At 38.4% G+C, this 115,343-nt stretch carries 107 protein-coding genes, 1 tRNA gene and 3 pseudogenes (1 of these 111 running past the window's edge); 63 read left to right on the top strand and 48 right to left on the bottom strand.

The window, feature by feature from the left end; translation table 11 throughout:
• Positions 1 to 327, top strand: a pseudogene (locus Q360_RS22975) (ferredoxin--NADP(+) reductase); the annotation flags it as partial.
• A gap of 55 nt (positions 328 to 382) precedes the next feature.
• On the opposite strand, the gene Q360_RS0110740 reads toward Q360_RS22975, so the two are convergent.
• The 4 genes from Q360_RS0110740 to Q360_RS0110755 all read right to left on the bottom strand — a co-directional run bounded on the left by Q360_RS0110740 (position 383) and on the right by Q360_RS0110755 (position 3,375).
• Positions 383 to 631: a hypothetical protein gene (locus Q360_RS0110740; protein ID WP_027077103.1), complete on the bottom strand. Its 249-nt coding sequence runs from the start codon at positions 629 to 631 to the stop codon at positions 383 to 385.
• A gap of 532 nt (positions 632 to 1,163) precedes the next feature.
• The gene (locus tag Q360_RS0110745) at positions 1,164 to 2,756 is read right to left on the bottom strand and encodes a PepSY-associated TM helix domain-containing protein (RefSeq protein WP_027077104.1); all 1,593 of its coding nucleotides are present in this window, start codon (positions 2,754 to 2,756) and stop codon (positions 1,164 to 1,166) included.
• 20 nt (positions 2,757 to 2,776) lie between these two features.
• Positions 2,777 to 3,058, bottom strand: coding sequence for a hypothetical protein (locus Q360_RS0110750; protein WP_027077105.1), 282 nt, complete (start codon positions 3,056 to 3,058; stop codon positions 2,777 to 2,779).
• Positions 3,058 to 3,375, bottom strand: coding sequence for a hypothetical protein (locus Q360_RS0110755; RefSeq protein ID WP_027077106.1), 318 nt, complete (start codon positions 3,373 to 3,375; stop codon positions 3,058 to 3,060). Before Q360_RS0110755 ends, Q360_RS0110750 begins: the two co-directional genes overlap by 1 nt.
• A gap of 101 nt (positions 3,376 to 3,476) precedes the next feature.
• Between Q360_RS0110755 and Q360_RS24670 the strand changes: the two genes are divergently transcribed.
• Positions 3,477 to 3,830, top strand: coding sequence for a DUF6686 family protein (locus tag Q360_RS24670; protein WP_051554665.1), 354 nt, complete (start codon positions 3,477 to 3,479; stop codon positions 3,828 to 3,830).
• Positions 3,831 to 4,045: 215 nt separating this feature from the next.
• Here Q360_RS24670 and Q360_RS0110765 read toward each other — a convergent pair whose 3' ends face one another.
• Positions 4,046 to 4,804 (bottom strand): type IX secretion system membrane protein PorP/SprF, encoded by a 759-nt coding sequence (locus tag Q360_RS0110765; protein WP_084273414.1) that lies wholly within the window; start codon positions 4,802 to 4,804, stop codon positions 4,046 to 4,048.
• A 53-nt stretch (positions 4,805 to 4,857) separates the two neighbouring features.
• On the opposite strand from Q360_RS0110765, the gene Q360_RS0110770 reads away from it, so the two are divergent.
• Positions 4,858 to 5,124 carry a hypothetical protein gene (locus Q360_RS0110770; RefSeq protein WP_027077108.1) on the top strand — a complete coding sequence of 89 codons (267 nt, stop codon included), beginning with the start codon at positions 4,858 to 4,860 and terminating at the stop codon, positions 5,122 to 5,124.
• Positions 5,125 to 5,134: 10 nt separating this feature from the next.
• Positions 5,135 to 5,266, top strand: coding sequence for a hypothetical protein (locus tag Q360_RS26975; RefSeq protein WP_262493215.1), 132 nt, complete (start codon positions 5,135 to 5,137; stop codon positions 5,264 to 5,266).
• A 73-nt stretch (positions 5,267 to 5,339) separates the two neighbouring features.
• On the opposite strand, the gene Q360_RS0110775 is transcribed toward Q360_RS26975, so the two are convergent.
• Positions 5,340 to 6,140 carry an alpha/beta hydrolase gene (locus Q360_RS0110775; protein WP_027077109.1) on the bottom strand — a complete coding sequence of 267 codons (801 nt, stop codon included), beginning with the start codon at positions 6,138 to 6,140 and terminating at the stop codon, positions 5,340 to 5,342.
• Complete coding sequence (locus tag Q360_RS0110780; RefSeq protein ID WP_027077110.1) at positions 6,141 to 7,256, bottom strand: alcohol dehydrogenase catalytic domain-containing protein; 1,116 nt, start codon at positions 7,254 to 7,256, stop codon at positions 6,141 to 6,143.
• Between the two features lie 1,087 nt (positions 7,257 to 8,343).
• On the opposite strand from Q360_RS0110780, the gene Q360_RS0110790 reads away from it, so the two are divergent.
• Together Q360_RS0110790 and Q360_RS0110795 are read left to right on the top strand one after the other, a co-directional pair.
• The gene (locus Q360_RS0110790; RefSeq protein ID WP_027077112.1) at positions 8,344 to 8,571 is read left to right on the top strand and encodes a hypothetical protein; all 228 of its coding nucleotides are present in this window, start codon (positions 8,344 to 8,346) and stop codon (positions 8,569 to 8,571) included.
• 2 nt (positions 8,572 to 8,573) lie between these two features.
• Positions 8,574 to 8,951, top strand: coding sequence for a DUF2237 family protein (locus Q360_RS0110795; protein ID WP_036195694.1), 378 nt, complete (start codon positions 8,574 to 8,576; stop codon positions 8,949 to 8,951).
• A gap of 543 nt (positions 8,952 to 9,494) precedes the next feature.
• Here Q360_RS0110795 and Q360_RS0110810 read toward each other — a convergent pair.
• Complete coding sequence (locus Q360_RS0110810; protein ID WP_027077114.1) at positions 9,495 to 9,920, bottom strand: hypothetical protein; 426 nt, start codon at positions 9,918 to 9,920, stop codon at positions 9,495 to 9,497.
• 491 nt (positions 9,921 to 10,411) lie between these two features.
• Here Q360_RS0110810 and Q360_RS0110815 point away from each other — a divergent pair, with 491 nt between their 5' ends.
• The 4 genes from Q360_RS0110815 to Q360_RS0110830 are packed head-to-tail and all read left to right on the top strand — an operon-like array spanning position 10,412 to position 12,709.
• Positions 10,412 to 10,822: a 6-pyruvoyl trahydropterin synthase family protein gene (locus tag Q360_RS0110815; RefSeq protein WP_027077115.1), complete on the top strand. Its 411-nt coding sequence runs from the start codon at positions 10,412 to 10,414 to the stop codon at positions 10,820 to 10,822.
• Positions 10,785 to 11,486 carry a GTP cyclohydrolase I FolE gene (gene folE, locus Q360_RS0110820; protein WP_027077116.1) on the top strand — a complete coding sequence of 234 codons (702 nt, stop codon included), beginning with the start codon at positions 10,785 to 10,787 and terminating at the stop codon, positions 11,484 to 11,486. The genes Q360_RS0110815 and folE overlap by 38 nt, the downstream gene beginning before the upstream one ends.
• A 12-nt stretch (positions 11,487 to 11,498) precedes the next feature.
• Positions 11,499 to 12,182: an SDR family NAD(P)-dependent oxidoreductase gene (locus tag Q360_RS0110825; RefSeq protein WP_027077117.1), complete on the top strand. Its 684-nt coding sequence runs from the start codon at positions 11,499 to 11,501 to the stop codon at positions 12,180 to 12,182.
• 2 nt (positions 12,183 to 12,184) lie between these two features.
• Complete coding sequence (locus Q360_RS0110830; protein ID WP_027077118.1) at positions 12,185 to 12,709, top strand: glutathione peroxidase; 525 nt, start codon at positions 12,185 to 12,187, stop codon at positions 12,707 to 12,709.
• 233 nt (positions 12,710 to 12,942) lie between these two features.
• Here the strand turns inward: Q360_RS0110830 and Q360_RS0110835 are convergent, their stop codons facing one another.
• The 8 genes and pseudogenes from Q360_RS0110835 to Q360_RS0110870 form a co-directional block, all read right to left on the bottom strand.
• A complete protein-coding gene (locus Q360_RS0110835) occupies positions 12,943 to 13,191 on the bottom strand; it encodes a DUF6952 family protein (RefSeq protein ID WP_027077119.1) in 249 nt (82 codons plus the stop codon).
• The gene (locus Q360_RS0110840; protein WP_027077120.1) at positions 13,172 to 13,486 is read right to left on the bottom strand and encodes a thioredoxin family protein; all 315 of its coding nucleotides are present in this window, start codon (positions 13,484 to 13,486) and stop codon (positions 13,172 to 13,174) included. Before Q360_RS0110840 ends, Q360_RS0110835 begins: the two co-directional genes overlap by 20 nt.
• An 87-nt stretch (positions 13,487 to 13,573) precedes the next feature.
• Positions 13,574 to 14,212, bottom strand: a complete 639-nt coding sequence (locus tag Q360_RS0110845) for a peroxiredoxin (RefSeq protein WP_027077121.1) — start codon at positions 14,210 to 14,212, stop codon at positions 13,574 to 13,576.
• A gap of 399 nt (positions 14,213 to 14,611) precedes the next feature.
• Positions 14,612 to 14,965, bottom strand: a pseudogene (locus tag Q360_RS0110850) (Pycsar system effector family protein); the annotation flags it as partial.
• Between the two features lie 11 nt (positions 14,966 to 14,976).
• Positions 14,977 to 15,252, bottom strand: coding sequence for a hypothetical protein (locus Q360_RS0110855; RefSeq protein ID WP_027077123.1), 276 nt, complete (start codon positions 15,250 to 15,252; stop codon positions 14,977 to 14,979).
• 21 nt (positions 15,253 to 15,273) lie between these two features.
• The gene (locus tag Q360_RS0110860) at positions 15,274 to 15,927 is read right to left on the bottom strand and encodes an NAD(P)H-hydrate epimerase (protein WP_027077124.1); all 654 of its coding nucleotides are present in this window, start codon (positions 15,925 to 15,927) and stop codon (positions 15,274 to 15,276) included.
• A complete protein-coding gene (locus tag Q360_RS0110865) occupies positions 15,927 to 16,670 on the bottom strand; it encodes a hypothetical protein (protein WP_027077125.1) in 744 nt (247 codons plus the stop codon). Before Q360_RS0110865 ends, Q360_RS0110860 begins: the two co-directional genes overlap by 1 nt.
• Positions 16,671 to 16,681: 11 nt before the next feature.
• Complete coding sequence (locus tag Q360_RS0110870; RefSeq protein WP_027077126.1) at positions 16,682 to 18,295, bottom strand: glutamate synthase-related protein; 1,614 nt, start codon at positions 18,293 to 18,295, stop codon at positions 16,682 to 16,684.
• A gap of 375 nt (positions 18,296 to 18,670) precedes the next feature.
• Between Q360_RS0110870 and Q360_RS0110875 the strand changes: the two genes are divergently transcribed.
• The 6 genes from Q360_RS0110875 (at position 18,671) to scpA (ending at position 26,490) form a co-directional block, all read left to right on the top strand.
• Positions 18,671 to 19,033 (top strand): DUF7009 family protein, encoded by a 363-nt coding sequence (locus Q360_RS0110875; RefSeq protein WP_027077127.1) that lies wholly within the window; start codon positions 18,671 to 18,673, stop codon positions 19,031 to 19,033.
• A gap of 290 nt (positions 19,034 to 19,323) precedes the next feature.
• Positions 19,324 to 19,806, top strand: a complete 483-nt coding sequence (locus tag Q360_RS0110880; RefSeq protein WP_027077128.1) for an acetyl-CoA carboxylase biotin carboxyl carrier protein subunit — start codon at positions 19,324 to 19,326, stop codon at positions 19,804 to 19,806.
• 60 nt (positions 19,807 to 19,866) lie between these two features.
• Entirely contained in the window at positions 19,867 to 21,339 is a 1,473-nt protein-coding gene (locus Q360_RS0110885; protein WP_027077129.1) for an acetyl-CoA carboxylase biotin carboxylase subunit, read from the top strand.
• 20 nt (positions 21,340 to 21,359) lie between these two features.
• Positions 21,360 to 22,901, top strand: a complete 1,542-nt coding sequence (locus Q360_RS0110890; protein WP_027077130.1) for an acyl-CoA carboxylase subunit beta — start codon at positions 21,360 to 21,362, stop codon at positions 22,899 to 22,901.
• Between the two features lie 48 nt (positions 22,902 to 22,949).
• Positions 22,950 to 24,329: a methylmalonyl-CoA mutase subunit beta gene (locus tag Q360_RS0110895; protein ID WP_027077131.1), complete on the top strand. Its 1,380-nt coding sequence runs from the start codon at positions 22,950 to 22,952 to the stop codon at positions 24,327 to 24,329.
• Positions 24,322 to 26,490 carry a methylmalonyl-CoA mutase gene (scpA, locus tag Q360_RS0110900; protein WP_027077132.1) on the top strand — a complete coding sequence of 723 codons (2,169 nt, stop codon included), beginning with the start codon at positions 24,322 to 24,324 and terminating at the stop codon, positions 26,488 to 26,490. The genes Q360_RS0110895 and scpA overlap by 8 nt, the downstream gene beginning before the upstream one ends.
• Before the next feature lie 78 nt (positions 26,491 to 26,568).
• Here the strand turns inward: scpA and Q360_RS0110905 are convergent, their stop codons facing one another.
• Entirely contained in the window at positions 26,569 to 27,918 is a 1,350-nt protein-coding gene (locus Q360_RS0110905) for an MFS transporter (protein WP_027077133.1), read from the bottom strand.
• A gap of 169 nt (positions 27,919 to 28,087) precedes the next feature.
• On the opposite strand from Q360_RS0110905, the gene Q360_RS0110910 reads away from it, so the two are divergent.
• From Q360_RS0110910 to Q360_RS0110930, 5 genes and pseudogenes are all read left to right on the top strand, one after another.
• Positions 28,088 to 28,666: a RidA family protein gene (locus Q360_RS0110910; protein WP_027077134.1), complete on the top strand. Its 579-nt coding sequence runs from the start codon at positions 28,088 to 28,090 to the stop codon at positions 28,664 to 28,666.
• Positions 28,667 to 28,828: 162 nt separating this feature from the next.
• Positions 28,829 to 29,260 (top strand): annotated as a pseudogene (locus Q360_RS22985) (DUF808 family protein); the annotation flags it as partial.
• A gap of 23 nt (positions 29,261 to 29,283) precedes the next feature.
• Positions 29,284 to 30,177 carry a phosphatase PAP2 family protein gene (locus tag Q360_RS0110920; protein ID WP_051554667.1) on the top strand — a complete coding sequence of 298 codons (894 nt, stop codon included), beginning with the start codon at positions 29,284 to 29,286 and terminating at the stop codon, positions 30,175 to 30,177.
• A 129-nt stretch (positions 30,178 to 30,306) separates the two neighbouring features.
• The gene (locus Q360_RS0110925; RefSeq protein WP_051554668.1) at positions 30,307 to 30,876 is read left to right on the top strand and encodes a phosphatase PAP2 family protein; all 570 of its coding nucleotides are present in this window, start codon (positions 30,307 to 30,309) and stop codon (positions 30,874 to 30,876) included.
• Between the two features lie 498 nt (positions 30,877 to 31,374).
• On the top strand, positions 31,375 to 33,708 hold the full coding sequence (locus tag Q360_RS0110930) for a patatin-like phospholipase family protein (RefSeq protein WP_084273415.1): 2,334 nt from the start codon (positions 31,375 to 31,377) through the stop codon (positions 33,706 to 33,708).
• Between the two features lie 787 nt (positions 33,709 to 34,495).
• On the opposite strand, the gene Q360_RS0110935 is transcribed toward Q360_RS0110930, so the two are convergent.
• Both Q360_RS0110935 and Q360_RS0110940 read right to left on the bottom strand, forming a co-directional pair.
• Positions 34,496 to 34,567: transfer RNA gene (locus Q360_RS0110935), tRNA-Arg, on the bottom strand.
• A gap of 58 nt (positions 34,568 to 34,625) precedes the next feature.
• Positions 34,626 to 35,348: a hypothetical protein gene (locus Q360_RS0110940; protein ID WP_051554669.1), complete on the bottom strand. Its 723-nt coding sequence runs from the start codon at positions 35,346 to 35,348 to the stop codon at positions 34,626 to 34,628.
• A gap of 462 nt (positions 35,349 to 35,810) precedes the next feature.
• On the opposite strand from Q360_RS0110940, the gene Q360_RS22990 reads away from it, so the two are divergent.
• The 15 genes from Q360_RS22990 to ablB all read left to right on the top strand — a co-directional run bounded on the left by Q360_RS22990 (position 35,811) and on the right by ablB (position 52,063).
• Positions 35,811 to 37,259, top strand: coding sequence for an arginine decarboxylase (locus tag Q360_RS22990; RefSeq protein ID WP_051554670.1), 1,449 nt, complete (start codon positions 35,811 to 35,813; stop codon positions 37,257 to 37,259).
• A gap of 69 nt (positions 37,260 to 37,328) precedes the next feature.
• Positions 37,329 to 38,267, top strand: a complete 939-nt coding sequence (gene speB, locus Q360_RS0110955) for an agmatinase (RefSeq protein ID WP_027077139.1) — start codon at positions 37,329 to 37,331, stop codon at positions 38,265 to 38,267.
• Positions 38,257 to 39,231, top strand: a complete 975-nt coding sequence (locus tag Q360_RS0110960; protein ID WP_027077140.1) for a deoxyhypusine synthase family protein — start codon at positions 38,257 to 38,259, stop codon at positions 39,229 to 39,231. The genes speB and Q360_RS0110960 overlap by 11 nt, the downstream gene beginning before the upstream one ends.
• Positions 39,232 to 39,233: 2 nt before the next feature.
• Positions 39,234 to 39,560, top strand: a complete 327-nt coding sequence (locus Q360_RS0110965) for a hypothetical protein (protein ID WP_027077141.1) — start codon at positions 39,234 to 39,236, stop codon at positions 39,558 to 39,560.
• Positions 39,561 to 39,701: 141 nt separating this feature from the next.
• The gene (locus Q360_RS0110970) at positions 39,702 to 41,228 is read left to right on the top strand and encodes a bifunctional GNAT family N-acetyltransferase/carbon-nitrogen hydrolase family protein (RefSeq protein WP_027077142.1); all 1,527 of its coding nucleotides are present in this window, start codon (positions 39,702 to 39,704) and stop codon (positions 41,226 to 41,228) included.
• 7 nt (positions 41,229 to 41,235) lie between these two features.
• Complete coding sequence (gene rimK / locus Q360_RS0110975; protein WP_027077143.1) at positions 41,236 to 42,606, top strand: 30S ribosomal protein S6--L-glutamate ligase; 1,371 nt, start codon at positions 41,236 to 41,238, stop codon at positions 42,604 to 42,606.
• Between the two features lie 429 nt (positions 42,607 to 43,035).
• Complete coding sequence (locus Q360_RS0110985; protein WP_027077145.1) at positions 43,036 to 43,614, top strand: Crp/Fnr family transcriptional regulator; 579 nt, start codon at positions 43,036 to 43,038, stop codon at positions 43,612 to 43,614.
• A gap of 90 nt (positions 43,615 to 43,704) precedes the next feature.
• Positions 43,705 to 44,325, top strand: coding sequence for a hypothetical protein (locus Q360_RS0110990; RefSeq protein WP_027077146.1), 621 nt, complete (start codon positions 43,705 to 43,707; stop codon positions 44,323 to 44,325).
• Positions 44,326 to 44,344: 19 nt separating this feature from the next.
• Positions 44,345 to 44,731, top strand: coding sequence for a DUF6326 family protein (locus Q360_RS24675; RefSeq protein WP_051554671.1), 387 nt, complete (start codon positions 44,345 to 44,347; stop codon positions 44,729 to 44,731).
• Positions 44,732 to 45,249: 518 nt separating this feature from the next.
• Positions 45,250 to 46,572, top strand: coding sequence for an amidohydrolase family protein (locus tag Q360_RS23000; RefSeq protein ID WP_051554672.1), 1,323 nt, complete (start codon positions 45,250 to 45,252; stop codon positions 46,570 to 46,572).
• Positions 46,573 to 46,879: 307 nt separating this feature from the next.
• Complete coding sequence (locus Q360_RS0111010) at positions 46,880 to 47,116, top strand: hypothetical protein (RefSeq protein ID WP_036195699.1); 237 nt, start codon at positions 46,880 to 46,882, stop codon at positions 47,114 to 47,116.
• 1,257 nt (positions 47,117 to 48,373) lie between these two features.
• On the top strand, positions 48,374 to 49,189 hold the full coding sequence (proC, locus tag Q360_RS0111015; protein WP_027077149.1) for a pyrroline-5-carboxylate reductase: 816 nt from the start codon (positions 48,374 to 48,376) through the stop codon (positions 49,187 to 49,189).
• Entirely contained in the window at positions 49,182 to 49,967 is a 786-nt protein-coding gene (gene proB / locus Q360_RS0111020) for a glutamate 5-kinase (protein ID WP_027077150.1), read from the top strand. Before proC ends, proB begins: the two co-directional genes overlap by 8 nt.
• Before the next feature lies 1 nt (position 49,968).
• Positions 49,969 to 51,168: a glutamate-5-semialdehyde dehydrogenase gene (locus tag Q360_RS0111025; RefSeq protein WP_027077151.1), complete on the top strand. Its 1,200-nt coding sequence runs from the start codon at positions 49,969 to 49,971 to the stop codon at positions 51,166 to 51,168.
• Positions 51,169 to 51,202: 34 nt separating this feature from the next.
• Positions 51,203 to 52,063, top strand: a complete 861-nt coding sequence (gene ablB, locus Q360_RS0111030) for a putative beta-lysine N-acetyltransferase (protein WP_027077152.1) — start codon at positions 51,203 to 51,205, stop codon at positions 52,061 to 52,063.
• 148 nt (positions 52,064 to 52,211) lie between these two features.
• Here ablB and trhA read toward each other — a convergent pair whose 3' ends face one another.
• From trhA to Q360_RS0111045, 3 genes are all read right to left on the bottom strand, one after another.
• Positions 52,212 to 52,961, bottom strand: a complete 750-nt coding sequence (gene trhA / locus Q360_RS0111035; RefSeq protein WP_245603245.1) for a PAQR family membrane homeostasis protein TrhA — start codon at positions 52,959 to 52,961, stop codon at positions 52,212 to 52,214.
• A 1,231-nt stretch (positions 52,962 to 54,192) separates the two neighbouring features.
• A complete protein-coding gene (locus Q360_RS0111040; RefSeq protein WP_027077154.1) occupies positions 54,193 to 55,272 on the bottom strand; it encodes a DUF6268 family outer membrane beta-barrel protein in 1,080 nt (359 codons plus the stop codon).
• A gap of 9 nt (positions 55,273 to 55,281) precedes the next feature.
• Entirely contained in the window at positions 55,282 to 55,737 is a 456-nt protein-coding gene (locus Q360_RS0111045; RefSeq protein WP_051554673.1) for a DUF2147 domain-containing protein, read from the bottom strand.
• A gap of 576 nt (positions 55,738 to 56,313) precedes the next feature.
• Here Q360_RS0111045 and Q360_RS0111050 point away from each other — a divergent pair.
• Positions 56,314 to 57,288: a sugar phosphate isomerase/epimerase family protein gene (locus Q360_RS0111050; RefSeq protein ID WP_027077156.1), complete on the top strand. Its 975-nt coding sequence runs from the start codon at positions 56,314 to 56,316 to the stop codon at positions 57,286 to 57,288.
• An 80-nt stretch (positions 57,289 to 57,368) separates the two neighbouring features.
• Here the strand turns inward: Q360_RS0111050 and Q360_RS0111055 are convergent, their stop codons facing one another.
• The 3 genes from Q360_RS0111055 to Q360_RS0111065 all read right to left on the bottom strand — a co-directional run bounded on the left by Q360_RS0111055 (position 57,369) and on the right by Q360_RS0111065 (position 58,300).
• Positions 57,369 to 57,623: a hypothetical protein gene (locus Q360_RS0111055; protein ID WP_027077157.1), complete on the bottom strand. Its 255-nt coding sequence runs from the start codon at positions 57,621 to 57,623 to the stop codon at positions 57,369 to 57,371.
• Between the two features lie 3 nt (positions 57,624 to 57,626).
• Positions 57,627 to 57,809 (bottom strand): hypothetical protein, encoded by a 183-nt coding sequence (locus Q360_RS0111060; RefSeq protein ID WP_027077158.1) that lies wholly within the window; start codon positions 57,807 to 57,809, stop codon positions 57,627 to 57,629.
• A 239-nt stretch (positions 57,810 to 58,048) separates the two neighbouring features.
• Positions 58,049 to 58,300, bottom strand: a complete 252-nt coding sequence (locus Q360_RS0111065) for a ChbG/HpnK family deacetylase (protein ID WP_027077159.1) — start codon at positions 58,298 to 58,300, stop codon at positions 58,049 to 58,051.
• Between the two features lie 390 nt (positions 58,301 to 58,690).
• Between Q360_RS0111065 and Q360_RS0111070 the strand changes: the two genes are divergently transcribed.
• Entirely contained in the window at positions 58,691 to 59,617 is a 927-nt protein-coding gene (locus Q360_RS0111070; RefSeq protein WP_027077160.1) for a TolB family protein, read from the top strand.
• A gap of 461 nt (positions 59,618 to 60,078) precedes the next feature.
• Here the strand turns inward: Q360_RS0111070 and Q360_RS0111080 are convergent, their stop codons facing one another.
• On the bottom strand, positions 60,079 to 61,020 hold the full coding sequence (locus Q360_RS0111080; protein WP_027077161.1) for an NAD-dependent epimerase/dehydratase family protein: 942 nt from the start codon (positions 61,018 to 61,020) through the stop codon (positions 60,079 to 60,081).
• Positions 61,021 to 61,086: 66 nt separating this feature from the next.
• On the opposite strand from Q360_RS0111080, the gene Q360_RS0111085 reads away from it, so the two are divergent.
• Positions 61,087 to 61,581 (top strand): hypothetical protein, encoded by a 495-nt coding sequence (locus Q360_RS0111085; protein ID WP_027077162.1) that lies wholly within the window; start codon positions 61,087 to 61,089, stop codon positions 61,579 to 61,581.
• A gap of 272 nt (positions 61,582 to 61,853) precedes the next feature.
• Here the strand turns inward: Q360_RS0111085 and Q360_RS0111090 are convergent, their stop codons facing one another.
• The 4 genes from Q360_RS0111090 to Q360_RS0111100 form a co-directional block, all read right to left on the bottom strand.
• A complete protein-coding gene (locus Q360_RS0111090; RefSeq protein WP_027077163.1) occupies positions 61,854 to 62,552 on the bottom strand; it encodes a tetratricopeptide repeat protein in 699 nt (232 codons plus the stop codon).
• Between the two features lie 144 nt (positions 62,553 to 62,696).
• Positions 62,697 to 62,906 (bottom strand): hypothetical protein, encoded by a 210-nt coding sequence (locus Q360_RS25780; protein WP_156950083.1) that lies wholly within the window; start codon positions 62,904 to 62,906, stop codon positions 62,697 to 62,699.
• Between the two features lie 257 nt (positions 62,907 to 63,163).
• On the bottom strand, positions 63,164 to 63,970 hold the full coding sequence (locus Q360_RS0111095; protein ID WP_027077164.1) for an SDR family oxidoreductase: 807 nt from the start codon (positions 63,968 to 63,970) through the stop codon (positions 63,164 to 63,166).
• The gene (locus tag Q360_RS0111100; RefSeq protein WP_027077165.1) at positions 63,963 to 66,248 is read right to left on the bottom strand and encodes a M28 family peptidase; all 2,286 of its coding nucleotides are present in this window, start codon (positions 66,246 to 66,248) and stop codon (positions 63,963 to 63,965) included. The genes Q360_RS0111095 and Q360_RS0111100 overlap by 8 nt, the downstream gene beginning before the upstream one ends.
• Positions 66,249 to 66,368: 120 nt before the next feature.
• Between Q360_RS0111100 and Q360_RS0111105 the strand changes: the two genes are divergently transcribed.
• Positions 66,369 to 66,833, top strand: coding sequence for a CBS domain-containing protein (locus Q360_RS0111105; protein ID WP_027077166.1), 465 nt, complete (start codon positions 66,369 to 66,371; stop codon positions 66,831 to 66,833).
• 62 nt (positions 66,834 to 66,895) lie between these two features.
• Here Q360_RS0111105 and Q360_RS0111110 read toward each other — a convergent pair whose 3' ends face one another.
• The 12 genes from Q360_RS0111110 to Q360_RS0111165 all read right to left on the bottom strand — a co-directional run bounded on the left by Q360_RS0111110 (position 66,896) and on the right by Q360_RS0111165 (position 79,983).
• Entirely contained in the window at positions 66,896 to 67,210 is a 315-nt protein-coding gene (locus Q360_RS0111110) for a hypothetical protein (RefSeq protein WP_051554674.1), read from the bottom strand.
• 134 nt (positions 67,211 to 67,344) lie between these two features.
• Positions 67,345 to 67,662, bottom strand: coding sequence for a DUF6265 family protein (locus Q360_RS23005; RefSeq protein ID WP_051554675.1), 318 nt, complete (start codon positions 67,660 to 67,662; stop codon positions 67,345 to 67,347).
• A gap of 100 nt (positions 67,663 to 67,762) precedes the next feature.
• On the bottom strand, positions 67,763 to 68,167 hold the full coding sequence (gloA2, locus tag Q360_RS0111120) for an SMU1112c/YaeR family gloxylase I-like metalloprotein (protein ID WP_027077168.1): 405 nt from the start codon (positions 68,165 to 68,167) through the stop codon (positions 67,763 to 67,765).
• Complete coding sequence (locus tag Q360_RS0111125; RefSeq protein WP_027077169.1) at positions 68,167 to 68,739, bottom strand: pentapeptide repeat-containing protein; 573 nt, start codon at positions 68,737 to 68,739, stop codon at positions 68,167 to 68,169. Before Q360_RS0111125 ends, gloA2 begins: the two co-directional genes overlap by 1 nt.
• A gap of 11 nt (positions 68,740 to 68,750) precedes the next feature.
• The gene (locus tag Q360_RS0111130; RefSeq protein WP_027077170.1) at positions 68,751 to 71,900 is read right to left on the bottom strand and encodes a VPS10 domain-containing protein; all 3,150 of its coding nucleotides are present in this window, start codon (positions 71,898 to 71,900) and stop codon (positions 68,751 to 68,753) included.
• A gap of 170 nt (positions 71,901 to 72,070) precedes the next feature.
• Positions 72,071 to 73,630, bottom strand: coding sequence for a M20/M25/M40 family metallo-hydrolase (locus Q360_RS0111135; RefSeq protein WP_027077171.1), 1,560 nt, complete (start codon positions 73,628 to 73,630; stop codon positions 72,071 to 72,073).
• A 57-nt stretch (positions 73,631 to 73,687) separates the two neighbouring features.
• Positions 73,688 to 75,142, bottom strand: coding sequence for an amidohydrolase family protein (locus Q360_RS23010; protein WP_036195709.1), 1,455 nt, complete (start codon positions 75,140 to 75,142; stop codon positions 73,688 to 73,690).
• A 9-nt stretch (positions 75,143 to 75,151) separates the two neighbouring features.
• Complete coding sequence (locus Q360_RS0111145; RefSeq protein ID WP_027077172.1) at positions 75,152 to 76,447, bottom strand: Zn-dependent hydrolase; 1,296 nt, start codon at positions 76,445 to 76,447, stop codon at positions 75,152 to 75,154.
• A gap of 16 nt (positions 76,448 to 76,463) precedes the next feature.
• A complete protein-coding gene (locus Q360_RS0111150; RefSeq protein ID WP_027077173.1) occupies positions 76,464 to 77,417 on the bottom strand; it encodes a 2-hydroxyacid dehydrogenase in 954 nt (317 codons plus the stop codon).
• A gap of 1 nt (position 77,418) precedes the next feature.
• Entirely contained in the window at positions 77,419 to 77,904 is a 486-nt protein-coding gene (locus Q360_RS0111155; protein WP_027077174.1) for a VOC family protein, read from the bottom strand.
• 3 nt (positions 77,905 to 77,907) lie between these two features.
• Complete coding sequence (locus Q360_RS0111160; protein ID WP_027077175.1) at positions 77,908 to 79,071, bottom strand: mandelate racemase/muconate lactonizing enzyme family protein; 1,164 nt, start codon at positions 79,069 to 79,071, stop codon at positions 77,908 to 77,910.
• A gap of 27 nt (positions 79,072 to 79,098) precedes the next feature.
• On the bottom strand, positions 79,099 to 79,983 hold the full coding sequence (locus Q360_RS0111165; RefSeq protein WP_027077176.1) for a sugar phosphate isomerase/epimerase family protein: 885 nt from the start codon (positions 79,981 to 79,983) through the stop codon (positions 79,099 to 79,101).
• Positions 79,984 to 80,588: 605 nt separating this feature from the next.
• Here Q360_RS0111165 and Q360_RS0111175 point away from each other — a divergent pair.
• The 7 genes from Q360_RS0111175 (at position 80,589) to Q360_RS0111200 (ending at position 85,963) form a co-directional block, all read left to right on the top strand.
• Positions 80,589 to 80,921 carry a single-stranded DNA-binding protein gene (locus tag Q360_RS0111175; RefSeq protein WP_027077177.1) on the top strand — a complete coding sequence of 111 codons (333 nt, stop codon included), beginning with the start codon at positions 80,589 to 80,591 and terminating at the stop codon, positions 80,919 to 80,921.
• Positions 80,922 to 81,064: 143 nt separating this feature from the next.
• Positions 81,065 to 83,155, top strand: a complete 2,091-nt coding sequence (gene recQ / locus Q360_RS0111180; protein WP_027077178.1) for a DNA helicase RecQ — start codon at positions 81,065 to 81,067, stop codon at positions 83,153 to 83,155.
• Between the two features lie 221 nt (positions 83,156 to 83,376).
• On the top strand, positions 83,377 to 83,958 hold the full coding sequence (locus Q360_RS26655; RefSeq protein ID WP_027077179.1) for a hypothetical protein: 582 nt from the start codon (positions 83,377 to 83,379) through the stop codon (positions 83,956 to 83,958).
• A gap of 80 nt (positions 83,959 to 84,038) precedes the next feature.
• Positions 84,039 to 84,362 (top strand): ArsR/SmtB family transcription factor, encoded by a 324-nt coding sequence (locus tag Q360_RS0111190; protein ID WP_027077180.1) that lies wholly within the window; start codon positions 84,039 to 84,041, stop codon positions 84,360 to 84,362.
• Between the two features lie 17 nt (positions 84,363 to 84,379).
• Positions 84,380 to 84,868, top strand: coding sequence for a DUF6428 family protein (locus Q360_RS0111195; protein WP_027077181.1), 489 nt, complete (start codon positions 84,380 to 84,382; stop codon positions 84,866 to 84,868).
• Between the two features lie 15 nt (positions 84,869 to 84,883).
• Positions 84,884 to 85,048, top strand: a complete 165-nt coding sequence (locus tag Q360_RS25785; protein ID WP_156950084.1) for a hypothetical protein — start codon at positions 84,884 to 84,886, stop codon at positions 85,046 to 85,048.
• Between the two features lie 402 nt (positions 85,049 to 85,450).
• On the top strand, positions 85,451 to 85,963 hold the full coding sequence (locus Q360_RS0111200) for a GNAT family N-acetyltransferase (protein ID WP_036195712.1): 513 nt from the start codon (positions 85,451 to 85,453) through the stop codon (positions 85,961 to 85,963).
• A gap of 2 nt (positions 85,964 to 85,965) precedes the next feature.
• Here the strand turns inward: Q360_RS0111200 and Q360_RS0111205 are convergent, their stop codons facing one another.
• The 3 genes from Q360_RS0111205 to Q360_RS0111215 form a co-directional block, all read right to left on the bottom strand.
• The gene (locus Q360_RS0111205) at positions 85,966 to 87,783 is read right to left on the bottom strand and encodes a GNAT family N-acyltransferase (RefSeq protein WP_027077183.1); all 1,818 of its coding nucleotides are present in this window, start codon (positions 87,781 to 87,783) and stop codon (positions 85,966 to 85,968) included.
• A gap of 87 nt (positions 87,784 to 87,870) precedes the next feature.
• Complete coding sequence (locus tag Q360_RS0111210) at positions 87,871 to 89,118, bottom strand: aspartate kinase (protein WP_027077184.1); 1,248 nt, start codon at positions 89,116 to 89,118, stop codon at positions 87,871 to 87,873.
• Positions 89,119 to 89,165: 47 nt separating this feature from the next.
• Positions 89,166 to 89,645 (bottom strand): GNAT family N-acetyltransferase, encoded by a 480-nt coding sequence (locus Q360_RS0111215; RefSeq protein WP_027077185.1) that lies wholly within the window; start codon positions 89,643 to 89,645, stop codon positions 89,166 to 89,168.
• 111 nt (positions 89,646 to 89,756) lie between these two features.
• Here Q360_RS0111215 and fbp point away from each other — a divergent pair, with 111 nt between their 5' ends.
• Positions 89,757 to 90,764: a class 1 fructose-bisphosphatase gene (gene fbp / locus Q360_RS0111220; RefSeq protein ID WP_027077186.1), complete on the top strand. Its 1,008-nt coding sequence runs from the start codon at positions 89,757 to 89,759 to the stop codon at positions 90,762 to 90,764.
• A 47-nt stretch (positions 90,765 to 90,811) separates the two neighbouring features.
• Here the strand turns inward: fbp and Q360_RS0111225 are convergent, their stop codons facing one another.
• Positions 90,812 to 91,234, bottom strand: coding sequence for a tellurite resistance TerB family protein (locus tag Q360_RS0111225; RefSeq protein ID WP_027077187.1), 423 nt, complete (start codon positions 91,232 to 91,234; stop codon positions 90,812 to 90,814).
• A 101-nt stretch (positions 91,235 to 91,335) separates the two neighbouring features.
• Between Q360_RS0111225 and Q360_RS0111230 the strand changes: the two genes are divergently transcribed.
• From Q360_RS0111230 to Q360_RS0111275, 10 genes are all read left to right on the top strand, one after another.
• The gene (locus tag Q360_RS0111230) at positions 91,336 to 92,367 is read left to right on the top strand and encodes a ligase-associated DNA damage response exonuclease (RefSeq protein WP_027077188.1); all 1,032 of its coding nucleotides are present in this window, start codon (positions 91,336 to 91,338) and stop codon (positions 92,365 to 92,367) included.
• The gene (locus Q360_RS0111235) at positions 92,364 to 93,983 is read left to right on the top strand and encodes an ATP-dependent DNA ligase (protein WP_027077189.1); all 1,620 of its coding nucleotides are present in this window, start codon (positions 92,364 to 92,366) and stop codon (positions 93,981 to 93,983) included. The genes Q360_RS0111230 and Q360_RS0111235 overlap by 4 nt, the downstream gene beginning before the upstream one ends.
• A 2-nt stretch (positions 93,984 to 93,985) precedes the next feature.
• Positions 93,986 to 96,448, top strand: a complete 2,463-nt coding sequence (locus Q360_RS0111240) for a ligase-associated DNA damage response DEXH box helicase (RefSeq protein ID WP_027077190.1) — start codon at positions 93,986 to 93,988, stop codon at positions 96,446 to 96,448.
• Positions 96,449 to 96,461: 13 nt separating this feature from the next.
• On the top strand, positions 96,462 to 97,136 hold the full coding sequence (gene pdeM / locus Q360_RS23015) for a ligase-associated DNA damage response endonuclease PdeM (protein WP_051554676.1): 675 nt from the start codon (positions 96,462 to 96,464) through the stop codon (positions 97,134 to 97,136).
• Between the two features lie 63 nt (positions 97,137 to 97,199).
• Complete coding sequence (locus Q360_RS0111250) at positions 97,200 to 97,985, top strand: hypothetical protein (RefSeq protein WP_027077191.1); 786 nt, start codon at positions 97,200 to 97,202, stop codon at positions 97,983 to 97,985.
• Positions 97,986 to 98,062: 77 nt separating this feature from the next.
• Entirely contained in the window at positions 98,063 to 101,449 is a 3,387-nt protein-coding gene (mfd, locus tag Q360_RS0111255; protein WP_027077192.1) for a transcription-repair coupling factor, read from the top strand.
• Between the two features lie 222 nt (positions 101,450 to 101,671).
• The gene (locus tag Q360_RS0111260; RefSeq protein WP_156950085.1) at positions 101,672 to 102,031 is read left to right on the top strand and encodes a hypothetical protein; all 360 of its coding nucleotides are present in this window, start codon (positions 101,672 to 101,674) and stop codon (positions 102,029 to 102,031) included.
• Between the two features lie 39 nt (positions 102,032 to 102,070).
• A complete protein-coding gene (locus Q360_RS0111265) occupies positions 102,071 to 102,406 on the top strand; it encodes a hypothetical protein (protein WP_156950086.1) in 336 nt (111 codons plus the stop codon).
• Between the two features lie 146 nt (positions 102,407 to 102,552).
• Positions 102,553 to 102,828: a hypothetical protein gene (locus Q360_RS0111270; protein ID WP_156950087.1), complete on the top strand. Its 276-nt coding sequence runs from the start codon at positions 102,553 to 102,555 to the stop codon at positions 102,826 to 102,828.
• 303 nt (positions 102,829 to 103,131) lie between these two features.
• A complete protein-coding gene (locus Q360_RS0111275; protein ID WP_027077196.1) occupies positions 103,132 to 104,457 on the top strand; it encodes a TlpA family protein disulfide reductase in 1,326 nt (441 codons plus the stop codon).
• 7 nt (positions 104,458 to 104,464) lie between these two features.
• On the opposite strand, the gene Q360_RS0111280 is transcribed toward Q360_RS0111275, so the two are convergent.
• A complete protein-coding gene (locus tag Q360_RS0111280; RefSeq protein ID WP_027077197.1) occupies positions 104,465 to 105,124 on the bottom strand; it encodes an aspartate kinase in 660 nt (219 codons plus the stop codon).
• Between the two features lie 85 nt (positions 105,125 to 105,209).
• Complete coding sequence (locus Q360_RS0111285) at positions 105,210 to 105,569, bottom strand: YraN family protein (RefSeq protein ID WP_027077198.1); 360 nt, start codon at positions 105,567 to 105,569, stop codon at positions 105,210 to 105,212.
• 186 nt (positions 105,570 to 105,755) lie between these two features.
• Here Q360_RS0111285 and Q360_RS0111290 point away from each other — a divergent pair, with 186 nt between their 5' ends.
• From Q360_RS0111290 to Q360_RS24690, 5 genes are all read left to right on the top strand, one after another.
• Positions 105,756 to 107,243 (top strand): DUF1800 domain-containing protein, encoded by a 1,488-nt coding sequence (locus tag Q360_RS0111290; RefSeq protein WP_027077199.1) that lies wholly within the window; start codon positions 105,756 to 105,758, stop codon positions 107,241 to 107,243.
• 11 nt (positions 107,244 to 107,254) lie between these two features.
• On the top strand, positions 107,255 to 108,967 hold the full coding sequence (locus Q360_RS0111295; RefSeq protein ID WP_027077200.1) for a DUF1501 domain-containing protein: 1,713 nt from the start codon (positions 107,255 to 107,257) through the stop codon (positions 108,965 to 108,967).
• A 127-nt stretch (positions 108,968 to 109,094) separates the two neighbouring features.
• On the top strand, positions 109,095 to 111,173 hold the full coding sequence (gene metG / locus Q360_RS0111300; protein ID WP_027077201.1) for a methionine--tRNA ligase: 2,079 nt from the start codon (positions 109,095 to 109,097) through the stop codon (positions 111,171 to 111,173).
• Positions 111,174 to 111,295: 122 nt separating this feature from the next.
• Positions 111,296 to 113,425: a Tex family protein gene (locus Q360_RS0111305; protein ID WP_027077202.1), complete on the top strand. Its 2,130-nt coding sequence runs from the start codon at positions 111,296 to 111,298 to the stop codon at positions 113,423 to 113,425.
• 158 nt (positions 113,426 to 113,583) lie between these two features.
• A protein-coding gene (locus Q360_RS24690; protein WP_084273417.1) for a PAS domain-containing sensor histidine kinase crosses the window boundary here: on the top strand, positions 113,584 to 115,343 show its 5' portion. It continues 214 nt past the right edge of the window; the window shows 1,760 of its 1,974 coding nt (coding positions 1–1,760); it begins with the start codon at positions 113,584 to 113,586; its stop codon lies beyond the right edge, outside the window.

Here is a 115,343-nt window from a genome sequence, read left to right on the forward strand (position 1 = left end):
CCCCTTTTCGGGCTTTCCCCAAAGCTTGGTCCAATAGCCAATTGGGGCTTGGAAATCGAAAAAAATGCAATTAAAGTAAATAATGCCAAAGATTACGGCACCAATATTCCCGGAATATTCGCCATTGGTGATGTCAATACCTACGAAGGTAAATTGAAGCTGATTCTATCGGGTTTCCATGAGGCGGCCGTTATGTGTCAGTTTGCATATAATATCATCAATCCAGATAAAAAATACGTACTTAAATATACTACCGTTGGAGGGGTCGAAGGTTTTGACGGAACAAAAAAGGAGGCAGAAAAAGCGGTTGTGAGGCGTATTCTTTAAAATGTAAAAAGTCGGCGATTAAGGCCGACTTCTTACATTATATTTTTGACAGTATTTAAGCTGATGCTTTCTGTGGTGCCCAATGGTTACAGGACATTCCTGGTGCAGCTTTTTGTGGGTTTGCACAATCACTTGCTTCAAATCGTATGCATGTTACGCAGTCCGCTTCGACTTTGAGCGCAGCTTTCATTTCAAAGCTGTCACACGTATAGCTGTTTCCTACTTGTACACTGTGTACTTTACAAGTATTACCTTCCATTAAATTGTCGCAATTGATGCAACTGTTTCCTAATCTTATAGACATAACAATATATTTTTAGATTCTATACGAAACTACAAGCATCAAGGCTTAGAAACAATTTAAATAACTGATTATCAGTAATTTGAATTTAGATTGTTTAAAAATAAGAAGGGTATTCGGTAGTATTCATAGGGGTAGTTAAAGACCCTAATGAAGCGAAGAAGGCCAACACTGCCAATGACATTACTATTTACTGGTTTCTTTGCCACGACAAGAGAAAATAGCGCCAAAACAAAAAATGAATCTTTTGGTAATCGTTGAATATTTTAACGGGTATTAATTCTTTTTATAGGTTACTTTCAAACAGCGCAGTAATAAAGTACACTTTTGAAGTAGTACAGAAAACTTAAAAAGCCGTAAGAAACGTTCTCTTAGGTGCTTGCAAATAAGCTTCCCTTTCCTATTATTGTTTGATTTATTACTGAATTAACGCCGTCAACCAGTAAAATCAACCTAGTAATTTTCATCGAGGATGTTTTATTGATCGGCTCAGAAATACGGTGATACAAAGGAGTACGTTCTTTTATCAAATTGGTTAATTTTCATTTTTTTGGAAGTACCTTCTGCACCATTTTTTTTGTAAATAATAGCGACAAATGAGCAATCCTGAAACCCCAATAACGAGCCAAGTGGCATCAACACTAAACACATAGTATTGCCCTTTACTTAGCGTCTTCCATATCCAATCACGGGTTACTACTCCGTTTATAATTGGGATTAAAAGACCCAGCCCGCTGCCAAGGAGTATATAGTTTCGATTTAGTTTTCGATAGTCGTTCCAGGATAAACCAGCTAAGGACAATAATAACCAACCCAAAAAGAACATAGAGTTCACATACAAAATTCGATTTTCTAATGCCATTGGAACCACTTTATTTATAATAAAAATAAGTGCTATGGCAGGAAACATGGACAAGCAAATCGCCAAATTCACTTTGGTTACCCTATGATGAAACGCCCGTTGCTTTTGAGTGTATTTTAGATTATCGCGGGCAGTGCGCCAAATCATAATCCCACTAATAATGATATAACAGGTTATCATGGCTAAAATAAAATAGATAATTTTTAAAAAAATACCTCCGTAGGTAGCATAATGAAGCTTTTTCAAAACACCGTAAACACCTTTCGCATATGATTTGTTATCGGGCACAACCGCCTCCAAGAGCTTCCCATCTTTACGACCGTAAACAAAGATACCATCACCCGAAATACCAGTCTTGTCATCTACGCTAACAGCTATCGTACCGTCTTCCTTATTAAATTTATTCGTGGTGATAAAAGTGATTTTTTTATCCGGATACTTGGCAGAAATAGCTTGTATAATACGGTTAAAGCTAACGCCATTTTCAAGTGCTTGGGCATCTTCATCATAGGGTATGGCCGAGTCTGGTTTAACTGCTTTTATAATTTCATTGGTGTCACCGTCAAACAGTAGGTAGGCACTTGGAGCCAACAGAAGAATGGATAGTCCTAATAATGCCCCCGTAACGGCATATGTTATTTGAAAGGGCAGCACTATAACCCCTAAAGAGGTATGGCTATTAATCCATATCTGTTTCCAATTCCCCTTAGTCGTGAATGCATAAAATTTGGTTATGATATTTTTCCAGTGTGTCAAAATTCCCGTAAAAATGGCAAACAAAAAGAAAAAAGCTACAAAACCGGAAAGATAGATACCAATGACGGGTAGCTGTCTAAAATAGTGCAGTTCATAAATGGTTCGAATCATATGGGTTTTCGGTTCCTTAAAAGGGGTCACTTTGTAGGTATGTGGGTTGATACTGGCTTGGAAACGCTCCGATTTTTCTTTGTCGGTAGTTAGGTTCCCGTAGAACCAAATAAAGGGGTTTTGCTCGTTCGGAGGTGTAAAACTAAAACGTTTGCTAAGGTCAAGGTTTGGAGCGTTCAGCCTGGTGCTATGTAAAACTTTGTCATAATCTATACCATCAGGATTTGGGGCTTCAAATCGAGCTTTAGGGTTTTCCCATCTGTATATTTCATCCATAAATAGCGCTACTGCCCCAGCATAGAAACACACGAATAGTGCAAAGCTTATCACGATACCCGAAACGGTATGGGTATGAAACATAACATTATGTAACCTGGGCTTAAGTGCTTTTAGCTTCATGGTTTTTTTGGAATTCGATATTACTTGGATATAAAAATTAGGATGGAAAAAACTACACTTAGCAGTACGTAGATGCCCCATACCTTCCAACCATTCTTCGATAAAAAGGCAAGAACCATAAGGATAGCCCACAAAATAAACGATGAATAAGCCGTGGTGATGATGAGTCCTCCCTTTTCTTCTAAAAAGCTTCCCACGGCATTATGAAAAAGTACAGTTAAAACATACCCTCCCAAAATACCAGCAGTAATCTTAAGGACTCTTTGACCTTTACTTGATACGTATTTTTTGTTTGCAGGCATTATAACATGTTTTCAATGAGGATGACTAAAAGAATGAATGCCCCTAAAACGTAGCCGTATTTTCTATGAAGCGATAGCACAATCAAAAGCAAGCACAATGCGAATATGTGTAGTGAAAAAAAAATGACGATGGCTGTTCCCCAACCAAATTGCTTGGTCAATAGCATATAGGCCACTAAAAAAAGGAGATAGCCCATAATGCGGCTTATCTTTTTTTGTTTCTGTAGTTGGGTTCCCAAAGCGAAACCATGTGCTGGGAAATACCGCGACTTTCCGTAGCCAATAAGCCATCCAAATAGTATTAAAATTAGCGCCATTGTTTACCGAGGTACTTGGTATGATGTGGCAAATATAATTAACTATTGTTATTTAGATTAATTAAAAATAGTTAATTATATTTGTTTCAAATACATAAAATATGTGCCCTAATTTTAAAATTTTAAACTCTACTCCAAATGGTATTATCTATTGGTTCGAAAGTTGTGAAATGGCACGGGTTATTTTCAATAACCTATGCTTTGATTTCTACCCAGAAGAATACAATGCTTTTTTAGAGTATATCGCTGATTTAGATGGTGACCAGATTGAAAAAAAATATGAAAATTCAGTACACAAAAGAAAAATACCTATTCCCATGGGTGATAGTTGTATGACGATTATTCTGAACAAAGAAGAGTTGTTAGAGCTTAAGTTTTTGTTCAATAATAAGGAGGAATACTATGTCCTTAAAAATCCAAAAGAAGAAATAAACTATCAAATGAATCTTAACTGAAACCAGAGTCACTGTAACCAATACCAAATACTTCAAAACCATAGCTCTTTACAAAATCTGCTTTTTGTAAAGAGCTACATATAATATGGTTAACAGGTATCTATTAAACAATGGGGTTAGGAGATGAACAAATAGCAACTATCAAGGTCTGCTGTATTTTTAAAGTCTGCTTCTAAAAGAATTAATCACGTTTCGACTCCAAGTAAAACAATTCCCTATTCGTAGAACTTACTATAATCCTTTCTGCCACGCTCTTTGAATCTAGAGATATCAAAGGTGAGGAACAGTTCCAGTGCGTTGGGCACGAAGAGCTGTGCTTCATTTCCAATAGGGACGCTGTAGTTTAAACCAAAGTCAAGGGTTTCTAGAGTAATGCTGGTGGCAACCCCTATTTGGGAAAAGGAGGCCGCTTCCATAAAACTAAAATGCTCGTTTATACCAAAGCTAATATTACCCAATTGTACATCTTGATAAAAATCGAAACGGGTACTGGCTCCCTGAACGGATACGGCGTTAAATAAATAGAGATAGGAGTATTCCGGTAATTGCGACTGCGAATAGGGGTTGATGTTTAATTCGTAGCCAAACTGGCCCGTGATTAGCATTTTTTGATTGACATTATCTTCACTTTCCTCTGAGGATAACCTGGGTTGATTCAGGTGTTTTGCCGATAGCCCAAAGACCATATTTAAATCGTTGTGTAGCATCACCGAGGCACCCAAATCTAAAAAACCAATACTTCTGGACGCTGCTGTTGGATCAATAGGATTTGCACTAATTTGACCTGAAAAGATGTTTATTTGGTCCTGAAAGGTAATATTGTTGAAATTAAAGTTATAATTGCCATACCCAGCTGTAATGCCAGGATACAATAACCACGCATTGGTCAACTGTAATTTGTAGATATAACTGATGGCAGCTGAGGTGTAATTGTAGCCATTATCCTTGAGGCTATTATTGGTGATTCTTTTCAGATTATTTAAAAAAAAGCGAAAACATAAAAAAGGACCTTAAGCTAAAAAAAGATATGGAATTTTTAGTAAAACACTTTACAAATAAGCGGTATTCCGTCGGAGCACTTACCCACCTGTTTGGCATTACCGATGGATTCATTCAGGACGCTAAACACATCAAATCGGTTGGTATCCAAAAGGAACTAGTTTTTTATGCTATACTCTTGTCCAAACCTGCGAGTTTAAAAGATGCAAACACCCTTAAAATAGGAGCCAAGCAGGGCAAAGAAATACGTTGCCCTGCTTGGCTCCTTGCTAAGACCAGGAGCTTTAAGATGTAAAACTTGATTCGTGATGGTGAAGTTTGTTTTTGCGATACTTATTTATGGTAAGAAGTCGGTGCCTATTATTTCAACGGGTCATAGCATAAAGGTTGCTGCGGTAAACCCACGTTATGTTGAGATTATCGACGTCAGTTTTTAAACCTTTAGGTGTATGCTGTAATGCTGTTAGATTACAACGCCATATACGTTGAACGTAAAACTGCATGAATCTACTAGGGGTTGCTATCAAAAAAGTGCAACGTATCTACAACGTGTTTTTGCCAATACAACCAGTCATGGCCGCCTATAAACTCTTGATATACATGTGGTATGTTTCGTTTTTCAAGTGCTTGGTGTAGCATCCTGTTGTGTTCTAGCAACGGATCTTCGGTACCACAATCAAAACGAATTTTAGGTAGTTTGCCCGAACGGTTGTCTAGTATACCCAAAATAGAATCTTCTTGGATATTGGTTTGAGTACAATTATTCAATTCCTCTTCTACAAAAAGTGCCATTTGATTCAGATGTGTAATGGAGGAATGTGCAGAGATGCCTCGAAATGTATTAGCGTACTTTAATCCCAACCGCAAGGCTCCAAAGCCGCCCATGGAAAGTCCGGCTATACATAAAGGCGACTGGTCATTAACCGCAGAAATATTTTGCCTTACCGCTTCCGGTACATCTTCCACAATCCATTGTTCAAAATCTCTTTCGCTGTGTGGTACATATCCAGAACCATCTCCCCAGAGTCCGTCCGAAGGCATGGCAATAACCATGGGTTCTATGGCTCCCTTTTTCATAAGTTCCCACGCGGCTATGTGCACACCCCCTTGTTGCGACCATGACCAAGCACTGCCATACACGCCGTGTAACAAAATGACCAAAGGAATAGCTGTAAGATTTTGTAATGGTGGAACAAACACACAGATATCACCCCTTCCTTTTAGATGTTTACTTTTTACCGTTATAAAACGAAGGTTATTGCTTTCAAAAGCAGGATTGGAAAGTTCTGTGGTTCTAAAGTGTTTCTCCATTTAAAAAGTGATTACGCCTTTGGCATTTTTACCAGAGCGCATAGCTTCGAAGGCTAGTGGTAATTCTTCCAACGTATAGGTTTTTGTAACCATCTCTTCCAGTTGCAGCTCACCAGATTTATAATGGTTTAGAATTTTAGGAAAATCCTGCTCGGGTCGGCAGCCACCATAAAGCGGATTAATATATATTTTGTCCCACTCAAACAGGTTCATGTCAAACGAAATTTCCTGTTCAATACCGCTCACTTGTATTGCCGTGCCCGCATTGCGAATCATAGCTAAAGGTGCGGCACCTAGTTCTGGTACTGCGGTACATTCAAAGGCATAGTCCGCACCACGGCCTTCGGTCAGTTTTTTTACTTTTTCTGCTACATGTAATAATCCTTTGTCCGCCTTATTAGCTATAATGGTGTGCGTAGCTCCGAATTGCTTGGCCATGACCAAACGTTTTTCATTGATATCTATGGCGATGATTTTAGTTGCTTTAGAGATTTTTGCCCCTTGCACCACACTAAGGCCCACGCCTCCTGTTCCAAGAACGACCACGGAACTTCCCGCAACTACTTTTGCGATATTGATCACAGAACCGTAGCCTGTCATTACGCCACAACTGATAATACTCGCAGCAGCAAAGGAAATCGTATCCAGCGGAATTTTCACTACCGCCGATGCTTTTACCAAAGTATATTCCGACAGGGTGCCGATATTGAAAGAGCGTTCAATGGGTTTGCCTTGGTATTGGGTGCCCTCCAAATGCGCATGGCCTTTCGTATAGCCATTTCCCCCTGCAACCACGGGCGAATTATTTTCACAAATATGCTCATTACCTAGGTTGCACTGGAAACAGCTTCTGCACGGTGTCGCCCAATTTAAGATGACGGAATCACCCACGGCAACATGACGTACGGCTGAGCCAATGGCGGTAACAATACCTGCACCCTCATGTCCCATAACTATAGGTTTACCCCAAGAGAGCGAATCGTAATCTGTATGGCAAAGCCCCGCAGCTTTTAGTTGGACCAGTACTTCGTCTGATTCGGGTTCGGAGACCGTAACATGGTCTATAGTAAAGGTGCCGTCTCCTTTAGCGATTGCACTTTTGGAAGTAATTCCCATTTCGTAATAGTTTTCTCCGGGTAATCCCACGGGATATATAATTGGAGGCTAAAAATACCAAATTGAAAGGTAAGCGTATCCATCAAAATGAAGTATTGTACGATAAAAACAGCCTTTATGCCTTAAATTTAGAGTTTATAATCATCGGAACAAATGGGTGTAGTCTTTAAAATTAAATGTACTACGAAACATAGCTATAAATCGGTTTACGATGTTTCTAACCATGGTTTTCCTAAAAGCCAATGGAAGGGTATATCTATAAACGAATCTTCTTTCGCGATTATCAAAATCATAGATTACAAAAATTACCTTGAACCTGCCAAGGATGTAACGTAATCGCGCTTCCGAATTGGAAACTTTTGTTATTGTACAGGATTGTCCATCATGTTCGTATAGTCCTCTTTGCGAACAACAATTCTTTTTGCAAAGTCCAATAATATTTTTCTTCTTCGGTATCTAGTCATCCGTCAGCATGGGCTAAATAGCCTAATGATGAAAAGTGAGGAGGGCGGTGGTCTCTATGAGTACGACTTTCAAATACGCCAGTTTTCATAATACTAGTCTTTAAGTGAGGGCGTATTTTTTAGGGCATTTGTAACTACATGGATACCCTAAATAATATTCCTCCATTTTCCTGCGTGTCAAATTAAGCACAGGGGAGGAGTCTGATTTTTAATACCAGCAACTACTTAAAATGAAAAAAAATTAATATTGATTTTATAATGACAGAGGCAATTTAAACATACGGCACTATGCAATAACCAGTGCGACTATTCTTGGCATACAGGCATTAAAAATTGAAGCCTGATTAGCATACATGTTCTTGTTAAAACGTACTAAATAAAACAATATTTAAAAAGCTATGTGAAATAACAACGAACTTTTTTTACTTTTTGCAGCTACAGGATTTTGAAAATTTTAGGGTTCTTGATTGTGCTATTTTTACAGTAAGCCCCATGGCATATACAATAGCTGTGCGAATTATCTTTTTTTTAACAGTATTTTTCAATAGCATAATTAGTCTTTTTTTAAGAAAGTTAACCTTTTTGTTTAATTATATTTGCATAATATTAAACAAAATAAATATATGGATATTCTACATGAAGCATCAATCTTTGAAAAAGCCAAAATGAGTCACATGTCTACAAGTGATAGGGTGACGGCGTCAAGGGAAGCAAAACGGCTTGTATTAGCAATTAACGAGATTTATAAGAAGACAAAAGATTCATCCTTAATGGATGTTATGAAGAGGCTTACAGTCAAAAAAAAGAGAATTGATATACGACTGAAAGGAAGACCTGATTCAGGAATATAAGCATGCTTAAAAGCAATGATTTAAATGTTCTCGGAACAATTTTAGTGCCTTGTTGTGAGAATCCTGCTACAGGATATTTCAGGGATGGATATTGTAGAACTATTCAAGAAGATTCTGGCACGCACGTATTGTGTGCTATACTGACTCAAGAATTTTTAGAATTTACAAAATCTCAAGGGAATGACCTTTCCACGCCTATACCACACTGGGGCTTTCCGGGCTTAAAACCTGGATCAAAATGGTGTTTATGCATATCTCGTTGGTTGGAAGCGGAGCGTGCTGGTAAAGCACCATTAGTCGTTTTAGAAGCGACACATCAAAAAGCACTAAAATATACTACCATGCAATTATTACAAAAATATGAAGCAGTAGTTCAATAACAACCTCGTGTCAGATTTAAAAGCATTTTAGAATTAAATCACAGGCCATTTTTTAAACATGGTACGCTTAGTGGTATAATTTAATCGATAATAAATTACATAAAATAGTAAAAGATGAAAAGTTTTATTTTGAAATGGTATCCAGTTATTCTAGCATTTATTTGTTTGCTATACTCCGTGGGGCTTGGTTTATTTGGTATGAAAGAGGAAGCTCAATATTCGGCGCACTGGCCTGGTACAATATTACTATTTGCCTTGGCAATTAGACAAAGAAGAACATCATGAACATTGGATTTTTTATAGTAGGAGCTGTAATATTCGCTGTATATATAGGGCTGACATTTTATAATATTTTCTATTCAAACAAAAAACAAAGAGAAGAAAACTATCCAAACAAAAAGTAAAATGTTGTTGTAGTTTAAAGCTTAACTTCATGCTTGCTTTTGGTTGCGGTTGCCACTGTATGGGCTAAATTATAGTAGCCTATTCTTCACTTCCACTGTTTTTAATTTTCAATTTATTTAGTAACTGCAGAATTTAGAGTTAAGCATCATAATAGCCCAGATTTAAAAATTTGTTTTTTAAACCCGTCATTTTATGAATGAACTTTTTGTTATCTGTATAGTTCTTGTTTTTCCTGAACTGAATAAAATTTCCATTTGAATGTATGCTTAGCGTCTGTGTACTATATACAACTAAACGGTAATGTGGTATTATCCATGAATAACGGTCTAACTTATTGGTAAAATGTATGATAATTCCTTTAGGCCTTAATTCAATGTTTGCATAATTAATAGCAAATGATTCCATATTTTTAGGTTGTAGTTTTGGGCTTAGTTCTTCTATGATTAATCTGCTAGACCCTATACCCCCCATTTTTAGTCTTTCAAAAAAAGAAAATGGGGTACCTACCATAGCGCTGCTTTCCTTTATATAATCTTTACTTGTATAACTGGTGTCAAATAACATATTTTACGTTTTTAATTTAGCATTCTTAATTCGTGCGGGATAATAGACATCCCACCCCATTCTCAAAATATTTTACTACTTCTCAGTAGGGATTTCACTAAAAATTCCAATGAAAAACCCTAACAATAGATTGGATAAAAAATTCCAGTAGTTATGCGGTCGATAATACATAAAAGTCTTAAGTAAATTGACACGTATCTATAATAGTTGTTTTTACTTTTTCTCCAACGCTATAAAAAGCTTTAATAAAAACCGGATAAAACCACTTTTACTCTAGACGAGTAGTAGTTGTTCAACCACTAATGCCTCCTTCGATGCTGAGTATTGTTTAATCTGGTTTGTTCGCAAGGCACTTATATATTGCGAACATATGATATCTACAAAATTAGTAATTTTAATTTTTGTTTAACAATAAATGATAAATATTAAACAAAAATACAAATATCTTTGCAGAGGAGTCAATTTTGAAATAACTACGGCCCATTATACCTATGAATAAAACTGCAATTATCCGTTGTGAGCACTTTAACGCCGCTCATAGACTGCACAATAATAACTGGAGTGAAGAAAAAAACCTTCAAGTTTTTGGCAAATGTAATAACCCAAGTTATCATGGTCATAATTATGATTTAGAAGTGAAAATTATTGGATTGTGTAATCCTGAAACGGGTTATGTGATTGATACGAAGCTTCTTTCTGACCTTATTAAAGATAAGATATTGAACAGATTTGATCATAAAAACCTAAATGTAGATGTAAACGAATTTGAAAGCCTAAATCCAACCGTAGAAAATATAGCTATGGTTATATATAACATACTTAAACCAGAGCTAGAAGCTAGCCTAGAGCTAAAAATAAAACTTTATGAAACAGCAAGAAACTATGTTGAATACCCGTACTAAAGATAATTCACTGAATGGATTTAATGAAGATGAAATTGGGGATGATCATATTTATACGGGGCTAGAAACCCCAATGAAATCGGATGCGTTCGTAATGTCAGACAAAGAAAAAAAGACAAAAATTTCGGATTTGTTTGCTCAGATAATGGATGTTATGGGACTTGACCTAACGGATGATTCGTTAAAGGGAACCCCTAACAGAGTCGCTAAAATGTATATTGAAGAAATCTTTTCGGGGCTTAACCCAGATAACAAACCTAAGATTGCATTATTCGAAAATAAATACAAGTACAATCAGATGTTGGTAGAAAAGAATATCACATTTTATTCTAATTGCGAACATCACTTCGTTCCAATCATTGGCCAAGCGCACATAGCTTACGTGTCCTCTGGAAAAGTTATTGGGCTTTCTAAAATCAACAGAATTGTTCAGTATTATGCCAAACGTCCGCAGGTACAAGAGCGATTGACTAATCAAATAGCAATGGATTTGAAATCCATATTAGATACAGACGATATAGCGGTTATCATTGATGCGAAGCATTTATGTGTTTCTTCTCGTGGGGTAAAAGACGATGCCTCTGCAACGGTTACCTCATACTATGGTGGCGTGTTTGATAAACCACATAAAATTGCGGAATTGCAAAATTATTTAAACAAATAAAGTAATCATCTATTGAAAACATATATAATTGTAGGAGGAAGTAAAGGAATCGGAAATGCCATTGTCAATGAGTTATCTGAAGCCCATAAAATAATTAACATTAGCCGGACTGCTCCTGAAATGGAACATCCGAACGTAACCCACCATACGTGTGATATTCTAAAAGACGATTTACCGGATATAGAAGAAGTAGATGGACTCATATATTGCCCTGGCAGTATTAATTTAAAGCCTATCTCTAGACTAAGCTTGGATGACTTCCAAAACGATTTTGAAATTAATGTTTTGGGAGCTGTAAAATCAATACAGAAGTATTTACCCCAATTAAAGAAAGGTAAAAATCCGTCAATATTGTTATTTAGCACTGTCGCTTCTAAGTTGGGTATGCCATTTCACGCAAGTGTGGCTACATCAAAATCTGGAGTTGAGGGATTGGTTAAATCACTTGGAGCAGAGCTAGCACCAACCATTAGAGTTAATGCTATTGCTCCAACGGTAACAGATACAGCACTTGCATCTAAGTTATTACGTAATGAAAAAATGATTGAGAATATAACAGAACGTCATCCATTAAAAAGATTGTTAAACCCTAAAGAAGTGGCAGCAACAGCAACATTCTTATTATCGGACAAAGCAGCTTCATTTTCAGGGCAGATATTTGAGATGGATTGTGGTATTGTATCTTTTAAAATTTAGTTATGAAAACAGTTGATAAAGCAAAATTAGCTCCAAGTACTTCTACAGCAACAAAAAGGCAATCAATTTATGATATAGCTATCAACGCTATAGATGGTACTCCTATTTCGCTCTTAAAGTTTAAAGGGAAAAAAATTCTTTTTGTTAATGTAGCTTCAGAATGCGGATTTACAAAACAATATAAAGAGTTACAAACATTAAGTGATACCTATGCTGAGGAACTCATCGTTATTGGTTTGCCATGCAATCAGTTCGGTCAGCAAGAACCAGGAGATGCTTCACAAATTCAAGAATTTTGTGAGTTGAATTTTGGTGTTACCTTTTTGCTTACTGCAAAGATAGATGTGAAAGGAAGTAAGCAGCATCCCTTGTATAAATGGCTCACAGATAAAGACCTAAACGGCAAAAATAGCTCTAGTGTAAAATGGAATTTTCAAAAGTATTTGGTGGATGATATGGGAAAACTAATTGATAATTACCTCTCTATCACTAATCCAATGAGCTCAAAAATCACTAAGTATCTGTAACTTTTTAAGCTTATTAGTAGCTTTTGGGTGCGTAGTTATAGTACTACATGGCATCCTAAAACTATGTCTTTTCTATTATAGTTCTGACAATCTGCTTGGCTTTAAAGCTATTGCCTTATCCTATTTATGATATCGTTTGGAATCATTTTCGATTCCTTTTATTGCGAATACAAAAAAATCCTTTCCGAGCTTATGCTTAGAAAGGATTTAAAGGTATTGTAAATTATTTAAAGCTACCGGTCAATAGAACCCATTACTTTTTGGGCAAAGCCGTTTGCGGCATCTCTTTCGGACATTCCGTTAGCAACCATATTGTGCATTTCTACCGCACCACATAAATTGGTTATAAGTTCGCCCACCACGTCCATATCCTCATCAGTTACCGAGCGGTGTTCCGAAAAAGACTCTAAGACCTCGATGGTGTTTTCCAGACTTCCTTTGTCGTTGTTTTTTTGCAAATGTTTAATTACTGGTAACTTCATCTACTAATTGTTTTAGATTTTCAAATTTATTAGTCTGCACTTGATTTACAAACGTTCCACTTTTAAAGGTGGCAAAGGTAGGCAGGTTATCTACCGTAGCTAGTTTACGGGAATCTGGAAATTTTTCAGCATCTGCCAAAACAAAAACGATATTTTCGTTCTCGGTAGCCAGTTTTTTAAACTTGGGTTTCATTAAGCGGCAGTTTCCGCACCAGCTTGCTACGTATTGTACCACGACCGTATCGTTTTCGTGTATGATTGCTGTAAGATTATCTTGATCTAAAGTCTGTACCATAACTACTTTATATTTTTTATTTCTGTTGTTAATTCTAAGTAGTCAAGACGCTGCTTTTACAAATTCTTGACTACTTTTTATATGTGCCTAGTTTGCAGAGAAATATGCGGCAACCCCTTTACGGTCTGCATCCATAGCTTTTTCTCCCTCTTCCCAGTTTGCTGGGCATACTTCACCTTTTTCCTGAACATGTGTAAAAGCATCTACTAAACGTAAATACTCTTTCACGTTGCGGCCCAACGGCATATGGTTTATGCCTTCGTGAAAGACCACTCCGTCCTCATCAATTAGATAGGTTGCGCGGTAGGTAACATTGTCGCCCTCTACCGTGTAGGTAGCAGATTCTTCGTCAAATTTTTCATCTGTAATATCAAGTATGCCTAAACGATTAGCTAGGTTGCGGTTGCTATCTGCAAGGATGGGATAGGTCACGCCTTCGATGCCACCATCATCTTTAGCAGTGTTCAGCCACGCAAAATGTACTTCTGGAGTATCACAAGACGCACCGATAACTAGCGTGTTGCGTTTTTCAAATTCCTCCAATGCTGCTTGAAACGCATGCAGTTCTGTAGGGCAGACAAAGGTGAAGTCTTTGGGGTACCAAAAAAGCAAGACTTTTTTGCCTTTATTTTTTGCTTCTTCAAAAATATTAAGTTTAAATGTGTCGCCCATTTCGTTCATCGCATTGACGTTTAGATTTGGGAATTTTTTTCCTACTGCTGTCATAATTATATTTTTTGTAAAGTTAACCTGACTCTCTAAGCGAAAACAGCTGAGAACCCTAGAAAAAATGATGCATTCATAAGCTTATTCTATATTAAAAAAAGGGTAGTAATAATGTCATAATTTTAACAATTAAAAACGAAAGTCGATAAGAAAAAGCGGTGTATATTGCGTAATCACAGCATTTAAAACCGATTGAGCAAATCATTAATAAAAGTTAAAATTTTCATAAAACATATATGCGGTAATGCGTGTATTCACTCTTCTTAGACTTGGAGGTCTTTTATGCGACAACAAATGTAGGAATACCCTTCTTTTATGAAGAACGGAGGTGCTTCACATAGCTACTGCATGCGCTCCAAGAAGTACGTGTTTGCTTGCGAAGATTGGCGTGTTGTGCGCTTAGATGAATCCTCCAAACATGACATGACAAGCAATAAAACCTAAAACAGATAAAATGATTCCTATCAAAAAAATATGGAAAGATTTTCGAAGAAGTTTAAATTTCTTATCCATGGTCTTACCTAAGTAGAACGTGTCTTTTGCAATCGTTTTATAGAGTTCATCTCCTTTATATATCAAACCTATTAGTTGTTTGGTGAAATCAGCTTCGGTCATTCCATTGAGATTACCATAAAACAATACATTGTTAACTACACCATCTCCATGAGTTAGTTCTGGACGTGTCGCAAAGACGGCATAGGCAATTGAAATAAGATTTGTAAGCGACATAATAACAGCCGGATAAATTAGGTGTGGGTCTTTATCTAACTACTCAATACAGCACCTAAAATGATAGATAGAATTAATGCATTTATAGAAATAAGAATATTAGATTTTCTATCAATCATTGCGTTTAAGGTATATTGGTTTTTTGAAACCAGCCGAAATAAGGTCTCTGCACCTCGCTCAGATCTAGGTTCAACCTTAGCCAACTTTTTCTTTAATTTTTTAAGGGTATCCTTATCAATACCCAACGCTTCAATAAGATGATTGTCAACAGCTTTTTCTTGTTTTTTAGTTGCTTTTTCTGATGCTTTCATATGACAGTTTTTAAACAATCTTTATATTTTTAGTAGTTGCTGCCTAGCGAAACAAGGCATCTCAATGTCAAATTCTGTATAAACAGCTTTCGGAATTCCAATGTCTGCGATGTAAATACCGATCTCTTTTGGGAGGAATTCTAGTATTGTTTTAGGCGCAGCTAAGGTTACAACTTGGTTCGCTTTAAATAGTGGTTCGCTCCTATTTTTAGAAATTCCTATGGGAATATCTAACGAAATTCTATGTGCAGTAGCTGCGTTTGCCAAGGTGATTTTTTCTAAGAACAGCTTTGATAAAGGCAGTCTTTGCGAAAATCCTAGATAGGCATCAACCCAAATATCAGTTGTAGAAGGTAATCGTTGTGTCACCCCAAATAGCACTGCTCTTTCTAACTGGGTTCGCGGAAGTTCTTTTGTAATAGCAACTGCCAAATCAAGATACACATCATAACCCCAAGCTGCCAATCTTCTTGCAGCCACCAAGCCACCACCGCCATTATTTCCATTTCCAACGCCGATGGTGATTTTTGAGTTTTTACTTGCCTTTAAGGCTATTAATCGCGCGAGTTGCAGACCTGCATTTTCCATCATTAATTCAACGGGTAAACCGTATTTTTCAACGGCTAGATAATCCATCTTTTTAAACGCTTCTAAGGAAATTGCTTGCATTGCCATCAGTTTATTTTTTTATAATTTTCAATGGCTTCCTTAAAAAATAAAATAGCTGCTGACTTATCTACTGTTTCTGCAGGAAGTACTGCACCGGTAAAACCATCATTTTTCCATATCCCTTTTGAAAGGGAGGAAAAACCTGCTGTAGGTATGGCCGTATGGTCTTTATATCCACTGATATAAAAATAGTGCTCCTTACATACGGTATCGGGAATTGCTAACCCAAACCCTACAGCAATATGGTCATTTAAACGCGCATACGCACCACTATCAAAATGATGTGGCCAAGTCCGAATCGGTGATGCTAGATTATTACCCTTTAGGGTTTCTTCCAAGGCTGACTGCGCTAGTATTCGCAATTGCAATAATTCTGCCAGTCTGTTTACAGCAACCAATTCGAGCTTAAAATCAGCCATAATCTCGTAAGGTAGGTCATAGTGAAACTCATAATCGTATGATTTATTCAAAACCGTTTTTGAAGTTTCTTGGAGCCAATTCAGAACATCCGAATGAGTAGCGCCATCTAAAAGGAAAACGCTATTAGTATTTTCAGAATTCCAATTCAAACTGAAATTTTTATAGTTTAAAGAAAGGAGATCTCCATTTTCAGAAAGGGCATGCGTTTCCATGCAATTTTTTGCTATTGAAAACCCCAGATTCGTATGGCTATCATCATCCTTTTTTGCTACAAAACTAATTCCTGCAGCGGCCAAATATTGGGCAGCTAAATGTATCATTTTTTCCATTCTCTTATGTTTTATGCGTTTACTCCTGCATAATTAATTCCTGTTAGGCGATGCATATCGTGATTAAAGGTGGAGAGATCGTCAAAATTAAATTTAGAAATATCATCATGACCGCATGCTCTGGCGATTACTTTGATAAGGTTATTCGTAGCATCAAAATAATTGTGTAATTGCTGGGCAGAGGAATCAATAATCAGTCTACTTCGTAAAGACTCTTTTTGCGTTGCTATGCCCACAGGGCAATTGTTGCTCCCACAAGCGCGCATTCCTAAACAACCGATAGCTTGCAAGGCCGAATTAGACACAGCAATAGCATCAGCACCTAACATTAAGGCTTTGCCAAAATCTTCCGCGATACGCAAGCCTCCTGTAATAATTAAGCTTACATCTGTTGCGCCTACCTTATCTAAATAGGTGCGGGCTTTTGCCAATGCCGGTATGGTAGGCACATTAATATTATCACGTAAAATGGAAGGTGCAGAACCTGTGCCACCACCGCGACCGTCCAAAATGATGTAATCCACGCCAACATCTAGCGCAAACTGAATATCCTTTTCTATATGGCTGGCTGCTATTTTAAAACCTATTGGAATTCCGCCTGTATGTGCTCTTACTTTGGCTGCAAAAGCTTTAAAATCTGCTACGCCATGAAAGTCTGGAAAGGTTGCGGGTGATATCGCCGTTTCTCCTTGTTTTAACCCCCTTACTTCTGCAATTTTTTTACTTACTTTAGTTCCTGGTAAGTGACCACCAGTTCCTGTTTTTGCACCCTGTCTGCCTTTAAAATGGGAGGCTTGTACGGTATATAATTTATCCCAAGAAAAACCAAATTGTGCCGAAGCAAGTTCATAAAAATACCTGCTATTATTCTCCTGTTCTTGTGGAAGCATACCACCTTCGCCAGAGCAAATACCTGACCCAGCAAGTTCAGCGCCTTTTGCTAGGGCTATTTTTGCTTCCCGTGATAAGGCACCAAAACTCATATCGCTCACAAACAATGGAATAGCCAGTTCCAATGGTTTTTTTGCTTTGGGGCCAATAACCACCTTTGTAGCTATCTTGTCTTCATCTAGTAAAGGGCGACTTGCCAATTGGGCAGGCAAGAATTGAATATCACTCCATTTCGGCAGGGTATTTCTATCTACACCCATTGATGCTGAAGCGCCGTGATGGCCAAGATTCTTCAATCCGTTTTGGGCCAATTCTTTTATATAGCCTGTATATGGTTCGGTAGCCTCAGGATGCGTATCTGCATACGCCCCTAAATATTCATCACGATTAAAAGGTTGTGCATGTTTTTCTAGATACGTATTAATTTCTTCGGCATCAATAAATAATTTACCCCCCTCAACTTTAGTGGTGAATTTATGTATCACTTCATTGTTGTCATATTCAGAAACACCAGTATCATATCGATAATCCCAACCGTGTACCCCACAGATAAGATTATGAACCTCTAGATGGCCGTCTGACATTAGTGCGCCCCGATGCAAACACCGTCCGTAGAGCACCGAAATATCATCTTCAAAGGGTACGATGACTAAATCCAAACCGTTGACCAGTGCATGGGCCGGTTTTTTGTTTTCTAATGACGTGACTTCAGCAATTGCTAACGGTTTTTTCATAAACGTTTTAGTGTAATAGGCATACCTAGCTTTTAAAAAAAAACATCAAACTCCACTAAAAACTACTAGTTTGTAGCTGTCTTTAATAATTGATTCTTTTGTTGACTAAATTTACCAATTCTAAAACTGACCCTACCGAATACATTTTTTGATAGTACTTCAACCGACAATGAGGTGCTTTTTATGAAGTCTTTAAAAGTGAAATTATAGGCTATAAGGCCTATAAAATTTAATGGGTCTTAAAGGGATGAGATAAACACGAAGCATCTAAACTGTTCCAAAAAATATCCTTTTTAGTTTATATTTGATATCCAATGGATATCCTAAGTGTCAGATTCAAAGTTAAAGGAATATCGTTGCCATAACGCTCTCAAAATGAAGATAAGAATCAAAGGAAATTCAATACGCTTACGTTTAACCAAGTCAGAAGTTGCTACTTTTTGTGACAAGGGACAATGCCAAGAAACTGTCATTTTCGGGAACCGCAGGCTTACTTATAGCTTAGTAGACAAGGAAGGAATAGAGACGCTAGAAGCAACATATGCAGGGGATACGATTACGGTTTATATTACAAGGAATGCAAAAGATACCTGGTTAGCAAGTGATAGGGTGGGGTATAGCAATGTGGTTGATTCGAATAGTCCTGACCAACTATCTATTTTAGTGGAAAAAGATTTTATCTGCATGGACGATAGCCTTGAGGATCAATCAGACAACTATCCAAACCCTAAATTATAACCCAGCCCTTAAATGGATTACCCAGAGACAAATAGTATATTTCAAACTGAGTTTAGGTGTATGTAGCTATTCTTATTTCATTCGAAAACGTATTGTAATGAAGTTCTCATACGAATTATGCTGTTTTATCCAAACCCTGTGCAGCGCAGTAAAAGTAAGATATCTTTTGACGGAATTGTTTTTCGGTTGTAAATTACAAGACAATCAGTTGAGATTCTTCTAGAGGATGTATTATGTAGATAGAAAATACAGTGGAATCGCTTATTTTCGTTAGAAATAAAATCTATATCATGGAAAAGTATTTAGTCAAGGTTAATGAGGCCGAATTTGATTTGAGTAAAGATGATGTAGCTGCATTGGATATGCAAAATTTAGGCGCTGCTGGATTTCATGTTTTAAAGGATAAAAGGTCATATGATGTGCAGGTGATAGCAGAAAATCTTCAAGAAAGAAGGTTGACGATAGCTGTGAACGGAAATACCTACGTTATCAAGATTAATGATCAGTATGATCAATTGGTTCAAAAAATGGGACTCTTGTCCAACGCTTCCCAAAAGGCAAAAAACATCTTGGCGCCCATGCCTGGTTTAATAATGGACGTTATGGTACAAGCAGAACAGGAGATTGTGGAAGGGACGCCATTATTGGTCCTATCTGCAATGAAGATGGAAAATCAGATACTTTCTCAAGGTGGCGGAACAATTAAATCCATAGCAGTCAAGGTAGGAGATACCGTTGACAAAGGGCAATTAATTATTGAAATGGAATCGTAACTTTAAAAGGAGAACAACCGATACTGATCTCCAATTTCGGTTTTAAAATAAGATGTTTTAATGAAAAAAATACTGGTTGCCAATCGTGGTGAAATTGCTCTGAGGGTGATGAAAACAATACGAAAAATGGGAATTAAAACCGTTGCTGTGTATTCAGAAGCTGACCGTAATTCACCACACGTAAAATTTGCGGACGAAGCTGTGTTGCTTGGTAAGGCACCATCTTCTGAATCTTATTTGGTTATGGATAAAGTTATAGCTGCGGCCAAACAAACCGGTGCAGAAGGCATACATCCCGGGTATGGATTTTTAAGCGAAAATGCGGTGTTTGCGGAACTTGTAGCTACTAACGGAATCACATTTATAGGGCCATTACCACATGCTATAAGAGTCATGGGGAATAAGTTGGCAGCAAAGGAAGCGGTAAAAGCTTATGATATTCCCATGGTGCCAGGAATAGATACCGCTATTACAGACAAAGATGTAGCAAAAAGGATAGCAACTGAAATAGGGTTTCCTATTCTTATAAAAGCCGCTGCAGGAGGTGGTGGTAAGGGGATGCGTGTGGTGGATAATTTAGACGAACTGCCGGAACAAATGGATAGAGCCATAGGGGAGGCAACTGCTGCTTTTGGTGATGGATCCGTATTTATAGAAAAATATGTAGGTTCCCCACGCCATATAGAAATACAGATTTTAGCAGATACCCATGGGAATACGGTACATTTATTCGAAAGAGAGTGTAGTGTGCAGCGCAGGCATCAAAAAGTGGTAGAAGAAGCACCTTCTTGTGTATTAACTCCAGAAACACGATCTGCGATGGGAGCCGCTGCCGTTAGGGTAGCAAAAGCCTGTGATTATGTTGGTGCAGGTACTGTAGAATTTTTGTTAAACGAAGACAATAATTTCTATTTCTTAGAGATGAATACCCGTTTACAAGTAGAGCACCCGGTTACAGAGTTCATTACCGGATTAGACCTTGTAGAACAACAGATAAAAATCGCTAGAGGAGAAACACTAGCATTTACACAAGCCGATTTGACCATTACTGGTCATGCATTGGAAGTACGTGTATATGCAGAAGATCCACTTGATGATTTTATGCCAAGTATAGGTACTTTGTCCACGTACAAAATACCAAAAGGAGAAGGTATTCGTGTGGATGATGGTTTTGAGGAAGGCATGGTGGTGCCTATGTTTTATGATCCTATGATAGCGAAACTAATAACCTATGGTGAAACTAGGGAAGAGGCGATTCGATTAATGATAGCGGCAATAAATAATTACAAAGTTGAAGGGGTTGCCACAACCTTATCCTTTGGGAAGTTCGTTTGTGAACACGAAGCCTTTACATCGGGTAGTTTTGATACACATTTTGTAAAAAATCATTATAATCTAGAGGAACGTAAGGCTACATCTGCAGCTGAAGAGGCTATTGCCGCTTTGGTAGGGTTACAATTGTATTTGAATCAGAAGAACCTTCTGAAAGTACCTGAAGTTGTATCCACTACTTGGAAAAATAAAAGAAGCTGAAAACTGATAAAATTTGCTTGATGACGGATAAAATAAAGATTCTTAACGCCAAGTTGGCTGCCTCACAAATAGGAGGCGGGGAAGAACGTATAAAGAAGCAGCACGCCAAAGGAAAGCTAACCGCTAGAGAACGTATTCATTTTTTGTTGGACCCAGAATCTTTTGAGGAGCTTGGCGCATTGGTTACGCATAGAACCACCGATTTTGGCATGGATAAACAAAAGTTCTACGGTGATGGGGTGGTTACAGGGTATGGCACAATACAGGGTAGGCAGGTATGTGTGTTTGCGCAAGATTTTACAGTATTTGGGGGTGCACTTTCAGAGACACACGCAGAAAAAATTTGTAAGGTGATGGATATGGCGCTAAAAATTGGCGTTCCCATGATAGGTCTAAATGACAGTGGTGGTGCACGTATCCAAGAAGGCGTGCGCTCTCTTGGCGGCTATGCAGATATCTTTCATAAAAACGTGATGGCTTCAGGGGTAATACCACAGATTTCCGGAATTATGGGACCTTGTGCTGGTGGTGCTGTCTATTCTCCTGCTATTACCGATTTTACTTTGATGGTAGAAAACTCCAGTTATATGTTTGTAACCGGACCTAATGTGGTAAAGACCGTAACTAACGAAGAGGTTACTTCAGAGGAACTGGGAGGCGCAATTACCCATGCTACAAAATCAGGTGTGACCCATCTTACAGCGGTTAATGATATGGAGTGTATTGCCCAAATAAAGGGAATGCTTTCTTATATGCCACAAAATTGTGAAGAGTTACCCATGAAGTTGCCTTTTGAACCAGGAAACGAAATGAGGGAGGAACTGGAACAGATTGTACCTAAAAACCCTAATCAGCCTTACGATATGCGCTTGGTTATTAAGGGTATAATAGATGAAGATTCATTTTTTGAAATACATAAGGATTACGCTGAGAATATTGTCGTTGGATTTTCCAGACTAGGAGGTCGTAGTATTGGTATTGTTGCCAATCAACCGAACAGTCTTGCAGGAGTTTTAGATGTAGATGCCTCTAAAAAAGCAGCCCGTTTTACTCGTTTTTGTGACTGCTTTAATATTCCTTTACTGGTATTGGTAGATGTACCAGGGTTTTTACCTGGGACAGATCAAGAATGGAATGGAATTATAACGAACGGCGCTAAATTATTGTACGCTTTGAGTGAGGCAACGGTGCCCAAAATTACCGTGATTACCAGAAAAGCATATGGCGGTGCTTATGATGTCATGAATTCCAAGCATATTGGTGCTGATATGAACTATGCATGGCCAGGTGCAGAGATTGCCGTAATGGGAGCGAAAGGGGCCAGTGAAATTATTTTTAAGAAAGAAATTGCTGATGCAAAAGATTCAGAGGTCAAATTAGCCGAAAAGGAACAAGAGTACGCAGCGAAATTTGCGAATCCATACAGTGCTGCGGAACGGGGGTTTATAGATGAAGTTATTTTACCCAAGCATACCCGAAGAAAATTGATAAAGGCTTTTGCCTTACTTGAAAATAAGGTAGCGAAATTGCCAAAAAAGAAACATGGTAATATTCCGTTATAGTTTGCCGTTGAATGATTAGATTACAGAGGATTAAGGTTTAAAATAAGTATGAAAAATAAAATACTATTTGATGTGTTTAACGAGGTGTCTTCAAAGGCTTGGAAACAAAAAATCCAGTATGACCTTAAAGGGGCCGATTATAACGATACCTTGGTCTGGGAATCTCCGGAAGGCATAAAAGTGAAGCCTTTTTACCACGAGGAAGATATTGCTAATCACCTTCCCAATATACCCTTTGTAAACCATGGTTGGCATATTGGACAATTAATTTACGCAGGCAATGTTGAAATGGCCAATAAAGCTGCGCTAAAAGCATTGCAAAGAGGTGCGCAGCGGTTACATATTTTAGTGCCGTCCGAGGATATTGCCGTTGCCGTATTACTGAAGGACATTGACCTAGAAAAAACAGCTGTTTATTTAGAGATGCAATTTCTCTCGGAGCGCTTTGTACAATCTGTCTTGAATCTTACCCCAAAGGCTGCAGATGCCGTCTTTTTCAATGTGGATATTATAGGGCATTTAGCGCGGACGGGTAACTGGTATAGTAGTCTAGAGAAAGACCATGAATTCTTAGAAAAAATAGTCGAAACAAAAGGCCATCACGCTTTAAGCGTAGATGTGTCGCTTTATGAAAACGCCGGCGCCAATATGGCGCAGCAATTAGGCTATGCCATGGCACATGCCAACGAATACCTGAATTATTTGGAACAAAAAGGAAGTTTGGGTAAGATGAAAAGTATGGTGTTTAAGATATCCGTAGGTGGGAATTATTTCTTTGAAATTGCAAAACTGCGAGCATTACGGTCGCTTTGGAAAGGCCTGTTGGCGCTTTACGATGTGGTGTTGGATTGCCATATCGTTGCGTATCCATCCAAACGAAATAAAACACTTTACGATTATAACATAAATATGTTACGGACTACGACGGAATGTATGTCAGCCGTATTGGGAGGAGCAAACACCGTCATCAATATGCCGTATGACGCGCTTTATCATAAGTCCAATGATTTTGGAGAACGTATTGCGCTAAATCAGTTATTGCTCTTAAAGGAAGAAAGTTACTTTGACAAAGTGGCGAATGCATCTGACGGATCCTATTATATAGAAACCCTGACCAAGCAGTTGGCAGAAAAAGGCTTGGAATTATTAAAATCGATTGAGAAAGGTGGTGGGTTTTTAAAACAATTGAAGGAGCACACCATACAGGGAAAGATAAAGGAAGCGGGCAACAAGCAGCAAGAACGATTTAACGAACAAAAAGAAGTCTTAGTAGGCACGAACAAATTCCAGAATGAGGATGATAAAATGAAAGCCGATTTAGAACTCTACCCTTTTGTGAAAATTAATGCAAGAAAAACATTGTTGGTACCCATTATAGAAAAACGTTTAGCGGAAGCCTTGGAACAAAAAAGATTACAGGATGAGTAGAAAAAATCTAGATAATCTTAGTTTAAATCCAGCTTCGGTCACTTCAAAAAATAGTAACGCTAAGTCCAATTCTGAAAACGGGTATACTACTGCGGAAAATATCGATTTAAAAAAAACCTACTCTAAAGACGATATTAAGGATGCGGAACATCTGAATTTTGCGGCGGGAATCCCACCCTATCTTAGAGGTCCATATTCTACCATGTATGTTAGAAGACCGTGGACAATACGTCAGTATGCAGGTTTCTCCACGGCACAAGAAAGTAATGCGTTTTACAGGAGGAATTTAAAAGGCGGACAAAAAGGATTGTCCGTTGCTTTTGATTTACCCACCCATAGAGGCTATGATAGCGACCATGAACGTGTGGTGGGCGATGTGGGAAAAGCAGGGGTGGCCATTGATTCCGTGGAGGATATGAAAATTTTATTCGACGGTATTCCCTTAGATAAGATGTCGGTTTCTATGACTATGAATGGTGCCGTTTTACCTATTATGGCGTTTTATATTGTGGCTGCAGAGGAGCAAGGTGTACCCAAGGAACTATTGGCAGGTACCATACAGAACGATATCTTAAAAGAATTTATGGTACGTAACACCTATATCTACCCACCAAAACCTTCCATGCAGCTGGTAGCCGATATTTTTGAGTATACGAGCCAATTTATGCCAAAGTATAATAGCATCAGTATCTCTGGCTATCATATGCATGAAGCTGGCGCACCGGCGCATATAGAACTAGCCTACACCTTGGCTGATGGTTTGGAATACATTCGTACCGGACTAAAAGCCGGACTAAAAATTGACGATTTTGCACCGAGACTTTCCTTCTTTTGGGGCATAGGCATGAACCATTTTATGGAAATTGCAAAGATGCGTGCTGCACGTTTGCTTTGGTCAAAAATGGTAAAGGAATTCGACCCTAAAAGTGATAAATCACTTGCTTTGCGTACCCATTGCCAGACGAGCGGATGGAGCCTTACGGAACAAGACCCATTTAATAATGTAGCAAGAACTACTATTGAGGCAGCAGCGGCTGTATTTGGAGGCACACAAAGCTTACACACCAATGCCTTGGACGAGGCCATTGCGCTACCCACAGATTTCTCTGCTAGGATTGCTAGGGAAACCCAAATCTACTTGCAGGAAGAAACCAAAATGACAAAGACGGTTGATCCATGGGCAGGCAGTTATTACGTGGAAACCCTAACGCAGGAATTGGTTCACAAAGCGATGGAGTTAATGAGTGAAGTAGAAGAACTGGGCGGAATGACCAAGGCCATAGAAGCCGGAATCCCCAAAATACGGATTGAAGAAGCAGCCGCCAGAAAACAGGCCCGAATAGATAGTACACAAGATGTCATCGTGGGCATCAATAAATACAGATTGAAGAAAGAGGACGCGCTACAGATTTTGGAGGTAGACAACCAAGCCGTGCGCAAGGAACAGATGAAACGGTTGGCATCCATTAAAGAAAATAGGGATACCAAAGTGGTTGAAAATTGCTTGCAAGCGTTGACTAAGGCTGGTAAAAACAAAATAGAAGGGACCGGAGCTGCGGATAATTTATTAGCTTTAGCGGTAGCTGCCGCAAGGGCAAGGGCTACTTTAGGTGAAATTAGTGATGCGCTAGAGCTCGCTTTTGGACGGCATAAGGCAGTAATCAAATCATTTACAGGGGTGTATTCCAAGGAGATAAAAAACGACGAAAGCTTTAAGAAAGCGCAGGAGCTAACAGATAGGTTCGCAGAGCAGGATGGCCGTAGACCCCGTATTATGATAGCAAAGATGGGCCAGGATGGACACGATCGTGGCGCGAAAGTAGTGGCTACAGGATATGCCGATTTAGGGTTTGATGTTGATATAGGGCCTTTGTTTCAGACACCGCAGGAAGCTGCTAAACAAGCTGTAGAGAACGATGTACATATTCTCGGTGTTTCTTCTTTGGCTGCAGGGCATAAAACCTTAGTTCCTGCTGTTATAGAAGAACTAAAAAAATATGGTAGAGAAGATATTATGGTTATTGTTGGTGGTGTGGTTCCCAAACAAGATTACCCGTTTCTAATAGATGCGGGGGCAACCGCTATTTTTGGACCAGGCACCAAGATAAGTGATGCCGCTATAGAGATATTGGAGTTGCTGTTAGAACAATACATAGTTTAAATTAAAAATGGCCAAACAATCGAATGTTTGGCCATTTTTAATGAAGTAAGGTATGATTAAGCTGACGCAACCTCTTCACTATTTTATTTTTCTGTTCTTCATCCATAAAAATAAAATGGTGAAGAGAACTATTAAAATTGCTGGAAAGATTGTCATAGTTTCTAAAGTTTGTTGACCGGATTCTAGAACCACATTATTTATAGTAGATTCTACGTTTGTTTCTGATACATTTAGCATCGATGCTACTTGTTTTACAGCTTCTGTGTTTTCAATGTCGCTTAAATTTTTAGTTTCATCTATAATATTTTTTGCTTTACTAAAAGTTTCTCCAGAAACGTTTAATATAGATTCACTAATTTCATTAGTATCACTATCTATCCATCCACCAATAATAGGTTGAAAAATAGAATTCGCAAACATTCCAATAGCCCCTATAATCGACATGCCTAGAGCACCACTTTTGGGCGCTTTAGTTGCTACCAATCCAATCATATTAGGCCAAAAATAAGCGATACCTAAGGCGAAGATAACTGCAGCTACATAAGCCATAGCTCCTGTTTGCGTGCTGAATAAATAAATACCAATTGTTGCCAAAATTGCTGAACCTAGTAAAACTCCAGTTTGGTCAAACCGTTTCACCATATCGCCTCCAAAGTATCGCGCAACTGCCATTAAGCCGGCGGTTAATGCTAATACTAACATAGGTTGTGCGCCACTTTTTTCTAAAATAAGTCCTACCCACTGGTTGGGTCCAAATTCTGAGATAGCGGTCAAGGCCATACAAACCGCAATAAATATAAATAGAGGAGTGGCCATTCCTTTAAAGTTCCCACCTAGCGTTGCGGCTTCTTGTATTTTTGCTTTTGGCCAGTCTTGCCCAAAAAATAAATAAGCGTAAATTATGGTAGGAATCATCAATAGCCACATTTGACTTTGACCCATGATTGCATAATCGGTCATGAAACCAGATAATAAACTTCCAATTGCAATCCCTCCTGGAAACCACATATGAAAACGGTTTAGCATCTTACTCATTCTTGTGCCTTGATATGCGTCAGCAATCATTGGATTACAAGCCGCTTCGGTACACCCGTTTCCTAAACCAATAAGTAAATTGGCAATAAGTAAACCAATATAGTTATCAGAAAAAATGAGCATTATAATACCGATAGCGTGTGCAAAAAAAGCAAATTGCATGATAGCTTTTCCCCCTACTTTGTGGTAAATCAGGCCACCAATAACCATGGAAATTGGAAAACCTAAAAACCACATCGAGGTTATAAGTCCTGTTTGACTCGCTGTTAATTCTAATTCGGTTTTCAGTTGATCTAAAATACCGGCTGCAATTGCGAAAGAGAAAGCGGTAGTTATTAATGCAAAACAGCTTGCATAAAACAGCCTGTTTGCATTCACCTTTGAATTTTCCATATTTGATTTTGATTTTAGTGGTTTGGTTAATGCGCTAAACTAATAAAAAGGAAATTATTTTACTGCTTTTTTAGCCAAATCCTACTCATGGTAGTCGAACGTTAACATATTATCATATTTTTGTTATTCAGGTTAGCGTTTAAATAGTTTGTAAATCAATTAAAATAGCATGAATAAATTTTCGATGGGAGTGGTATTACTGTTTTTGGTTTCTTGTGGGTCTACTCTGGATAGGGAAATGAAATCCCAATCCGAGGTGGTTAAAGCAGAAACAATACCGAGTGATTATAATCCGGAAGCTAAATTATCAGAGTTGAATATTATCCTTCGGGATCAGGGTATTCCGGCGGCCAACTATGTGCATGCGGTAAGAGCTGGAAATCTTCTGTTTTTGGCCGGGAAAGGTCCCAAACAGGCGAATGGTGAGAATGTTGTAGGAAAATTGGGCGCAGCCTTGTCTTTGGAAGAAGGCTATGCCGCGGCAAGAGAAGTGGCTATAAATCAATTATCCGTCCTAAAGGCCGAATTAGGAAATTTGAACAAAGTAAAAAGAGTAGTAATGGTTAATGGAATGGTTAACGCCGTTCCAGAGTTTACCAATCATTCCAAGGTAATCAATGGCTATTCCGACCTTATGGTCGCTGTTTTTGGTAATGCAGGAAAACATGCCAGAGCTGCGGTAGGTATGGGTTCTTTGCCGGGTAATATGGCGGTAGAGGTAGAGATGATTGTTGAGGTGTACCAATAGTCTAAAAGGTTTATGTGAAGCGGTCGGGAATAGTATCTATTCCATTAGACTCCCATCCCAATGTACTTCCATTGTAAAAGACTCTAGTACCTTGTCCGTCATCTTAACCGATTTCATTCTCGGGTTGAAATTAGGATAATCGTTTGAGGTGCGGTACTTAGTGAGCCGGTTCTAACCCAAATAATAATGGTAACCAGTGCCACACGTATAGCCACCATTGGTGTATATGGCAGTGTTGCTTTTACCATCCGAATGGATGATTTCGGTTATCGACTTATTCGTATTAACGACTGCAGCAATAGTTTTTCGGTTACTATCGGTAAATTCCTCGTGAATGCGTTACCGGTTATAATCAAATTACCATTTGTTATAGGAACACTAGCGTTATTGCTTGTTTCTATTGTTATTTTCGTTCGTAATGTAGTATTATTATACGATGTACTTCCAAATGTTCCAGACATCCTGGTTGATTTTATAGTTTGGCTCTTGATCGGTTTTCTAACACCAATAAGATCCACTATTTTCAGGAAACTGTTTGCTCGTAAAATAGCGAATAAATCAATTTATATTATAAATACAAAAGCTTTAGTCTAGGTTAAAAATTAATTCAAACGGTTATGTTTAAAAGAAAATCACTGCAGCTAGGCTTATCCACCTTAAGAATTTCAAGACAAATAATTTTTGTAGTATTCTTTCTGGTGTTAGGAGTGTCAAACTTAGCTAGTCAGGTAAAGCAAGATAGTATCGATTCTCAGGAAAAGAGATGGAAACTTTTGAAATATGATATGAAACATGTTTTTAAAGGAATAGGCTATTCGTATTCAAGACCTTTTCATTGGCAAGGTAGCGATTGGTCAAAGCTGGGATACACTGCCTTGGGAACTGGAATGCTATATCTAATCGATGACCAAACTTCTGAGTTTATTCAACGCCAGCAGGAAGGAGTCCCAAAAGGTATGAGGGACTACGGATCAACAATCGGAAGTCCTACATACAATTATATGTTTACAGGCGGTGTATACCTGACCGGACTACTTACCAAGAGCGAAAAAATTAGACGTACTGGAGTGTTAATGATTGCTTCTGCATCAGCGGCAGGGCTGTTGCAGCAAATCACAAAATCAGTAGTTGGTAGAGCACGACCAATGAGCGGAAAGGGGAAAGATACTTTTGATCCGTTCAATTCTAATAGAGACTTCCATTCATTTCCTTCAGGACATGCTATCTTAGCCTTTACAAATGCTTATGCCATTGGTAAACAATTTAAAAATCCTTGGGTAAGGGCAGGCATCTATACGGTAGGTGCCGTACCTGGCGTATCTCGAATTTGGGAGGGTCAACATTGGCTTTCGGATGTGGTATTAGGAATTGCTATTAGTATTTTTACGGTAGAATCCATCGATAGGTATCTCAACAACAAATACAAAAGCGATGTTTATCGAAAGGATAAACTTGTTAATTGGAACCTTAACTTAGGTCTTGGACAGGTTGGTATAACTGGTAACTTTTAAGGGGCTTTTGATTTAAGTAGTTCCACATCAACAAAGCCGGAGTATTGGCCGCGCCAACTTGAGACATTTTTTATTTGGACTTTCTTCTTTTCTTATTAATTTCACTTTAAATTATCAAGAGAAATTATTTTGGACGAACTTTTAGAATTGGATACGAAGTTGCTTCTCTACCTAAATGGGCTTGGCAGTCCTTCTTGGGATTTTATTTGGCTGTATCTATCACGTACATTGAGTTGGATTACCCTACCCATATATGGTCTGTCCCTTGCCCTGTCTTATCGGCTTTTTGGGATAAAAAAAGTAGTATTCATTAGTATACTAGCATTGGTAATGCTAAGTAGTACGGAGTATCTATCTATTTTTACAAAGGAATCCATAGCGCGATTGCGACCCTGTTATAATCCTGAAATTAAAGACTTAATTCGTACTGTTCCAAAATATTGTGGCGGAAAGTTTAGCTACTTCTCGGCCCACGCAATAAATTCATTTGCGTTTGCCTCCTTTTTCGCTTTATTGCTTAAAAATCGATTAAAGTATGTGCCCGTGGCATTGATTATTTGGGCGTTATTGGTTAGCTATAGTCGTATCTATCTAGGCGTACATTATCCATTGGATGTGCTTACTGGTATTCTGTTGGGCATCGTGTTCGGGGGTCTCGCAAACAGGGTACACAGGACTGTGGGTGGGTATATTAAATAAGCATTGTTGATTAGGAAGATTGACTTGGAATTTTAAAAATGTTATGGGTACACAGAATCTTAAGATACCGGTTAAAAATTCGACTATTTTTGAAAGGCAACTAGAGTTGCACTTAAACCGAAAGCATGCTTTCCTTACTAATCACACAGTAAGGCCTTGGCTGTAATAGGTAAGCTATATATCTATTAGCAGCACAAAATATGACCCAACGGCTGATTATTAATTATTTACTTATTATTTTTAAGTTATGTTTTTACTTGGCTTTAGAAGTATCCTTCTAATTTAGAGAATTAAAGGGTACATTGCTTACTGCAGGCTGAAGGGATAATCCCATACTAAAGACGGTAAGCCCTCAAAAACGATTCTTTACGTAATAGAAATAAGTGCCGGTTAGTATTTATTTTGTTTGCCAATGTAGTTGTTTTAGAGATATAAACTTGCCAGCTTTTTATGGAGAATAAAAAGGTATACAGTTCTAAATAAAATTTACACTATTCAATGGTTTATCCTTTTCTTCTCAGAGGCATATTACAAAACCTGGTCCTTGGTATCCTTTTCTCTATTTCCCTGGTGGGTTTCGCTCAGGAAACTAAACCTAAAATCGCGCTCGTTCTCAGTGGCGGTGGAGCCAAGGGTATCGCACATGTACCCCTGCTACAGACCTTGGATTCTTTGAATATTGTTCCTGACCTGATTATTGGGACCAGCATGGGTAGTGTCATAGGAGGGTTATATTCTATGGGGTATTCAGGTAATGATTTAGCTAAGATTACACATGCCCTAAAATGGGGCAAACTCTTTGGCGGAAGCACCAATCTGAATGATGTAAGTATAGAGGAAAAGGATGAATTCAAGAAGTATCTTCTCGATTTTGATGTAGTGAAAGGAAAAGCACAGGTGAGCTCTTATTTGTTGAACGATCAAAACCTTCGGGACGTGCTCTTTGATCTTACCTATCCTGTTTATAATATTGATGATTTTGATCGTTTAGCTATACCTTTTAGATCTGTTACTGCTGATATCGTAAACGGAGAGCGCAGAATACTTGGAGAAGGTTCACTAAGATCAGCTATGAGAGCCAGTATGTCTATACCTGGAGTATTCGAACCTATGTTATACGGGAATAGCTTATTGGTAGATGGAGGAATTCTTGATAATTTTCCTACTGACATTGCCAAAAGTATGGGAGCTGACATCATTATCGGGAGCGATGTTTCAGGTTTTGCCAAGCCACTGGAAGAGCTTGACAATCTTAGTGCGGTTTTATTGCAATCGATCATGCTCGCCAGCTATAGTATCTACCCACAAAACCGAGAACTCTGTGATATTTTAATCGATCATGTGCCGAATCTGTCATATACTGCTGCTGATTTTGGAAAGAGCGATAAAATTTATGAACAGGGGAAAATAGGTGCTCAAAAAGGGTTGAACCAACTTGTCCAACTTTCAAAAACCTTGCAGAACTATCGACAACGACCACATGTTTTGCCCTATTTAGAGGATAGGATTGTTTTTGATACCATAGTTTTTAATAAAATTAGTGCCTCAAACCTACCATTGGTTAGGGCTAGAGCGAATATAAAGGCTAAAGAGATATACTCTAAAAAGGATATTACCCGGTTTATGAAAAGAACTATGGGGACTAATATTTTCAAAAAGTTGACTTATGATACCGATAGGGAGGGTGGTCGTAATGGTATAATACTCACAGGATTTGAAAAATCGAAGCACCAATTAAGGGGCTCAGTGCATTATGATAGGTATCGGGGTGTGGGTATTATAGGTAATTATAGTGGAAGAAATGTGCTTGGTAAAGCTTCACGCTTATTGTTTAGCGTTGATATTGCAGAGCAACCAAAATTTATGGCACAATACCGTAAGAATTTTGGAAATCTAGAAGATTGGTGGTGGAAAATTGAAACTATTGGCACGCAACTGAAACAAGAAGCATTCGTGGATGGAAACACTGCGGATGTTTTTAGGGAAAGAAGCTTCGTATGGACAAATCAAATAAATTATAACATCAACTCGTTGAATAGCTTTGTCGGAGTGGGTTTGAATTACAGACATACAGATATAAACCCGACCGTAGCTACCGATATCGATGAGAATATATTATTACTATCGAAGTACTTCTCAAGCGGTATCAATGTTAATATTCATTATGTCCTTAATTCTATGAATGAGGTGTTCTATCCAACAAAGGGGAATATACTTAAACTTAATATCAAGAGGTCCCTACGGCAGAATGTAAATGCTACGTATAGCGACTTAAACACCCCATCGGTAAAAGGAGTAACCAATGGTTTTACCCAGCTCAACCTCAACTTTGAACATCGCCGAGACTTCAACCAAAGATTTACTGGTATAGTAGGTATTTCTTCAGGAATTACCTTAGCGGATAACCAGAAAGAGAATGAGGCATCTTTTTTTGAATTTGGTTATCCCGAGCTCTATCTTTTAGGAGGTAATCTACCCATCCAAAGAGCCGATAGTTTTGCCTTTCAAGGCTTGAACGAAGATGAATTATCAGTGAGTCAGTTCATGATGGTCAAACTTGGACTTCAGTTTAGCATAAGCTCTAAATTTTTTATAACGCCGCAACTCAATATCGCGTCCGTAGGGTTCGATACCCTCGAAAAATATACTGACAATTTTTTTACTCCAAGTAGTAATTGGCAAGCTTTGGATGGAACGAGTGTTTTATATTCGGCAGGAGCAACCATATCGTACAAATCTATTTTGGGACCTATAGACCTTAATACAACGTGGACCAACGATAGTAAAGAACTAAGGGTTTTTCTAAATATTGGCATTCCATTTAATAGATAAAACTGTTTTAACTTTTACACATAGCTATCTGGAGAAATCATATAATAGATTCTTTTTTACACTTACCAATTCACGAATAAATCATGATTTCTGAGCTGATATTATTTCTAGAAGTTGGATTTATTTAAATGTATCATATAAAAAACGTATGCTGCTTGTTACCTAGTAAAGGTGTAAGAAACACGAACCGCAAGAACTTCTATAATTCAGGATAAAACAAGAACAAATAATTTCTCTTTACCATATTAGACAGGTAATAAATAGTAGATCTGGAGGTACAAAATCACGACTAAACCCTTAGAAGTTTATATTCGATTTTTATATCAAAAACGCAAAAGAGCCAATCATAACATACATTGAGTCAAGCTATGAAATACGGTTTATTGATTTTGTGTACAAGTGTAATTCTGAATAGACCAATCATGTTAAATATTCTAATTTGATTTTAACTTCTATCTTGCTTTTGCCATTTTGTACTTTCTTTAAGGAACTGTAAATATATGATTACATGTACAGGTAAATATTTAGGAAGTTAGCTAAGAAACAGGCACAGGACTGGTAGAATAAGCACATCAAGTGCACGCTTATGTCAACGCTACTTGGAGTAACATAGAAGTAAAACTATCTGCAACCAATACTTAATAAAAAATTGAAGGATAAAAACTTAGCACAAGTAAGATGGAAAATATAGAAGTAGTGCACATAACGAAGGTCTTTTAGTTAAACTTAACTAAGGACAAAAGTCAAATCAACAGTACGTTTTTGAGTCTACTTGATTGTTAAAAAGTGATCTCGGCAAGAATCGAACTTGCATCTAAAGTTTAGGAAACTTTTATTCTATCCGTTGAACTACGAGACCAAATAAGGACGCAAAAATAGAATTTTTTATCAATCTACCCTAAAAAACAGGAAGGCTATTAATTGTCTGTGGGTCTCCTGCTCCAAATCTCGTACATGGGTGCTCCTTTGCTGTTTTTGCCGGTATGGTGCCAATCGTCTCTTTTAATTTCATAGTTGAATTCCAAACTAGCGCCTACCTGAGTATTGTCTTTTGAAAAGTACTCAATGTTTTCGGTATAAATACCGTCTATGGACGTGTATTTTCCACCTCCAGCACCCTTAAACTGAAGTCCATCGGTATCGTAAGCAATCCACTGAAAACGACCATCTTGTAGGTGTTTCAAAGTTTTTCTGGTATTGGCCTCTCCGCGGCGTTCCTGTCCTTCGTCAGGTCCTCTTGTAGCAAATAGCCATGCGCCGTTTAGGTCCTGTTCCGTTTTTTTCGATGCTGTTAGTTTTAATTTTTTAAACCAGTTGAGGTGTAGTGTTTTGCCATCCATATGGGTTGGAATACTTAACTGCCGAATGGAGTCTCGCTCGTAGTCCGAATTAAATTCTAGTAAAACAGTTAACTGTTCTCCAGCGGTAGTTTTTTCTACTTGTGCAAAACCACCGAGGGTTCTTATGAATTCTGGTGGGTTGGTTCTATAAGCGGAATAGATGAAATAATCATCATTGATTTTTACTTCATGTCGTACATTTTCAGCGTCGGAAATGTACACTCCTGGCTGTATCTGAGCATTTATAGCAGTTAACCCTCCTAAAAAGGCATAGCAAATAAGGGAAAATAGTATTTTCATAAGGTACTTGTGCGTCATTTAAATCTAAATATATAAAATTAATACGCTAAAAATCAAACGGTTGAACTGTAATATGACCATGTATCTATAATTTTGAATTTTTATTTTTCAAAATGTTGTTTTTCCAATTTTTTATATTTCATTTGCTATGTCGAATCGGAACATAACGATTTGCTTTTTTTGGCATTAGCTGAACATCATGAACCGTGTTTCTGTGTTCGGGTTATGGGGAATTAAGAAGTCAAACCCTTTAGCAGCTCATCAGATGGGCAACCGAATTTTAAAGCTAACTTCTGATTACCATATTACCATCGTGCAAAGTCAGCACGACTACTTCTTTATTCCTACAACTCAGGAACAGATTCTTATTTGAAAATTATAATCAATGTAATTTTTTGATAGACCACGTTATTATGTTGTCTATGTTTTATTGATTTTTAATTTTCAAACATTTATTCAAAAATGAACACTAAATATATTGATCTAATAAATCAAACTTATCATTTTCCTCAAGAAGAATTTACTTTGGAGGACGAGCATCTGCGTTTTCATGGCATAGAGCTAAACCAAGTGGTGGCCCAGTACGGTAGCCCTTTAAAGTTTACGTATTTGCCTAAAATATCTGAGAATATTTACAGAGCTAAAACTTGGTTTGCCAATGCCATGGAAAAATACCAATACAAAGGCAACTACAAATATTGCTATTGTACTAAAAGCTCCCACTTTCAGCATGTTTTAAACGAGGCTTTAAAGAATGATATTCATATAGAGACCTCTTCTGCCTTTGATATTAATATTGTAGAGCAACTCAAAGCCAAGGGCAAGATAAAAGTAGATACGTTTGTTATCTGTAATGGCTTTAAACGTGATCAGTATATCGAAAACATCGGCAGGCTTATCAATGAAGGGCACCGGAATTGTATTCCCATAATCGATAATTATGAGGAAATAGATTTATTGTCGGACGTAATAAAGAATGATTTTCAGGTAGGAATTCGTATTGCTTCTGAGGAGGAGCCTAAATTTGAGTTCTATACGTCTAGATTAGGAATTGGATATAGGAATATTGTTCCCTTTTACAAAAACCAGATAAAGAACAACGAGAAGGTTGAACTGAAAATGCTTCACTTTTTTATCAATACAGGTATTTGCGACAACGCGTATTACTGGAACGAACTTGCTAAGTGTTTAAAGGTGTATGTGCGATTGAAAAAAATCTGTCCGTCTTTAGATAGTTTGAATATCGGTGGCGGTTTTCCTATAAAAAATTCTTTGGCGTTTGAGTACGATTATCAATATATGATTGACGAAATCATCAATCAAATAAAGATTACGTGTGATGAAGCCCTGGTGTCCGTTCCTAACATCTTTACTGAATTCGGAAGTTTTACGGTAGGGGAAACAGGTGGTGCTATCTACGAAATACTATACCAAAAACAACAGAACGACCGTGAAAAGTGGAACATGATAGATTCTTCTTTCATTACTACGTTACCGGATACATGGGCAATAAACAAACGTTTTATAATGCTTCCCATCAACCGTTGGAACGATGAGTACGAGCGTGTGCTTTTGGGTGGACTCACGTGTGATAGTGATGATTATTATAATAGCGAGCAGAATAGGAACGCTATTTACTTGCCTAAATATAAAAAGGATAGACCCTTATATATTGGTTTTTTCAACACGGGAGCTTATCAAGAAACCATAGGTGGTTATGGTGGTTTGCAACATTGTCTTATACCACAGCCCAAACATATTCTAATAGATAGGGATACAGAAGGAAATATCGTAACCAGTTTGTTTAACCCACAGCAAAAAGCGGAGGACTTATTGAAGATTTTAGGGTATGATGTTAATGTGGAAGTTAAAGAGGAGAAAAGAGAAATAGTTAACCACGGGGTTAGTTAAAAATTTAGAAGGCTGAATACAGCAACAAAGGTCAACAAGAAATAAAAGTTAAAATCAACAAACAATAAAATGAAACACGCAAAGAATTACGCGGGTATTGCCGACGAATTCGCACAATTGGAAACTGCGAAAGTAGTTTTAATTCCGGTTCCTTATGATGGAACAAGTACCTGGGGCAAGGGAGCCGATAAAGGTCCTGAAGCTTTTTTAGCAGCTTCTGAAAATATGGAGCTGTATGATATTGAGACCGGCTCAGAAGTGTATGAACAAGGTATACATCTTACGGAAGCTCTACTAGAAAATAGTAGTCCTGAGGCTATGGTAAATGCCGTACATAAGACGACCAAGGAGTATATTAAACGCAACAAGTTTGTGACCCTTTTTGGTGGAGAACATTCTGTTTCTATAGGAAGCATCCGTGCCTTTAATGAGTGTTTTGATAATCTCACTGTGTTGCATATAGATGCTCATGCCGATTTGCGTGAATCTTATGACGGTACCAAATACAATCATGCCTGCGCCGTTCACGAAGCTAGCCAGACTACAAATTTAGTGCAGGTAGGTATTCGTTCTATGGATGCAATCGAAAAGACCTTTATGGACGAAGAAAAGACCTTTTTTGCCCATGATATGGTGAACGATGAATATTGGATAGATAAAGTGGTAGAAGCGTGCACGGAAAATGTCTTTATAACTTTTGATTTAGATGTATTAGACCCTTCCATTATGCCATCTACGGGAACACCGGAGCCAGGGGGCTTGATATGGTATGAGACTTTAGAATTCCTAAAACAGGTGTTTAAGGAGAAGAACGTTGTTGGCTTTGATATTGTGGAGCTCTGTCCCAATAGCGCTGATAAATCTTCAGATTTTTTAGCTGCTAAATTATATTACAAAATGTTAAGCTATAAGTTTATGGGGCAAGATGTAGAGGAGAATTATGACAACATCAGTGATGTAGATTATAAATCAAATACCAATTCAAAATTCGAAGAGGATGAAGACTAAAGGAGCCATTTCTAATTTTATTGAAAAATATTATTTACATTTTAATGCAGCTGCTTTAGTGGATGCAGCCAAAGGTTATGAAGCACAACTGAACCAAGGCTCTAAAATGTTGGTTTCCCTTGCGGGAGCTATGAGCACTGCGGAAATAGGTAAGATTTTCGCAGAAATGATTCGGCAAGACAAGGTGCAAATCGTATCTTGTACTGGCGCAAATTTAGAGGAAGATATCATGAATTTAGTGGCACATTCCCACTACAAACGTGTTCCTAATTATCGTGATCTAACGCCACAAGACGAGCGGGATTTACTTGAAAAAGGATTGAATCGTGTTACGGATACCTGCATTCCAGAGGAAGAGGCATTCCGTAGAATTCAAAAACATATTGTTAAGATTTGGATGGACGCCGAGGCTAAAGGCGAACGCTATCTTCCGCATGAATATATGTATAAATTGTTACTTTCAGGAGTTTTAGAGGAGCACTATGAGATAGATTTGAAAAATTCTTGGATGTACGCTGCTGCGGAAAAAAACGTACCTATTATCTGTCCGGGTTGGGAAGATAGTACGATGGGGAATATTTTCGCTTCCTATGTATTGAAGGGTGAACTACAGGCCAGCACTATGAAATCTGGAATAGAATACATGACCTTTTTAGCCGACTGGTACACCCATAACTCCGAGAAGGGAATAGGATTCTTTCAAATCGGAGGTGGTATTGCAGGAGATTTCCCAATTTGTGTGGTTCCCATGCTATATCAAGATATGGAACGTACAGATACGCCGTTCTGGAGCTATTTCTGTCAAATAAGTGATAGTACCACCAGTTATGGTTCTTACTCTGGCGCGGTACCCAATGAAAAAATTACCTGGGGTAAATTGGATATCAATACCCCAAAATTCATCATAGAGAGTGATGCGACCATTGTTGCTCCCTTAATTTTTGCCTATGTTTTAGATATGTAATTATGGACAGACACGCACATTTAAATAAAATTATTGTCGATTTTAAAAAATTAACACCAGAAGTTTTGAAACTTACTGTGGAACGCTACCCAGATGGGTACGACGATTGTGATGTTATTTCTTTTCGTAACTCAAAAGGAGAACGTGTAGAGGCTGTGGAGGTTTTAACGGCAGATACCAAGTACTTGGTAAAAATTAGTGAAAAACTGGGATATACCATGGAAAATTACGATGTTGCTGATTACGAGGATTTTGAAGACGATGACCCAACTGCTGTGGTGGAGCCAGACCCAGAGGATATGGCAGATACTGAAGATTCAGACGACTAAGGTGTTGTGTCAGGCCCCGTTTTCCTTATCTACAGACTTCCAGGCCGTTTCCGAGTAGTTTTCAAACAAATTGTACAGTGCCAATATATGTTGGCACCGTATTAGTATTTCCTTCACTTAAGAGTACTTAGTTAATTATAGATGAACATAGAGGAAATTGAAAATATTGAATTAAAGTTTTTGGACCTGGACGATTATCAGGAACTTAAGACCGTCATGATTTCTGCATATACTAATATGCCTGGCGCCTACTGGAAACAAGAGCATATTATCTCTTTAATTCAGAAATTCCCAGAAGGCCAAGTCGTTATCAAAATCAACGGACAATTGGCTGGTGTTGCACTTGCTATCATCGTAGACTATGATAAGTTTGATGACGAGCATACCTACGAGCAGATTACTGGAGATTATTCCTTTAGCACCCATGATGCGTATGGCGATGTGTTGTACGGGATAGAGGTATTTATAAAACCACAGTTTAGGGGTTTGCGTTTGGGCAGAAGATTGTATGATTACAGAAAGGAACTTTGCGAAAAACTGAATTTAAAGAGTATTGTCTTTGGCGGAAGGATGCCTAATTTCCATACTTATTCCAAGGAGTTGACACCAAAGGAATATATTGCCAAAGTGCGAAGAAAGGAAATTCAAGATTCAGTGCTTAATTTTCAGATTAGCAACGATTTTCATCCCGCTAAGGTCATGAAAGGCTATTTGCCAAGCGATACAGCTTCTAATAATTTTGCGATTTTGATGGAATGGGATAATATTTATTACCAAAAACCTTCCAAAAAAGCAGCTACTAAGAAAACAATTATCCGTTTAGGATTGATACAATGGCAAATGCGTCCTTATAAAGATTTAGAAGCCTTATTGGAGCAGGCAGAGTATTTTATAGACGCGGTATCGGGCTATCGGTCCGATTTCGCCCTGTTTCCTGAGTTTTTTAATGCTCCCTTGATGGCTAAGGACAACCATTTGTCTACGCCGGATGCTATCAGGGAACTCGCAAAACATACCCAGGGCATTGTACAGAAGTTCTCGGAATTTTCTATATCCTATAATATCAATATCATCACGGGTAGTATGCCTGAAATGATAGATGGTCGCTTGTACAATGTGGGCTACCTTTGCCGTCGCGATGGTAGTATGGAGCGTTATGAAAAATTACATGTAACTCCGGATGAGGCCAAGGTTTGGGGAATGCAAGGCGGCACACAGCTAAAAGCATTTGATACCGACTGCGGAAAAATAGGGATACTTATTTGTTATGATTCTGAGTTTCCAGAGTTAAGTCGTCTACTAGCAGATGAAGGTATGGATATCCTTTTTATTCCTTTCTTAACGGATACGCAGAACGGCTATTCCAGAGTCCGACATTGCGCGCAAGCAAGAGCCATAGAAAACGAATGTTATGTCGCCATTGCAGGTAGCGTGGGGAATTTGCCTAATGTTCAGAACATGGACATCCAGTTTGCTCAATCCATGGTCTTCACGCCTTGTGATTTTTCTTTTCCCACCAATGGGATAAAAGCGGAGGCAACCCCGAACACGGAAATGATACTAATTGCTGATGTAGATATCGATTTGTTGCGGGAATTGAATCAATTTGGTGCGGTAAGGAACTTAAAAGACAGAAGAACTGATATCTTTGAACTACGAAAAAAATAAAAAAGAGTTGAAGGATTTAAAAATAATAGGAAGCGAAGAGTGGTGTGTTTTTGAAAGTTTGGGTGTCCCGGCAATTAAGGCTAGGGTAGATTCCGGAGCAAAAACCTCCTCTATTCAAGCGACCAATTTAAAAGTATATACAAAAGGAACACAAGAGTGGGTGCGGTTTGAAGTCAATCCACTTCAGGAGAATAGGAGTATCGCTATTGAGTGTGAAGCTCGCTTAGTAGATCGGCGTATGGTAAAGAGTTCCTCCGGTATTTCCGAGGAGCGATTGGTAGTAAAAACACCATTAACCATAGGCGACGATACCTTTGATGTAGAGCTGACCTTAGCCAATCGGGACACCATGGAGTTTCGTATGCTTTTGGGTCGTGAGGCTTTGAACGATCGTTACATCGTTAATCCGGTATTGAATTATGCAGCTAAGGAATTTTCTAATGACGAAATAGACGTAAAGTATGCGCCGTTTAAAAAGGAAAAAACAGGATTGAAAATCGCGCTGCTTGCAAGTAATCCAAACCTGTACAGCAATATGCGAATCATAGAGGCTGCAGAGGCCCGAGGTCACGAAATCCAGTTCTTGAACGTAGAACTGGCCTACATGAAATTGGATGCCAATTCTCCTGAAATACGGTACAGAGGCGGGAATATATTGACCGATTTTGATGCCGTAATTCCGCGTATAAAACCATCCGTTACGTTTTACGGTTGCGCGTTGATTAGGCAGTTCACCAATTTAGGTGCCTATTGCCAAAATTCGGCGGAATCCATAACACAGTCTAGGGATAAATTATTTGCTTCGCAATTATTTTCCAAGAACGATATCCATATTCCGATAACGGGTTTTGCAAAATCACCACAAGACACCAAAGATCTTATCAAAATGGTTAACGGGGCACCATTAATCATAAAACTCTTGGAAAGTACCCAAGGAAAAGGTGTGGTCTTGGCAGAGACTAACAAAGCTGCAGAAAGTGTAATCAACGCTTTTAAAAGTGTCAACACCAATATATTGGTACAAGAGTTCATCAAAGAAGCAAACGGACAAGATATTCGTTGTTTTGTAGTCAACGGAAAAGTAGTAGCTAGTATGCAACGACAGGCACAAAAAGGTGAGTTTCGAGCCAATATACACCAAGGCGGTATGGCATCTATTATAAGGATTACCTCGGAGGAGAAGAAGTTGGCCATAAAGGCAGCGAAGATACTGGACTTGGCCGTTGCCGGTGTGGATATCATCCGTTCCAATAAAGGACCTTTGTTGTTGGAGGTTAATTCTTCCCCAGGATTGGAAGGCATAGAAAACGCTACCGGAAAGGATATTGCCAACGAAATAATCGTAGCTATTGAAAAGAAGTTGAAGTTTAGTAACTAGGAAAAGCAAACCGAAAGATTACATATGCTTACACCATACTTTACGTAGAGAATATGTTGGAGACTATTGAGTGCTATGAAAAAGTAGTTGGATTTAGCCGTAAATTCAATAGACCTGAAAAGGATTACGGAAAATTACTTACGGAAATTACTTACGGGAAACAACTATCATATGTACTTTAAGAGCGGATTTGAAAAAATCAAGTATTCAAGGAAACCATTTGGTGTAGCATTAGCTTTTATGACTGAAAATATTGAAAGAGATTTTAAAACGCACTAAATTTGAACCGTTAACCGAAAAATCTTTGACACAGAAAGTCGGATGTGTTCGAGATAATATTGGTTTTTTGATTGAAATCTATACACCATTAAAATCTAAATAATAACAGAATCTGTAGTAAAACAGCCTATCATAATATCATTTAAAGTAATGGAAAACATCCTTTTTGATTTTATTTCCAAATACATTTCGTTAACAGCGGAAGAAAAGAATACGATACTTTCTTTAGATATTTTCCGCACCATAAAAAAGGGAACAGTGCTACTTAAAGAAGGACAGTATTCTTTAAATGGTTATTTTGTTTTAAAAGGATGTATTCGAGCGTATTATATGATTGACGGCGAAGAGAAGACTACAGATTTTTATACGGAGATGGAAGGTGTTACGCCAAACTGTGTGGTAAGTAAACAAGCTTCCGAATATTATATTTCATGCGCAGAAGATTCCATTATCACGGTTTCTACACCAGATATGGAAGTAGAAGTTTTTAAGAAATTCCCAAAATTTGAATCGCTATGCCGTATACTCTCCGAACAGCTAATTTCTAAAAACCAAAGTAGTTTTGATGAATTTAAAACGTCTTCTCCCGAGCAACGCTATTTAAGTTTATTAGAATCCAGACCAGCTTTGGTGCAACGGGTGCCGCAACATCAACTGGCAAGTTATTTGGGGATTACGCCACAATCCTTGAGCCGTATGCGAACAAGGTTACTAGAAAAAAAAGGGTAAACTACATATCCTTAATTACCTTAGGTGAACGGTTTTTAGCTCACACTCCATATACTTTTGCCCTGGTATTAAACTTTAACAGAAGAATCCATGCAAAAGAATAATTTAGTTATTTTTTTCACCCTTTTTTTAGCCATTTTCGTAAATCTTAATGCGCAATATGACACCTCAGATGTCAACTTTAAAGCATGTTTTGTTGGGAGTACTTTTGCTATGTTGGGTAATTTTCTACCAAAGAATAAACCTGATTTTGTTCAAGTTAGTCTAGGGTATCGTTTAACCGGAAACGATGTAGTTTCGTTGGAACTTAAAACTTGGAAATATGGTTGGTCTCTCGGTATTCCATATGGTCCCTCATGGGAAGCACCAGAGACAACATTCCCAGGTTATATCAGGGAATATGGATTTGCACTGGCATATCAACGTTTTTGGTGGAAAGGTTTGTACACTGGCGTTCATGTGATGAGTGCTTGGCAGTCTTTTGTAGATGAAAATGATAATAAAATAGACAATGGATTTCAAATCTTTAATACGTATAGACTTGGCTACCACGTTAAACTTTTTAAGGGGAAGTTTTTTGTAGAACCCTCTTTTGCGATTACACACAGGGCATATCAAACAACCATGCCGGAACCTTTTAAAGCAATCAATGATCACTATTCAAAATTCTTTTTTGGAGAACCTGGGCTTTATTTCGGATATAATTTTTAAAACTAAACACTAAAAAAATATGGATGTTAAAGTTAGATTATCAACCCTGTGGATTGTAGTGATGCTCAATCTTGTTTTTGCGGACATCCTAACTATAATTGTTGGTCTTGTGCTTGAAAACACCCTTGACGATATTATAGGGGAAGTTAAAACAACGATGGCAGTTGCAGCAGTTTTAACTAATATTCCTATTCTTATGATTTATTTTTCTAGGGTTTTGCCTTATAAAATTAACCGCTCCCTAAATATTGGGGCTGCTATACTTACCAGCATCTACGTGGTTGGCGGGGGTAGTTTAATGCCGCATTATCTAATTTGTGCTGGTATCGAAGTTGTAGTGCTATTTGTGATTATTCGTAATGCTTACCACTGGCGGTATAATGAAGAAAGCAGCAGATATTCATAACCTATTTTAAGTCGTCTAAATTAAGTATAACAGGATGTCAAATATCATATAACTATGCTAAGTTGCTTGCTAACACTTGGGCGCAAGTACATCGTTCTCATTTAATTAATCCTTCCCATTTTAAGTTTTGGAAAGATTCAGGTATGATTTCTTTAACCCAAATAGAATTACCGGTGTCCAAAAGCTATAAAAAAACACTATTGTCGCTATAATTTTTGTACCTAAAACAATAGTTTTTATACCTTATTGCTTAAAATACCGTCGTAGGGTTTTATTGATTCTATTTTTGACTTGTCAATCAATAAATCATTATGAAATTTAAAACAACTAAAAAATGAATCTTATATGTCCTCACCGCTTTAAGTACAATAAGCGTAGTATCCTGTTTTGGGGTAAAATCTCTAATTAAACAGCACCGTGGCGAAAAAACAGAACTGGTTAATCCATCAATATTTAAAATACCTACTTCACCATTAGCCATTACTAACGTAAGTGTATTATCCGCAGATTGCACAAAAATGTTAGACAGTTTAACTGTTTTGATAAAGGATAATAAAATCACACAAGTTGCTAAAGAAATCAGTTTTCCAAATGAATATAATATAATAGATGGAACTGGGCAGTATCTTATCCCTGGCTTGGTTGATACACACGCACATCTTCATAGAAGTAAAAATGATTTACTGCTATATTTAGCCAATGGTGTTACTCACATTGCTAACAATAATTCGGAAAGTGATAACTTAATATTAAAATGGCGCAAAGAAGCCAACGAAGGTGCTCTTAGCCCAAAAATATACATTGCAGCAGGTGGAATGAGTTCAAAAAAGGGGTTGATTCAAAGAATTAAAACCTTATTTGGCGACGCTATTAAGTACAATACGCCAACTCAAGCAAGAAGAGCAGTTAGAAAATTTAAAAGCCAAGGTTATGATGCCATCAAATCATATAACCCTAACACGGAAGTCCATTTTGCACTAACAGACGAAGCTGAAAAACAAGGTATTCCTGTAATAGGTCATTTACCGCCAAGCGTAGGTTTGGAGGATTTTTATAATTCCGGGCAATCACAATTAGCACATGTTGAAGAAATAACAAAGAGTACAATTAAAGAGTTTGGCGGTATGTGGTCAGACAATTCGGAAGAATACTTAAAATATCTTAAAACAAATGCAGACCAAATTGCTATTAAACTTAAAGAAAAAAATATAGTTGTTTCTTCTACTCTTTGGATAATTGAAAGTATCCCCAAGCAAAATTTTGATATAGATAATTTTCTAAAAACCATTGAATTAGAGTATCAAAACCCAGGACAAATAGAAGGTTCGCAATTGGCAAAAGGTTGGTTGCCGGGAAACAATAGTTATGAGAATATGGCAATTAAAAATAGTGCGGAACAAATTAAAAATCACAAACTATTCTGGAAAACGTATGTACATGCTATGCACATAATGATCAAAGCTTTGATTAAAAATGGTGTTACTGTTACAGCAGGAACAGATTCCAATGGCCCTGGTGTTGTTGCTGGATTCTCTTTGCTTGATGAGTTAGAATCTCTTAATAGATGTGGATTAACGGAAAGCCAGGTGCTTTATGCAGCTACCGTAGCTCCAGCGCAATGGATGCAGAGTAATGCAGGGAAAGTTGAGATTGGGCGCAGAGCCGATTTGATCCTTTTAACGAAAAACCCACTAGAGGATATAAAAAATACAAGAACTATAAATGCTGTAATTACGAATGGAAAATACCTGGATAGAATAACACTTGATAAAATATTACTATCGATTAGGTTGGCGAATAACAATAGCAGAAAAATCAATATTGATAAGTTTCTTAATTAGACTATTTTAGTTTGTTAGTAGGGTGGCAAGCCTTAGGGTTAGGGGCGATTTGGTATACGCTTTCAAGCGATACATGAAACACGATATTATTTCTTGATGAAAAGAAACTTAGGGACGGGCTTGAATGGTTTCTGGCATGTGCCGAAACGATAATTATGGACTTGGTGATGCAATTGGTAAATGCAGGAACGGGCTCCGTTCTAGATTTGGGACTATCAAAATTTAAGCATAAGTAAAAGTTTAGAGGAGGAATACGGATTACGGAATCAACTATACAAGTAAGATTTTTGTTGGTATATTATTTTTTTTGAGTGTGTTTTGGCCTAGCCAGGTAGTTGCCCAATCTTATGTACAGGTTCGTCTAGCTTCAATTTACGAGCGTTATAAGCCATTGAATCCTGAAATTTTGAATCGTGATGAACATGATTTCGAGGACGGCTCAATGGTAGATATTGAGCTAGGTAAAAGTTATGGGACAGGAAGATTTGCCTTTTTATTAGGAGGTAGATTGCAATATCTTCAATCAAATTTAAAAGGTACTTAATAGTATATCTAAATGGGTGCCTGAGGAAAATATTAGAACCCGTGTTCCAGCTGTTATGGTAACTCTAGGTTTTAGTGCTAAAATCATAAAAATATAGGATTAGTTTATCAAGCCAATCTAGGGCGTAAATGTATCTTATGGTATGTGAATGGCAAACAGATTCAGACCTTGTGGCGTTACTATTTACCCTTAAACGCGGGTTTTGAATATGCACTAAAGAATGGATGGAACTTGTTGGGAGGTGTGTCCCTGAGAGCTCCTATCTATATATCACAAACTACAAAGTTATATTTTGGAATTAGGAAAATACTATAGGCGCTACTAAGTACTATTATAGAGTTCTTCCTTTATGCTGCGACTATACAAGTACGAAGGAAATGGTTGTTTTTACAGCTAAAACATAGTTGAAAGCCATATTCATTTCGACAGTGGCTAAAAAACCGAATAGTTCTGTTGAATGCAGTGCTTAGCATAAATAGAATACCTACAATAGTACATTCACCTAGTTTTATCATCTTTAAAATACTCAAAAGGAGCTACTGGACATGGAATATATAATAGTACTTCTTTCCTTTTTAGCTTTATAGTAATTTGTGGTATAAAACTCGAAATACCCAAAGCAGACCTCAAAGAAAGTAGAGTAGGGATACATTTACGTAAGAGTAAGATACTGAGAAAACGACAAGGTTAATGCTAAACTTGCTGTTAAAGGGGTAAATGATAATTTCTTTTCTGGTGGTGTTCACCGCAAAAACACGCACAACAATAGGCTACAATCTTAATAAATAGGAAATCACAAAAAGAACCAGAATAGCACTCCCTTCGTAATTGTGTTCCAAGTAAATAACAAAGTCTTAACATGATATCCTCGCTTAAAGGGATATATATCCATAAGTTGTCCGCTATGCTAGTGAATTTATACCCAAGGAGCCATTTCATTACTAGATACCTTCAAGATTGGGCAGCGGCTAATAACATTTGAATGATAAAAGGTAAATACGAAAAATGAAATTTTTATACATTAAACGAAAAACAAAGACGGAGAAACGTTACAGCAACAGTATGGGAATGTTGACGACAAATGTCATCTATATAAAAAGATACTTTTTGGGCCTACCCTTAAAAACACTTCATAAATATAGGGAAACATATTACGGTCAAGTAAAAAATTGTGATGATTGCGTCCTTTTTGTTTAGATCAACGGCAAACAGTTATCAAGTAGGTTACCAAAAAACAGTTAAAAAACAGTTTAATTTATGAAAATACTCGTAATAGGGGCAGGAAACATGGGACTAACTTACGCAGAAGGGATGTCTAAATCCAAACTGCTAAAGAAGAAAAATATCATGGTACTGGACAGTTCAGAAGAAAAACTTCAGGAACTAAATCAGATTTCACACTTGGATACCTTCAGTGAACTCCAAGACTGTGTGCCGAAGGCGGATATTATTTTTATTGCAGTAAAGCCGCATCATGGCGAACAGCTCATGGGTAGAATCAAGCCGTTAGTTAAATCGGAGCAATTATTAATTTCGATTATGGCGGGGACGACTATTGAAACCATAAAAGAGTTAACGGGATTGAACAAAATAGTTCGTGCGATGCCAAATTTGCCCGCAAAAATAGGGAAGGGACTAACCTCCTATATCGCTTCTCCCGAAGTTTCCAGAATAGAACTATTGACTATAGAAAGCTTATTGGATACCACAGGAAAATCGATACTAGTAAGTGATGAAAATTTCATTGACGCCTCTACAGGGATATCCGGTAGTGGCCCTGCTTATGTTTTCTATTTTATGCAAAGCATGATGGAGGCCGCATTGCAGATGGGGTTTTCAGAAAATGTTTCCAAAGTTCTGGTTAGCCAGACCTTTACCGGAGCCATAGAACTCTTTAATCAAAATAGCCTATCTCCAAATTCTTGGATGGAAAAAGTAGCTAGTAAAGGTGGTACCACACGTGCAGCTTTAGATTCTATGGATGATAATAATGTAGGGGAATTGATAAAAGAAGCCGCTTTTGCTGCTTTTAAAAGGGCTGTGGAACTAGGAAAGGAGAAAGAATATGTATAAGGAACTTATTATTATTAAGGTTGGTACCAATGTAATGACCAACAAGGACGACAGGATTGTGAGACCGGTACTTAGAAGGCTGGTGCGACAAATAGCGGAATTGTACGAACGTGGAATTATTACGATACTGGTTTCATCAGGTTCCGTGATTGCGGGTAAAGAAGTTATGGGCAAATCGAACATCAAGGACAAGACCCAAAGAAGGCAGGTGTATTCTGCAATAGGGCAGCCAAGAATGATGCGGTTGTATTATAATATTTTTCAAGATTACGGTATGAAATGCGCCCAAGTACTTCCTACAAAGCGGGATTTTAGTCCGGGGATACACCGTCAGAACATGATCAACTGTTGTGAAGGCCTCCTCTCGGAAGGAGTAATTCCGATTGCCAATGAAGATGATGCGGTATCGGTAACTATGTCCATGTTCTCCGATAATGACGAATTGGCCAGTTTGATAGCGCAATTGATGAATGCCGATAAGCTTATAATTTTGACTGATATCGATGGATTGTATACGGGAAATCCCACGGACGAGAGCACTGACCTTGTTCAATATGTTGATCCAAATGAAAATTTAGACAAGTATATTGAGGACAATAATAAACAACCAGAAAAAGGAAGGGGCGGTATGGGCTCAAAATTGAATCATGCCCAACAGGCCGCTGCAAAACATATTCCTACGTTCATTGCTAACGGAAAAAAAGACCATACGATTATTGATATCATTGAAGGAAAAAATGTGGGCACAAGGGTAGCCCTTGAACAAAAAGATACATAGCATGAAAATATTATCGGAGAAAATAAAAAATAACGTTTTGGGAAGTATGTCCAAAATTTTGACTGAAAATCGTACAAAATTGTTAGAAGCGAATAAGAAAGACCTTGATTTTTTCAACATTGATGACGAGGCCATGTACGATCGCTTAGTGGTAAATCACAAAAAGATTGAAGAAATGATACGCGCAATTAGAGATGTTCGTGCCCAGAGCGATCCGGTCAACAATGAAATCAGTACTAAGGAACTACAAAACGGACTAAAAGTTGTTAACAAAACTGCACCTTTTGGTACCATTATGATCATTTATGAGTCCCGACCAGATGTGACTATAGAAGCTGCAGTTCTTGCCTTTAAGGCAAATAATAAAATTCTTTTAAAGGGAGGTAAGGAAGCTTTGTACAGTAATAAAGTTCTTGTAAGCTTTTGGCACCAGGCGTTGATGGAAAACAATCTATCTACCGATTATATACAGCTCTTGACCATGAACCGAGAAGAAACTCAGGCGTTTTTGAAGTGCCCTTCAGAGAAATTAGATCTTATAGTGCCAAGGGGTGGGGAACGTTTGATAGCTTTTGTAAAAGAGCATGCAAGCTGCGCAGTTTTGGTAAGTGGTAGGGGAAATAATTTCTTGTATGTAGATAAATATGCAAACTGGGAAAAAAGCCTTGAAGTTATTCTCAATGCAAAAACTGACAAAATATCGGCTTGCAACGCGTTGGATAAAATATTGGTCAACACAGATTTAGATGACTATCAATCGAAAATAGCAAGATTAGGAGAAGTTCTGAAAGATAAAGGCATCTCGATTTTGGTAGATGAACAGGTAAAAGAAGTTTTAAACGAAGAGCCCCTTATTTCCGAGGAATCTATTTGGGAAGAGGAGTTTTTGGCAATGAAATGTTGTATTGGCTCCGTTGATTCTTTACCGGACGCCATAGAAAAGATAAATACCTGCTCAGGAGGGCACTCGGCAACGATAATGACCACTGATACCGAGATTGCCAAAAAATTCATGGAACAAGTGGATTGTGCGGTAGTTTATCAAAACGCATCTACAAGATTCACGGATGGTGGGCAAATGGGTGTAGGCGCAGAGTTAGCTATAAGTACAGATAAGCTTCACCATAGAGGTCCTTTAGGCCTAAATGAGCTGGTCACCAATAAGTACTACGTTTATGGCAATGGTCAAATTCGAGAATAATAGTATAAACTTTATTAAAAGCATAATGTAGACTATGCAGATTAAAAATTTATTTGATACGGTAGAAAAGGTAGAAGGTGCAGTTTTACATCATGGTACCGCGCATAATCGTGTGTATTTGATGGAAGCGGAAGGAAAGGGAAATTGGACTTCGATTATTGCCAAAATGAATAGCCTTGCAGAAAAAAACCGGTATAACAAAATTGTAACTAGGGTGCCAGAAGATGCAAAACAAATATTTCAGTCTAATGGTTATATTGTCGAGGCTAAAATTCCGGGACTTTACAATGGAGAAAGAACAGGCTATTTTTTGGCAGATTACCTTGAAAAAAAACGCGGTTTTTACACCGAGCAGGAACTAAAGACCAGAGAATCAGTAAAAACTATTGCTTTGGCGGCTAACGGTTCTCCTGAAGATGCTTATTTTAAACTACCAAGTACCCTGAAAGCTCGCAAGCTAGATAAGAACGATTTTGTCGCAATGGTTAGTTTACATGAAAAAGCATTCAAATCTTACCCGTTTCCTATAAATAAAGCAGCATATCTTTTGGAACTTGTAGAACGAAACCACGAGTTTTATGGCCTTTTTAAGGAGGAGGAATTACTAGTTTCTGCCATACTTAAAATGAATAAAAAAGACTCCAATGTAGAAATTGTAGATTTTGCTACACACCCCGATTATAAAGGGCAAAACTTATCCTATTATCTTGTGCAGAAAATCAAGAGAAATATTGACCAAAGCGACTATAAAACTATTTATTCCCTAGTCAGGGCTACCTCGTATGGTTTGAATATTACCTACAGCAAACATGGGTTTTTATTCGGAGGAACCCTATTGAACAATACGGTAATAAAGGATAATTTGGAAAGCGTGAATGTTTGGTATTCGAACTAGATGTACAATGACACAAGACCATAGAGAAATAAAAAAAAGCCAGTTTAGTTTGTTTTTTACTTGCTTAAACACAAATTTTCAATAGTCTATTTTAAACTAAGCTTTTGAAGAATTAATTATGCTTAGACACTATATTTTAAAATAAAAATTAACTCATAGCGACCGCCAATAAAATGGCAACATAGTGACAAACAGCAGCTGCAAGTACGAAAAAGTGCCATACTGCATGGTTGTATGGGTATCTCTCCCACAAGTAAAAGATAACGCCCAAAAGATAAAGTGCGCCTCCGATTAGAATCATAGTGAGGATATTAGGGGGAATACTTTCAAAGAAAGTACGTCCGCCAACGACCATAATACATCCCATCGTGATGTAAACTAGGGTTGAAATAACCTTCCACTTTCCTGTAAAAAAAATCTTGAAAATGATACCCAAAGCCGTAAGGCCCCATAAAATACATAGTAAGGTAATGCCAAAAGAATTATGCATGTACATTAATAAAAACGGAGTATAAGTTCCGGCTATCAAGAAATAAATACTAATGTGGTCAAGGATTTCTAATATACGTTTTACTTGGGCATGCTGAAATCCATGGTAGAGTGTAGAAAAAGTAAAAAGTTGTAAAAAACAGAATCCATAGATAGCTGCACCGATAACACCAGTGGAGTTATCACTTTTTATAGCAAAGGCTATTAGTATAGGAATACCAACGATACCAAAAATAATTCCAAACCCGTGTACGATACTGTTTACGAGTTCTTGCTTAATTTGTGTAGTTGAATTCTTAGCTTGCATGAAAGTGAGTTGTGACAGCAAATAGTTATAGGTGGTGTTACCAAATTTACCCAAATCTGAGCTGACATTGGTTCTATTGATGATATTGTTTGTAATTTCCAAAACGAAGACCTCACCAAGCGTAGCTATCGAAACATTCAGATAGGAGATGGTCGGAGTATTACTTAATTCTAAAAGTGCGTATTGTTACCAAATAGCTTGATATGTATCTTGATTTCGCTCTTGGCCCCTTTCTCAGATAATCTAGTACGATAACTATATACAACGAGGTATTGTTCTCTTTGTTTAAGTAGTCATTTTGTTGTCACCTTGGCGCGATTGATAAAACTGGATACTAAATCAATTATTAAGGGACGAAGTTTAACATCCCTGCCATTCCTTCGCCATCCACTAGATGTACGATACTGTTATGCACTTTTTTTCAGTTGTTTCTAAAATCTTTTAGAGACTGTATGAGTTTATCTTAGAGCTATTCATGTTTCGTTCTAAACCTTTGGTAATCATATGTAAAGGAGTACACTATCAACTCGACCAAATGCTAGACATGTTGTAATTTATTCAAGTAATTTAGGTGCTTCCACGGATATCATAAACTAAGTCATGATGGAAAAAATGTTTTTATCGGGATATTGTCAAAAAAGTAGCATCCTATGGGAGGATTCCGCTCTTAAGCTTTAGAGGAGGCAATTACCAATTATTTTATTTTAAGGAAGCACTTTAAAATGATTAAATTGGCCAGAAGAGTCTATAGTGTATTGATAGTAGTTGCCTTTGGGCTGGGGTTTTATCTGTATTTTATTGTGGAAGAGGATTCCAAAATTTTCCTAATCGTTACGTTAAGAATCAAATTCATATTTCTTAGTAATGGGGTCCATTGATTTATTGTCTATTCCCTAAATCCAAATGCAAAAGAAGGACTTCTATTATAACCTCTTCTGATGGGAGCACTTTGGGAATTTATGTTCTGTTAGTTTTTATACTTCTCGTTTTCTGCCGTGATTTTTTGATACATCTGTAACCTAATATTTATTTTCTAACTACGTGTTCGTTCTAAAACCGCATAACTAGAAAATAATCGCAATGGTGAGTGTCTAACTTTGGGTAATTATCCTAGGACGGCTTCGTCTTGCTTCTGACACCTGCGTTATTGACAATTTTATCACAGCTCATACAATACTAAGCTGTAGGCTTTCGCTTTTTAGGATACTTCTAAATTTGACAAATAATTAGTATTGATGATACATATACAGCAGATTTTGCCAAAGAAAAACAGGTATATGCGAAGCTACTCTTACAACGGATTGAAATTTGCGAAGAAAGTAAGGTTATTACTCTATGGACTTACCCAATTTATAGAAATATTAAAATAAGCGGGATTGCTTAGCTTGTTTTCTGCTAAAAATGAAGTATCATCGCCAAAAGGTCGGAAAAAATCACCTCGGTCTGTATCAAAAGACCAATTATACCGAAACCCTCCTTGCGCGGAAAGCCATATTTGTGGTGTTACAGCATGCTCCCAAGTAGCCCGTAATCTCAGTTCCGATCTTCTCAACTCAATATCGTTATAGGGTAAGTTATACCTGTTTTCATCATTATTAATTCGGTAGGTGTTACCCTCTATCGCCCAACCAAATAATAGCATGTTTTTAGAATTTACAGTTTTTCTGTATTGGAAACGTGCAGGCAGTAACATTTCAATGCCCCATTTTTTACTTTTTGCCGTATAAAGCATGTAATAAACGGGTAAATAGTTAAGAGCACCGCCGAGATAGGTTCTACTTACACCCAGACCCCACATTTTTCTATCGTTGGGCTTTATGCCATAAATTACGGCTCCACTATAGCGCGTATACTTAAACGACTGCATGTTTGAGAAGGAATAATCCCCGTTGAGGTTGGCACCAAACTGAAAAATTAAATAGCGCTTCGCATTCAGTGGCTTAAATGCGGTTGCCGTAAAACCCATTGTACGTATACCGTTGTTATCTAGGGCTTGACTTAACGGGTTGTTTGCCATTGTAGGTGCGTTGGAAAACGAATAGTTGGTAGATGCATAATTGAACCCTAAGTTCAATAGAAAATGATTCTTTGAAAAAACGGGATAATTAATGGAAAGACGAAGGCCATCTGCACTGTTTATTTCATTCTCATCGGATGTACCTTCAGGAACAAAGAGTCCTGGTTTCAAGGAATGCACGGTTTGATAATCATACCCTATCGAAAAAAGTTTAATTGGAATCTGCCCTACAATACGAGAGGAAGCAAATGCTTTGTTTTCGGTAGTTTGTACTAAGTTTGAATAGTCAACAAAGCTATCCTCTTCTTCCTCTTCTATGGGAGGGTTGTCTTGTGCCATTATGGATATAGGCAGCATAAGACCGCCAAGTAGGAGTATTTTAAGGGGTTTTAACATGATGTTGTATTAATTGGTTTTCATTCGTACCCAAGTATCGGTCCGGCCTACAATACCAAAGGGGTCTAATGAGCCACGTACCTCAAGCTTGTTTTTGTTTATCATTTTGATAGTGCTATAGTAGGTGTTTCCCGATTTAGGATCGTAGATGGTTCCTTCTACCCATTCGTCATCTTCAAAAACAAAATCCCTCAAATTAAGCATGTTCAGCATGGGCTTGCCTTCTGGGTCTGCTTTAGGGTTACCTTTTTCATCGTTCGGTTCTTTAAGCCAAACAATTTTACCATGATATTTTTCTTTCCCTTTCTCCTTAAAAATCTTCACGTAAGCTGTGCCTTCGCTGGGCATCCAAACACCAACAATGTCACTAGCCCCCTTATCTACCTCCAATATTATAGTCTCGTTGAATGCACTGCTCAGCATAAATAGAATACCTACAATAGTATACATACCTAGTTTAATCATCTTTATCATTTATAAGCTACTCAAAAGTAGATACTGGATATGGAAAATACAATAGCACTTCTTGTAAAATCAAAACATAATTATAGGTGCGGTATCCAACTCAAAATACTTTTTAATCAACCGAACTGGAGTAGCATCGTCCAGAACTATTTAGGTTCATAGTTTGATAGCAGGGTTGTCCCCCTATATCTATCACTTTAGGATAATTGAAGAGTCTGCGCATATTGACGTTATTAATGTAGAGTAAGGCATTTGCCAGATAAAGCCACTCAATTTATTTATATTTTGCTTAATTAATGGTGTTACGAAAAATGTTTCTTAGGTGATTTTGTGCCTTATACTTGTTGCTAATATACATAAGTACTATTCATATTATAGTTCCTTAATGTAGAAACAGATATCGGAAAATATATCTCTAATCAAATAATAGTTACGATTGAGGCGAAATGTAGCTTTAGAATATAAAAGAAATTAATTATATTTATCAGAGACATATTAAGAGTTGAATGTTACTCGCTAGTTACTGGCAAGCTATCAAACTAGAGCTACTATAATTAATCTGCTAATCGTAAACGAATGAAAACTCCATCTGAAGAAAACAAGACCCAAACCTCTAGAAGAAACTGGTTAAAGAATGCTGTAGTTTTAGGTGCTGCTTCCGTTGCTACGCCATCAGTGTTGGGCAACACAAAAGTTGCACCGATAAGGCCATTGGTGTCTTCCCAGTCCATACGCTTACTTGTATCTACCTATTCGTATTGGCATTTTAAAAAGGAGAAGTATCCTATAGAAAAGGTTATTGAGAATGCGGCTCGTATTGGTTTTGATGGTGTGGAAATTCTACATCGCCAAATGGAGAACGAGACGGTACCCTACATGAACAAACTTAAAAGAATGGCCTTTGATAGAGGGTTGGCACTACCATTTTTGTCTATCCATCAAAACTTTGTAGAGCCGGACGCATCCAAAAGAAAAGAAGATGTAAACCATACCTTGAAATGTATTAAACTGGCAACCCAGATGGGTATTCCTTCCATAAGGATGAATACCGGAAGCTGGGCAGGGGAAACACCACCAGATTATTTTGAAACAGGAATTAAGAAACCGGCTGACGGCTATACAGATCAAGATGCTATTAAATGGGTTATAGATAGTATGGGAGAATGTTTGATAGAAGCTGAAAAGGCAGGCGTTACACTTTGTTTAGAGAACCATTGGGGACTTTCTTCCAATATTGATTATTTGGAAGAAATCTATAATGCACTATCATCATCACCTGCTATGGGTTTAAATCTTGATACTGGAAATTTCGTTGGTGACCCATACCCTCAATTAGAAAGATTAATGCCTATTGCAAATATTATTCAGGCAAAAACGTACTATGGTGGCGGTGAGGTTTATGACTTAGATTTAGATTATGACCGAATTGCCAAAATAATGCGCAATGCAAATTTCACAGGCTATGTATCCTTGGAAATGGAAGGAAAGGAAAACGCACAAACCGCGGTGCCCAAAAGTTATGATATATTGAGAAGGGCTTTTAGTGTTTAGTAAAAATTAAGTAAGCAGCAGGACGCAGTCTTCTGACGTATCCAGCTGTTTATTATTTAAAATCTAGTAACAAGAAAAACTTATATCGCCCGTGTGATTTTATCCCTAAGTTTGCTCCACGTCATCATTATAATAGCTTGTTCCTTTATGATTTTGGCACATTCGGCATCCATTAAAAAATCACAATCCTCTTGGCACCACTTGGATCCATACTCCGGATGTTCAACGGTAATTGCACGAATTTCGGTATTGTTATAGGCGGGATGCAATAAGAGAAAATTGAGTCTGCTTTGCAGATTATTCAACATTTCACTATGGATTTTCTTGGTACCCATAGCCTAGGTTTTTGGTTTCATAGATAAAATACGGTCCACTATAACCGTCTTACTGTCCATAGGCTGATTTATGGTCTCGTCTTCTAAGGCAAAAACGCGCGCATCCAATAAAACGGGCAGGCCAAACACCTTGCCTACATTTATATAGGCGGCGATAATAGCTGGTGTGCTAGCAGAGGCGCCCATATGGGTGTATAAATGAGTTACATCTATACTAATTTGGTTGGCTTTTTCACTTGGTTGCCGAATTTTTGGGCCACTTCCTTAGGGCCTGTAAACTGTTGAACGCTGTCTACAGAAGCGTAGAAATAGCCTTGTTTAATGACTACTCTGAAAACCGAATCTTTAGAAGTTACCGGTCCCCATTTATAATTTTTCTATTCATTTGTCAACGTGGTGTGTATACCAAAATTGAGCTGTTTTTTTTATGCATAGGCTGCAATTCCAGGAAACCACAAACAGGACACCTCGATACTAGCAGAATTTAAAGGCCCCTTTTCTAAGCCCGCAATGCTGGCCGCATTCTCGTAATGGACAGCGCCGAAATCATCGGCATGTAAAATCAATAGTTTTGAATGTTTAGGGTAGCCTAACCGCTCTACAATTGATTCCTTTTGGGCATTTGAACCCAATGAAAAATCGAAATAAGCTGTGAATAATACAATAGTACTTTTCATAAGGATTTATTAAAAATCAATGTAAAGTTTAAAAACTACAAACAATCTAGAAGCTCTAGCGATAATTATTTTTAAACTTTTAAAGCTGAAAGTAACATTCAGTAGTGAAACGCTATTATAAAAAGCTGTACTGCAACTAGCTTAAAGTAATTCGTTGAATTAGTTCCGCTTATTCAGCACGTATTCAGGTTTAATAACTCATAGCTCTAACGATAATTTCAAAACCTTTATGCCTATACAGCCGAGCGGGTTTACCTTATTGCACAACAGGGATTGCTTTGAGGCTTTTTACATGATTTTAGTGTAAAGTGCTTAAAAAAGCGATTTGGTCAAAAGCGTATGACTACATCTACAAGTTTTTTTTTGTACCTTCTTTCCAAAATGTATGATATGTCAGGGTGTTTTTCTTTTATGATGTTATTGCTAAGTGTTCAAGGCGCATATACCCAACAGGGAGTGCGTTCCATACTACAGACCTTTGATATTCAAACGGGAGAACGACAGGTTATTTTGATAGAAAACAGACATTTTGAAGCTCCCAATTGGAGTTTGGATGGGCGTTTTTTTATTATCAATCAAGATGGAAGCCTTTTTAAGGTTTGGCAAGACGGTGCAAAGGAAAAAATCTATACGGGAGATGCTACGCGGTGTAACAACGACCATTTAATATCACCAGATGGGAATACTATAGCCTTAAGCCATAACATTTATGATGGAGAGGATGGTTGGCTTACGTCGACTATTTTTACGGTACCTATAAGCGGTGGCGAACCTGTTCGGGTAACTAAAAATGTACCCTCTTTTTTACACGGTTGGTCGCCAGATGGAAAAATGCTCGCCTATACGGCGCGTAGAAATAATCAGTTTGATATTTATGTAATTCCATCTGAAGGGGGCACTGAAATACAGCTTACCAATACCAAAGGCCTTTCTGATGGTCCGGAGTATTCTGTAGACGGGAAATTCATCTACTACAACGCCATGGATTCGGGTAAAATGGAGCTTTGGCGAATGGATTCAGACGGAAAACATACCATACAGCTTACCGGTGATGCCTATTCCAATTGGTTTCCACATGTTTCCCCCACTGGAAGGCATGTGGTCTATATTTCCTATTTGCAAGATGTAGGTAGTGCACACCCACCCATGAAAAAGGTAGCTCTCAGGTTGTATGATCTAGAAACAAAAAAAATAAAAACCTTGTATAGCTTCATTGGTGGACAGGGTAGTCTCAATGTACCTTCGTGGTCACCCGATGGTAAAAAATTTGCCTTTGTAGAATATGTTGATTTAAAAAACGATGGCAGCAAAGATTGAAAGCGTCATAATTTTAAAACACTCACCTTTTAAAATCTAAACAAGTTTGGTAGGGTTACCTGAATTTAGATACCAAAAGGGGAAACTACTGAAAATAAAGAAAGTCACGAAACGATCGGATTAAAACCAAACCTACAGAAAAATTCAAGTCAGAGTTAAAAGTTATTCAGATGGTAACAGGCACTATGTGTGGTGTGCTAGTAGTTCTAATTGTTGTTGCTGCTTGTGGGTTGGTTGCTTACCCAAAGAGATCTACCCTATTTAAAGTGTTCATTTCTGTGGCGGTTGCCCCAAGCGCTATTCTTCTTATGCAGTTTGGTTTAATGAAAAAAAATCAATATTAAGTTAAAATTTAGAGGGTTTGCAGCTTAATTATTGGTTTGAATTGTGCCCAGTTGGAAACAGTTAGTTACAGACTTATTGCTGAATTGCCCCCTTAAAGCTCAGAAAAGACTAGGCTCTTATCCCTTCAAATTCTCCAACATCACCTGTGTAGTCCGTTCTAGGTTAAACTCCGCTTTCCAGTTCCAATCTTGTTGGGCTTCTACATCATCGATGCTACTAGGCCATGAGTCGGCGATTGCTTGCCTGAAGTCCGGTGCATAGGAAATTTGAAAACTCGGCAGTTGTTTTTTGACGCTTTCGGCCATTTCTTTGGGCGTAAAACTCATTCCTGCCAAATTATATGAGGAGCGTATTTTAACGGCATCGTCATCAGCCTCCATGAGTTGTATAGTGGCTTTTATGGCATCGTCCATGAACATCATTGGTAATGCTGTGTCCTTCTTTAAGAAACAGGCATATGAACCTTCAGACAAGGCTTTGTGATAAATTTCGACGGCATAATCGGTTGTGCCACCTCCAGGCATTGTTTTCCAGCTGATGAGTCCTGGATATCGTATGCTTCGCACATCAACATCATATTTATTAAAGTAGTACTCGCACCACCGTTCACCGGATTGCTTACTTATGCCATAAACTGTGCTGGGTTCCATAATCGTATTTTGAGGCGTATTTTCCTTTGGAGTATTCGGCCCAAAAACAGCAATACTAGAGGGCCAGAAAATTTTATCTATCTTTTTCTCCTTACCAAGATTTAGTACATTAAATAGTGAATTCATGTTCAAGTTCCAGGCCCGCATAGGAAATTTTTCTGCGGTAGCGCTCAACATGGCAGCCATTAAATACACTTCGCTTATTTCATAATAGGCGATAAGCTCTTCTAAGGCATCGTAATCAGTGGCATCCAGAATTTCAAATGGTCCGCTTTGCATTAGATTATCGGTTCCTTCACGAATATCGCTGGCAACTACATTATCCTTACCATATTTCTCTCGAAGGGCAAAGGTTAGTTCTGTTCCTATTTGTCCGCAGGCGCCTATTATTAAAATATATTTTTGCATCTAAATAATGAGTTAAATGAATTCTTGGATAAAGATACCTTTTCTTAAAATTTGTACATTCGTAACATGCCAAAAATCTATCATTTATTTATGCTGCTTATTGTTTTTGTTTCGTGCAAGGATAATAAAGTAATCCTCGAAGACAGGCAAGAAAGTGAATGGGCAATGGTAGCGAGCGAACTTCCGATGAAAATAGCCCTAAATGGAAAATCAAATGCTCTTGTGGAGGACTGGTTGGCCTTTAAGGCTTTTGATGTCAGTTTTGACCGCATGTATGATGCTACGTATAGGGAAGACCTAGTTTTGATTATAGAGGATTTGGTTGAAAATCAGAAAGCCTTGGAACGTACCAAGTATCCTATTGAATTTGATATTCCGCAGGTAAAGGGCAGACAGAAAGTATTAAAAACCTTTATACTAAAGGCTAAGGGAGACTTAGAATACCGTCAAGATCCTAAAGTTTCTATTGAGCAAATGATAACGGCATATAATAGTCTTCGCAACCAGTTTAACGTGGAAGTCAACAACACGCTGCTTGAAGAGCTAATCATTAAAGAATGAAAGTACGCTCCTAGTATAGCTTAGAAGGTATTGTAAACCGCATGTTGATAAGGGAAAGATAGTGACTTTTAACCCGCGCAGTGAAGGTCTTTTATGCTTTAATGTGAATGTAGCTTGGTTCGATGATTTGCTACTGTGAACGTTGATAACGCAACGGCATGGCACTTCCAAGTTTCAACTAAAAAAACCTACTATAAATTTTGATACACATAGGTTCAAAAGCTGTAGTAGGTTTTTCGTTTGTAAAACTACATTATAGCATAAAAGATATACTATTCCTTAGGCTCTGCCGGTGTTAGTTTTTTAGATTCCAAAGCTTGTCTGCTTAGGCTTGCAAGGTTGAAGGTTGGGTCAATTTCCAAAGCTTCATCTATAAAGGCTATTGCTGCGTCTATATTTGTTTGGTCTTTGTTGAATTGTACCAAAGCCTTTAAGTGCAGAAATGCCGCTTCCAACATTACTTCATAAGGCTGTTGACGTTCATAAAAGGCATATTTCATATCTTCCTTTGCGTTTGCAATACCATATTCGATGTGGGTAGCCGCTCCTGTGAAGTCACTCAGTTGAATTTTAAGGTCTGCTAATTCGTAGGCCAAGTAGGGATTTGGCATTCTGGCATTCAATACCTCAAAGTGTTCCAGCGCTCTTTTAGGCTGGTTCAGGGCTTTTAAGGAAATCGCCTTCACCTGTACCGCAAGGTCAGAATCGGTAGTTCCTTTTTCAATACCTATGGTATTCAAGGCCTGCATGTGTTTGTTCTCATTAGCGTAAATATAGGCAAGGGTATCCTGCCTTGACACTGAGGGTGCTAGCACGTTCAAATGGGTAAGAGCATTAATAAGACCATTTACATCGCCCTGTAAGCGCATTTGTTCATAGAATGCTTCATAGTGCTTTTCAAGCTCCGTCTTGGTTTGCGCATTGGTGCTAATTCCAACCAACAATAGAAACAAAAGAAATACTTTTTTCATTTTGATTATTTATTTGAGTGGGCTAAACTATTAAAATAATCTGTAAGAACTTGTTAAGGAAAGGTTTAAATGTGCTAAAAAGTAAAAGGCACCACGTGGGAGCCTTTTATTAATAATAGTATCAGGCTAAACTAGCGGTGTTTTTTAGCCTGTGAACTTAGTTAATAATTGAGAATAAAAACCAATACTCTTTTCGTTATTATCTTCGCAGGGGCTTAAGAAGAATCTTAGATTATCAAATAGCAGATTCGCATATAACATAGGTAACTGGGTATTTGCTTTTCTAGGGTCGTACAAAAAATCATCCGTTACAATATTCATTTTAACACGATACCTGTGATAATCAATGTTCACATTAGCGGCGTTATAGTATTTTTTTACTGAGGTGATATGCAGCTATTCATATTTATCAATGCTTTTAGAATTCTTGCAACTAAGAGAAATTAGCTTATCTAATTCTAATAATATGTTTTCTTTTAATTTTGACTTTTTCATGGCATATCAATTTATAGGGTTTACCTATATTTATATAACTCACTTAACGTCAACCGTATATTAAAATTAAAATAGGATATTTGTTGGAAAATACTTAAAAATGGTGTATATAAATATTAGAGTGGTGTGAAATCAGCATACAATTTGGCAAGAAATGGTTTACACGAAGTGATTGTCTTATAGGTTTTATTTTCAGAGGTTTCGTAGTAGGGGAGTTTTAAGCCTTTAGACTTTGCCTTTTCTGGATAATAATGCTGTTTTTCAGGATGATTTGGATGAACGGCGTTAAATGTTTCTCCCCATTGATCTTCCTTTATAATGGCTGTCAATATTCGGATGCAATCGTTTTTATGAATCAAATTTACGGGTGCGGTACCATCGCTGAGAAACTCTTTCCTAGAGAGCATGGTAACGGGGTTGCGATCGGGGCCTATCAGTCCTCCAAACCGAACAATCGTAGGGTTGATTGTAGTTTGATGCTTAAACAGTTGTTCACTTTCTATAAGTTGTCTTCCAGATTCAGAAGTGGGTTTGGGGATAGTTTCTTCTGTAACATTGCCTTGCGTATCCGCATAAACTGATGTACTGCTCACAAGAACGACCTGCTTTAGAGTACTTTCTTTAATATGGTTTAGTAATAGTCGCATTTTTCCCACATAAGATACGTTGGGACCCGAACCCCGTAATTTCGGAGGCACGTTTACAACAAGCGTTTCACAGCTATTTAGAAAATCGGTTATCGGACCTTGTATTGCTGTATCGGATAAGGTAATGTGGAAAGGATGTATTCCTTCTTTCTCAAGAACTGTCAGTTTTTCTTCGGATGTGGTAGTTCCATGCACAAAGTACCCATCCTGAATCAAGCTTTTTGCTAAAGCAAGGCCCAACCAGCCACAACCCATAATACCAATATTCTTATTCAAAGGTTATGGTTTGGGTTGTTAGTATGGCGTCGTTTAAGATAAAAGGCATAGGGATATTGTTTTCGGGTCGTTTGGGTATTGAAAATTGTTCGTTACTAAGCAGGTCGTTGGAAGCTTCATAAATTGTTAATTCCAATACTGCGTCCTTTGGTATTTCCAAAACGATATCTGTATAATCGTTGTTGCTAATGTAGTGTGTTACTAATTTACCTCTATTTCTGTTTTCAAGAAAATAATCCGATAAGGGAATACCATTTATAGTAGCTTTTTTTATGTCGATGTCGTTTGTGAAAAGTTCTAGCCGGTTCACGTTTCGTTGTGGAGTGATACAAAAATCCAACAACCTAGTATCACGGATTATAGTATCGCGTAGTTTTTCTATTGTTGGCCCTAAAATATTCTTGATGTTAGCCTCAGAAACATACGTAAATCCAGAACCATATTTACTACTGATTGTATTTTCAGACAACTCCTCTGGTACAGTTTTGTTAGGCCCAATATATTGGGCCGTCCAATCGGAAAGCGTCTGGTCATATGTGGCCCATTTGGCGGCTTGGTTATCCAAGTCCATCACGTACAATAAGCTGGTAGGCCTTGCGCGGTCTGGCGTAAATCCAGAAGACATGTGAGCGGATACTAAGAAACCAATACACAATAAAAAACTCAATAGGGCAAGCGCTAATTGGTTCTTATATCGCGAAAATACGGGGAGTAGCAAAAAGAAGATAAGCGTTGTAAAAACGGTTGCAGCCACCATCATTTTTAAGCCCAGCCCAACGGGAAATACTTTAACGAAGGGAGCCAAGATGAGTAGCGCAGGGAATCCCAAGAAAACCAAAAGCAGGGCATTTGGATTTTTTTGGTGAATAAGTATATAGAGGGATACAAGAATACCGAAAACAGGAATGACAAAGAATGCTGCTCCTGGCAGGTAATTGGCTGCTAAACCGCATACGATGAGCCATACAAATATGGGCGCAACCAAGAGGTTAGGTGTTTTTACTACCCTAAAGGTATGATAGGCATAAAAACAAACACCCACCGAGAATAAGGCAAAGGCCAGAATATAGGCATGACCGTTATAGGTAAACCCATGAAGCATATCGGCATAACTGGGATAGATCCATTTTAGTACGGTCCAGCTGTAAAAGCCTATAAACCCATTAACTGTTAAGGCTATCAATAAGGGAAGAAATCCTTTCAGCATGTCTTTGGCGTTCAATATATTTTTCCTAATACCGATACTAAGGAAGACCATAAAAAGAAGAACCGCCAAACCAAACATAGGCCATATCCATTTAAAGGGATAGGAAATCATTTTAAAGAAGGGTATGTTGAAATACACATAGTCGTTTAAGCTTTTCATTTGGCTCAGGTCCACTTCGCTAAAATGGGAAAGCAAGGGTATGAGATAACTTCCTTGGTGGGCAAGCGTATTTTTGTCAAGCCGCTCATAGTTATCCCTTACGGTGTGGTAGTCAAAATGATCATCTATAAAGGCGAAGTTAAAGCCCTCGATATCCGCATCTTCTCTAAAAACCGTAAGATCGGTATCGTTGGGTAGCATTTTATAGATGCTGTAGGCTAAGGAATTGGCGACAGGATAATCCGGACTTGCAGCGATAAACTCTTTAATCATATTGCCGTTGCCACGGTTCGTTTCTATGAACATATACCCAGGTCCACCGCTACCTCTAGCTTCAAAATTAAGCACAAGACCCACTTCCTTTGCCCAAGGATGATTCTTTACGAAAAGGTCTGCTCCATTTAGACCTAGTTCTTCTGCATCTGTAATGAGGATAATAATGTCGTTTTTGGGTTGTTTGTTTTGAGCTAAAAACGCTCTTGTTCCTTCTAGTATCGTAGCGACGCCACTACCGGCATCACTGGCGCCAAGGGAGGAATGGGGGCTACTATCGTAATGTGTGAGCAACAACAGGGCTTTTCCCTCTTGGGTACCTTTTATTCTGGCGAGAATATTATCCGCTTTACTCAAATTTGCCCAATCTCCAGCGGTATATCCCCGCTGCACCGAGGTTTCAAGCCCTAAGGTGTTTAGCTCAGTTATAATATAGTTTTTCACCTTTTCGTGCCCATCAAAACCAACACCATGTGGTTCTTTCGAAATCACTTTTACATGGGTTAAAGCTCTATCTGTAGAGAATTCCGTTTTTGGCGTATCTTTATCTGGGCTGTACGTAGGTAATTGTGATTTAAAACTCCAGTAAATTGCCAGTAGTATAAGTAGTAATGTTAGTACGGATGTTGTTTTTTTCATTAAGAGCGAGGTTGAGGACTAAATTATGAAATATTACCGTTTTCTCAGCTAGGATCAAGTTATTTTAAAGCATTCGTTATTTTTTCCTATCTTTATTAATTAACCAATAAACCAAAAGACATGGGAATCAAAAGCTTTCAAGGCGTACGTAGGACGATAAAAAAGGAATTTGTTGCTCCTATTTTAGTAGCCGATTACATGACAAAAAAGTTGGTAACTTTTCGTCCAGACCAATCTATTTTGGAGGTGATGGAGCAATTCGCTAAAAATCACATTTCTGGTGGTCCTGTGTTGGATAACAATGGTTTTTTGGTAGGTATTATCTCCGAGGCCGATTGTATGAAACAGATATCGGAAAGCCGGTATTTTAATCAGCCAATATTAGATAAAAGTGTAGAACGTTTTATGACTCAAAATGTAGAAACCATCCCGCATGATATTTCTATCTTTGATGCTGCTGGTATCTTTGTGAAGCATGGTAGAAGACGTTTGCCTGTAATGAAGAACGATGTTTTGGTTGGTCAAATTAGCCGAAAGGATATTGTTATTGCTGCACTCAAGCTTAGTGGGCATAATTATAAATAGGTCCTCTAACAAGTATGTATTGATAGTCAGAGTCTAGTTCTTTTTTTGGGTTGAGAGATGGGTTATTCTCGTTTCACAATCATATAATAATCATTGTCTAGCGGTAGATACCCTAAATCATAACAGAAATAATATGTTGTTCCTTTCTTGGTAGTATAAAGGTTGGTGATAAAGTCAAAATCGAAACCTTTATCAAGCAATCGGGTACGTGTGGTCTTAGTCTTTCCATCATTTAGTTTAAAACTATCTAAGACACGATAGTTTTTACGCAACCTATTGTTGATGTTGCGCATGAGATTTTTACTGTCCTTGTTTACCCTGTTGTTATAGGCATTGCGGCAATAATCGTTACAGAATTTTTTATCTACTCTGCCCATGATAGTCGTATCACACTCTAGACACTTTCGCTTTTCCACTTAGTTTTTTTTTGTAATTGAACTTGACTTCTTCAACGGAGTCATCTTCATTTTCAATGAGTCCGTAGATATTTATCTCCTGATTACCAACACGTTCAAAGGTACATTCTGTTTTCTTCGGCTATTATAAATTTGAAGGTTTGCACCTGGTCTTTTGCTTCCCATCCTTTTAGGTCTGGGCCAAAATGTTTGAGTTCAAACACTAAGGAATTTTCCAATTCCCTAATGTGTCCTATTTCGTAAAAGACGATTTCGTTCTCTACAATTAATCTAAAAACGGATAGCATGGAAGCTGCCGCCGGCGGACTCCAAATTTCTTCCGTACTACCGCCAAAAGCTTTGCATTTCCAATGTCCGGTCATCCATTCTATTTGAGAAATAGTGCCAGGTGGGGACCTTTCTCTTTCTTCCAATGACTTCGTGTTTTGCGCCGTTAGCCCTATGATTGAAACCAGAAAAAGAACTAGAAAACACTTCTTAGCAACTAGTTGTACGCTTTAAGGTACAAATTATTCAAGTGTTTAAAGGACAAAACTGTTGTTGATAAAATTCAATAGGCAAATCATGGGGGTCTGCTATGAAAGTAAATTTCTTATTGGTTAATTTATCTACACGAATGGGTTCTATAGTAATTGTATTTTTTTTGTAGTGTACAACGATGCTATTCAAGTCTTCAACATCAAACGCAAGATGTCTTAAACCGCAACTTTCTGGCCTACTTGTTCTTTTAGGTGGATTTGGAAATGAGAAAAGTTCGATTATGTAAGTGCCATTTAATGATAAGTCTAATTTGTATGACTTACGTTCTTCCCTGTAGGTTTCATTTATGATTTGTAAACCTAAAAATTGGGTATAAAATTTTTTAGAGCTCGGATAATCAGAGCAGATTATAGCAATATGATGAATGTTTTGCAGCATCAGGGACTTATTTTTAATTCGTATTTGCGAAGCAGGTCAGGTAACCCTTGAATAGAGAATTTGGCGTTTATGAGCTTACTAGTTTCAGGGTCGATATTAAAATTAAAAGCTGTGCTAAAATCTGCCTTCTTGAGGTGGGTGTTCGAAAAGATGGCCTTATCCATATCACAAGTATCAAAAACAGCGAGGGGTAGTTTACTATCTGTAAAATCTACCCCATTAAGCTTGCAGTCCGTAAATTTTTGGTTTTTGAGTTCCAGTCCGGTAAACGAACTCATATTTAAATAACAATCGAGAAAGGTAAAATCCATCAAGAATGTATTACAGGTTTCAAACCTAAGCCCCATCATCTTGCTGTGCTGGAAGCCAACTTCTTTAAAGGTGGTGTTTGCTATGTTTGCATTACTCAAATTACAGTCCGTAAACGTACATTCCATAAAGTTTTGTCCATCTAGATATCCATCCGAAAAATCACAGGTATCAAAAACACACCGCTCATACTCGGCTCTAGGGAGCCGTTTTACCGTAAAATCAATTCCTTTATAGGTTTTGTCGCTTATAAAATCGATCATTAACGTAGGTGTTATTTCTCATCAAGGATAATGGCTGGGATATCCAGTTTTTTGTATAAACTGTTAAACGCACTCATTTCTTGGTTAACGATGAGGTCATGTTCCAATTTGTATCCTTGCCATTGCTTCAAAAGGTCTTCTAGCCTTTCTTTTGCTCCCCTGGTAACCTTTGGTTCTACAGCGGCTACATACCCACGTAAATGAAGTAATTGGGCATTCAGTTTATTAGGGAAATTAATAACGTCCTGAAAGGTTTTTTGCTTAGGCTGAATCAGGTTTTCTTCCCATGCTGTAATTCGCTCCTTTAGAGAATCTCCTTTTTTTAATAACGCGGAAGCCGCTTCATTATCCTTTAAAAGTTTTCCGTACTGCTCCAATTGTGATTTTGCAGAGCGCATCGCGTTTACAGCGATATGTATTTCTCGTACCGATGCTTCAATGCTATTAAGTACCGTTTGTTGCTCGGTATAGTCGGCCATACTGCCTTTTACTTTTGGGTTAGGTAATATAGTGGTAGTGGTTTCAGAACTATGTTCTTCAGTACTTAATCTTAGCGTGTATTTTCCGGGACCTACAGTACTGCCTGTATGTCCACCAAAAATAAATACCTTATGTATACTAGGTAAATCATCCTTCCTAAAATCCCAAGTAAACCTATTGTAGCCTTTTTTGGAAGGAAGAACTTTTGGTTTTGATGGGCCGCCAGCCCATGAGGCAAACTTCTCTGGTTTTTGATTACTGATGGTGCGAATAACCTTGTTGTCATGTAGCACCTCTAAAGTTAGCGCTGTAGAGTCCAACTTGCTATCGAGGTAATAATCGAAGGTAACGCCGCTCTTAGGATTCTGACCTAGCCCGGGAACAGGTTTTTCGGAACTGCCTCCAAAATATAAGTACGTGTCTTTAGGTTGAAATAGAGTTACGGATTGTTTGGCCGATGCGATATTCTGAATGGCCGCTATATCATCTAAAATCCAGAATGCACGACCTGATGTCGCGATGACCAAATCATTATCTTGAATGGTAATATCGTTAATGGGAACCACAGGTAAATTCAGTTGAAGTGGCTGCCAATTTAATCCATCGTTCAATGAAATAAAGAGTCCAGTTTCCGTCCCTGCATATAGCAATCCTTTTTGTTTATGGTCCTCACGAACGACTCTTGTAAACGTATGCGCTCCAGTAATCCCATTGGTAATTTTCGTCCAAGCCCTTCCATAGTCCGATGTTTTATAAATATACGAGGCTAAATCCATAGATTTATAGCGCATAACAACTATATAGGCGGTTGCCGCATCATGAGGTGATACCTCAATGCTATTGATAATACCATCTTTGATACCTTCAGGGGTGATATTGATCCAGTTCTGGCCACCATCTTGGGTGATGTGTAACAGCCCGTCGTCACTGCCTGCCCAGAGTACGCCTTGCTCGTGTTGGGATTCTGTTAGATACGTAATCGTATTGTAGTTTTCCCCTCCAGCAGCTTCGTTCGTAAAAGGTCCTCCGCCGGGACCATGCTTGTCTTTTTCGTTTCGAGTCAAATCTGGACTAATGCTTGTCCAACTCTGGCCTTCATCAGTAGATTTGAACACCACGTTTCCACCATGGTAAATCGTATTCCGGTCATGTGGTGATGTAATGATAGGTGCATTCCAGTTATACCGATATCTAGCATCTTTTGGAGCTATGCTAAGGCCCAGTTCCGGATATTGCTTAATGGACTTAGATTCTTTTGTAGCAGCATCCCATTTGTCGATATTGCCTTGGTAGGTTCCACCATAAACGATGGTTGGATTATCGGGGTTAAAGGCCAAAAAGGCACTTTCTCCGCCAGCAGTGGCGTCCCAATCTTTCCAGCCGATTCCTCTTCCGTTGGTGCGGGAAGCAATGGCAACAGTTGAATTGTCTTGCTGACCTCCGTAGACATTATAAGGAACTAGATTGTCTGTAATCACACGGTAAAATTGCGCGGTATTCTGATTTTCTTGAGAACTCCAGCTTGCACCACCGTTATTTGAAACGTTGGAGCCCCCATCGTTGGAGTTTATCATTTTCTGGTTGTCATCTGGGTGTATCCATAAATGGTGGTTATCGCCATGGGGAACAGAAACGGGCGTAAAGCTTTTTCCGCCGTCTATGGATTTAGTCACAGGGGCGTTCAGCACGTATACTATATTTTCATTTTGGGTATCGGCAAAAATCTCCATATAGTACCAAGAACGTGTGATGTTTATACGGTCTTTGTTTACCTGCGTCCATTTTTTACCAGCATCATCGGAACGGTATACACCCCCTTTTTCACCTTCGGCTTCTATGACTGCAAATACACGTTCTGGATTGGCCCTTGAGACGGATATTCCCGCCTTCCCTAATTCTTTCGGTAACCCTTCTTTTAGTTGATTCCAAGTGGTGCCACCATCGGTAGATTTGTGAATGCCTGAAGCAGGACCACCAGATTCCATTATCCAAGGATACCTGCGGTGTTGCCACATAGCGGCATATAAAATTAAAGGGTTTTTCATATCCATAGATAGGTCTGATGCTCCTGTGTTATTGTCAACAAACAGCACATTTTCCCATGTGACTCCACCATCTAAGGATCTATATATTCCACGTTGTGCATTAGGGCCATATTGCGCTCCTTGGGCAGCGACAAATATGATATCTGGATTTGTTGGATGTATGATAACGTCTGAAATATGTCTGGTTTCGTCTAGACCTATGTGTTTCCAAGTTTTTCCCGCATCTGTAGATTTATATACACCGTCTCCCATCGAGGTCATGACCCCACGTGCCGCATGCTCTCCCATTCCTACAATAACAATATTGGAATTGGTTTCGGATACAGCAATGGAACCAACCGTTGCTGTTTTGAAAAATCCATCCGACACATTTTTCCAAGTGATGCCGTCATCAGTCGTTTTCCATACCCCACCACCAACAGTACCGCTATAATAAGTCATAGGTTGACCTACTACTCCTGAAGAGGCAACACTTCTACCTCCTCTAAACGGACCAATATTTCGCCATTTGAGTCCGGTGAAAAGGGAGTCTTCTACTTTTACAAGGGGTGTCGTAGTTTTGTTTTTGCGACGTTGGGATTGCGTGGTCATGGGTAAGATGAACACTGCGATAAGGAGTAGTTTTATTATTTTCATTCGTTATTAAGTTTGTTGATTGTGTTTATTGCAAGTCCTTTTTTTAGCCGTGAATCTTCTGGGGAAGGAAACAGTTGAACCTTTCTAGATATTCAGTAATAATTTGCGATATCGAATTAATTATTTTGTTGCAATGCTCTTTTTAATAATGACGCTTAAAAAGAAGAAGTTTAGTCTTCTAAACCTCCCTTACGCTCGGGGCTCCTTGGTGTAGGCCAAACAAGGGGCTCACCAGTTCTGCGATTTTTTCCAATCAAAGTAGCTTTTTCACGCGATGTTTTTTCAGGATCTTCGGAGGCCATATAGGCCATAATTGCCGTAAGAATGGCATTGCTGCGCACATCGTCAAAAACAATTTTATCGTAGGTGTCTAAATTGGTATGCCAAGTGTAGTTCCAATAACTCCAACTCAGTGAGCTGAGGGAAAACGCAGGAGCACCTGCAGCTACAAAAGAAGCATAATCGGAGCCACCGCCAGCAGGGCTGCCTGGAAAGGTCGTTTTAATATGTTTTTTTATGTCTTCCGGAACAGGTTCCAACCATTTACCAAGATAATCATAGGCATGTAAAAAGCCTTGTCCCGAAAGGCGTACTACCCGTCCCGTTCCGTTATCCTGATTAAAAACTGCCTGTACACCTCCAATAATTTTAGGATGGTCTTCTACAAAGGCTCTAGAACCATTTAGACCTTGTTCCTCGCTTCCCCAATGCCCAATAAGTATGGTTCGTTTTGGATTTGGATATACTTTTTTGAGGATACGCGCGGCTTCCATCATGGTAATTGTTCCTGTTCCATTATCGGTTGCGCCGGTTGCGCCGTCCCAAGAATCAAAATGGGCAGAGAGGATTACATACTCATCTGGGAACTCTATTCCCGGTATGGTAGCAATGGTATTGAATGTCGGTACTTCACCTAACTCCTTTGATTCTGTTACGATTTTAATTTGTGGTTGCGCTCCGCTTTCTACCATTCGGTACAACATTCCATAATCTTCTAAGGATAGGTCTACCACAGGAACTTTATCGGTGCCTGCGCTAAATATTTTATTGGCACCAAATCCATTAGACCATCGTGACTGGGCTATACCTACGGCGCCCGCCTGTTCCAAAACCTTGTTTAATGTTCTGCTGGAATACCCAGTATTGTTCACGTTTTCACGCCATGCTTTTTCTTGGGCATCACGTTCTGTTTTCATGTTTTCAAAGGATTTCTCGGTTGCAAACTCTTCCCAGTTATAATCTGGTCTTCCTGTGGGTTGCAACATGCTTACCATTACAATTTTACCCTTTACATTAGGCAGCCATGAAACAAAGGCTAAGGAGTCGGCAATTGTTGGCAGGGTAATCAAAGAAGCGGTAACGCCTTTTTTACTGGTACTTGGATTCCAAGCCAATTGAGTAGCATGCAAGGATGCGATGCGTGGTGAAACCATATCTACATGGGTAATGCCGCGTTCCCAGCCACGCCATGTGCCCCATTCTTGGTTTTCGGCAGCGATACCCCAGGTTGCATATTCTTTAACTGCCCAATCATGTGCTGTTTTCATTTGTGGCGTACCGACCAATCTTGGTCCGTTTACGTCCATTAACTCGTGGGCCAGTCGTTCTAATTGTGAATTTTCATTGGCTTCTTTCTCAATAGCGGCCACGATATCAGATGTGGTTTGTGACCAAGAAGGAGTAGTAATAAACAATAATGATAATAGAAGGGTAGTGGTTATTTTTTTCATGTTTTCATTCGTTAATTGCAACACCGTAAGTTAGTTATTTTAAGATAAAGTAGTGCTTCAAGGTTTATCTTTTAATAGTACATCCAACTGCATTCTGTTAAAGGCTTTTCCTTGTTTAATTACCGTATTAATTTGTTTTGTATTGTTTATGTTTTCTAATGGGTTGGCATCTAATAGGACAAGATCTGCCCACATATTTTCTTTAATATTTCCAAGCTCTTTTTCCATATTAAAATAAATGGCAGGATTTACTGTGGCTGTTTTAAGTGCCTCTAAAGGGCTTAATCCTGCCTTAACTAACATGGCGAGTTCATCATGCAGACTAAACCCTGGTGTTAATAAAAAAATAGGGCAATCTGTACCTGCCATAATACCTATTTCTGCTTTATGTATTTTGCCAACCATATTTAAGGACCAATTTGCATATTTTTTACGGAACGGTGTTATTTCCATAGCTAAGATTTGTTTGGATGTTTCTTTCCAATTCTGTTGTATGGCTTCAGGTAAATGAGCGTAGCTCGCTACCGTTTCTGCTTTCGTAAAATGTTGGTTTACGAGTCCAGTGTTCAAAGCTAAAGTAGGGATTTGCCACGTTTGATTTTTTGCCAAAACCTTTAATATCTCATCTGCCTTGCTTTCATCGTAGTTTTTAATAGCTATTTCTCTTTGTAGCTGGTGAATTTTACTTCGTAATATACCACCGGCACTATCTTTTTCTGCTAGTAATAAGTTCCTTCTTTCTTCCAATAATTCATCAGCATTTGATGCACAAGATAATTCTAGATTACGAAGATGCTCCATACTATTTAAACCGGCATTGGAGGCACTTACCACATCCATACTTAAGGGGACATGACCTGTTACTTTTAGTCCTTTTTCATTACCCAATTTGGTTATGGCTCTAAATTGTTTTTCCGTAAGCATCTCATAGACTTTTAATAAGTCTATCCCCAACGCATCAAGCTCATTAACTTTGTTTTGTGCATCTTCTACCGATGCTAAACCGACAGAAAGGGGTGGATGACCAAGATCACTGCCATCATATACGTTAGGTAAACCGTCTAGTAGCGGGCCTGCAATCATTACCCTAGGGGACTCTGTTGGATGTTCTAAAGATCTGTCCTTCCATTTTTTTACAAAATCGATCCTGCCTCCAGTATCTCTTACACTGGTGATGCCATATCCCAAAAATAAATTAAACATACTCGGGGCCAGCTCCTCTATATAAGCAAAATGAACATGAGCATCCCAAAGCCCGGGAATAAGAAATTTTCCAGTACCATCTATAATATTGTTTTTAGGTGATAATTTAAGTTCGGTTGCTGTAACCACCTTATATATTTTTTCATCCCTAATAAGTACCGTTTTATTTGCTATCAAACCCTTTTCTGGGTCTATCAAGGAGACATTTTCAATACAAAGGGTGTCTTCAAAGTATTCTCCTTTTGGTACACAGCTTGAAAAAAATAAGATTGATATTAGAATGGCTAAGGAAACTCTAGTTTTAATCATTTTTTAAGCTTAGTCTAAATTTTTATCTAAGGATAGAATAGTGTTTAATAATACATTTGCGCCGTTTGCCATATCAGTAGCGGAACTGAATTCTTTAGGAGAATGGCTGATACCTCCTTTGCTTGGTATAAATATCATTCCAGTTGGGGCAATGAGCGCCATATCTTGTGCATCATGTCCGGCACCACTTGGCATTCTCTTCGTTGTAAGACCAAGTTGCGAAGCTGATGAAGCAATTTCATCCTGAATAGCGGCTGTCATAATTGCTGGGTCAGCTGTTGTATCTAGAGGTCGCAATTCAATTTGCACATTGGAAGCCTTTGCGATTTCCTTGGCTCTAGTTTTGATAGCTTCATATACTTTCTCTATCATTTCTAATGATAGGTCGCGAATCTCGAGACTCGTTACCACCTTACCGGGAATCACATTAGGTGCGCCTGGTTCCGCTTTGATTTTACCAACAGTTCCTACTTGGGCACCCTCAAAACTACTAGTTACCTCATTTACAGCAACAATAAATTTTGCTGCTGCCAACAAAGCATCTTGTCTTGCGTTCATTGGAGTGGTGCCTGCGTGGTTAGCAAAACCGGTAAATTCAACCTCCCACCAAGCAAGTCCTACAATACCTTCTACGATTCCGATTTGAATATCTTCCTTTTCAAGCGTACCGCCTTGCTCTATGTGTAATTCTAAAAATGCAGCGATTTCATCTTTTTTACGAGCTACCTCCGTGATGCGCGTAGTATCCCCACCGAGTCGCATAATTCCTTCCGCCATAGAATAACCGGTTGAATTCACAATAGGCAATGCCTTTTTTCCTAAATGCCCTGCTATGGCCCTGCTTCCCATAACACCCCCTTCCTCATTGGAGAAAATTATAATTTCCAAGGGGTGCTTTGTTTGGATTTTATTTTCGTTCAATATCATTAGAACTTCAATAGCTGCCATGGAACCTACGCAGCCATCGTAGTTTCCTCCATTAGGTACCCTGTCTATATGCGAGCCAAAAGAAATTGGTTTTTTGCTAGGGTCCGTTCCTTTTCTGATTCCTATTACGTTACCTGCAAAATCGATATGGGTTTCTAGTCCCATTTCCTTTAATTGAGAAATCACCCATTGTTGTGCGGCAAGATCTGCATCACTAAAAGCAACCCGTTCTGTTTGCCCGTTTTCCTGAATACCAAATTGAGCCAAGTCCATAATCCGTTTTTCCAATCGGGCTTGATTAACGGTCAGTTGAGCTTGGAGAAAAATTGAAGTGGTGATGAAGCTAAAAGCGAGTAAAAGTCTTTTGGAATTTATCATGCTAATTTTAGTTTATTTACAGTTCTTTTCTGTTGTAAATACAAAATTCCATAGGTTCTTCACCTCGTAAAATAGCCAAGGTGTTTTCTACCGTCACGGCGCACATTTTTGTATAAGTTGTACTTGTTAAGCTTCCTAAATGTGCGGTAACTAAAACATTTTCTAACTGTAAAAGAGGTTCGGAACTTAGCGGAGGTTCATCGGCCAATACATCTGCAGCAAATCCGCCAATTTTTTTTTTAATTAGCATCGTATAAAGCGCATCTTGGTCTATTATTTTTCCTCTTGCTGTATTAATCAATAAGGCCGTCGGTTTCATTTTTGATAGGGCAGTTGCATCAATCAAACGCTCTGTTGTAGAAGTTAAGGGAAGATGCAGACTAATACTGTCTGATGTTTTTAAAAGGTCTTCAAAAGAAACAAAAGGGTAGGGCACTGTTTCTTTCGAGGCACTCCAATAGATTACGTTCATTCCCAAGGCTGTTGCGATTTTAGCAACCTTTTTACCTATGTTCCCCATACCAACAATTCCTAAGGTTTTGCTATGACTTTCATCACCTACATAGCTGTTGCGGTCTGCCCATCTTCCTTCTTTGGTCATGGTAACGGTACTGTACAAATTACGTTGTAACATCAATAAAAGGGCAATGGTATGTTCTGCAATGGTATCTGCGTTTGAATTTGGGGCATTTACTACTTTAATATTTTTTTTGGTTGCTGCTATGACATCAATATTATCTAAACCTACTCCACAACGTGAAATTACTTTTAGGTCAGGCAGTTGTTCCAATAAGCTACTATCAACTTGACCTTTACCGCGTGTTATGATGGCGTCTATAGAGTGATTGGCAATTTGATTTTTTAATGAAGATTTATCAAAACCAGTCAGGACATTTACATCTTGGGCTTTTTCTAACATAAGCATAGCTTCATCAGTAATTGTTTCTAATAAGAGGATGTTTTTACTCATTTTATTTATGGTAAAGTGTGGCGTCCTTAGTTTTATATCCCCGGAAATCATTTCTTCCTGATACATAAATACCCTCTTGAAATAATTCGTCTTTGAATATTTTTCGATCGATATCGGCATCGGGCGCGCATGAAATCTCTATTAGGTTGCCCGAGGGGTCCCTAACGAACATTTGAATTGGGCCATCGGGTAACTGGCGCACATGTCCCCATGGTTTTATATCGATAATACCCAGTTCTTTCATTCGATAGAAAATCGTATTGATATCATCAACTTCCACACAAATATGTCCGCGGAAGGAGTATGCATCTTTCCATTCCGTTAAGTGTAGCTGTTGTTCTTCATTGAACTTAAAAAAGGCTGTGGGATAATCAAAAAGAAAGGCCGGAATGGGTTCTAAGCCCAACTCATGTTCGTAAAATTTGCAGGCTTCCTCTAAGTTGCTCACGACTAAAGCCACGTGATTTATTTGAATTGCTTTTGCCATACGTTATTGTTTGAATTCGTTTACAAAATCCCAGTTTGGGGTCAGCCCTAAGCCGGGTCTATTGGGTTCAGGGAGCATGCCGTTGGCATCTACGCTTATTTGTTCCTCCACTAAGTCATACATCATGGGGTTTCCGCCTAAGGAAAACTCAATCACATTGGCCGATGGCGATGCAAAGGCAACAGAAACACCAGCCATAAAGGAAAAGGCCGAGCCCCAACAGTGAGGAGCGAGTTCCAGTTGATAGGCATGTGCTAATTGCGCAACGCGCATGGATTCGGTAATCCCGCCAATAATGGCACAATCAGGTTGTAGCACATCCAAGGCGCGTTCTGCAATTAGGTCGCGCACGTCAAAAGCGGTATACTCACTTTCGCCTGCGGCAATTGGAATATGGGTGCTGGCGCGTACTTCCGCCGTGCCTATTTTATTATCCGGACTGATGGGTTCTTCAAACCAATATAGGTTGTAATCGGCCACGCCCTTACAAAATTGTTTTGCCTCTGGAACGCTAAACGTACCATGTGCATCAGTCATTAATTTTATATGGCTAGGAAGTGCTTCTCGCGCCGCTTTTACGCGATCAATGCTGGCTTGAACAGTTTCGTCCATAATCCCCACACGCATTTTTACGCCGGAGAATCCTTTAGTAGTGTAGGAGAGAAGCTGTTCGCCAATAGCATCTACCTTAGCCCAACCGCCACTGGCGTAGGCAGGCATTTTATCCCTGCAGCTACCGCCCAAAAGTTCTACCACAGGCACGCCCAAAGCCTTGCCTTTCAAATCCCATAGGGCAGTATCTATACCACTCATGGCCGATACGGTTAATCCACGCCTTCCCAAAATAGGAAATTTCCTTCCTCTTGAGAGTGCGTAGTGGTCTCTTGTTCCATTATATATATGTTCCCAAATTCTGGAAATATGGCGCGCATCTTTACCGAGCAATATGGGTTTAATTTCGTTTTCTATACAGCTAACGATACTTGCGCAGGAGCCGGAGGAACCTACGGCAGCCTTTGCCTCCCCAAAACCTTGAAGACCAGAATCGGTTGTAACGACCACCAGGGTCATATCAAAATTTGTCAATAGTCCATAATCGGAAAAATGTTGTTTTTCTTTGGGAATGGGGCATCGTAGCCAAAAAGCTTCTACGTTGGTTATTTTCATTATGTATTGAATCTTGTTTATCTTCTATTACAAAAACGGCTTCAGCGTATTTATTGATTTTTTAGTCAGCATGGAATAAAACGCTTCTGTAACTGCAGAGCTACCATGGTCTTGTAAAAATTTGAGTTGCTCATCACTTAATCCTACGGGAGCTGTATCAATTGAATTGGGATACGGATTTGCAGGGGTGCGATCCATTGGCGGACAAAACTCTACCGATAGCACTTGAGTATAGTTTATTTCTTTTAGCGTTTCCATAATACGTTTCCAATCTAGGTGTCCCATGCCGGGTGCCATCCGATTGTTATCCGCCACATGGAAGTTGACAAGACGATTCCCTACTTTTTTTATAGTAGCGAACATATCTTCTTCCTCAAGATTCATGTGAAAGGTATCCAGACAAACGCCGCAGTTAGGTCCTACGGCCTCTGCTAGTGACAGGGCTTGTTCTCCCCGGTTAATGAAATAGGTCTCAAACCTATTGATGGGTTCAATGCCAATTTTGAGTCCGTTCGCTTCCGTATATGCATAGACTTCTTTAATGCCTTCCACGGCCCAGTTCCATTCCTCTTCGGGTCGTGCATCTGGAACAATCTTGCCTACTGTGGCTGGAACCAGGGAAATAACGCTACCACCCAATTCCTTTACCATTTTAGCGACATCCAGAACATATTGCACTGATGTTTTTCGTTGTGCAGCATCCTTTGCGAGCATATTACGATTTTCTAGCATCAGGGTCACGGAACCCCAGCATTTGATATCATGCGCATCCAACACTACTTTTACTTTTTTAGTATCGTAGTTTTCTGGTGCACCTTGTATCTCTAGATGCGAATATCCCATTGCGGCAATGCGGGCAATGGTGCTTTCCAAAGGTTCGGCACGCATCCAGTTATGTATGGCTAATTTCATTCTATTTGCGTTTTCTAAGTGGTATCTATTTGCATTAAGGAACAAGACACCTTTTAAGTTTCTACTAAAATAGTAAAAACCATTAGATATGCCGTTTATCTAATACATATGGTCTACATTAAAGGTAGTTGGGTATTTTCACTATCTTAGTAAAGACGTACTATAAAATGGAAAATAACAGCGGAATTACAGCGACAATATCAACTGCGGTTTTAATCGGGCTCTCCTTATTGATGATTTGGTTGTATAGAGCATATAAAAGCAAAAAATCCAAAAAAGAAGTAGAAGGCTTCTGAAAGTGCAAACAAATTTCTCTAAAAAAATTATGTTCTAGTAATGTAACAAACTACGTTATATGCTTGTCCCATAATATATAGATGCCCATTATGGGATTCAAAATAGAAAAATAATTGAAATATCTCGCAAATAAATTATTTTTAAGTAGCTGTTAGTCAGTATAAAAAACATTTACAAATGACAACAAACGATTACAAACGAAAGTAAGTATTTTGTAACCGAATCTTTTTAGGGTGTGCTTCTATGTTTGCAGTGTCGAGTCAAGGAGGCTTGATTTTAAAAACAATTTAATATTAAAATATACTATTATGAACGCACTTAAAAACAGAGTACAATTGATCGGAAACTTGGGTCAAGATCCAGAAATCGTAACTTTAGATGGTGGCGCCAAATTGGCTAAATTTTCCATAGCTACCACAGACAGTTATAAGAATGCGAAAGGAGAAAAAGTAGAGGACACGCAATGGCATAATATCGTTGCTTGGGGTAAAACGGCTGACATCGTAGAAAATTATTTGACCAAAGGAAAGCAAGTCGCCATTGATGGTAAATTGACCCATCGCTCTTATGAAACCAAGGAAGGTGAAAAGCGTTATTTTACAGAAGTACGCTGCAATGAATTACTGATGTTGGGGAAATAGATGGTATCGTTCTAACCCTTCACCTGCGCTCTGAATAACATTTTTGATAAGGTTATTCAGAGGGCAGGTGAAGGTTTATTTTTTTAGGATAGATTGTTTCGCTACGCTCACAATGACACTAAACAATCCTTATTTTTACACCCATGATAACGACTGTAGAAGAAACATTACTGCCTTTACTTAAAATCCATTTTGGTTACGACTCTTTTAAGCCCAACCAGTTAGCGGTTATTGAAGACGTACTGGCTAAAAAGGACGTGTTGACGATCATGCCCACAGGTGGCGGGAAATCGTTATGCTATCAGTTATCCGCCTTGGCATTGGAAGGCACTGCCATAGTGGTTTCCCCATTGATTGCTTTGATGAAGGATCAAGTAGATGTGCTCAAGGCAAACGGAATTGCAGCCGCGTATTATAATAGTTCGCAATCCCAAGAGGAACAACAGGCCATATTTTCAAGCTTAAAACAAGGGGAGCTTAAACTCTTTTATGTGGCACCAGAAAGTTTGGGTGGTTTCCATACCGTGTTTCAGGAGATTAATATTAGTCTCTTTGCAATAGACGAAGCCCATTGTATTTCTTCGTGGGGACACGATTTTAGACCGGCTTACACACAATTAGGTACTCTAAAGGAGCGTTTTCCGAAAGTTCCAATTATTGCCCTGACTGCAACCGCAGACGGAAGTACTCAAGAGGATATTGCAGACCAGCTAAAAATCACTGACGGAACTCGTCATTTGGCTTCTTTTAACCGGCCCAATCTATTTTTAGAGGTGCGACCCGCACAAAACCGTATCAAACATATTCTAGAATTTCTGGAAGAAAGGCCTAATGAAAGCGGTATTATTTACTGTCTAAGTCGAAAAAGCACAGAAAAAATAGCAGAAAAGTTACAGTCGGCTGGGTATGCAGCAAAGGCTTATCATGCGGGATTAGCTCCACAACAGCGCACGAAAGTACAAGAAGAATTCATTACGGATAAGGTGCCAATTATCGCTGCTACCATTGCTTTTGGTATGGGCATCGATAAGAGTAATGTCCGTTGGGTCATTCACTATAATCTGCCCAAGAATGTGGAAGGCTATTACCAGGAAATTGGACGTGGTGGTAGGGACGGTTTACCAGCCAATGCCTTGTTGTTTTATAGTTTTGGAGATGTGGCACAGTTACGCCGTTTTATATCCGAAAGTGAGAATGCCGATGTGGAATATGCTAAACTGGAACGCATGCAGCAATTTGCCGAAGCATTGAGTTGTAGACGTATTGCACTACTCAACTATTTTGGCGAACACGTAACCGAGGGTTGCGGTAATTGCGATATCTGTCAGCGGCCACCAGCCTATTTTGATGGTACTGTCCTTGCTCAGAAAATCTGTTCAGGGGTAGCACGGTTAAAGGAACGGGAGCCCATGGGTACCGTTATAGATGTGTTACGTGGTGCGAAAAATGCACAAGTTTTCGATAAAGGCTATCAGCATGTAAAAACCTACGGAGCCATTAAAGATATTTCATGGTTAGATGTGCAACAGTACGTCATACAACTGCTGAACCAAGGGGTGCTGAGTATTAATTTTAGAGAGGGTGCCCGGTTGGGACTTACGCCTTTGGCGAAGGAAGTACTGTTCTCCAAAAAATCGATACAATTGGCGATTTTGGAAAAAGCACTAGATCTTAAAAAAACGCAAGGTAAAACCAAAGCAAGTAAAACGGGACTTTTTGAGAAGCTAAGAGTATTGCGGCAACAGCTGGCTACCGAGCAAAACGTACCCGCTTATGTCATTTTTGGTGATGCTAGCTTAAAGGATATGGAAGCTAAACTACCTCAGAACGAGACCGAGTTCATGAATGTTACAGGAGTAGGACAGGCTAAATTAGAAAAATATGCGGAGGTTTTCCTAAAGGAGATTATTACATACAAACCTGCGAAAAAGAAATCTAATACACCTACGCATCAGCAATCGTACACCTTATTTCAAGAAGGATGTACCGTACAGGAAATAGCCGAGAAAAGAGTGCTTTCAGAAAATACAATTTATAGTCATTTGATGAAAATACATGCTGAAGGGGAGGAGCTCGACCTGCATCAGTTTATGAGTAAAGAAGAACAGGAAACCATAGCCAAAGCCAAGGAAGCACTTCCTGATGCGGAAGGTTTGCGAGAATATTTTGATTATTTTGAGGAGAAAGTCCCGTATTGGAAGATTAAGTTGGGGCTCTATTTGTCAGACGGATAGAAAAAGATAGTACCAGCTAGCTATACTACAGCTCAGACTTTATAAATTCTATATGGCCATTTGAAACGTAAATAGGAGATGGTATTCATTGTGCTTACTTAAATTAAAAAGAGCAGAGGCCATCTATTGTAAGGCTTAATTAGCTCTTAACAACCTGTTTCTCTAACTATTGATTTTTTTATTACATTTAGCTTTTAATTAACCACCAAAAAATAATAAAGATGTCTGACGAGAATAAAGATTTAGGGGACGAGGCAAAAGACGCCTTGGACAACGCAAAGAAAAAAGCAGAAAATTTAGGAGGTAAGGCCAAAGATGCTGCTGATAAAGGTAAAGAAGAAGCAAAAGATTTAGGTGATAAAGCTGGAGAGGCTTTTGATAACGCTCAGGAAAAAGTAAGTGACTTTTCAGATGATGCCAAAGAGAAAGTGAGTGATTTTGCAGATAAGGCGGAAGAAGCAGCAAAGGATTTTAAGGAAGAGGTAAAGGAAACCTTTGACCCAAACAATCCTGATAGTGGCAAAACAGTTGCTATTATCGCACACATAACTTTCATAGGAACTATAATTGCCCTTGTGATGAACAATGGGAACAAGACAGAACTAGGAAGTTACTATGTTAGACAAACAATAGGTATTTGGCTTATTGCTTTAGTATTGACTTGGATTCCTATTGTAGGTTGCTTTGCATTTATTATTTGTCTTGTACTTATTGTGATGAGTGTTGTCAATGCGGCCAATGAAAAAATGGTTCCGACACCTATTCTTGGCGATTATTTTCAAGACTGGTTTAAAAGTTTATAATTAGAACAAAGACCGATTTTTATAGTCGGTCTTTTTTATTCGATATATTATCGTAATATTGCAATATATCAATATAAATAATGGGAATTACCAAAACACAAATTTTTAATACGGAACAGAATGAACTGGCAAATACGTTTAAAGTGCTCTCTAATCCGGCGCGAATTGCTATTCTGGAATTCATTAGTAAACAAGATGCCTGTATTTGTAATGATATTGTAGAGGAGATAGGCTTGGCACAACCCACCATTTCCCAGCACCTGAAGGAACTCAAAAGTATCAATTTGATAAAGGGAGAAATTGAAGGGAAGAAAATCTGTTATTGCATCAACCTAAAAACATGGGCTGCCGTTCAAAAACGCCTGAATTTCTTTTTTAATACTACAAAAGTAAAATGCTGTTAATCTAAAGTGATATACAAATGAAGACAAATGAATTTTTATCCATCTTAAAACAAAATGCGAACAAAGCACTTTTGTTTGAGTACGCACCTGGAAAATTGGTGGCGGCCAACTACCACATAACAGAAATTAAAAATATAACTATTGATGCCGTAGACTGCGGCGCTGGCATAGATTTTTGGAAGGAAACCATCATCCAACTTTGGGAAAGTCCGGAAGAGGTAGGTAAACGCGATTATATGCTAACCCATAAAGCTTTGGAAATTCTTAACAGAGTGGGTCGCATCAAACCTATGGAAAAAGAGGTGGAGGTGAAGTTTGAGTATAGCAATGCTAATTTTCATACCGCACAATTATTTGTTCATAGCCACATGGTGGATGGGGAACAACTTATATTTCATCTTGGCGTAACACCAACAGACTGTAAAGCTAAGGATACGTGTGGTATCCCTGTTTCGATGGAAAGTGTTTCTGATGATGCTTGTTCTCCTGGAAGTGGGTGCTGTTAACTTAAAACGTAAATCATGGAAGTGCTATTGATTCTTGCTTCCGTTTGTCTCATACTATTTATGATTTTAGCCACTTTTGATGGCTTTTATCTTCAGATTTTTAAGTTTGCGCTTTTTAATCGAGACGAGAGTACTTTTGAGCATAAAACATACATGGTTAGGGCCATACTTTCCCATTAATCGTTTGGCACCTATTTGTCAATGAAGCTAGCTTCGGTTTATTTCTTTTGGGGGTAAGTTTGATTGTCCTCTATTTGGTTGTTTTAGGAATAGACGCGTATTCCGAAATGGAAAGCATAAAATTTATGGGCGGACTCCCGAAGTAGGAATACATCATTCATTTGTTTTCTAATTCCCTTTACTTCGCTGCATTATTCTAGTATTCGCCATGAAAATTGACTTGGTAAATGATGGGTTGGTATTCGTCAACGCAATACCGTCATCATTTACCAAATAGGCGTTTGTAAGCTTTAATCCTACTCTTGGTGCAATCTTACTGGCTTTATTACATTTTATACTATTGGTACAGCGACAAAGTGTAATATGGAATAGCTATCGTTCAAAAATTAATTACCGTTAAAAATGAGTAGTACTAAAAATATAAGTGTTAGAGTTATGACAGTGGGGGACTGGGACTCCGTAGCCACTATTTACAAAGAAGGTATTGCTACTGGCTTTGCTACTTTTGAAACCAATGTACCATCATTTGATACTTGGGATAGAGCACACTTAGAAACGTGCAGAATCGTTGCCTTTGATGCCGAACGAATTTTAGGTTGGGCGGCACTATCCCCTGTTTCCAGCAGGTGTGTTTATGGAGGTATTGCAGAAGTGAGCGTCTACATCTCGGCCTCATCTAGGGGCATAGGAGTTGGCAAACTCTTAATGGACCAATTGATATTTGAAAGTGAAAAGGCAGGTTTATGGACCTTGCAGTCCGGTATTTTCCCGGAAAACACAGCAAGTGCCCAACTACATAAAAAAGTTGGTTTCCGGTATATTGGCACGCGAGAACATATTGGAAAGACTAGTGATGGTATGTGGAAAGACAACCTTCTTTTTGAACGTAGGAGCAAGGTGGTAGGAATGCTGTAAGGTTACTCCTTTTCTTGATTTTGAGTTTCAGCTAATTTTCGCTCTAGTTCCACTTGAAATTCCTCCATAACTGGTCTAACGGTACTTTCTGGTAAGTCAGCTATTTTAATATACATGAGACCATCTACGGAATTATTAAACAAAGGATCTACGTTAAAAGCAACCACTTTTGCATTTTGCTTAATATATTTTTTAATCAATACAGGTAAACGCAAACTTCCAGGTTCTACCTCATCTATTAAACGGTCAAACTTATTTAAATCGGCCTTAGTTTCATCAAACACAAATTCCTTGTCGGCATCATTGAGCTTTACCTTAAATTCCTTTTTCGGACGTATGTATTGTGCCACATAAGGATCCCAATAATTTGATTTCATAAATTCAATCATCAATGACTTGGAGAAATTAGAAAATTGGTTGCTTATACTTACGCCCCCGATTAAATATTTATGCTCGGGATGCCTAAGCGTGGTATGTACGATTCCCTTCCAAAGTAAAAAAAGCGGCATTGGTTTTTGTTGGTACTCCTTTACGATATATGCGCGACCCATTTCTATGGACTGGCGCATCATATGGTATAATTCTGGTTCTACCCGAAATAGGTCTTGCAGATAAAATCCATCAATACCATGCTTAGGAAATATCTCTGAACCCATCCCCATACGGTACGCCCCTACAATACACTTCTCCTCATTGTCCCAGAGAAATAAATGGTGGTAGTACGTATCAAAGACGTCTAAGTCTATCGCTTTGTTAGTTCCCTCGCCTATTGCCCTAAAGGTCACTTCTCGCTGTCTTCCTATTTCCTTTAAGATAAATGGCATATCATGTTTCTTGGCAAGGAATACTTCGTAGTTTTTACTTTGTAAGAGGCGACAGTCTTTTTCCCTCAACTTTTCTATTTCACCTTGCATGACCTCTTTACGCATGGCTTCTGCAATCTTTTTAGGCGCTTTTGGTATTTTAAGTGTTGAAGGCAATTGATCGATTAACCGTCCCTTTTGGAAGGCATTGGAAAGGATGTAGGTTTTTCTGCGAAGAAGATAAGTAAACTCGGCTAAGCTTTCATGTTCGTTTTGGGTTTGTACTGAAATGGGCTGTCCAATACGTACTTTCAAGGGGCGGTTGCGTTGAGAAAGTACCTGCGAAGGAATCATAGCAGTTCTAAAAATAGGGCTCCATTTGGACAAACGGTAAAACAATTTGCTATTCTTTCCGTGAAAGTATATTGGAACAACGGGGACTTGAGCCTTACGAATTAATTTCAAGGCAGCTTCTTCCCAAGGTTTGTCTACGATGAATTTCCCTTCTTTATGGGTAGAAACTTCTCCAGCCGGAAATATACCTAGGGGATGACCGTCTTTAAGGTGTTGGAAGGCCATTTTGAAACCTGCAATACTACTTCTGGCTCCTTTGTGTTCTTCGAATGGATTTACAGGAAGTACATACGGAGCTAAAGGTGCCATCCGTTCGAGTAGGAAATTAGCCATTATTTTATAATCCTGACGTAAAGGTAAGAGCAGGCGCATCAATAAAATACCATCTATACCACCAAGTGGGTGATTGGAAATAGTAATATAGGAACCTTCTTTTGGTAATCGCTTAAAATCAGCTTCCGGAATGTCGTATTCTATTTCATAATATGCCAAAATAGCTTGAGCATAGGCCTCACAGTCTAGATGTGCTATTTTGTCATAAAAAGAATTGATAGCAGAAATTCGCGTTACTTTCATAAGGAACCACGCAATAAAAGTACCCAGATAGCCATACTTGGATACATTAATCGCTTTTGCCACTTCTTTTGCGGTTACCAAACCCATAGAAAGAGATAATTATGTAGGCGTAAAGATAGGAAAAAGCAGGAGTGAGCTATTTATTTTATATCATAATTATGTAAAACGGCACTCTTATTTTACAACCAGCTGTACCGTTTCCTTTCCACGCTGTTCTAGTAGGATTTCATGTCCGTTTTGGAGCGATGCCAGAGCTTTTGCGTTAAAATGACGTATGGTATAGAGCGAAACATTTTCGTGATGCACTATCTTAAATGTGCTTTTGAGACGGTTTAACAAGGCTTCCAAACCTCCAAACTTATTGTCCACACAAACCGAAAAACTAATAGCAGAATTTTGGATGAGGTCTACCTTCATTTTATGCTCATGAAATAGTTTAAAAAGTTCGCTAATACTATCTTCTACAATGAAGGAAAAATCAAGAGAAGATAATTTCATTAATACTTGGTTCTTTTTAACAATAAAACAAGGTACTTTGGGCTCTATTCCAACACCCTTGCCTACCGTGGTTCCATTATCTGTAGGATGTATAAAAGACTTTACGTGTAGAGGGATTTCCTTTTTTTGTAATGGTTGTAAAGTTTTTGGGTGGATTACGGACGCTCCGTAAAACGCCAATTCTATTGCTTCAAGATAGGAAATGTTATTCAGTAGTTGTGTTTCTTTAAAGTATCTAGGATCTGCATTTAGAACCCCTGGAACATCTTTCCATATAGTAACGGAATCTGCATTTAGGCAATAGGCGAGTATTGCAGCTGTATAATCTGACCCTTCTCGTCCTAAGGTCGTAGTAAAGTTGTTATCATCGCTTCCTAGAAAACCTTGGGTAATATGTAAAATTTCTTTATCGATATTGGAAATGTTCTCTTGTGTTTTCTTCCAATTTACCGCAGTATCCCTATAATTGGTATCTGTCTTGATATAATTTCTAACATCTAACCAATTATTTTTAAGACCAATTTCTTCGAGGTAGGCACTGACAATGCTGGTGGCTATGAGTTCTCCGTAACCAACTACTTGGTCATAGACAAAATTATAGTTGGGGGATTTGTTCCATGCTAAAAACCCAGTGACTTCATCAATCAGGACTTTAATATCCTTGTAAATCTTATGTTGTGGATTAGGAAATAAGTCCTTCATAATTGCGGTATGGTAATCTACCGTATCTGTAATCTTGGATGTAATTTCCGATTTATCTTTAAAATACGTGTCAACAATAGCCTCCATTGCGTTCGTAGTCTTGCCCATGGCAGATATTACAATAAGGGTGTTCGCATGTCCTGTTTGTTTTAATACTTGTACTATATTTCTTATGCCATCTGCATCTTTTATAGATGCACCTCCAAATTTAAAAACCCTCATAAAAACTATTATTTAGTTTTGTTCCAGCTAGCCGGAAACTCATCTGACTATATATTATCGAGATACTTACCCATACTAACTTCGTTCAGTTGTACAATATCCCAATCCCGCATTACGTTTGCTCCCTTGCTTTCGTAAAAATTAATGGCATGTTCGTTCCAATCTATCACTTCCCAGCTGATTCTTTTTACTCCTAGCTCATGACCATATTGTACAACCTTGTTTAATAGTGCTGTACCCAAGCCACTGCCCCGCATTTGTTCCGTTACAATTAAATCTTCTAAATGAAGTACGGTGCCTTTCCATGTAGAATATCTAGGATATACCAACGCCGAACCAAGGATAACTCCTTGTTGGTCTGCCACAAAACAATGAAACTTTTTTGCCGGACCAAAACCATCTGCAACCAAATCTTCCACCGTAATTTCCACGGCATCATCTTCCTTTTCAAAGACAGCTAGTTCTTTTGTTAGTCCTAGCACCTGAGACATGTCTGTTTCTAAAGCTTCTCTAATTATATAATTCATATTGTTACAAATAAAACACGAAGTTATAAATTTAAGAAATGTAAAAATGACGAAAACGTTATAGTTTAACAAAATAGCCGATATTTGTGGTCTTAATACAACCTTTTCCCAATGACCAAAACAAATCAGACTCTTGGAGAGTTTATTATAGAAAACCAATCTTCTTTTAAGTATTCTTCTGGTGAACTTTCCAAACTTATTAATGCAATCCGGTTAGCTGCAAAAGTGGTAAACCATAAAGTGAATAAAGCAGGATTAGTTGATATTTTGGGAGATGCGGGGGATACTAATATACAGGGTGAGGAGCAAAAGAAATTAGATGTCTTTGCTAACGAAAAATTTATTTCTACCCTAAAAAACAGAGAAATTGTTTGTGGAATTGCTTCAGAGGAGGAGGATAGTTTTATCACTATCAATAGTAGTGACAACAATCATCAGAATAAATATGTAGTATTGATAGATCCTTTGGATGGTTCTTCTAATGTGGATGTAAATGTATCGGTCGGAACCATATTCTCAATTTATAGACGCGTTACTCCAGTTGGTACACCAGTAATTTTAGAAGATTTTCTTCAACCAGGAAACCAACAAGTAGCAGCTGGATATGTGGTTTATGGAACATCTACCATGTTAGTCTACACCACTGGTGATGGCGTAAACGGTTTCACCTTGAATCCGGCTTTGGGAACCTTTTACTTGTCTCATCCCAATATGCAATTTCCCGAAACAGGGAGAATTTATTCGGTCAATGAAGGTAACTATGTTCACTTTCATCAAGGTGTAAAAGATTATATTAAATATTGCCAGATGGAAGATGGTGATAGACCCTATACATCAAGATACATTGGTTCTTTAGTGTCGGATTTCCATAGAAACATGATTAAAGGAGGAATCTACATGTATCCTAAAAGTAGCGTTACCGAGAGTGGAAAACTTCGTTTACTCTATGAATGTAACCCAATGGCTTTTATAGCAGAACAAGCAAATGGTTTGGCAGTTGGCGGTAGAACACGGATTATGGATATACAACCAACAGAACTGCACCAAAGGGTTCCTTTCTTTTGCGGAAGCCCGAAAATGGTAGAAAAACTACAAGAATTCCTTAATAAGTACCATTAAAAAAGGGAGGCAATTGCCTCCCTTTTTTAATTTATTTCTTCAATTCGCTAGTGCTTTAGAAGGTATAAATAATCATCAAAATCTATTTTACCGCTAAATATAGCGATGGAACGTTCTATTACTTTATGGGCACTATCTCCAGAAAATCCAAGACCTATAGCGTACTTTTTAAGCAATATCATTTCTTCATCATCTATAAAATGATCTGCAAAAATAATTCTAAAAAGATCGTATAAACGTTCTAACCTTTTTTCAGAATTCACTGGTGGCTCTATGGGAAATTTGTTATCAGGATTCATTACCTCCTTATACTCTTTTTCTGAAATTTCTAGTTTTCGAGCAAAATTATCCAACATCGTTTTCTCCTCCTCACTTATTGTTCCATCAGAAGCAGCCAAAGTTACCATAGCAGCAAAATGTGCCACGTTCTTTCTGTGTTCAGGGTTTCCGTATAAATCTATAAAAGACATAATTTATTTTTTATTTAAACACAAATATAAATTTTTTACAATTCATAGTTTATATGATAGAGAACTTTGTTTTGCTAGCTAATTTGTAATTTCACTGCGCTATGAACAAACCTCTTTTAGAATTTACGAACAAAGGTATTTATTGTGCTGTCGCGAAGGTTTACTTAGATCCTTGGAAACCGGTGCAGAATGCGATTATTTCTCACGGTCATGCAGACCATTGTCGTTGGGGGCATAAACGATATATCACTCATCATAGAAACGTGCCCATCATTTCCCACCGGTTAGGAGACATTCAAGTTACCGGAAAGGAATGGGGAGAGACCTTCAGTATCAACAATGTAAAATTTAGTCTTCATCCTGCAGGCCACATCATTGGTTCTTCCCAAATTAGGGTAGAACACAAAGGAGAAATATGGGTATTCACAGGAGATTATAAAACCGAGAACGATGGGATTTCCACACCATACGAATCTGTTAAGTGCCATACCTTTATTACGGAATGCACTTTTGGCTTGCCCGCCTTTTCTTGGACGCCACAAACAGAAGTTCTAAACAATATTAACAATTGGTGGAGCGAAAATAGGGCAGAGGGGAAAACATCGGTACTTTTTGGATACAGTCTAGGAAAGGCGCAACGGTTACTAAAATATTTGGACACCGATATCGGTAAAATTTATACCCATGGCGCTATAGAAAAAATGACTGAGGTTTTACGTCCTCTAGTTGATTTTCCTGAAACAAATTTAATAACTCGGGATACAAAAAAAACAGATCTTTTAGGTAACATCGTTTTAGCACCTCCAAGTGCACATGGTTCCCCATGGATTCGTAAAATGGTACCTTATGTAACAGCGTCGGCAAGCGGATGGATGGCTTTTAGGGGGGCAAGAAGGAGACGAGCCATTGATAAGGGTTTCGTGTTAAGTGACCATTGCGACTGGCAGGGGCTCTTAGCAAGTATTGAAGCCACAGGAGCAGAGAAAGTTATTTGTACTCATGGGTATACAGATATTTTTTCAAGGTACCTGCGCGAACAAGGTTATGATGCGAGAACAGAAAGCACACAATATGGGGAAGAAGAAAATGAAGTAACGGTTGAGAAAACAACGGAAAGCATAATGTCGTCATGAAGGATTTTGCACTACTTATAAAAACATTGGACAGCACAAACAAGACCACATTAAAGGTAGCGGCTTTGGCTGATTATTTTAATAAGGCCAGTGCTACCGACAAGGTATGGACCATTGCTATTTTATCCCACCGTAGACCACCAAGACCTGTGAATACCACCTTATTGAGAGCATGGGCCTCAGAACTCGCGAATATTCCGTTATGGCTTTTTGAAGAAAGCTACCATATTGTGGGTGATTTGGCAGAAACCATTGCTTTGGTAATTCCCACAACTACATCAACAACCACAAAAACATTGACACAATTCTTGGAGGAGATGATTGCCCTTAAAATGAAGACAGACGAGGATAAAAAAAATTATCTACTTGGTAATTGGAAAGTATTGGATTACTATGAGCGTTTTGTTTTTACTAAGCTTATTACAGGCGGTTTCCGTATTGGGGTAAGTCAAAAATTAATGACTCGTGCCTTATCACAGGCAACAGAAATTGACGAGGATATTCTTGCTTATAAATTGATGGGCAACTGGGACCCGAACACTATAACCTTTCAAGAACTGATTTTAGAAGAAAACGAGAGTGATTACCTTTCCAAACCCTATCCATTTTATTTGGCTTATGCTATTGAGGGAGAAGTAGATGAACTGGGGGAGGTACAAGACTGGTCTGTAGAACATAAATGGGATGGCATACGTTCACAGGTTATTCTTAGAAATGATGAAATCTTTATCTGGAGTCGAGGTGAGGAACTAGTCACGGACAAGTATCCAGAATTTCACTCTTTTGTAGGGGTCATTCCAAATGGAACTGTACTGGACGGGGAAATTTTACCCTTTCCAAATAATGAAATAGGAACCTTCAATGACTTACAGACTAGAATAGGCCGAAAAATAGTTTCGAAAGCACTCCTTGCTAAAGTACCTGTAATTCTAAAAGCCTATGATCTTTTGGAATGGGAAGGTAAAGATGTTCGTCAGTTACCATTTATAGAACGAAGGAAGTTATTGGAAGAATTAGTTAAAGATGTATGTGAATCTGAGCATTATAAAAATGACCTGCCCTTTCATCTCTCTGAAACCATGCACTTTGATTCTTGGGTAGCTGTAGCTGAAGAACGTACAAAATCTAGGGAAAGGAGAAGTGAAGGTCTGATGCTTAAGAGAAAAGATTCCGCGTATCTCGTAGGGCGGAAAAAAGGCGATTGGTGGAAATGGAAAGTAGACCCCTTAACGATTGATGCCGTGCTTACTTATGCCATGCGAGGTCATGGGAGAAGAAGTAACTTATTTACAGATTATACCTTTGCTCTTTGGAATGAGAACGAAACTGGAGATAAAGAATTAGTGACATTTGCTAAAGCCTATTCCGGACTTACAGATACTGAATTGAAGAAAGTTGATGCTTGGATAAAGAAAAACACCATGGAACGCTTTGGCCCCGTCCGAAGTGTAACCCCACACCATGTATTTGAAATTGCCTTTGAAGGAATAGCTGTTTCCAAACGTCATAAAAGCGGCATCGCCACTAGGTTTCCAAGGATTTTACGATGGCGGCAAGACAAAACAATTCATGAAGCCAATAATCTGGAAGATTTGAAAGCGCTAATCCCCAATTAGCTATGAATAGAAATGAACTTTATAACATAGCAGAAACCTGGTTCAAAGAGCAAGGCTGGAAACCCTTTAAATTCCAAAAAGATACATGGACGGCTTTTTTACAGGGTAAAAACGGACTATTAAATGCACCTACAGGCAGTGGGAAAACCTATGCCCTTTGGTTTCCTATTGTGCTCAATTATATTAAAAATCATCCTGACTATAAAACCAATCATAAAAAAGGTTTAAAGGCTATTTGGATTACGCCGTTACGCGCCTTATCCAATGAAATAAAACAATCTGCAGAGCGCATTACCCAAGATTTGGGTGCGCAAATGAGGGTGGGTATCCGGACGGGTGACACCACAGCAAAGGAACGTTCTCAGCAAAAAAGAACGATGCCAGACCTATTGATAACAACACCAGAGAGTCTTCAGTTGTTACTGTCCTCTAAAGGATACGAGAAGGTGTTTAAAGACTGCACAGCTATAGTCGTAGATGAGTGGCATGAACTTTTAGGAACGAAAAGGGGTGTGCAGATGGAGCTGGGCCTTTCCCGCTTAAAAACGATAAGTAAAGACTTGCGTATTTGGGGAATTTCAGCAACTATAGGTAATTTAGAACAAGGCAGGGAAGTGTTATTAGGGCCAGATACAAAAGCACTTGAAAATTCAGTCTTAATAAAGGCAAAACTCCATAAGAAAATAACGGTAAAGAGTATTATTCCTAAGGAGATGGAAACCTTTCCTTGGCGTGGTCATTTGGGGCTTAAACTACTGGAAGATGTCGTGCCAATCATTAATAAAAGTAAAACAACCTTACTCTTTACAAATACGCGCAGCCAATGCGAAATATGGTTCCAGAAAATACTGGAGAAACACCCCGAATATGCGGGAGAGTTTGCCATGCACCATGGTAGTGTAAATAAGGAAACCCGACTTTGGGTAGAACAAGCCATACGTAACGAAAGCCTAAAAGCTGTGGTTTGTACTTCAAGCTTAGATTTGGGTGTAGATTTTGCCCCGGTAGAAACGGTAATCCAGATTGGCGGACCCAAAGGTGTAGCCCGTTTTCTGCAACGTGCAGGACGAAGTGGCCATAGTCCAGGAAAAGAAAGTGTCATTTATTTTCTACCCACACATGCTATGGAACTCATTGAGGCCTCGGCCATGCAACAGGCGGTAAAGCATGAAGCAGTCGAAGATCGTATTCCGTACTTAAATAGCTTTGATGTGCTCTTACAATACCTTACCACTTTGGCAGTATCCGACGGATTTTATCCGGATGAAATCTACCAAGAGATAAAGCAGACGTTTTGCTATCAAGGTATATCGGATGTACAGTGGCAATGGCTACTTAACTTTTTGGTCATGGGCAGCCAGAGCCTACAATCTTATGACGAATATAAAAAGGTAGACGTAGAGGACGATGGTAGGTTTAAAGTGAATAATCGTGGTATTGCCATGCGACATCGGTTTCAGATTGGAACTATTGTAGGCGATGCTAATATTGTAGTCAAGTATCAAAAGGGTGGCTATATTGGATCTATAGAAGAGTTTTTTATTTCTAAATTAGCGCAAGGGGATGTGTTTACGTTTGCAGGAAGAAATCTTGAGTTTATACGTTTAAAAGGAATGCAAGCACATGTAAAAAACTCTACTAAACGCACCAATAAAATACCTAGTTGGATGGGTGGGCGACTTAGTTTTTCTGCACAGATGTCAGAATTACTACGACAAGAATTGTATACTGCCGAGCTGGAAACGGGTCAGCAATCCATAGAAATCCAATCCTTGGCTCCTATGTTTAATAAGCAAAGGGAAGAGAGCATGGTGCCCAAACCCAACGAATTTTTAATTGAAACGTTTAAAACACGGGACGGCTATCACCATATTTTTTATCCTTTTGAAGGACGCGGCGTACATGAGGCGATGAGCAGTATGTTGGCCTATCGTATTAGCCTATTGATGCCTATTACCTGTTCTTTGGCTTATAATGACTATGGGTTTGAATTACTTTCAGACAGACAGATAGATATTCAGGAAGTGCTGGACAACAATCTTTTGACGTCTGAATTTATGCTGTCAGATCTTCAAAAAAGTTTGAATTCCAATGAAATGGCCAGACGAAAATTCAGAGATATCGCCGTAATCAGTGGCATGGTATTTACAGGATATCCGAACAAGGGCATCAAGATGAAGCACCTGCAGAGTAGCTCCCAACTGTTATTCGATGTTTTTAAGGATTTTGAAGCTGATAACCTATTGTACCAACAGGCTTATACCGAAACTTTTGAGCATCAATTGGAGGAAGGTAGGCTTCGGATGGCATTGGAACGAATTGCATCACAAGAAATAGTTTGGAAGAAATGCACTAAACCCACGCCTTTTTCCTTTCCGATTATTACTGACAGACTACGGGAAAAATTATCAAGCGAAAAATTGGCAGACCGCATCAAAAGAATGACGGCTATCTTGATGAAATAAGTAATTTTAACCCATGACCGAATCTATCAAAATCCATAATCAAAATTTTATAATGCACGCATCGGGTGTTTTTTTTTGGAAAGAACGTTCCATGCTGCTGATTAGTGATGTTCATTTGGGCAAGGTTTCCCATTTTAGAAAATTTGGAGCTGCGGTACCACAACAGGTTGTGCAAAAGAATTTTGAAAGTATGAATACGGCTATCCAATATTTCAATCCTAAAAGGATTGTATTTATGGGAGACTTGTTTCACTCTTCTCTGAATAAAGAGTGGGAACTTTTCGAGATATGGACCGCAGAACAGTCCTCGAGTATTATATTAGTGAGTGGCAATCACGATATTATATCCCCTTTAAAATATGAGAAATTGGGCATACAGGTAGTGGAAGAACTTATTTTAGATAATTTCCTTCTTACCCATCATCCAGAGGAACGCGATGGCTTCTTTAATTTTTGTGGACATATTCACCCAGCCATTAAGCTTACGGGACTCGGTAGACAAACAGTGCGACTTCCGTGTTTTTATAAGTCGCCCATACAGCTCATTTTACCAGCTTTTGGGGAGTTTACAGGTACGTATACATTACAGGCTAAAAAAGATTGTAAAGTTTTTGCCTTATTAGGCGATGCCGTCTTACCAGTTACCCTTACAGAGTCAAAAAGAAAAGGACGTTCAGCTAAGGGCTGATTATTTAAACGGATAGCGTTCGCGATAATCCTACTCTTTAGCTACTTTTGAAAAAAAATCAATATGAAAAAGACACTCGCGCTCTTAAACTTGTTATCTGTCATCTTGGTGCTTGCGGTAAATTATATTTCTCAAGCACTAAGACTTAATGATACAACTATTGGTGAAATAAGTCGGAAATACGACAACCTGTTTACACCGGCCAGCTATGCTTTTGCTATTTGGGGCATTATCTTCCTAGGTCTTTTAGCGTATGGAATTTTTCAGGTTAGACGCGCTTTTTTTAGCGATAAGCCTAGTGCATTCATTGAGCAGACAGGCTATTGGTTTTTACTAGCAAATATTTTGAACTCCGTTTGGGTTATCGCTTTCATCTATGACTATACGGGTCTTTCCGTTCTGATTATGTTAGGTATTCTCTTTTCGCTCATTAAAATCATCCTAAACACCAATATGGAACGCTGGGATGCAACCAAAAGTACGATTGCTTTTGTTTGGTGGCCCATTTGTCTCTATAGCGGGTGGATATCCGTGGCAACCATAGCCAATGTTTCAGCCTATCTGACAAAAATTGGATGGGAAGGTGGCCCATTTTCGGAAATAAGTTGGACGATACTAATGATTGTTATCGCTACTGTTCTAAACCTTGTGATTATTTGGAAGCGCAATATGCGAGAATTTGCAGCCGTGGGCGTTTGGGCGTTGTTCGCCATTTTCGTGAGGCATAAAGATTCTTTTGAGACTATAGCGTACGCAGCGCTTATGGGAAGTATAATTATCTTCAGCTATATCGCTTGGCATGGTTTTCAGAATAAAAAAACGAATCCTTTTGTTAATAAGGATTTATAACCATAATGTTATTTTATGCCCAATCCTTGGGAGAAAGCTGATCTAGAAACTATCTTTGCAGGCCAATACCACATTTTTTGGCAAAATTGACCATCTCTGAATTATTTTCAACAGCTCCTAACGTACAGGAACTACAAAGAGCTATTGCCAAATCCGAAATAGCTCACCCAATACAGGTGCAGTTAAAAGGTTTAGTAGGTTCTTCTCTTTCCTTTGTTTTGGCAGAAGCTTTCAAGAAAGCTCACGCTCCATTCTTATTAATTTTTAATGATAAGGAGGAGGCAGCGTACTATCTAAATGATCTAGAACAGATTATCGGAGAAAAGGACGTCCTTTTCTATCCTGATAGTTATCGCAGACCGTATCAAATTGAAGAGACAAACAATGCAAATGTACTTTTGCGAGCCGAGGTGCTCAACCGTATCAATTCGCGAAAGAAACCTGCTGTCATAGTGAGTTATCCAGATGCTTTGTTCGAAAAAGTAGTTACGCGCAAGGAACTTGATAAGAATACTTTAAAAATACAGCTAGAAGACACTCTTTCACTAGACTTTTTAAACGAAGTACTCTTTGAATATAGGTTTAAACGTGTAGATTTTGTTACTGAACCAGGAGAATTTTCTGTCCGTGGTGGTATTGTAGATGTGTTTTCCTTCTCCCATGATGAGCCTTACCGATTAGAGTTTTTCGGTGATGAGGTTGATAGTATACGCACCTTTGATGTCGAAACACAATTAACAACGGAGAAGGTTAAAAAAATCACCATTGTACCCAATGTAGCTAATAAGTTTTTAACAGAGAAGCGAGAAAGTTTTTTAGGGTATATCTCCGATAAGACAATCGTATTTTCAAAAAACACAAGCTTATTATATGCACGTTTAGATGACTTTTTCGAAAAGGCTATAGAAGCTTTTACGAAACTATCCGAAGACATAAAACATGCAGAACCAGACGAGCTTTTCCTTAACGGTACCGCATTTAAAAAGCAACTTAAGGAGTTTGGAGTAATCTCTTTGGGTGGTACACGTACAAATGGTGCTACCAATACCAGGGAGATTACTTACGAAACAACGCCACAACCCTCGTTCAATAAGAAGTTCGATTTACTAATACAAAATCTTAACGAGTTCCATTCCGTAGGATTTGAAAATTATATCTGTTGTGCTACGGAACAGCAGGCGAGGCGTTTTAATGATATCTTCGAAGAAATATCGGAAAAAGTACATTACAAAACCATCGTCTTTCCACTGTACCAGGGTTTTATAGCCAAAGACTTAAAACTGGTCTGTTATACAGATCATCAAATCTTTGAACGCTACCATAAATTCCACCTTAAAAATGGCTACGCTAAAAAGCAGGCCATTACATTAAAGGAAATCAATAAGCTTGAAATAGGAGACTATGTAACCCACATAGATCATGGTATCGGTAAGTTTGGGGGATTACAGAAGATAGATGTGGAAGGTAAAAAGCAGGAAGCCATAAAGTTGATGTATGGCGAACGCGATATTTTATATGTAAGCATCCACTCTTTACATAAAATTTCCAAATTTAATGGAAAGGATGGAGCACCACCTAAGATTTATAAATTAGGTTCTGGAGCTTGGAAAAAAGTAAAGGATAAGACCAAATCCCGCGTTAAGAAAATTGCCTATAATCTTATTAAACTCTATGCAAAACGACGTTTAGAAAAAGGATTTCAGTACGATCCCGACAGCTACTTACAAAATGAGCTAGAAGCGTCTTTTATTTACGAAGATACACCAGACCAAGGCACCGCAACAGCCGATATTAAAAAGGACATGGAGAGTGAACGTCCTATGGATCGTCTCATATGCGGAGATGTAGGTTTTGGTAAGACTGAGGTTGCTATACGCGCAGCATTCAAGGCCGTGGATAACGGTAAACAAGTTGCAGTTCTGGTGCCTACAACTATTCTTGCTTTCCAACACCATAGAACTTTTACCGAACGTTTGAAGGAAATGCCAGTAACCGTAGACTATCTGAATCGTTTCCGAACAGCAAAAGAACGCAAGGAAACACTAGAAAAACTTGAGGTTGGAAAAGTAGATATTATTATCGGCACACATCAACTGGTAAATAAAAAGGTCGTATTTAAAGATTTAGGATTGCTTATTGTTGATGAAGAGCAAAAATTTGGAGTTGCGGTCAAGGATAAATTAAAGGCCATAAAAGAAAATGTAGATGTACTGACCCTTACGGCAACCCCCATTCCTAGGACCTTACAGTTTAGTCTTATGGCTGCCCGTGATTTATCGGTTATTACGACACCTCCACCTAATAGATACCCGATTGAAAGTAATGTGGTCGGTTTCAACGAAGAGACGATTAGGGATGCCATAGCCTACGAAATAGAACGTGGTGGGCAGGTATTCTTTATCCATAACCGGATTGAAAATATTAAAGAAGTAGCCGGTATGATTCAACGCTTGGTGCCCGATGCCAAAGTAAGCATAGGCCATGGTCAAATGGAAGGTAAAAAACTGGAAACTTTGATGCTCAGTTTTATAAATGGCGAGTTTGACGTCCTCGTTTCTACCACTATCGTAGAAAGTGGTTTGGACGTAACGAATGCGAACACTATTTTTATTAACAATGCCAACAATTTTGGCTTAAGTGATCTTCATCAAATGCGTGGGCGAGTAGGTCGAAGTAACAAAAAAGCTTTTTGTTATTTTATTACTCCACCCTATGAATCAATGACCAATGATGCGCGCAAACGTATTGAAGCTTTAGAGCAATTTTCGGAATTGGGAAGTGGCTTTAATATAGCCATGAAGGATTTGGAGATACGTGGTGCGGGAGACCTTTTAGGAGGTGAGCAAAGTGGTTTTATAAATGATATAGGATTTGAGACCTATCAGAAAATATTAGCAGAGGCTATTGACGAACTTAAAGAGAATGAGTTCAAAGATCTTTATGAAGAAGTAGAAGGGCGCAAAGAGAAAGTCTTTGTAAAAGAAACACAAATAGATTCAGATTTTGAGCTGCTTTTCCCTGATGAGTATATCAATAACATTACGGAGCGACTTAATCTATACACCGAGCTTAACCAAGTAGCTAATGAGGAGGAACTTAAAAAATTTGAATCTCAATTGGTAGATCGTTTTGGCGAGCTTCCCTCCCAAGCAGATGATTTATTGAACTCGGTTAGAATAAAATGGATTGCGAATAGCATCGGTATTGAAAAAATTATAATGAAACAAGGGAAGTTGATTGGTTACTTTATAGCGAATCAACAATCTGAATTCTATCAGACGGCTGCTTTTACAAAAGTATTGAAGTACGTGCAGAGTAATCCACAACGCTGTACCATGAAGGAAAAGAAAACACGTAACGGACTGCGCTTGTTATTGGTTTTTGATGGAATTAGAAGTGTGGATAGGGCGTATTTAGCGTTGCAGTCTTTGAGAATTGAGAGGTTAAAAATTGAAAAAGTCTAAATTAATATCTTTCGGGCTAAGAACACAAAACCTTGTAAAACTCAATGTCTAGTGCAATGCCGTGCTAAGGTCGGGTCAGATTTCGTAAAGTTTGTTGGTTTCGTTTTATCTTGAGCGTAACATTACGGAACACTTAAATATTCGAACATCATGCAACAACCAGAATTAGGCAACAAGATTACCGAGTTAAGCAAGCAAAAAGGACTTACCTAAGCGGGACTGGTGGAGCGCTGCAACATTAATGTGTGCACCTTACAACGCATAGAAAGCGGCGAAGTTTCGCCAAGAAGCTATACCATTAAGACCATCTTATCTGCGCTAGATTATGCGTTTGAGAAACGATATACCAAGGATGAAGAAAGGCTGGAAAATGATATGATTATAGGTTCTGAGAGTGAAGCCAAGTCGGTTCGTTTATTACTAGGTATGGCTTGCGTCTTTGGAATTATCTATTTGATTTTAGGTTCTTTTGAAGCTTTTGCAGATTATTATAGGTTGGGTGAAGACGAATTAATCTTTGGTGTTGCTGGACATATTTTAATAACAGTATTGGCATACACCAGTCATGGACTCTTTGTTTAGGGTTTCTTGATTGTAGTGAAGTTATTTCAGAATTACCTAATGAAAATTGCTTCGGTACTTATTATTTCTGTACTCTTTCTTTTTTATACCTATGACATTGTATCCCTGTTTTACGAGGTTTTATTTCCAATGGAGGGTATTGTAATCGCAACATACATTATTACGGGCACTTTAGTCATACTATTTGGTATTTCCATTATTACATCTGCAAAGAGGTGGGGCATACTGGGTTATGTTGCCGGAGGTTTTGAAATTTTTACAGCAATTTGTTGCCTTACGGTGTTATTCGTATTAGGGGGCCTATTTACCCAGTTTCCTACCATAATTTTACAAGTAATACTCCTTGTAAAGATTAGGCAAATGAAAAAAGAGTAGAGAACTCTTGTTAAGTTACTTGGTATGGCGTTGTTAACTAGCTTATTCAATGTACGGTCAGGGTTTTTGTGTTTATTTTGCTGTTAATTAACCGATATAGCACACAAACGGAGCTTAATCTAGCGGAGAAATTCGCTATTGTAAAAATGATTTATTCAACGGTACAGGTAGACGGTATTGTGCACAGTGGAGAAATTAGCGAAGAAAGTAAACTAATGTGTGTAATCGATTTTGATAGTAATCAGATACAGTTTGCGCAAAATATTGAAGCGGAACAAAGTATCGCCATTTTACAAAAAATGACAATCGATAAAAAGAAAGGATTGGCTAAGATTCTTAAAGATCTAGCAAAATCTGATGGGTTCGTGCACGAAAAGGAAACGGAACTGCTAAATAGTATTTCCGCACCAATAAAAGTGTAGTTTAGTCTAAAAAGGTAGTATCCGGTACGTTATTGATGTTAGTATTTGCTGCTTTTACCCAATAAAATGAGAATAATTTATATGTATTCCCAAGGGTCCATCCAAATCCTCTTAAGTAGGAGTTTCCATCAAAATGAGGTTACGTAACGTACTTTTAATAAGCTTATTCGAAATTAAAAGTCAACTTTTAAGAAATAGCATTTCGGGAAAGAAGATGTATTAATTGAACGTAATTTGCCGCCTAAGAGTTCTTATATTTGGTCACGTCGTATACAAACGGTTCAATATTTGGTTTAATATCCTATGAAAACAAGGTTTATAATTTTCTTCACCCTTTTATATTGCTTAACTGGCATTTCTCAACATTCCATATCTGGTAACTTTACGCCTGCAAAGGATTTTAAATGGCTTATAGCATATCAACTAACACCTGGAAGTCAGCATTATATTGCCGATACGGCAGTTGAAGAAGGTTATTTTAATCTAGAATTACCCACAAACGCATTAAGAGGAATATACAGGTTAGTTTATGCAGTACCACAAGACGTATTTTATATTGATGTCATCTATAATGGACAGGAGGATATTCAGTTTAATTTTAACCTAGAGGATGGTATCACCTTTGTGACATCTGAGGAGAATAGGACCTATTCCAATTATTTTTCCGAAATTAAAGCGCTTGAAAAACAGCTAATGGATTTTTATGAATCTGGAAACAGTTCCAAAAAGGAATATAAAGAGATAACAAAAAACTTATCCGAAGTGCAAATCAAGTTTGAGGCTAAGGGGACAAATACTTTGGTGTATCAATTTATAAAATCCAACACCCCATATATACCGGATAGCTATGAGGATTTAGACCTCTTTTTTAGCAATAAAAAGAAGGTGTATTTTGACTATCTGGACTTCGATAGTAGGTTTTTGCAGGCTTCTGAATTTTTAAAAGAATCCCTTTCTAATTATGTTTTTTCTGCACTACCACTAGATGTAACAACCAAGGAAGCTATGCAAAGTGCGATTTTAAAGAATGTAGCGGAAGTAGCTGAAAAACTTAAGGATACCCCCATACCTTTTAAAATAGCTGTTTTTCAAGAGCTGTGGAAAACCTCAAATACGAATTTGTTGCACCATGTTTCAGATGCCATTTTTAGCACCTATTTAAGGGATTTGGCAGGCCAAAATGGTGAACAGGCCTTGATTGATGAAATCGAGCTTTCGTCACGGTTAAGAATCGGAGAACTTTCCCCTGAAATTACATGGACCCAAGATGATAAAACAAGTACGCTTTACGGTTTGGCAGGGGCCGATAAGTATGTGCTAGTCTTCTGGAGCAGCACGTGTTCCCACTGTTTAAAGGAGTTGCCCATGCTCCACAAGGAGTTGTTAAACTATGAAAACGTTAGGGTGGTTGCTGTAGGCTTAGAGGACAATGACACGTTCTGGAAACATGAAATAGGGAGCCTACCTAGTTTTCAACACGCCATAGCTTTAGGGAAATGGGAAAGTGATTATGCCCAGCTTTTTGGTATTAAACAAACACCCACGTATTTTATCCTAGATAAGGACAAACGTTTTTTAGCTAGCCCCGAGGATAATAAGGAAGTGGTATCGTTCTTGAACAAAAAATAATAAACATTTAAAGCATCTTAAGATCTTTAATAGTCTTAAAGGCAATATCTACCTGTTCTTCGTTTACGAGAATAGTAAATTCGTTGGTGGTTGAAATAACCTCGTAAAGTACAATTCCTTCCCAAGCCAAGCGTTGGAATATAAAGTAGTAGATGCCGGGTACAGAGACATTTTCTGCAGGAAGTTTTACCGTAATAGACGAGAGTTCCTCCGCTTTCTGTGTACACCGCTCGTCGGTAAACAGTCGCTCTACAGTAGCATCCATCACATTGCTAATTACGATATTGATTTCATTCACACCTCGGGATGAGGTGTAAAAAACATCTTGTTTATTGTTAACTTCCTCTAAAAGCTTGGCTTGTTGCACTAAAATGTTGTCCGATGCCAAAAAGGTGTAGTCGGTCAAAGAGGACCGTACCGTGATTTCCCCGATATTTTTTAGGACTTTAATAATTTTATGGGTAGCTCTGAATTCCAAATCGTCCGACAGGCGTTTAAGCGCCATTACAATAGCTCCGTTTCGAATGTCCTTCCCTAATTCTTCCTCTATTTCGGGCTTTACAATTCTAGAAAGCGATGTTAGGTTGATGATTCCTTGTGCTAAAGCACTTTGGAGAAATGGTTTTTTCTTAATATACTGTTCTACTACAGAAGAAATGGTTTTCATGACGGCTTGGTTGTGTGCAAATATAACAACTTGTTACAAATAAAACAATATGTTGCGTAATTTTATCCTATAAAGCTAGTAGAGTTCAAAAATGGTAAAAAGCGTTTTCTAGATGTTCGATTTCGAAACGGTTCTTATTTTTAAGGATAGTGATAATATCGAAACGAACTTCTACATCTAAATCGACACTTAAAATATAATAATCAGCTGCCAACACCAGTAGGTTTATTTTTTTTTTGGTTACGGTTTCCGCAATATTTTCGATGTAATCCGACCTTCTAGAACGTACTTCAACAATAGCTACTATTTCATCTTTTTTGGCGATAATATCAATTTCGGCCTTTAAGTATCTGTAATTTCTATAGGATATAGTATAGCCTTTTTTTTGTAGAAAATCTGCTGCGATTTGTTCACCTTCTTTACCAAATTCATTATGTTTTCCCATAAAATTGTATCAAAAACTGTATTTCATCGAAAATATAAGGTGTTCAGCGGCTATTTTCGATTTTAGAATGTACATTCGAATGTCAGTTAACGAAAATAACAGGTTTATCGTACTAAGCCAAATTTCGGTACGTTAGATAAGAGTCCCAACTCTATGAACGTAATTTACTAACGACTTTTTAAGACTATGGAATATTTCATCAATTGTAATACTTCTACTCTTGCGCCCTACACGGTACCCCTGAATCAAGCACGTGCTTTGCACTTGTACAGGAGGTTAGGATTTAGCGCATCTGTGGAAACTATTCAACAGGCGGTTGGTCAAAACGCAGGAGCACTTGTTGACACCCTAGTAGACCAAGCTTTAAATATGCCTGTACTACCACCACCAACATGGGCAGATTGGACAAATGCGAATTATCCCGAGGATGGTGATGCAAGAAGACAGTTAAGAAACGAACAACGCGGCCAGTTTCGATTGGATTATGCGAAAGGTTTACTGGAGAACAATCTTAGAGATCGGCTAAGCTTTTTCTGGAGTAACCATTTTGTTACTGAGGTAGATGTCTATGATTGTAATTCATTCCTTTATTATTATATCAACTGTCTTCAGCGAAATTCGCTGGGTAATTTTAAGACTTTTGTTAGTGAAATTGGACTCACAAGCGCCATGTTGTATTATTTAGACGGTGTGTTCAATAATGGTACTAATCCTAATGAAAACTATGCTCGTGAACTTTATGAGTTATTTGCCTTAGGAGAAGGACAGGGATATACCGAAGAAGATGTTATCGAAACGGCTAGAGCACTTACCGGTTATGTAGAACGTGGAGAAGTTGGCTGTACTCAGGTAACATATAGAGCTGACCGGCACGACGAAGGTACCAAGACCATTTTAGGACAGACCGGAAATTGGGGGTATGATGATGTAATCGACATCCTTTTTACTGAAAGAGCAGATCAAATTGCCTTTTTTATCTCAAAGAAGTTATACAAGTTTTTTGTGCACCCAGATGCTTTGGCAGCCGAGGCTGAGTCTATACTCAACGGAATGGCGACAACAATGGTCGCCAATGATTTTGAATTAGCCCCAGTTTTGAGACAACTCTTTAAAAGTCAGCACTTCTTTGATGATGAAGCTAGAGGTGTTATTATTAAAAGTCCGTTTGACTTATATTTTAATAGCCTTAATGAAACTAATTTCGTGTATACGGATACGAACATTAGCGAAATGGCTAATTACAGTAGACTTTTGAACCAGGAACTATTTGAACCCTTTGATGTTGCCGGGTGGCAAAGAGACAGACAGTGGATTAATAATAATTTTATTATTGGCAGATGGCTCACCATGGAGAGCATCTTTGAGGTCTTCTACCAACGGGATAACGAACAGTTTAGGAGTTTGGGTCTATCCATTGCAGGAAATGTAGGCTTAACTACCTACAACCCTGATGTTGTCGCTAGATTGATTATTGATTTTATTCTCCCAAAAGGTCTTTTAGACGAAGGAGAGTATGAAAAAGCATTCGCTATTTTTAGGAGCGATGTTGAGGAAGTATATTTTGAAGGAGGAAACCAGGAATCCTGGACCTTATTCGGTTGGCCTCAAGCCCCGTTCCAAGTATACCTTCTCTTACAATATCTAGCAAGACAACCTGAATATCAATTAAAATAACACCTACTTCTATGTGCCATACACACCACACCCCTAATAAAGGAATACAACACGAGGGACACGATGACGAACATAAATACTGGAGCCGTCGTTCTTTTTTACAAGCATTGGGAATAGCCGGTTCTGGCTCCATGATGCTTGGATCTAATATGCTTACTGCAAATGCACCATCACCTTTATCGGCAGGAATTGCTGCTGCAGAAACGGACAATATTCTTATCCTTATTCGCCTTTCAGGCGGAAATGACGGGTTGAGTACCGTTATACCCATAGAGCAATACGATGCCTATGCAAACGCAAGACCTAATATTTATATTCCCGAAAGTAAAGTCCTAAAACTTACCGATGAGTTTGGCGTACCTTCTTATATGAGTTCTTTAGAACCTATGTGGGGCGAAGGCCAATTTAAAGCGGTGCATGGTGTAGGATACGAAGGGCAAAGTCTTTCTCACTTTACAGGTTCTGATATTTTTGCAAATACTGATTTGGATACCAATGGATTCAGTGGTTTGAATACTGGTTGGATGGGAAGACATTTTGAAAACATTTATCCTGATTATCTTATAAATCCACCAGCTGCACCAGCGGCCATTCAAATTGGACAATTTGGTAGTTTGGTATTTCAAGGGGAAGAAACTAATTATGCGTTTACCACCTCTAATATCAATCAACTAGAGGAGATTGCGGAATCTGGTGTTGTTTACGGTCTTGGAGACGAGCTTTTTAATGACTGTATGTATGGTGATCAATTAAAATTTTTAAGAGGAGTTGCCAACACAACCTATGAATATTCAGGTCTTATTCACGAAGCTTATGAAAGAGGTCAGAATCAAGTAGAATATCAAGATAACGGTTTTGCCCGTCAGATGAAATTATTGGCAAAATTGATAAAAGGAAATTTAGGAACGAAAGTATATATGATTTCTATGGGTGGTTTTGATACCCACGGTAACCAACCTTTAGCTCATGAGCGTTTGATGACCAACTTGTCTGTTGCTATCAATACATTTTATGAAGATATCGCTTTTACGCAGCAAGACGATAAAGTATTAAGTATGACTTTTTCCGAGTTTGGTCGCCGAATATTTGAAAACGGCTCCAATGGAACCGATCATGGTAAAGCGGCTCCGACCCTTTTCTTTGGTTCTGGACTTAATGGTAGTGCCTTTGTTGGGGATCACCCAACTTTGGAAGACCCAGATGGAAGAGGAAACTTGGAGTACACTATGGACTTTAGAGATCTCTATGCCACCGTTTTGGCAGAATGGCTTTGTGTTGATGTTCCTTTGGTAGAACAACATTTACTGGATCATCCTTATGCACCGGTAAACCTAGGCTTTAATTGCAGTGGAACCGACTTCCCTGATATAGCTTACAGTGATGCAGATGTTACACCACCAACACCAATAGATCCTGACGGTAGTGGTCCTTCAGACAACCCTTTTGACCCAAATCTATTGAATGCTGTAGTCCATAAGCCCTTCTATCCAACGAACAGTACACCGCATATTTACCTAGAAATGCCTTTTACAGCCCATGTAGATATTCAATTGTATAATATTTTGGGACAAAACGTAGGATCTGTGTTTAATGAGATGATGATGGAAGGTTCTATCGAGATAAATATAAGAGAACGCCTGCCCAAGCACCTATCTACCGGAAAGTACATTTATCGTATAAGTGTACAAAATCAAAAAATGAGTAAATCCGTTATGGTAGCGTAAACTGTTTCCCCACTATGTAACTTGACCTTCGGTCGTACCCTCTGGATATGTCGAAGGTTTTTTCTTTTTTAAGTAACAGCTGTCGTACCGTTATAAAATCTTTATTTTTGTGGCTTAACAAAATTAGATGTCCTCACTAGATTCACCCAAAAGATATACGATTACAGCAGCACTCCCGTACACAAACGGACCTATTCATATAGGACATTTAGCAGGTGTTTATGTTCCGGCAGATATCTATGCACGTTATTTAAGGGGCATCGATAAAAATGTAGCGTTTATTTGCGGTAGCGATGAGCATGGAGTAGCTATATCTATGAAGGCCAAAAAAGAAGGGATTACGCCTCAAGAAGTTGTCGAGAAATATCATACCATAATCAAGCAATCCTTTGCTGATTTTGGAATTACATTCGATAATTATTCTAGGACATCAGCGCCTATACATCATAAAACAGCATCCGATTTTTTTAAGAAACTATACGATCAAGGCGATTTTATTGAAGAGACTACGGCCCAATTATATGACGATGAAGCAAAGCAATTTTTAGCGGATCGCTTTGTCAAAGGGGTCTGCCCCAAATGCGGTAATGAGGAAGCTTATGGTGATCAATGTGAGAATTGCGGATCTACATTAAATGCTACGGACTTAATCAACCCTAAGTCTACCATAACCGGTTCCGTTCCTACAACCAAGGAAACCACCCATTGGTTTTTACCCTTAGACCGTTATGAAGATTTTTTACGGAAATGGATTTTAGAGGGACATAAGAACGATTGGAAACCCAATGTTTACGGTCAATGTAAGTCGTGGATTGATGGTGGTTTAGAGCCTAGAGCCGTAACGCGCGATTTAGATTGGGGTATTCCCGTGCCAGTAAAAGGTGGCGAAGGAAAAGTACTCTACGTTTGGTTCGATGCTCCTATTGGTTATATATCATCTACTAAAGAATGGGCGGAGCGGGAAGGAAAAGATTGGGAACCTTACTGGAAATCTGACGACACTAAATTGGTGCATTTTATTGGTAAGGATAACATTGTGTTTCATTGTATCATATTTCCTGCAATACTTAAAGCACATGGCGATTTTATATTACCAGAAAATGTGCCGGCCAATGAATTCTTAAACTTGGAGGGAAACAAATTGTCCACTTCTAAAAACTGGGCGGTATGGTTGCACGAGTATTTAGCCGATTTTTCGGATATGCAAGATGTGCTTAGGTATACTTTAACTGCTAATGCACCTGAAAGCAAGGATAACGATTTCACTTGGAAAGATTTTCAAGCCAGAAATAACAATGAGCTGGTGGCTATCTTTGGTAATTTCATTAACCGGGTAGTCGTTTTAACGAATAAGTATTACGAAGGTGACGTGCCAAAGGCAGGAAGTTTTTCAAAAGTAGATGTAGAGACCTTAGCTGCGTTAAAGCAATTTCCTGAAATTATTTCTAGCTCTATAGAACGCTACCGTTTTAGAGAAGCGGGTCAGGAACTTATGAATCTAGCTCGTTTAGGAAATAAATATTTGGCAGATGAAGAACCTTGGAAGGTAATTAAAAAAGATGAGGAACGGGTTAAAACCATTATGTACGTAGCGCTTCAAATAGCAACTGCCCTAGCTGTCTTAAGCGAGCCTTTTTTGCCATTTACGTCTAAGAAACTTAAGACTATTCTTAATATTAGCCTAAGCGCAGTTGAAGGGCTAAAATGGAACGATGTTTCTACAAAGGAAACCTTACTCCAAGCTGGCCACATCATAAACAAAGCTGAACTTTTATTTCGCAAAGTAGAAGACCAAGAAATTGACGCCCAATTAGCGAAATTAGAAGCCACAAAAAAAGCAAACGAGCAAATGAACAAAGCGGTTGAACCTCAAAAAGACACCATTACCTTTGATGATTTTAGCAAACTGGATATGCGTGTAGGTACCATTATCGAAGCTGAAAAGATGGCAAAAGCAAAGAAATTATTGGTATTAAAAGTAGATACAGGTCTTGATGTTCGTACTATTGTTTCTGGTATAGCAGAGAGCTTTACTCCAGAAGAAATTGTAGGTAAGAAAGTAACCGTATTGGTTAATTTGGCGCCACGAGCCCTAAGGGGAGTGGAAAGCGAAGGCATGATTTTAATGACTGAAAATGCAGATGGGAAATTGGTTTTTATGAATCCTGATTCGGATGGTGTTGCGAATGGGGAAGGGATAAACTGATTTTTGTTTTATCCCGAATATCAATTCAAGCGCTCCCTAAGCATGGGGCGAGAATCTAGGAAAACGATAGGGTTTAGACCATACTCTACTTGTAAAATCCATAGTATCAAAATCTAATTTTTATGAACCTCATCTCCTACATACTAAAGTACACTCAACTCCCTGAAAAGAACATTCAGAATACAGTTGCCCTTTTAAACGAAGAGTGTACAGTGCCTTTTATATCTCGGTATAGAAAAGAACGAACCGGCAACCTAGACGAGGTGCAGATTGGAGATATTGTACAATTTAAAGAGCAGTTTGAGGCCTTAGAAAAGCGAATAAAGGCGATTATTAAGGCAGTTGATGAACAAGGAGCGCTTACCCAGGAGCTTAAAACTAGGTTGGAGTCGGCAGCCGATTTGATTCAATTAGAGGATCTTTACCTTCCCTTCAAAAAAAGTAAAAAGACCAAGGCGGAGGTGGCCCGGAAAAATGGATTGGAACCTTTGGCTAAGATTATAATGGCCCAACGTTCCGAGGATATTGAATACATCGCTAGTCAGTACGTGAACAAAGAAGTACAAAATGAAGACGATGCTTTGGAAGGTGCGCGACATATTATTTCGGAACGGATTAATGAACGTGCTGATATCCGTAAGCAGCTAAGAAGGCAATTAGAGCGTTTCGCCCTTATTACTACAAAAGTAGTGGGTACCAAAAAGGACGACGAAAAAGCACAGAAATACCGAGATTATTTTGACTGGAGTGAGGCTTTAAACCGTTGCCCATCACATCGATTTTTAGCGATATCTCGGGCAGAATCGGAAAAGTACATCCGAATAAAAATAGAAATCGATGAAGACGCTGCACTAAACCAAATGCGGCAACGTATCATCAAAAACCATAATTCACCCTGTGCAGCGCAATTGGAACTTGCGATTTCCGATGCCTATAAAAGGCTCCTTTTCCCTTCCTTAAGTAACGAATTACTAAAGAGTGCAAAAGAAAAAGCAGATGAAGATGCTATTGGCGTTTTTGCCAAAAACCTAAGACAACTCTTGTTGGGCGCACCTCTGGGCGAGAAGCGTATTTTAGCGTTAGATCCCGGGTTCCGTTCCGGTTGTAAGCTGGTTTGCTTGGATGCCCAAGGAAATTTAGTGCACAACGAGACCATCTATCCACATGCACCCCAAAATGATGTTTCAGGTGCGATAAAAAAACTAAGTTCCTTGGCTAATGCTTATAAAATTGAGGCAATAGCCATAGGTAATGGTACTGCATCGCGCGAAACGGAACGCTTAGTTAAAAAGGTGATTTTTAAAAATCCAATTGAAGTATTTGTTGTTAGTGAAGCCGGGGCATCTATCTATTCTGCATCCAAAATTGCAAGGGACGAATTTCCAAATTACGATGTTACCGTGCGAGGAGCCGTATCTATAGGTAGAAGATTGGCCGATCCCTTAGCGGAATTGGTTAAAATAGATGCAAAATCTATCGGAGTGGGTCAATATCAACATGATGTAGACCAAGCTAAGCTAAAAACTTCCTTAGACAGAGTAGTGGAAAGTTGTGTGAACTCCGTAGGCGTTAATATCAATACAGCGAGTGTTCCCTTACTGAGCTATGTTAGTGGCATAGGGCCAAAACTGGCAGAAAATATTGTGATATACAGAAAAGATAAGGGTGCTTTTACGTCACGAAACGATATAAAACAAGTCGCTAGACTAGGTAACAAAGCTTTTGAGCAGGGCGCTGGTTTTTTGCGAATTAAAGATGGAGAAAATCCTTTGGACGATTCTTCTGTTCATCCAGAACGCTATGCCGTAGTAAAACAAATGGCAAAAGACCAAAAGGCGGATGTAGTACAAATCGTTGGTAACAAATCGCTCTTAAAGGAAATAGACGTCCAAAAGTATCGTACGGATGATTTAGGAATACCTACTTTAAAAGATATTTTAGCCGAGTTAGAAAAGCCAGGATTGGACAGACGCGAGAAGGCTAAGGTCTTTACCTTTGACCAAAACATCCGTTCTATAGAAGATTTAAGAGAAGGACAATTACTTCCAGGAATTGTAAATAATATCACCAACTTTGGTTGCTTTGTAGATATAGGGGTTAAAGAAAGTGGTCTTATCCATATTTCTAATCTTGCGGATGGTTTTGTTAAGGACGTGAGTGTCCATGTAACATTACATCAGCAGATAATTGTAAAAGTGTTGACTGTGGATATTTCCCGAAAACGGATTCAACTAGAAATGCATAAGAAGTAGGTTGAGAGATTAGTTTACAATCAGTTTTTATGACTAATACAATCGCTTTTGTATCAGAAAAAACTTATATTGCCTTTATGAATATTACAGATAACCGTAAATTTTAGATATCTGTCTCAGTTAGACTTAACCCCGTAAGACCGAACTATTCTTTATCGATGCCAAAATTTAAATTATTGGATAAGCTCCAAGAGCTTTACTTAACTGGATGCAAATCAGACGAGTTTAATTCAGTTTTCCAGCTTCTAAGACTGAGCCTGAACGCATCAAAATCAACTTTTGATACTATTACAAGGAACATGGGGCAGGGTTTTGCACATTGTAAAGTTATTTGTGATGAATTCGGTAATCCGTTGGATTTCAGATTTTTAGCAATAAACAAAGTTTTTGCAGAGTATGTAGGAATTAACGAAAATAATATTATTGATAGAACTCTGTTGGAAATTTATCCAGATGTAGAACGAAGTTGGTTACAACATCTAGGAAAAGTGGCACTTACGCAAGAACCTATCTCTTTTACCCAATACAATCATAACACAGATAAAGACTACACTGTTAGTGCTTACTCAAATATACATGGTGAGTTCATCACGCTATTTGACGAGGTTTTAAATACAGCTGAACTTAACGCTGCAAACAAGAAAGTAGAAGATGCCCTTAAATCCAATACAGCTATTCTAGCAAATATAAATGAAGCTTTTGCATATTGCGAAGTGGTATATAATAATCAAGGAATCGCATATGATTATAGGGTATTAGAGGTTAATAAGGCATACAGGATACAAACAGGAATACCTAAGGAGGATATTGTTGGTAAGACCATATTGGAATTCTTCCCAGATGTAGAGCAGACCTGGTTGGATACTTTTATTGAAGTGGCACTGACCCAACAGCCCAAGTCTTTTGTAGATTACAATCATAATACGGGCAAGTACTATGATATGAATGCCTACTCCCCTAAAATAGGCTTTTTTGTAATTATTTTCAAGGATGTTACGGACAAAGAGGTTACTAGATTAAGATTACAGGAAAGCGAAAATTCAAAATCTCAATTACTAAAAAACCTTACCGAGGGCTTTGCACATTGCGAACTTTTATATGATGATAAAGGATGTCCCATAGATTATAAGATACTCGATGTAAACCCTATTTACGAGATACAAACAGGTATACCTGCCAAGGATATCATAGGAAAGAAAGCTTTAGAAGTTTTTCCTACTATGAAATCGTCTTGGATTACAATATGTGCTGATGTTGCTCTAAAACAAAAGACACATTCATTTATAGATTACAATGATGCCACTCAAAAATATTACGAGACAACTGCCTATAGTCCTAAAAAAGGAGAGTTTGCGCTTATTTTTCGTGATGTAACCGCACAAGAAAATAAACGGGTGCTTCTGGAGAAGGCTTACGAAAAGGCATCGGAAAATGAAAAGCTTAAATCTGCATTTTTAGCGAATATGTCCCACGAAATCAGGACACCAATGAATGCGATTTTGGGTTGTTCCGCACTACTGGAAAGTGACGATTTAGCACGAGAGGAAAGCCTACGATGCCTGTCTCACATAAAGTCATCAGGAAATCGATTATTGAGTATTATCTCGGATATCGTTGATATTTCTAAGATAGATGCGCAGCAACAGAGATTAAACTATACCAAACACGACCTTAATGGCATACTAACAAGAGTAAAGGAGCAATTTGATGTCACCCATACAACAGTAAATATTTCACTAGTTTTTGACAAAGGCCTAACAGACGATGAGAGCACTATTCATACCGATGATACCAAACTCATTCAAATTCTTTCTAACCTGTTAGAAAACGCATTTAAGTTTACTGAGGAAGGTCAAATACGATTAGGATATAAAGTAGATGGTGCCTTTTTAAATTTTTACGTTAAAGATTCTGGAAT

The sequence above is a fragment of the Maribacter antarcticus DSM 21422 genome, assembly GCF_000621125.1.
GTDB classification, from domain to species: Bacteria; Bacteroidota; Bacteroidia; order Flavobacteriales; family Flavobacteriaceae; genus Maribacter; species Maribacter antarcticus.

What these genes read in the sequence shown, in the direction of transcription:
- Q360_RS0110795 (WP_036195694.1), top strand. Translation starts at nt 8,574, where the DNA reads ATGCTTAAAAGCAATGATTTAAATGTTCTCGGAACAATTTTAGTGCCT.
- Q360_RS0110855 (WP_027077123.1), bottom strand. Translation starts at nt 15,252, where the DNA reads ATGAAAGCATCAGAAAAAGCAACTAAAAAACAAGAAAAAGCTGTTGAC.
- Q360_RS0111100 (WP_027077165.1), bottom strand. Translation starts at nt 66,248, where the DNA reads ATGAAAAAAACAACATCCGTACTAACATTACTACTTATACTACTGGCA.
- scpA (WP_027077132.1), top strand. Translation starts at nt 24,322, where the DNA reads ATGAGTAGAAAAAATCTAGATAATCTTAGTTTAAATCCAGCTTCGGTC.
- Q360_RS25785 (WP_156950084.1), top strand. Translation starts at nt 84,884, where the DNA reads ATGGAAGTGCTATTGATTCTTGCTTCCGTTTGTCTCATACTATTTATG.
- Q360_RS0111050 (WP_027077156.1), top strand. Translation starts at nt 56,314, where the DNA reads ATGAAAACTCCATCTGAAGAAAACAAGACCCAAACCTCTAGAAGAAAC.
- Q360_RS24675 (WP_051554671.1), top strand. Translation starts at nt 44,345, where the DNA reads ATGGATGTTAAAGTTAGATTATCAACCCTGTGGATTGTAGTGATGCTC.
- Q360_RS0110810 (WP_027077114.1), bottom strand. Translation starts at nt 9,920, where the DNA reads ATGTTATTTGACACCAGTTATACAAGTAAAGATTATATAAAGGAAAGC.
- Q360_RS23010 (WP_036195709.1), bottom strand. Translation starts at nt 75,142, where the DNA reads ATGATTAAAACTAGAGTTTCCTTAGCCATTCTAATATCAATCTTATTT.
- proB (WP_027077150.1), top strand. Translation starts at nt 49,182, where the DNA reads ATGTATAAGGAACTTATTATTATTAAGGTTGGTACCAATGTAATGACC.
- Q360_RS0110780 (WP_027077110.1), bottom strand. Translation starts at nt 7,256, where the DNA reads ATGGGAATTACTTCCAAAAGTGCAATCGCTAAAGGAGACGGCACCTTT.
- Q360_RS0110885 (WP_027077129.1), top strand. Translation starts at nt 19,867, where the DNA reads ATGAAAAAAATACTGGTTGCCAATCGTGGTGAAATTGCTCTGAGGGTG.
- Q360_RS0111240 (WP_027077190.1), top strand. Translation starts at nt 93,986, where the DNA reads ATGAATAGAAATGAACTTTATAACATAGCAGAAACCTGGTTCAAAGAG.
- Q360_RS0110755 (WP_027077106.1), bottom strand. Translation starts at nt 3,375, where the DNA reads ATGGCGCTAATTTTAATACTATTTGGATGGCTTATTGGCTACGGAAAG.
- Q360_RS0110835 (WP_027077119.1), bottom strand. Translation starts at nt 13,191, where the DNA reads ATGAAGTTACCAGTAATTAAACATTTGCAAAAAAACAACGACAAAGGA.
- gloA2 (WP_027077168.1), bottom strand. Translation starts at nt 68,167, where the DNA reads ATGCTGCAAAACATTCATCATATTGCTATAATCTGCTCTGATTATCCG.
- Q360_RS0110865 (WP_027077125.1), bottom strand. Translation starts at nt 16,670, where the DNA reads ATGGAAAAAATGATACATTTAGCTGCCCAATATTTGGCCGCTGCAGGA.
- Q360_RS0111190 (WP_027077180.1), top strand. Translation starts at nt 84,039, where the DNA reads ATGGGAATTACCAAAACACAAATTTTTAATACGGAACAGAATGAACTG.
- Q360_RS0111175 (WP_027077177.1), top strand. Translation starts at nt 80,589, where the DNA reads ATGAACGCACTTAAAAACAGAGTACAATTGATCGGAAACTTGGGTCAA.
- Q360_RS0111060 (WP_027077158.1), bottom strand. Translation starts at nt 57,809, where the DNA reads ATGGGCGCCTCTGCTAGCACACCAGCTATTATCGCCGCCTATATAAAT.
- Q360_RS0111305 (WP_027077202.1), top strand. Translation starts at nt 111,296, where the DNA reads ATGAACCTCATCTCCTACATACTAAAGTACACTCAACTCCCTGAAAAG.
- Q360_RS0111195 (WP_027077181.1), top strand. Translation starts at nt 84,380, where the DNA reads ATGAAGACAAATGAATTTTTATCCATCTTAAAACAAAATGCGAACAAA.
- Q360_RS0111230 (WP_027077188.1), top strand. Translation starts at nt 91,336, where the DNA reads ATGAACAAACCTCTTTTAGAATTTACGAACAAAGGTATTTATTGTGCT.
- Q360_RS0111250 (WP_027077191.1), top strand. Translation starts at nt 97,200, where the DNA reads ATGAAAAAGACACTCGCGCTCTTAAACTTGTTATCTGTCATCTTGGTG.
- recQ (WP_027077178.1), top strand. Translation starts at nt 81,065, where the DNA reads ATGATAACGACTGTAGAAGAAACATTACTGCCTTTACTTAAAATCCAT.
- Q360_RS0110965 (WP_027077141.1), top strand. Translation starts at nt 39,234, where the DNA reads ATGGACAGACACGCACATTTAAATAAAATTATTGTCGATTTTAAAAAA.
- proC (WP_027077149.1), top strand. Translation starts at nt 48,374, where the DNA reads ATGAAAATACTCGTAATAGGGGCAGGAAACATGGGACTAACTTACGCA.
- Q360_RS0111155 (WP_027077174.1), bottom strand. Translation starts at nt 77,904, where the DNA reads ATGGCAAAAGCAATTCAAATAAATCACGTGGCTTTAGTCGTGAGCAAC.
- Q360_RS0110840 (WP_027077120.1), bottom strand. Translation starts at nt 13,486, where the DNA reads ATGGTACAGACTTTAGATCAAGATAATCTTACAGCAATCATACACGAA.
- Q360_RS0110970 (WP_027077142.1), top strand. Translation starts at nt 39,702, where the DNA reads ATGAACATAGAGGAAATTGAAAATATTGAATTAAAGTTTTTGGACCTG.
- Q360_RS0111270 (WP_156950087.1), top strand. Translation starts at nt 102,553, where the DNA reads ATGATTTATTCAACGGTACAGGTAGACGGTATTGTGCACAGTGGAGAA.
- Q360_RS0111205 (WP_027077183.1), bottom strand. Translation starts at nt 87,783, where the DNA reads ATGGGTTTGGTAACCGCAAAAGAAGTGGCAAAAGCGATTAATGTATCC.
- Q360_RS0111295 (WP_027077200.1), top strand. Translation starts at nt 107,255, where the DNA reads ATGTGCCATACACACCACACCCCTAATAAAGGAATACAACACGAGGGA.
- Q360_RS26655 (WP_027077179.1), top strand. Translation starts at nt 83,377, where the DNA reads ATGTCTGACGAGAATAAAGATTTAGGGGACGAGGCAAAAGACGCCTTG.
- Q360_RS0111110 (WP_051554674.1), bottom strand. Translation starts at nt 67,210, where the DNA reads ATGGGCAGAGTAGATAAAAAATTCTGTAACGATTATTGCCGCAATGCC.
- Q360_RS0110960 (WP_027077140.1), top strand. Translation starts at nt 38,257, where the DNA reads ATGAAGACTAAAGGAGCCATTTCTAATTTTATTGAAAAATATTATTTA.
- Q360_RS0110815 (WP_027077115.1), top strand. Translation starts at nt 10,412, where the DNA reads ATGAATAAAACTGCAATTATCCGTTGTGAGCACTTTAACGCCGCTCAT.
- Q360_RS0111215 (WP_027077185.1), bottom strand. Translation starts at nt 89,645, where the DNA reads ATGAATTATATAATTAGAGAAGCTTTAGAAACAGACATGTCTCAGGTG.
- Q360_RS0110875 (WP_027077127.1), top strand. Translation starts at nt 18,671, where the DNA reads ATGAAGATAAGAATCAAAGGAAATTCAATACGCTTACGTTTAACCAAG.
- Q360_RS0111145 (WP_027077172.1), bottom strand. Translation starts at nt 76,447, where the DNA reads ATGATAAATTCCAAAAGACTTTTACTCGCTTTTAGCTTCATCACCACT.
- fbp (WP_027077186.1), top strand. Translation starts at nt 89,757, where the DNA reads ATGACCAAAACAAATCAGACTCTTGGAGAGTTTATTATAGAAAACCAA.
- Q360_RS0110985 (WP_027077145.1), top strand. Translation starts at nt 43,036, where the DNA reads ATGGAAAACATCCTTTTTGATTTTATTTCCAAATACATTTCGTTAACA.
- Q360_RS0111290 (WP_027077199.1), top strand. Translation starts at nt 105,756, where the DNA reads ATGGAATATTTCATCAATTGTAATACTTCTACTCTTGCGCCCTACACG.
- Q360_RS0111280 (WP_027077197.1), bottom strand. Translation starts at nt 105,124, where the DNA reads ATGAAAACCATTTCTTCTGTAGTAGAACAGTATATTAAGAAAAAACCA.
- Q360_RS23000 (WP_051554672.1), top strand. Translation starts at nt 45,250, where the DNA reads ATGTTAGACAGTTTAACTGTTTTGATAAAGGATAATAAAATCACACAA.
- Q360_RS22990 (WP_051554670.1), top strand. Translation starts at nt 35,811, where the DNA reads ATGAACACTAAATATATTGATCTAATAAATCAAACTTATCATTTTCCT.
- Q360_RS0111160 (WP_027077175.1), bottom strand. Translation starts at nt 79,071, where the DNA reads ATGAAAATAACCAACGTAGAAGCTTTTTGGCTACGATGCCCCATTCCC.
- Q360_RS0110775 (WP_027077109.1), bottom strand. Translation starts at nt 6,140, where the DNA reads ATGGAGAAACACTTTAGAACCACAGAACTTTCCAATCCTGCTTTTGAA.
- Q360_RS0110930 (WP_084273415.1), top strand. Translation starts at nt 31,375, where the DNA reads ATGGTTTATCCTTTTCTTCTCAGAGGCATATTACAAAACCTGGTCCTT.
- Q360_RS0110940 (WP_051554669.1), bottom strand. Translation starts at nt 35,348, where the DNA reads ATGAAAATACTATTTTCCCTTATTTGCTATGCCTTTTTAGGAGGGTTA.
- Q360_RS0111025 (WP_027077151.1), top strand. Translation starts at nt 49,969, where the DNA reads ATGAAAATATTATCGGAGAAAATAAAAAATAACGTTTTGGGAAGTATG.
- Q360_RS0111125 (WP_027077169.1), bottom strand. Translation starts at nt 68,739, where the DNA reads ATGATCGATTTTATAAGCGACAAAACCTATAAAGGAATTGATTTTACG.
- Q360_RS0110905 (WP_027077133.1), bottom strand. Translation starts at nt 27,918, where the DNA reads ATGGAAAATTCAAAGGTGAATGCAAACAGGCTGTTTTATGCAAGCTGT.
- Q360_RS0110910 (WP_027077134.1), top strand. Translation starts at nt 28,088, where the DNA reads ATGAATAAATTTTCGATGGGAGTGGTATTACTGTTTTTGGTTTCTTGT.
- Q360_RS0110990 (WP_027077146.1), top strand. Translation starts at nt 43,705, where the DNA reads ATGCAAAAGAATAATTTAGTTATTTTTTTCACCCTTTTTTTAGCCATT.
- Q360_RS0110845 (WP_027077121.1), bottom strand. Translation starts at nt 14,212, where the DNA reads ATGACAGCAGTAGGAAAAAAATTCCCAAATCTAAACGTCAATGCGATG.
- Q360_RS0110880 (WP_027077128.1), top strand. Translation starts at nt 19,324, where the DNA reads ATGGAAAAGTATTTAGTCAAGGTTAATGAGGCCGAATTTGATTTGAGT.
- Q360_RS0111090 (WP_027077163.1), bottom strand. Translation starts at nt 62,552, where the DNA reads ATGAAAAAAGTATTTCTTTTGTTTCTATTGTTGGTTGGAATTAGCACC.
- pdeM (WP_051554676.1), top strand. Translation starts at nt 96,462, where the DNA reads ATGACCGAATCTATCAAAATCCATAATCAAAATTTTATAATGCACGCA.
- Q360_RS0111055 (WP_027077157.1), bottom strand. Translation starts at nt 57,623, where the DNA reads ATGGGTACCAAGAAAATCCATAGTGAAATGTTGAATAATCTGCAAAGC.
- Q360_RS0110895 (WP_027077131.1), top strand. Translation starts at nt 22,950, where the DNA reads ATGAAAAATAAAATACTATTTGATGTGTTTAACGAGGTGTCTTCAAAG.
- ablB (WP_027077152.1), top strand. Translation starts at nt 51,203, where the DNA reads ATGCAGATTAAAAATTTATTTGATACGGTAGAAAAGGTAGAAGGTGCA.
- Q360_RS0110920 (WP_051554667.1), top strand. Translation starts at nt 29,284, where the DNA reads ATGTTTAAAAGAAAATCACTGCAGCTAGGCTTATCCACCTTAAGAATT.
- Q360_RS0111235 (WP_027077189.1), top strand. Translation starts at nt 92,364, where the DNA reads ATGAAGGATTTTGCACTACTTATAAAAACATTGGACAGCACAAACAAG.
- Q360_RS0111285 (WP_027077198.1), bottom strand. Translation starts at nt 105,569, where the DNA reads ATGGGAAAACATAATGAATTTGGTAAAGAAGGTGAACAAATCGCAGCA.
- Q360_RS0110770 (WP_027077108.1), top strand. Translation starts at nt 4,858, where the DNA reads ATGGAATTTTTAGTAAAACACTTTACAAATAAGCGGTATTCCGTCGGA.
- Q360_RS0111135 (WP_027077171.1), bottom strand. Translation starts at nt 73,630, where the DNA reads ATGAAAAAAATAACCACTACCCTTCTATTATCATTATTGTTTATTACT.
- Q360_RS0110740 (WP_027077103.1), bottom strand. Translation starts at nt 631, where the DNA reads ATGTCTATAAGATTAGGAAACAGTTGCATCAATTGCGACAATTTAATG.
- Q360_RS0110830 (WP_027077118.1), top strand. Translation starts at nt 12,185, where the DNA reads ATGAAAACAGTTGATAAAGCAAAATTAGCTCCAAGTACTTCTACAGCA.
- Q360_RS0111045 (WP_051554673.1), bottom strand. Translation starts at nt 55,737, where the DNA reads ATGATTAAACTAGGTATGTATACTATTGTAGGTATTCTATTTATGCTG.
- Q360_RS0111165 (WP_027077176.1), bottom strand. Translation starts at nt 79,983, where the DNA reads ATGAAATTAGCCATACATAACTGGATGCGTGCCGAACCTTTGGAAAGC.
- Q360_RS0111105 (WP_027077166.1), top strand. Translation starts at nt 66,369, where the DNA reads ATGGGAATCAAAAGCTTTCAAGGCGTACGTAGGACGATAAAAAAGGAA.
- Q360_RS24670 (WP_051554665.1), top strand. Translation starts at nt 3,477, where the DNA reads ATGTGCCCTAATTTTAAAATTTTAAACTCTACTCCAAATGGTATTATC.
- Q360_RS0111225 (WP_027077187.1), bottom strand. Translation starts at nt 91,234, where the DNA reads ATGTCTTTTATAGATTTATACGGAAACCCTGAACACAGAAAGAACGTG.
- Q360_RS0111080 (WP_027077161.1), bottom strand. Translation starts at nt 61,020, where the DNA reads ATGCAAAAATATATTTTAATAATAGGCGCCTGCGGACAAATAGGAACA.
- Q360_RS0110860 (WP_027077124.1), bottom strand. Translation starts at nt 15,927, where the DNA reads ATGGCAATGCAAGCAATTTCCTTAGAAGCGTTTAAAAAGATGGATTAT.
- Q360_RS0111265 (WP_156950086.1), top strand. Translation starts at nt 102,071, where the DNA reads ATGAAAATTGCTTCGGTACTTATTATTTCTGTACTCTTTCTTTTTTAT.
- Q360_RS0111210 (WP_027077184.1), bottom strand. Translation starts at nt 89,118, where the DNA reads ATGAGGGTTTTTAAATTTGGAGGTGCATCTATAAAAGATGCAGATGGC.
- Q360_RS0111070 (WP_027077160.1), top strand. Translation starts at nt 58,691, where the DNA reads ATGTCAGGGTGTTTTTCTTTTATGATGTTATTGCTAAGTGTTCAAGGC.
- Q360_RS0110890 (WP_027077130.1), top strand. Translation starts at nt 21,360, where the DNA reads ATGACGGATAAAATAAAGATTCTTAACGCCAAGTTGGCTGCCTCACAA.
- Q360_RS0111085 (WP_027077162.1), top strand. Translation starts at nt 61,087, where the DNA reads ATGCCAAAAATCTATCATTTATTTATGCTGCTTATTGTTTTTGTTTCG.
- Q360_RS0110745 (WP_027077104.1), bottom strand. Translation starts at nt 2,756, where the DNA reads ATGAAGCTAAAAGCACTTAAGCCCAGGTTACATAATGTTATGTTTCAT.
- Q360_RS0111150 (WP_027077173.1), bottom strand. Translation starts at nt 77,417, where the DNA reads ATGAGTAAAAACATCCTCTTATTAGAAACAATTACTGATGAAGCTATG.
- Q360_RS0111040 (WP_027077154.1), bottom strand. Translation starts at nt 55,272, where the DNA reads ATGTTAAAACCCCTTAAAATACTCCTACTTGGCGGTCTTATGCTGCCT.
- Q360_RS0110750 (WP_027077105.1), bottom strand. Translation starts at nt 3,058, where the DNA reads ATGCCTGCAAACAAAAAATACGTATCAAGTAAAGGTCAAAGAGTCCTT.
- metG (WP_027077201.1), top strand. Translation starts at nt 109,095, where the DNA reads ATGTCCTCACTAGATTCACCCAAAAGATATACGATTACAGCAGCACTC.
- Q360_RS0111200 (WP_036195712.1), top strand. Translation starts at nt 85,451, where the DNA reads ATGAGTAGTACTAAAAATATAAGTGTTAGAGTTATGACAGTGGGGGAC.
- Q360_RS0110790 (WP_027077112.1), top strand. Translation starts at nt 8,344, where the DNA reads ATGGATATTCTACATGAAGCATCAATCTTTGAAAAAGCCAAAATGAGT.
- Q360_RS0111065 (WP_027077159.1), bottom strand. Translation starts at nt 58,300, where the DNA reads ATGAAAAGTACTATTGTATTATTCACAGCTTATTTCGATTTTTCATTG.
- speB (WP_027077139.1), top strand. Translation starts at nt 37,329, where the DNA reads ATGAAACACGCAAAGAATTACGCGGGTATTGCCGACGAATTCGCACAA.
- Q360_RS0110870 (WP_027077126.1), bottom strand. Translation starts at nt 18,295, where the DNA reads ATGAAAAAACCGTTAGCAATTGCTGAAGTCACGTCATTAGAAAACAAA.
- Q360_RS0111275 (WP_027077196.1), top strand. Translation starts at nt 103,132, where the DNA reads ATGAAAACAAGGTTTATAATTTTCTTCACCCTTTTATATTGCTTAACT.
- Q360_RS0111130 (WP_027077170.1), bottom strand. Translation starts at nt 71,900, where the DNA reads ATGAAAATAATAAAACTACTCCTTATCGCAGTGTTCATCTTACCCATG.
- folE (WP_027077116.1), top strand. Translation starts at nt 10,785, where the DNA reads ATGAAACAGCAAGAAACTATGTTGAATACCCGTACTAAAGATAATTCA.